At 71.5% G+C, this 112,882-nt stretch carries 103 protein-coding genes and 2 pseudogenes (1 of these 105 cut by a window edge); 53 read left to right on the forward strand and 52 right to left on the reverse strand.

The annotated features are described in order from the left end of the window. Together CLM62_RS41905 and CLM62_RS41910 are read left to right on the forward strand one after the other, a co-directional pair. On the forward strand, nucleotides 1–474 hold a 474-nt coding region (locus CLM62_RS41905), incomplete at its 5' end, for a CdaR family transcriptional regulator (protein WP_179382457.1). Nucleotides 475–621: 147 nt separating this feature from the next. Continuing rightward, nucleotides 622–1,263 carry a cutinase family protein gene (locus CLM62_RS41910; protein WP_095755131.1) on the forward strand — a complete coding sequence of 214 codons (642 nt, stop codon included), beginning with the start codon at nucleotides 622–624 and terminating at the stop codon, nucleotides 1,261–1,263. Nucleotides 1,264–1,325: 62 nt separating this feature from the next. Here CLM62_RS41910 and CLM62_RS41915 read toward each other — a convergent pair whose 3' ends face one another. The 3 genes and pseudogenes from CLM62_RS41915 to CLM62_RS41925 all read right to left on the reverse strand — a co-directional run. After that, nucleotides 1,326–3,047 carry a hypothetical protein gene (locus tag CLM62_RS41915; RefSeq protein ID WP_095755132.1) on the reverse strand — a complete coding sequence of 574 codons (1,722 nt, stop codon included), beginning with the start codon at nucleotides 3,045–3,047 and terminating at the stop codon, nucleotides 1,326–1,328. Nucleotides 3,048–3,163: 116 nt separating this feature from the next. Then, nucleotides 3,164–4,045 carry a YegS/Rv2252/BmrU family lipid kinase gene (locus CLM62_RS41920; RefSeq protein ID WP_095755133.1) on the reverse strand — a complete coding sequence of 294 codons (882 nt, stop codon included), beginning with the start codon at nucleotides 4,043–4,045 and terminating at the stop codon, nucleotides 3,164–3,166. Between the two features lie 103 nt (nucleotides 4,046–4,148). Beyond that, a pseudogene (locus CLM62_RS41925) lies at nucleotides 4,149–5,079 on the reverse strand (FAD-binding oxidoreductase); the annotation flags it as partial. Here CLM62_RS41925 and CLM62_RS41930 point away from each other — a divergent pair. After that, a pseudogene (locus tag CLM62_RS41930) lies at nucleotides 5,080–5,898 on the forward strand (FAD-dependent oxidoreductase); the annotation flags it as partial. Between the two features lie 83 nt (nucleotides 5,899–5,981). On the opposite strand, the gene CLM62_RS41935 reads toward CLM62_RS41930, so the two are convergent. From CLM62_RS41935 to CLM62_RS41945, 3 genes are all read right to left on the reverse strand, one after another. Continuing rightward, nucleotides 5,982–6,620, reverse strand: a complete 639-nt coding sequence (locus CLM62_RS41935; protein ID WP_095755135.1) for a cyclopropane-fatty-acyl-phospholipid synthase family protein — start codon at nucleotides 6,618–6,620, stop codon at nucleotides 5,982–5,984. Between the two features lie 184 nt (nucleotides 6,621–6,804). After that, the gene (locus CLM62_RS41940; protein ID WP_095755136.1) at nucleotides 6,805–7,080 is read right to left on the reverse strand and encodes a hypothetical protein; all 276 of its coding nucleotides are present in this window, start codon (nucleotides 7,078–7,080) and stop codon (nucleotides 6,805–6,807) included. Nucleotides 7,081–7,152: 72 nt separating this feature from the next. Then, nucleotides 7,153–9,153 carry a DUF1996 domain-containing protein gene (locus tag CLM62_RS41945; RefSeq protein ID WP_257004426.1) on the reverse strand — a complete coding sequence of 667 codons (2,001 nt, stop codon included), beginning with the start codon at nucleotides 9,151–9,153 and terminating at the stop codon, nucleotides 7,153–7,155. Nucleotides 9,154–9,429: 276 nt separating this feature from the next. Here CLM62_RS41945 and CLM62_RS41950 point away from each other — a divergent pair, with 276 nt between their 5' ends. From CLM62_RS41950 to CLM62_RS41960, 3 genes are all read left to right on the forward strand, one after another. After that, on the forward strand, nucleotides 9,430–9,999 hold the full coding sequence (locus CLM62_RS41950; protein ID WP_095755138.1) for a 3'-5' exonuclease: 570 nt from the start codon (nucleotides 9,430–9,432) through the stop codon (nucleotides 9,997–9,999). 103 nt (nucleotides 10,000–10,102) lie between these two features. Next, nucleotides 10,103–11,233 carry an acyltransferase family protein gene (locus CLM62_RS41955; protein ID WP_095755139.1) on the forward strand — a complete coding sequence of 377 codons (1,131 nt, stop codon included), beginning with the start codon at nucleotides 10,103–10,105 and terminating at the stop codon, nucleotides 11,231–11,233. Between the two features lie 58 nt (nucleotides 11,234–11,291). Continuing rightward, complete coding sequence (locus CLM62_RS41960; protein ID WP_095755140.1) at nucleotides 11,292–11,825, forward strand: DoxX family protein; 534 nt, start codon at nucleotides 11,292–11,294, stop codon at nucleotides 11,823–11,825. A 54-nt stretch (nucleotides 11,826–11,879) separates the two neighbouring features. Here the strand turns inward: CLM62_RS41960 and CLM62_RS41965 are convergent, their stop codons facing one another. Then, a complete protein-coding gene (locus tag CLM62_RS41965) occupies nucleotides 11,880–12,191 on the reverse strand; it encodes a hypothetical protein (RefSeq protein ID WP_095755380.1) in 312 nt (103 codons plus the stop codon). A 165-nt stretch (nucleotides 12,192–12,356) separates the two neighbouring features. Between CLM62_RS41965 and CLM62_RS41970 the strand changes: the two genes are divergently transcribed. From CLM62_RS41970 to CLM62_RS41980, 3 genes are read left to right on the forward strand one after another with little or no spacing between them, the layout of a single operon-like run. Then, complete coding sequence (locus CLM62_RS41970) at nucleotides 12,357–13,061, forward strand: nucleotidyltransferase domain-containing protein (protein ID WP_095755141.1); 705 nt, start codon at nucleotides 12,357–12,359, stop codon at nucleotides 13,059–13,061. Next, nucleotides 13,061–13,360 carry a BON domain-containing protein gene (locus CLM62_RS41975; protein WP_095755142.1) on the forward strand — a complete coding sequence of 100 codons (300 nt, stop codon included), beginning with the start codon at nucleotides 13,061–13,063 and terminating at the stop codon, nucleotides 13,358–13,360. Before CLM62_RS41970 ends, CLM62_RS41975 begins: the two co-directional genes overlap by 1 nt. Then, the gene (locus tag CLM62_RS41980) at nucleotides 13,357–14,100 is read left to right on the forward strand and encodes a metallophosphoesterase (protein ID WP_095755143.1); all 744 of its coding nucleotides are present in this window, start codon (nucleotides 13,357–13,359) and stop codon (nucleotides 14,098–14,100) included. Before CLM62_RS41975 ends, CLM62_RS41980 begins: the two co-directional genes overlap by 4 nt. A 14-nt stretch (nucleotides 14,101–14,114) precedes the next feature. On the opposite strand, the gene CLM62_RS41985 is transcribed toward CLM62_RS41980, so the two are convergent. Then, nucleotides 14,115–15,299, reverse strand: coding sequence for an amidohydrolase (locus CLM62_RS41985; RefSeq protein WP_095755144.1), 1,185 nt, complete (start codon nucleotides 15,297–15,299; stop codon nucleotides 14,115–14,117). Between the two features lie 156 nt (nucleotides 15,300–15,455). Here CLM62_RS41985 and CLM62_RS41990 point away from each other — a divergent pair, with 156 nt between their 5' ends. The 6 genes from CLM62_RS41990 (at nucleotide 15,456) to CLM62_RS42015 (ending at nucleotide 21,711) form a co-directional block, all read left to right on the forward strand. Continuing rightward, on the forward strand, nucleotides 15,456–17,945 hold the full coding sequence (locus tag CLM62_RS41990) for a molybdopterin oxidoreductase family protein (protein ID WP_095755145.1): 2,490 nt from the start codon (nucleotides 15,456–15,458) through the stop codon (nucleotides 17,943–17,945). Beyond that, entirely contained in the window at nucleotides 17,942–18,430 is a 489-nt protein-coding gene (locus CLM62_RS41995) for a hypothetical protein (protein WP_095755146.1), read from the forward strand. The genes CLM62_RS41990 and CLM62_RS41995 overlap by 4 nt, the downstream gene beginning before the upstream one ends. Nucleotides 18,431–18,514: 84 nt before the next feature. Further along, nucleotides 18,515–19,078: a hemerythrin domain-containing protein gene (locus tag CLM62_RS42000; RefSeq protein ID WP_095755147.1), complete on the forward strand. Its 564-nt coding sequence runs from the start codon at nucleotides 18,515–18,517 to the stop codon at nucleotides 19,076–19,078. 458 nt (nucleotides 19,079–19,536) lie between these two features. Then, nucleotides 19,537–20,793 carry an MFS transporter gene (locus tag CLM62_RS42005; RefSeq protein ID WP_257004406.1) on the forward strand — a complete coding sequence of 419 codons (1,257 nt, stop codon included), beginning with the start codon at nucleotides 19,537–19,539 and terminating at the stop codon, nucleotides 20,791–20,793. A 115-nt stretch (nucleotides 20,794–20,908) separates the two neighbouring features. After that, nucleotides 20,909–21,226 (forward strand): DUF2795 domain-containing protein, encoded by a 318-nt coding sequence (locus CLM62_RS42010; RefSeq protein ID WP_095755149.1) that lies wholly within the window; start codon nucleotides 20,909–20,911, stop codon nucleotides 21,224–21,226. 38 nt (nucleotides 21,227–21,264) lie between these two features. Next, nucleotides 21,265–21,711, forward strand: a complete 447-nt coding sequence (locus CLM62_RS42015; RefSeq protein WP_257004407.1) for an ATP-binding protein — start codon at nucleotides 21,265–21,267, stop codon at nucleotides 21,709–21,711. 2 nt (nucleotides 21,712–21,713) lie between these two features. Here CLM62_RS42015 and CLM62_RS42020 read toward each other — a convergent pair whose 3' ends face one another. Beyond that, on the reverse strand, nucleotides 21,714–22,142 hold the full coding sequence (locus tag CLM62_RS42020; RefSeq protein ID WP_095755151.1) for a DUF2267 domain-containing protein: 429 nt from the start codon (nucleotides 22,140–22,142) through the stop codon (nucleotides 21,714–21,716). Nucleotides 22,143–22,289: 147 nt separating this feature from the next. After that, nucleotides 22,290–22,859 (reverse strand): hypothetical protein, encoded by a 570-nt coding sequence (locus CLM62_RS42025; protein WP_095755152.1) that lies wholly within the window; start codon nucleotides 22,857–22,859, stop codon nucleotides 22,290–22,292. 204 nt (nucleotides 22,860–23,063) lie between these two features. On the opposite strand from CLM62_RS42025, the gene CLM62_RS42030 reads away from it, so the two are divergent. Further along, the gene (locus CLM62_RS42030) at nucleotides 23,064–23,528 is read left to right on the forward strand and encodes a hypothetical protein (protein WP_095755153.1); all 465 of its coding nucleotides are present in this window, start codon (nucleotides 23,064–23,066) and stop codon (nucleotides 23,526–23,528) included. 153 nt (nucleotides 23,529–23,681) lie between these two features. After that, the gene (locus CLM62_RS42035) at nucleotides 23,682–24,878 is read left to right on the forward strand and encodes a cytochrome P450 (protein ID WP_095755154.1); all 1,197 of its coding nucleotides are present in this window, start codon (nucleotides 23,682–23,684) and stop codon (nucleotides 24,876–24,878) included. 72 nt (nucleotides 24,879–24,950) lie between these two features. On the opposite strand, the gene CLM62_RS42040 is transcribed toward CLM62_RS42035, so the two are convergent. Continuing rightward, the gene (locus tag CLM62_RS42040; protein WP_095755155.1) at nucleotides 24,951–25,796 is read right to left on the reverse strand and encodes an NAD(P)-dependent oxidoreductase; all 846 of its coding nucleotides are present in this window, start codon (nucleotides 25,794–25,796) and stop codon (nucleotides 24,951–24,953) included. 40 nt (nucleotides 25,797–25,836) lie between these two features. After that, entirely contained in the window at nucleotides 25,837–27,393 is a 1,557-nt protein-coding gene (locus tag CLM62_RS42045) for an MFS transporter (protein WP_095755156.1), read from the reverse strand. 113 nt (nucleotides 27,394–27,506) lie between these two features. Between CLM62_RS42045 and CLM62_RS42050 the strand changes: the two genes are divergently transcribed. From CLM62_RS42050 to CLM62_RS42065, 4 genes are all read left to right on the forward strand, one after another. Beyond that, nucleotides 27,507–28,001 (forward strand): lamin tail domain-containing protein, encoded by a 495-nt coding sequence (locus CLM62_RS42050; protein ID WP_095755157.1) that lies wholly within the window; start codon nucleotides 27,507–27,509, stop codon nucleotides 27,999–28,001. 167 nt (nucleotides 28,002–28,168) lie between these two features. Further along, the gene (locus CLM62_RS42055; protein WP_095755158.1) at nucleotides 28,169–30,682 is read left to right on the forward strand and encodes a SpoIIE family protein phosphatase; all 2,514 of its coding nucleotides are present in this window, start codon (nucleotides 28,169–28,171) and stop codon (nucleotides 30,680–30,682) included. Nucleotides 30,683–30,933: 251 nt separating this feature from the next. Next, on the forward strand, nucleotides 30,934–33,717 hold the full coding sequence (locus CLM62_RS42060; protein ID WP_179382459.1) for a SpoIIE family protein phosphatase/ATP-binding protein: 2,784 nt from the start codon (nucleotides 30,934–30,936) through the stop codon (nucleotides 33,715–33,717). A 130-nt stretch (nucleotides 33,718–33,847) separates the two neighbouring features. Continuing rightward, a complete protein-coding gene (locus tag CLM62_RS42065) occupies nucleotides 33,848–35,212 on the forward strand; it encodes an FAD-dependent oxidoreductase (protein ID WP_095755159.1) in 1,365 nt (454 codons plus the stop codon). Nucleotides 35,213–35,277: 65 nt separating this feature from the next. Here CLM62_RS42065 and CLM62_RS42070 read toward each other — a convergent pair whose 3' ends face one another. Together CLM62_RS42070 and CLM62_RS42075 are read right to left on the reverse strand one after the other, a co-directional pair. Further along, complete coding sequence (locus CLM62_RS42070; protein WP_095755160.1) at nucleotides 35,278–36,276, reverse strand: zinc-dependent alcohol dehydrogenase family protein; 999 nt, start codon at nucleotides 36,274–36,276, stop codon at nucleotides 35,278–35,280. Between the two features lie 138 nt (nucleotides 36,277–36,414). Beyond that, nucleotides 36,415–36,933: a hypothetical protein gene (locus CLM62_RS42075; RefSeq protein WP_095755161.1), complete on the reverse strand. Its 519-nt coding sequence runs from the start codon at nucleotides 36,931–36,933 to the stop codon at nucleotides 36,415–36,417. A 336-nt stretch (nucleotides 36,934–37,269) separates the two neighbouring features. On the opposite strand from CLM62_RS42075, the gene CLM62_RS42080 reads away from it, so the two are divergent. Then, nucleotides 37,270–38,448, forward strand: coding sequence for a hypothetical protein (locus tag CLM62_RS42080; RefSeq protein ID WP_095755162.1), 1,179 nt, complete (start codon nucleotides 37,270–37,272; stop codon nucleotides 38,446–38,448). A gap of 122 nt (nucleotides 38,449–38,570) precedes the next feature. On the opposite strand, the gene CLM62_RS42085 is transcribed toward CLM62_RS42080, so the two are convergent. Then, the gene (locus CLM62_RS42085; protein ID WP_257004408.1) at nucleotides 38,571–39,689 is read right to left on the reverse strand and encodes a hypothetical protein; all 1,119 of its coding nucleotides are present in this window, start codon (nucleotides 39,687–39,689) and stop codon (nucleotides 38,571–38,573) included. A 284-nt stretch (nucleotides 39,690–39,973) separates the two neighbouring features. Between CLM62_RS42085 and CLM62_RS42090 the strand changes: the two genes are divergently transcribed. The 3 genes from CLM62_RS42090 to tgmB all read left to right on the forward strand — a co-directional run bounded on the left by CLM62_RS42090 (nucleotide 39,974) and on the right by tgmB (nucleotide 41,581). Then, nucleotides 39,974–40,273: a YkvA family protein gene (locus CLM62_RS42090; RefSeq protein ID WP_095755163.1), complete on the forward strand. Its 300-nt coding sequence runs from the start codon at nucleotides 39,974–39,976 to the stop codon at nucleotides 40,271–40,273. 119 nt (nucleotides 40,274–40,392) lie between these two features. Next, nucleotides 40,393–40,584, forward strand: coding sequence for a putative ATP-grasp-modified RiPP (gene tgmA, locus CLM62_RS42095; RefSeq protein WP_095755164.1), 192 nt, complete (start codon nucleotides 40,393–40,395; stop codon nucleotides 40,582–40,584). Nucleotides 40,585–40,600: 16 nt separating this feature from the next. Continuing rightward, nucleotides 40,601–41,581: an ATP-grasp ribosomal peptide maturase gene (gene tgmB, locus CLM62_RS42100; protein WP_095755165.1), complete on the forward strand. Its 981-nt coding sequence runs from the start codon at nucleotides 40,601–40,603 to the stop codon at nucleotides 41,579–41,581. A 6-nt stretch (nucleotides 41,582–41,587) separates the two neighbouring features. Here tgmB and CLM62_RS42105 read toward each other — a convergent pair whose 3' ends face one another. Beyond that, nucleotides 41,588–41,800, reverse strand: coding sequence for a hypothetical protein (locus tag CLM62_RS42105; protein WP_095755166.1), 213 nt, complete (start codon nucleotides 41,798–41,800; stop codon nucleotides 41,588–41,590). A gap of 126 nt (nucleotides 41,801–41,926) precedes the next feature. Continuing rightward, nucleotides 41,927–42,442: a hypothetical protein gene (locus CLM62_RS42110; RefSeq protein WP_095755167.1), complete on the reverse strand. Its 516-nt coding sequence runs from the start codon at nucleotides 42,440–42,442 to the stop codon at nucleotides 41,927–41,929. 193 nt (nucleotides 42,443–42,635) lie between these two features. On the opposite strand from CLM62_RS42110, the gene CLM62_RS42115 reads away from it, so the two are divergent. Beyond that, nucleotides 42,636–43,613 carry a GlxA family transcriptional regulator gene (locus CLM62_RS42115; protein WP_095755383.1) on the forward strand — a complete coding sequence of 326 codons (978 nt, stop codon included), beginning with the start codon at nucleotides 42,636–42,638 and terminating at the stop codon, nucleotides 43,611–43,613. Between the two features lie 27 nt (nucleotides 43,614–43,640). On the opposite strand, the gene CLM62_RS42120 is transcribed toward CLM62_RS42115, so the two are convergent. The 4 genes from CLM62_RS42120 to CLM62_RS42135 all read right to left on the reverse strand — a co-directional run bounded on the left by CLM62_RS42120 (nucleotide 43,641) and on the right by CLM62_RS42135 (nucleotide 46,987). Further along, nucleotides 43,641–43,898, reverse strand: coding sequence for a DUF5133 domain-containing protein (locus CLM62_RS42120; RefSeq protein WP_095755168.1), 258 nt, complete (start codon nucleotides 43,896–43,898; stop codon nucleotides 43,641–43,643). 126 nt (nucleotides 43,899–44,024) lie between these two features. Next, nucleotides 44,025–45,797: an ABC transporter ATP-binding protein gene (locus CLM62_RS42125; protein WP_095755169.1), complete on the reverse strand. Its 1,773-nt coding sequence runs from the start codon at nucleotides 45,795–45,797 to the stop codon at nucleotides 44,025–44,027. Between the two features lie 121 nt (nucleotides 45,798–45,918). Next, a complete protein-coding gene (locus CLM62_RS42130; protein WP_095755170.1) occupies nucleotides 45,919–46,464 on the reverse strand; it encodes a hypothetical protein in 546 nt (181 codons plus the stop codon). A 28-nt stretch (nucleotides 46,465–46,492) separates the two neighbouring features. Further along, nucleotides 46,493–46,987, reverse strand: coding sequence for an ATP-binding protein (locus CLM62_RS42135; protein ID WP_095755171.1), 495 nt, complete (start codon nucleotides 46,985–46,987; stop codon nucleotides 46,493–46,495). A gap of 278 nt (nucleotides 46,988–47,265) precedes the next feature. Here CLM62_RS42135 and CLM62_RS42140 point away from each other — a divergent pair, with 278 nt between their 5' ends. Next, the gene (locus CLM62_RS42140) at nucleotides 47,266–47,496 is read left to right on the forward strand and encodes a DUF397 domain-containing protein (protein WP_095755172.1); all 231 of its coding nucleotides are present in this window, start codon (nucleotides 47,266–47,268) and stop codon (nucleotides 47,494–47,496) included. A 99-nt stretch (nucleotides 47,497–47,595) separates the two neighbouring features. Beyond that, nucleotides 47,596–48,513 carry a helix-turn-helix transcriptional regulator gene (locus tag CLM62_RS42145; protein WP_095755173.1) on the forward strand — a complete coding sequence of 306 codons (918 nt, stop codon included), beginning with the start codon at nucleotides 47,596–47,598 and terminating at the stop codon, nucleotides 48,511–48,513. Between the two features lie 72 nt (nucleotides 48,514–48,585). On the opposite strand, the gene CLM62_RS42150 is transcribed toward CLM62_RS42145, so the two are convergent. Both CLM62_RS42150 and CLM62_RS42155 read right to left on the reverse strand, forming a co-directional pair. Further along, entirely contained in the window at nucleotides 48,586–49,404 is an 819-nt protein-coding gene (locus CLM62_RS42150; protein ID WP_095755384.1) for an SAM-dependent methyltransferase, read from the reverse strand. Between the two features lie 228 nt (nucleotides 49,405–49,632). Beyond that, nucleotides 49,633–50,490 (reverse strand): aldo/keto reductase, encoded by an 858-nt coding sequence (locus CLM62_RS42155; RefSeq protein WP_095755174.1) that lies wholly within the window; start codon nucleotides 50,488–50,490, stop codon nucleotides 49,633–49,635. Nucleotides 50,491–50,864: 374 nt separating this feature from the next. On the opposite strand from CLM62_RS42155, the gene CLM62_RS42160 reads away from it, so the two are divergent. Continuing rightward, entirely contained in the window at nucleotides 50,865–51,746 is an 882-nt protein-coding gene (locus CLM62_RS42160; RefSeq protein ID WP_095755175.1) for a Gfo/Idh/MocA family protein, read from the forward strand. Nucleotides 51,747–51,777: 31 nt separating this feature from the next. Here CLM62_RS42160 and CLM62_RS42165 read toward each other — a convergent pair whose 3' ends face one another. Together CLM62_RS42165 and CLM62_RS42170 are read right to left on the reverse strand one after the other, a co-directional pair. Then, complete coding sequence (locus CLM62_RS42165) at nucleotides 51,778–52,119, reverse strand: hypothetical protein (RefSeq protein ID WP_095755176.1); 342 nt, start codon at nucleotides 52,117–52,119, stop codon at nucleotides 51,778–51,780. 118 nt (nucleotides 52,120–52,237) lie between these two features. Beyond that, on the reverse strand, nucleotides 52,238–53,134 hold the full coding sequence (locus CLM62_RS42170) for a GNAT family N-acetyltransferase (protein WP_095755177.1): 897 nt from the start codon (nucleotides 53,132–53,134) through the stop codon (nucleotides 52,238–52,240). 316 nt (nucleotides 53,135–53,450) lie between these two features. Between CLM62_RS42170 and CLM62_RS42175 the strand changes: the two genes are divergently transcribed. The 3 genes from CLM62_RS42175 (at nucleotide 53,451) to sthA (ending at nucleotide 56,780) form a co-directional block, all read left to right on the forward strand. Then, nucleotides 53,451–54,653: a beta-1,3-glucanase family protein gene (locus CLM62_RS42175; RefSeq protein ID WP_095755178.1), complete on the forward strand. Its 1,203-nt coding sequence runs from the start codon at nucleotides 53,451–53,453 to the stop codon at nucleotides 54,651–54,653. A 219-nt stretch (nucleotides 54,654–54,872) separates the two neighbouring features. Continuing rightward, nucleotides 54,873–55,079, forward strand: coding sequence for a hypothetical protein (locus tag CLM62_RS42180; RefSeq protein WP_095755179.1), 207 nt, complete (start codon nucleotides 54,873–54,875; stop codon nucleotides 55,077–55,079). Nucleotides 55,080–55,376: 297 nt separating this feature from the next. Further along, on the forward strand, nucleotides 55,377–56,780 hold the full coding sequence (sthA, locus tag CLM62_RS42185; RefSeq protein ID WP_095755180.1) for a Si-specific NAD(P)(+) transhydrogenase: 1,404 nt from the start codon (nucleotides 55,377–55,379) through the stop codon (nucleotides 56,778–56,780). Between the two features lie 12 nt (nucleotides 56,781–56,792). On the opposite strand, the gene CLM62_RS42190 is transcribed toward sthA, so the two are convergent. From CLM62_RS42190 to CLM62_RS42225, 8 genes are all read right to left on the reverse strand, one after another. Further along, nucleotides 56,793–57,293 carry a DUF5709 domain-containing protein gene (locus CLM62_RS42190; protein ID WP_095755181.1) on the reverse strand — a complete coding sequence of 167 codons (501 nt, stop codon included), beginning with the start codon at nucleotides 57,291–57,293 and terminating at the stop codon, nucleotides 56,793–56,795. 147 nt (nucleotides 57,294–57,440) lie between these two features. Further along, nucleotides 57,441–57,731 (reverse strand): DUF6355 family natural product biosynthesis protein, encoded by a 291-nt coding sequence (locus CLM62_RS42195; protein WP_095755182.1) that lies wholly within the window; start codon nucleotides 57,729–57,731, stop codon nucleotides 57,441–57,443. Between the two features lie 259 nt (nucleotides 57,732–57,990). Further along, complete coding sequence (locus CLM62_RS42200) at nucleotides 57,991–59,160, reverse strand: HoxN/HupN/NixA family nickel/cobalt transporter (RefSeq protein WP_095755183.1); 1,170 nt, start codon at nucleotides 59,158–59,160, stop codon at nucleotides 57,991–57,993. 169 nt (nucleotides 59,161–59,329) lie between these two features. Then, nucleotides 59,330–60,184, reverse strand: a complete 855-nt coding sequence (prcB, locus tag CLM62_RS42205; protein WP_095755184.1) for a proteasome subunit beta — start codon at nucleotides 60,182–60,184, stop codon at nucleotides 59,330–59,332. A gap of 144 nt (nucleotides 60,185–60,328) precedes the next feature. Next, nucleotides 60,329–61,885, reverse strand: coding sequence for a hypothetical protein (locus tag CLM62_RS42210; protein ID WP_095755185.1), 1,557 nt, complete (start codon nucleotides 61,883–61,885; stop codon nucleotides 60,329–60,331). Nucleotides 61,886–62,064: 179 nt separating this feature from the next. Next, nucleotides 62,065–64,419, reverse strand: a complete 2,355-nt coding sequence (locus tag CLM62_RS42215) for a glycoside hydrolase family 65 protein (RefSeq protein ID WP_095755186.1) — start codon at nucleotides 64,417–64,419, stop codon at nucleotides 62,065–62,067. Continuing rightward, entirely contained in the window at nucleotides 64,416–65,153 is a 738-nt protein-coding gene (locus tag CLM62_RS42220) for an HAD family phosphatase (protein ID WP_095755187.1), read from the reverse strand. The genes CLM62_RS42215 and CLM62_RS42220 overlap by 4 nt, the downstream gene beginning before the upstream one ends. 94 nt (nucleotides 65,154–65,247) lie before the next feature. Then, on the reverse strand, nucleotides 65,248–65,643 hold the full coding sequence (locus tag CLM62_RS42225) for an SgcJ/EcaC family oxidoreductase (protein ID WP_095755188.1): 396 nt from the start codon (nucleotides 65,641–65,643) through the stop codon (nucleotides 65,248–65,250). An 89-nt stretch (nucleotides 65,644–65,732) separates the two neighbouring features. Between CLM62_RS42225 and CLM62_RS42230 the strand changes: the two genes are divergently transcribed. Beyond that, nucleotides 65,733–66,440, forward strand: a complete 708-nt coding sequence (locus CLM62_RS42230) for a nucleoside/nucleotide kinase family protein (protein ID WP_095755189.1) — start codon at nucleotides 65,733–65,735, stop codon at nucleotides 66,438–66,440. Then, entirely contained in the window at nucleotides 66,376–66,744 is a 369-nt protein-coding gene (locus CLM62_RS42235; protein ID WP_095755190.1) for a hypothetical protein, read from the forward strand. The genes CLM62_RS42230 and CLM62_RS42235 overlap by 65 nt, the downstream gene beginning before the upstream one ends. Nucleotides 66,745–66,774: 30 nt before the next feature. Here CLM62_RS42235 and CLM62_RS42240 read toward each other — a convergent pair whose 3' ends face one another. From CLM62_RS42240 to CLM62_RS42265, 6 genes are all read right to left on the reverse strand, one after another. Then, nucleotides 66,775–68,607, reverse strand: coding sequence for a hypothetical protein (locus CLM62_RS42240; protein ID WP_095755385.1), 1,833 nt, complete (start codon nucleotides 68,605–68,607; stop codon nucleotides 66,775–66,777). 70 nt (nucleotides 68,608–68,677) lie between these two features. Beyond that, the gene (locus CLM62_RS42245; RefSeq protein WP_095755191.1) at nucleotides 68,678–70,396 is read right to left on the reverse strand and encodes a hypothetical protein; all 1,719 of its coding nucleotides are present in this window, start codon (nucleotides 70,394–70,396) and stop codon (nucleotides 68,678–68,680) included. A 2-nt stretch (nucleotides 70,397–70,398) separates the two neighbouring features. Continuing rightward, nucleotides 70,399–71,301 carry a carbohydrate ABC transporter permease gene (locus CLM62_RS42250; RefSeq protein ID WP_095755192.1) on the reverse strand — a complete coding sequence of 301 codons (903 nt, stop codon included), beginning with the start codon at nucleotides 71,299–71,301 and terminating at the stop codon, nucleotides 70,399–70,401. Beyond that, nucleotides 71,298–72,209: a carbohydrate ABC transporter permease gene (locus CLM62_RS42255; protein WP_095755193.1), complete on the reverse strand. Its 912-nt coding sequence runs from the start codon at nucleotides 72,207–72,209 to the stop codon at nucleotides 71,298–71,300. Before CLM62_RS42255 ends, CLM62_RS42250 begins: the two co-directional genes overlap by 4 nt. A gap of 121 nt (nucleotides 72,210–72,330) precedes the next feature. Then, nucleotides 72,331–73,656 (reverse strand): extracellular solute-binding protein, encoded by a 1,326-nt coding sequence (locus CLM62_RS42260; RefSeq protein ID WP_095755194.1) that lies wholly within the window; start codon nucleotides 73,654–73,656, stop codon nucleotides 72,331–72,333. A gap of 271 nt (nucleotides 73,657–73,927) precedes the next feature. Further along, nucleotides 73,928–75,061 (reverse strand): ROK family transcriptional regulator, encoded by a 1,134-nt coding sequence (locus CLM62_RS42265; RefSeq protein ID WP_257004409.1) that lies wholly within the window; start codon nucleotides 75,059–75,061, stop codon nucleotides 73,928–73,930. Nucleotides 75,062–75,393: 332 nt separating this feature from the next. Here CLM62_RS42265 and CLM62_RS42270 point away from each other — a divergent pair, with 332 nt between their 5' ends. The 3 genes from CLM62_RS42270 (at nucleotide 75,394) to CLM62_RS42280 (ending at nucleotide 80,078) form a co-directional block, all read left to right on the forward strand. Next, nucleotides 75,394–76,296 (forward strand): BadF/BadG/BcrA/BcrD ATPase family protein, encoded by a 903-nt coding sequence (locus tag CLM62_RS42270; protein WP_095755196.1) that lies wholly within the window; start codon nucleotides 75,394–75,396, stop codon nucleotides 76,294–76,296. A gap of 170 nt (nucleotides 76,297–76,466) precedes the next feature. After that, nucleotides 76,467–78,395, forward strand: coding sequence for a phosphatase PAP2 family protein (locus CLM62_RS42275; protein ID WP_095755197.1), 1,929 nt, complete (start codon nucleotides 76,467–76,469; stop codon nucleotides 78,393–78,395). 36 nt (nucleotides 78,396–78,431) lie between these two features. Beyond that, nucleotides 78,432–80,078, forward strand: coding sequence for a phospholipid carrier-dependent glycosyltransferase (locus tag CLM62_RS42280; protein WP_257004410.1), 1,647 nt, complete (start codon nucleotides 78,432–78,434; stop codon nucleotides 80,076–80,078). 19 nt (nucleotides 80,079–80,097) lie between these two features. Here the strand turns inward: CLM62_RS42280 and CLM62_RS42285 are convergent, their stop codons facing one another. After that, nucleotides 80,098–80,499: a DUF3662 domain-containing protein gene (locus CLM62_RS42285; protein ID WP_095755199.1), complete on the reverse strand. Its 402-nt coding sequence runs from the start codon at nucleotides 80,497–80,499 to the stop codon at nucleotides 80,098–80,100. A gap of 160 nt (nucleotides 80,500–80,659) precedes the next feature. On the opposite strand from CLM62_RS42285, the gene CLM62_RS42290 reads away from it, so the two are divergent. From CLM62_RS42290 to CLM62_RS42305, 4 genes are all read left to right on the forward strand, one after another. Beyond that, the gene (locus tag CLM62_RS42290) at nucleotides 80,660–81,583 is read left to right on the forward strand and encodes a MurR/RpiR family transcriptional regulator (RefSeq protein WP_179382460.1); all 924 of its coding nucleotides are present in this window, start codon (nucleotides 80,660–80,662) and stop codon (nucleotides 81,581–81,583) included. A gap of 319 nt (nucleotides 81,584–81,902) precedes the next feature. Next, entirely contained in the window at nucleotides 81,903–82,295 is a 393-nt protein-coding gene (locus CLM62_RS42295) for a hypothetical protein (RefSeq protein WP_095755201.1), read from the forward strand. 59 nt (nucleotides 82,296–82,354) lie between these two features. Beyond that, nucleotides 82,355–82,921: an antibiotic biosynthesis monooxygenase gene (locus CLM62_RS42300; RefSeq protein ID WP_095755386.1), complete on the forward strand. Its 567-nt coding sequence runs from the start codon at nucleotides 82,355–82,357 to the stop codon at nucleotides 82,919–82,921. A gap of 158 nt (nucleotides 82,922–83,079) precedes the next feature. After that, nucleotides 83,080–85,470 carry a SpoIIE family protein phosphatase gene (locus CLM62_RS42305; RefSeq protein ID WP_095755387.1) on the forward strand — a complete coding sequence of 797 codons (2,391 nt, stop codon included), beginning with the start codon at nucleotides 83,080–83,082 and terminating at the stop codon, nucleotides 85,468–85,470. A 238-nt stretch (nucleotides 85,471–85,708) separates the two neighbouring features. On the opposite strand, the gene CLM62_RS42310 is transcribed toward CLM62_RS42305, so the two are convergent. Then, nucleotides 85,709–86,200, reverse strand: a complete 492-nt coding sequence (locus CLM62_RS42310; RefSeq protein ID WP_095755202.1) for a flavin reductase family protein — start codon at nucleotides 86,198–86,200, stop codon at nucleotides 85,709–85,711. A 131-nt stretch (nucleotides 86,201–86,331) separates the two neighbouring features. After that, nucleotides 86,332–86,997, reverse strand: a complete 666-nt coding sequence (locus tag CLM62_RS42315; protein ID WP_095755203.1) for a peptidoglycan-binding protein — start codon at nucleotides 86,995–86,997, stop codon at nucleotides 86,332–86,334. Nucleotides 86,998–87,232: 235 nt separating this feature from the next. On the opposite strand from CLM62_RS42315, the gene CLM62_RS42320 reads away from it, so the two are divergent. The 4 genes from CLM62_RS42320 to CLM62_RS50500 all read left to right on the forward strand — a co-directional run bounded on the left by CLM62_RS42320 (nucleotide 87,233) and on the right by CLM62_RS50500 (nucleotide 91,306). Next, complete coding sequence (locus CLM62_RS42320; protein ID WP_095755204.1) at nucleotides 87,233–87,979, forward strand: TetR family transcriptional regulator; 747 nt, start codon at nucleotides 87,233–87,235, stop codon at nucleotides 87,977–87,979. 167 nt (nucleotides 87,980–88,146) lie between these two features. Next, entirely contained in the window at nucleotides 88,147–88,575 is a 429-nt protein-coding gene (locus CLM62_RS42325) for a Zn-ribbon domain-containing OB-fold protein (RefSeq protein WP_095755205.1), read from the forward strand. A gap of 156 nt (nucleotides 88,576–88,731) precedes the next feature. After that, nucleotides 88,732–91,107, forward strand: coding sequence for a glycoside hydrolase family 65 protein (locus CLM62_RS42330; protein WP_095755206.1), 2,376 nt, complete (start codon nucleotides 88,732–88,734; stop codon nucleotides 91,105–91,107). A 34-nt stretch (nucleotides 91,108–91,141) separates the two neighbouring features. Next, nucleotides 91,142–91,306: a hypothetical protein gene (locus CLM62_RS50500; RefSeq protein ID WP_179382461.1), complete on the forward strand. Its 165-nt coding sequence runs from the start codon at nucleotides 91,142–91,144 to the stop codon at nucleotides 91,304–91,306. A 48-nt stretch (nucleotides 91,307–91,354) separates the two neighbouring features. Here the strand turns inward: CLM62_RS50500 and CLM62_RS42335 are convergent, their stop codons facing one another. Further along, complete coding sequence (locus CLM62_RS42335; protein WP_095755207.1) at nucleotides 91,355–92,863, reverse strand: SulP family inorganic anion transporter; 1,509 nt, start codon at nucleotides 92,861–92,863, stop codon at nucleotides 91,355–91,357. Between the two features lie 560 nt (nucleotides 92,864–93,423). Here CLM62_RS42335 and CLM62_RS42340 point away from each other — a divergent pair. Beyond that, nucleotides 93,424–94,920, forward strand: a complete 1,497-nt coding sequence (locus tag CLM62_RS42340) for a vanadium-dependent haloperoxidase (protein ID WP_179382462.1) — start codon at nucleotides 93,424–93,426, stop codon at nucleotides 94,918–94,920. 351 nt (nucleotides 94,921–95,271) lie between these two features. Here CLM62_RS42340 and CLM62_RS42350 read toward each other — a convergent pair whose 3' ends face one another. After that, nucleotides 95,272–95,673, reverse strand: coding sequence for an SseB family protein (locus CLM62_RS42350; protein WP_095755208.1), 402 nt, complete (start codon nucleotides 95,671–95,673; stop codon nucleotides 95,272–95,274). 16 nt (nucleotides 95,674–95,689) lie between these two features. Further along, nucleotides 95,690–96,586, reverse strand: a complete 897-nt coding sequence (locus CLM62_RS42355; RefSeq protein WP_257004411.1) for a universal stress protein — start codon at nucleotides 96,584–96,586, stop codon at nucleotides 95,690–95,692. Nucleotides 96,587–96,826: 240 nt separating this feature from the next. On the opposite strand from CLM62_RS42355, the gene CLM62_RS42360 reads away from it, so the two are divergent. Further along, complete coding sequence (locus tag CLM62_RS42360; protein ID WP_095755209.1) at nucleotides 96,827–97,282, forward strand: archease; 456 nt, start codon at nucleotides 96,827–96,829, stop codon at nucleotides 97,280–97,282. Nucleotides 97,283–97,330: 48 nt separating this feature from the next. Here CLM62_RS42360 and CLM62_RS42365 read toward each other — a convergent pair whose 3' ends face one another. Further along, the gene (locus tag CLM62_RS42365; protein WP_095755210.1) at nucleotides 97,331–98,743 is read right to left on the reverse strand and encodes an RtcB family protein; all 1,413 of its coding nucleotides are present in this window, start codon (nucleotides 98,741–98,743) and stop codon (nucleotides 97,331–97,333) included. Nucleotides 98,744–98,881: 138 nt separating this feature from the next. On the opposite strand from CLM62_RS42365, the gene CLM62_RS42370 reads away from it, so the two are divergent. Together CLM62_RS42370 and CLM62_RS42375 are read left to right on the forward strand one after the other, a co-directional pair. Beyond that, a complete protein-coding gene (locus CLM62_RS42370) occupies nucleotides 98,882–99,673 on the forward strand; it encodes a ribonuclease BN (RefSeq protein ID WP_095755211.1) in 792 nt (263 codons plus the stop codon). 105 nt (nucleotides 99,674–99,778) lie between these two features. Continuing rightward, a complete protein-coding gene (locus CLM62_RS42375) occupies nucleotides 99,779–100,459 on the forward strand; it encodes a class I SAM-dependent methyltransferase (RefSeq protein WP_095755212.1) in 681 nt (226 codons plus the stop codon). A gap of 254 nt (nucleotides 100,460–100,713) precedes the next feature. Here CLM62_RS42375 and CLM62_RS42380 read toward each other — a convergent pair whose 3' ends face one another. Beyond that, nucleotides 100,714–102,063 (reverse strand): Gfo/Idh/MocA family protein, encoded by a 1,350-nt coding sequence (locus CLM62_RS42380; RefSeq protein ID WP_095755213.1) that lies wholly within the window; start codon nucleotides 102,061–102,063, stop codon nucleotides 100,714–100,716. A gap of 227 nt (nucleotides 102,064–102,290) precedes the next feature. On the opposite strand from CLM62_RS42380, the gene CLM62_RS42385 reads away from it, so the two are divergent. Further along, nucleotides 102,291–105,038 (forward strand): hypothetical protein, encoded by a 2,748-nt coding sequence (locus CLM62_RS42385; protein ID WP_373559241.1) that lies wholly within the window; start codon nucleotides 102,291–102,293, stop codon nucleotides 105,036–105,038. Between the two features lie 46 nt (nucleotides 105,039–105,084). On the opposite strand, the gene CLM62_RS42390 is transcribed toward CLM62_RS42385, so the two are convergent. Both CLM62_RS42390 and CLM62_RS42395 read right to left on the reverse strand, forming a co-directional pair. Next, nucleotides 105,085–105,471 (reverse strand): PPOX class F420-dependent oxidoreductase, encoded by a 387-nt coding sequence (locus CLM62_RS42390; RefSeq protein WP_095755215.1) that lies wholly within the window; start codon nucleotides 105,469–105,471, stop codon nucleotides 105,085–105,087. A gap of 45 nt (nucleotides 105,472–105,516) precedes the next feature. Next, nucleotides 105,517–106,698, reverse strand: a complete 1,182-nt coding sequence (locus CLM62_RS42395; protein WP_095755216.1) for a MalY/PatB family protein — start codon at nucleotides 106,696–106,698, stop codon at nucleotides 105,517–105,519. 25 nt (nucleotides 106,699–106,723) lie between these two features. Between CLM62_RS42395 and CLM62_RS42400 the strand changes: the two genes are divergently transcribed. Together CLM62_RS42400 and CLM62_RS42405 are read left to right on the forward strand one after the other, a co-directional pair. Beyond that, a complete protein-coding gene (locus CLM62_RS42400) occupies nucleotides 106,724–107,770 on the forward strand; it encodes a hypothetical protein (RefSeq protein ID WP_373559242.1) in 1,047 nt (348 codons plus the stop codon). Between the two features lie 295 nt (nucleotides 107,771–108,065). Next, complete coding sequence (locus CLM62_RS42405; protein ID WP_095755217.1) at nucleotides 108,066–109,439, forward strand: S1 family peptidase; 1,374 nt, start codon at nucleotides 108,066–108,068, stop codon at nucleotides 109,437–109,439. A 34-nt stretch (nucleotides 109,440–109,473) separates the two neighbouring features. Here CLM62_RS42405 and CLM62_RS42410 read toward each other — a convergent pair whose 3' ends face one another. From CLM62_RS42410 to CLM62_RS42420, 3 genes are all read right to left on the reverse strand, one after another. After that, complete coding sequence (locus CLM62_RS42410; RefSeq protein WP_095755218.1) at nucleotides 109,474–110,295, reverse strand: EamA family transporter; 822 nt, start codon at nucleotides 110,293–110,295, stop codon at nucleotides 109,474–109,476. A gap of 62 nt (nucleotides 110,296–110,357) precedes the next feature. Continuing rightward, nucleotides 110,358–110,546: a hypothetical protein gene (locus CLM62_RS42415; protein WP_095755219.1), complete on the reverse strand. Its 189-nt coding sequence runs from the start codon at nucleotides 110,544–110,546 to the stop codon at nucleotides 110,358–110,360. A gap of 101 nt (nucleotides 110,547–110,647) precedes the next feature. Next, nucleotides 110,648–111,808, reverse strand: coding sequence for an ROK family transcriptional regulator (locus CLM62_RS42420; RefSeq protein WP_095755220.1), 1,161 nt, complete (start codon nucleotides 111,806–111,808; stop codon nucleotides 110,648–110,650). A 167-nt stretch (nucleotides 111,809–111,975) separates the two neighbouring features. Between CLM62_RS42420 and CLM62_RS42425 the strand changes: the two genes are divergently transcribed. Continuing rightward, a protein-coding gene (locus tag CLM62_RS42425) for a carbohydrate ABC transporter permease (RefSeq protein ID WP_095755221.1) crosses the window boundary here: on the forward strand, nucleotides 111,976–112,882 show its 5' portion. It continues 59 nt past the right edge of the window; only the first 907 of its 966 coding nucleotides appear in the window; it begins with the start codon at nucleotides 111,976–111,978; its stop codon lies off the right edge, out of view.

Below are 112,882 nucleotides of genomic sequence, written 5' to 3' on the forward strand. Positions count from 1 at the left end.
GGCCGGGCGTTCGCCCTCGCGCTGCGCGGCCGTCCGGCCGCGATCGGTCCGACGGTCCCGCTCGCCGAGGCCGCGCGGTCGCTGCACTGGGCCACCCGGGCGCTGGGGCTGATGGGGCTCGGGGTCCTCCCCCGGCAGGGCGTGGTGCGGTGTGCGGACCATCTCTCGACGCTGCTGCTGTACGGCGACGAGCCGCTGCTGGGCCAGTTGCAGGCGCGCGTCCTGTCCCCGCTCGACTCGGTCTCGGCGGGGCAGCGTCCGCGGCTCGCCGAGACGCTGCTGGCCTGGCTGCTCAGCGGCAGCAACGTCCCCGACGTCGCCGCCCGGCTGCACGTCCACCCGCAGACGGTCCGCTACCGGCTCCGGCAGCTGGAGAAGCTCTTCGGTGACGCCCTGCACGACCCGGACGCCCGCCTGGATCTCGTCCTCGCGCTGCGCGCCGAGGCATTGCGGGAGCAGGCGGGCAACCGATGAATCGGTCCGTGCGCCCCATACTCATGTGGGCACAAAAAGCTGCGGCAATTCCATAATCCCGTCCATAACACTCCGGAGGGAGACGCGAATACGTTCGGGACGTCCTTTTCACAGGCGCATCACGCGCCCCGCACGCGAAGGATTCCCATGCGTATCCGCTTATGCCTCGCCGCGCTCTCGCTGGTCGGCGGAGCCGGACTGGCCACCCTCTCGGCGCCCACGGCGTCGGCGGCCCCCTGCTCGGACATTGACGTTGTCGCGGCCCGCGGCACCTTCGAACCGGGCAGGCTCGGCCTGATAGTGGGCGATCCGGTGTTCTCCGCCCTGGAAAAGAAACTGACCGGAAAAACCCTTTCCAGCTATGCGGTGGACTATCCCGCCAATCTTTCCCTGACCTCGGCCGCGCAGGGCAACAGGGACCTGGTGAACCATGTCAATAGTCAGGCGGCGGCCTGCCCGAATCAGCGTTTCGTTCTGGTGGGCTATTCGCAGGGCGCGAATGTCGTCGACAATTCCATCGGCATCAGCAGCGCCGGCGCGGTGGTCGGCAGCCCGATCGTGGCCACCCTTCCCGCCGCGGTCGAACCGAAGGTCGCCGCGGTGCTGCTGTTCGGCAACCCGATCCGTGCTCTCGGCAAGAGCGTGACCGGCACGTACCAGAGCCGCACCTTCGACATCTGCGCCGAGGGCGACCCCGTCTGCGAGAACGGCGGTGGTGACACGGGAGCGCACCTCAGCTACCGGGACGACGCCGACGCGGCGGCCGCCTTCGCCGCGGGCAAGGTCTGAGCCGTACAAAGTCTGTGGGCCCGGGAGGATCTCCTCCCGGGCCCACGGCCGTGCGGGGACAGCTATTGGGGTGACCGTGCGAACCGGGCGAGGTTGGTGGACACGGGCTCGGGCCTGCCGTTGTTCTGTACGGGCGCCGCGGTCAGTACGTCGAGGTGCTGGTAGCCGTCGGCGACCACGGGGTTCAGGTCGGGCGGGACGCGGCCCGCCAGCAGGCCGTCGCCCGCGAGCACCGTGAGGGTCGGGTTGGCCTCGATGCCCTCGGGGTGGACGACGAGCCGCTTCACCTGGGGTGAGGTGGCGAGCTGGAGGTCGGTGACCAGCTTGGTGGGGAAGTACTGTTCGGTGAAGTCCAGCGGCAGCTCCGCCAGGCTGCGGGCCAGCTCCCGGATGTCGGTGACCTCCTTGCCGGCCGAGGTGAACGGCGTGCCGTCGGCCGACCGGTGGCCCGGGTCGTCGCGGTCGCCGACACGGTCGTAATCGCGCCAGGTGTACAGCGGTCCGTGGGGACGGTCGGGGATGGCCTTGTACTCGGTGCCGAACAGCCCCGGCTGCTGATCGCTGCCGTTGGCCGCGGGGAAGTTCTTGTCGGCGATCGGTCCGCCGTCGAAGAAGCCCACGCTGGTCTGCAGGAACGCCAGCGGTACGGAGTGGTCGTCCATCAGGGCTCCGAGCACGGCCGCGTTGGTGAGCCGGAAGTCCTTCACGCCGGGTGAGCCGGTGAGGAACGTGGCGGTGTCCTTGGAGAACAGGAAGCGGTTGGTGGCCTCGATGTTGACGCTGGAGGGCAGGTAGCGGGGCAGGTCGGCCTCGCCGTCGGCGTCTTGGAGGGTGCCCAGGCCGGCGATGGCGAGCAGGGTCATGGTCTCGGGGTTGAGCAGGACCGGCGCGGACAGGGAGCGCGGCAGCACTCCGGTGTCGAGGCCCCTCTGCACGGCGGCGTGACCGAGGCCGATGTCCGGCAGGTTGGTGTCGTCCGGGATGCTGCCGCTCAGGTCGGCCAGGGAGGTGGAGACGGTGGTGTCGAGGGCGAAGTAGCCGGCGCACTGGCGGTGTCCGGCGTCCGCGGTGGTGGTGCGGTCGCCGTCGAAGTCGGCGGTCGCGAAGTAGCCGGTGATCACGCCGCCCAGTGAGTGTCCGCCGCACAGCATCTTCTGCTTGCGCAACCCCTGGTCGGGTAACTCGGCGGTGAGCAGGTCGTATTCGTCGCGGACGGTCTGTTCGATGCCCAGCTCGGCCATCCAGCCCAGCCGGTCGTTGCCGACGAAGCCGTCGAAGGTCCGGCCGGCGACCTGCTTGTCCCGGTAGTAGTAGTCGACGGCCGTGTGCTGGTCGCCGGAGGCGATTCCGGTGCGGTCCTCCAGGCAGTTGGAGCGCCGGTCCAGGGCCCAGAACTCGATGTGCCTGCCCTGTTCGGCGGCCCGCGCCACGGTGTTGCGGGCGACGCTGTCGAACGCCCCGGCGCCCTCCAGGATGCCCGGCTGGGCGACGAGGATCCGGTCGGCGTCGGCCGACGCGTCCGGCCCGCCGGAGGAGCGGTAGCGCAGGTACGACAGCCAGTCGCACGCCTGCGGACGCGCCCCGAAGGACGCCGGCAGCGGCACCTTCACGCGCACCACCGACTCGCTCACCCCGTCGACCGGGGACGTCGACGCGACGGGCGTTTCCGTGCGCTCGTCCCGTGCCTGCGCGTCCGGGGCGGCGGCCGTGAGCCCGCCCGCGGTCAGCAGCGCCGCCAGCGCGGCGCATCGCCACGTTCTCACTCTGCTGCGACTCGTGTTCATAGCCGGACGGTAGGGCGAGGGCGACTTCCCGCTCAGGCGGTGCTCACAGGAACGCAGACCCCTCGGGATCCTTTGTCACCAGCCCACACAGAGCCTGCCCACACAGAGCCCGTGCGTCAGCGCAGCACGCTGAGCGCTCCGGGCAGCACCTTGGCGGTGACCGGGAGGACGGCCTCGACCTCGCCGTCGGCGCCGTAGGGCACCGCGCGGTCGGCCTCGATACGGATCTCCTTGCCGCGCAGGATGCGCACTTGGGGCCGGTGGACGTGGGCGCCTGTCCTGAGCTCGTTCATGAGGGCGAAGAACAGCCGGCGCGGCGCCTCGGCGATCATCACGATGTCCAGGAGGCCGTCGTCCATGCGGGCGTCGGGGGCTATGACGCGGCCCGAGCCGTAGTAGCCGGAGTTGGCGGCCACGACCGTGTAGCCGGTGTGCGGGTGTTCCACGCCGTCGACGGTGACCCGGTAGCGCGCGGGACGCCAGGTGGTGACGGCCCGCAGTCCGCCCGCGTAGTAGGAGGCGGTGCCGCGCAGGAGTTTCGCGGTGTTGGCGTGGCGGTTGGCGACCGCGTCGACACCGGCGTACACGCTGCCGAGGACGACCGTGCCGTCGTGCACGGCCGAGTGGAGCTCGATGGTGTCGACCGGGCTCGGTTCGTTGTGAAGCAGGATGCGGGCCAAGTCGGCCGGGGCGGTGGGCAGTCCGAGTGCCCGGGCGAAGTCGTTGCCGCGGCCCGCGGGGACGATGCCGAACAGCGTGCCGGTGCCGCTGAGGGCTCCCCCGACGCCCCCGGTGATGCCGTCGCCGCCGACTGCGAGTACCACCCGTCCCCGCTCCCCGGCGTGCCGGGCCAGTTCCTGGGCGTGGGTCAGGCTGCGGCTGTACTCGGTCTCGAGTGCGGCGCCGGCCTCCCGCAGCAGGCGCGCCACACCGAGCAGCGCCGCGGCTCCGGTGGATCCGCCCGCGGTGGGGTTGACGACGGCGGTGAACTGTCGCATCGGTGTGCCTCCGGGGCGGGCGGGGGGTGAGTCGTAGGGTGCGGGCGCGGGTTGAGGTCGTAGAGCGGGCGCCGGTTGAGTCGTACGGCGGGCAGGGTGAGAGTCAGTCCGCGGGGAGCAGGACACCGGGGTTGAGCAGCCCGGCCGGGTCCAGTCGCCGCTTGACGGCGCGCAGGGCCTCGACGCCGAGGGGGCCCGCTTCCCGGACGTACCAGTCCCGGTGGTCGGTGCCCACGCCGTGGTGATGGCTGATCGTGCCGCCCGCGGCGAGGATCGCCTCGCTCGCGGCGTGTTTGGCCCGTGTCCAGGGCGCCAGGGCGTCGTCGCCCTGGGCGCAGACCACCGTGAAGTACAGCGAGGCGCCGTTCTCGTAGACGTGGGAGATGTGGCACATGACCAGGGGCGGGGTGACGGCGCCGGTGAGCGTGGCGGTCAGCGCGTCGCGGACGGAGGCGTACAGCTCGGGGATCCGGGACCAGAAGGTCGCCGTCTCCAGCGTCTCGGCGAACGCCCCGGCGTCGAGCAGGGAGTCGCGCAGGTAAGGGGCGGAGTAGCGGCCTTGGGCCCAGCGCTGTCCCGGCTCCTCGCCCAGAGGGGTTCCGCCGCAGTCGCGCAGGACGGCCGCGGCACGGTTCCGGCGGTACGCGGTGTCCTCCTCCGTGCCCTCGAAGCCGGCGATCGCCGTGCATCCGGCGGCCTGCCGCGCGTCCAGGGAGCCGATGGCGTCGGGCCGGGCGAGGCCGATCAGCGTCTCGGTCTCGTCGGACAGCCGCAGGACGGTCGGCCGGGGTCCGTCCTGGGCGAGCCGGCGCAGGGCGGCGGCCCCCGCCTCGAAGGAGGCGAAGCGCCAGCCTTCGTAGACGCGGACCTGCGGGACGGGGCGGATCCGGACGGTCACGGAGGTGATCACGCCGAACGCCCCTTCGGAGCCGAGCACGAGCTGGCGCAGGTCGGGGCCGGCCGCCGTGCGCGGGGCACGGCCGGTGTCGAGGGTGCCCTCGGGTGTGGCGAGGGTGAGGTCCCAGCACCATCTCGGCATCCGGATACGGCCGTCGCGCGGCACCCACCTCGTGCTGCGCTCGGAGCACCTCGGCCCGCTGCCCACGGGACTGCACATCCCGGTCCCCGGGGAGAGCAACCGTTTCGTCCTCGTCCTGCCCCAGGGCGACGGCCGGGTCTACGCCGGGCTCACCGACGAACCCGTCGAGGGCGACATCCCGGACGTGCCGGAGGCACCCGAGACCGACATCGGCTTCCTGCTCGACGTGCTCGGCTGCGTCCTGGACATCCCGGTCCACCGCGGCGACGTCGTCGGGGCGTTCGCCGGGCTGCGCCCCCTGCTGGACACGACACCCGACGGTACGGCGGCCAGGACCGCCGACATCTCCCGCCGACACGCGGTGCTCACCTCGCCTGACGGTGTGATCACCGTGGTGGGCGGCAAGCTCACCACCTACCGGCGCATGGCCGAGGACGCCGTCGACGCCGCCGTCTCCGCCCGCCGCCTCCGCGCCGGGCCGTCTGCGACCGCCTCGCTCCCGCTCGTCGGCGCCGCAGCGCCCCACGTCCTCGGCGCCCTGCGGACGCCCGGCCGTCTGGTCCGGCGCTACGGCACCGAGGCACCGTCCGTCCACGCGCTCGGCACCCGCGACCCCCGCCTCGGCGAACCCGTGCTGCCGGGTCATCCGGTCACCCGCGCCGAACTCCTGTGGGCGGTACGCCACGAGGGGGCGCTCGACGCGGACGACCTGCTCGAGCGGCGCACCCGCATCGGGCTGGTGCCGGAGGACCGGGCGGAGGCGCTGGAGGTCGCGCGCGAGGTTGTGGGCGAGGTCTTGGCGGAGCGGGGCTGACGGCGGGGGCGGGGTGACGGACGACGGGCGGCCGGACGGGTGGCCTCCGGCCGCCAACGGGATGGCCTCCGGCTGCCGGCCGCTCAGGCGCCCGTGCGCCGGATCCGCCACACGTTGTCCTCGCGGAAGCCCTCGACCCCCTCCGGGGAAACGCTCTGCTTCCGGACCGTGTCCAGTGTTTCCACGCTCCAGCTCTCCTCCGGCAGCGCGAGTGCCGCCAGCGTGCCCTCCAGCGTGGGGAACTCGGCGTCGAAGGGCGGTTCGTCCTGCCACGACGGCCAGCCGGCGTGCATCACGATCAGCAGCGTGCCGCCCTGTGCCACGGCCGCGGCGGCCCGTCGTAGGGCTCCGTCCTGGTCCCAGGGCACCGGGGACTGCAGGAACTGAGCGCTGACCAGGTCGAAGGAGCCCTCCGGAAACGTCACGCCGAGCTCGTGCCGCTCCCACGAGATGCGGTCGCCCACACCGGCCTCGGCGGCGTGCCCGGCCGCGCGCTCCAGGGCCGTACGCGAGATGTCGACTCCCGTGACCCGCCAGCCTTGCGACGCCAGCCACACCGCGTCCGCCCCCTCGCCGCACCCCAGGTCGAGTGCCGTGCCGGGTTCGAGGCCCCTTACCTCGCGTACCAGCAGCGGATTGGGGCGGCCGCTCCAGATGCGCTCGACGCCCTGGTAGCGGGTCTCCCAGAACTCGGCGGCCTGGGTCGGTCGGATGTCGGTCATGGGCCCCTCCTGAACGGAACACGGCTGGTCGTGGACGGGTGCGGGCGAGCGTGAGACTCGTGCGTCCCGTTGCCAAGAAGCCTCCGCCGTGACAGGGCAGCGAGCAAACGAACTTGCCGCTACGGCAAACAAGTGGGGCCCGCCTCCCTTTCGGGCATTGGGCCCCACTCCGCCTGGGTGCGTCCTACTCCGGACCGGCGTGCCCCACGGCCGTCTGCACGTCCGCCTGTACCTCCTGCCGAGGCCGGCCCCGCTCCTTGGCGTACTCCGTCACCGCGGACTGGACGTCGCGGTCGAGGTCACGCCAGGCGCGCACCGCGGTCTCGTACGTCACCGTCTGCTGCTTGTTCCACTTGTGGGCGGCGGGCGGCCCGTACGTGTGGCGCAGCTCGGCGACGCGGTTGTGCGCCTGGTCCGCCGCCCGCTGCTTCGCCACGAGCTCGTCGAATACGTGTCCCACGTGAAGTGATGGTAGGCAGGGTGCCGCCGTTCCGCGCGTCGAGCGCTCGGCCGTACGCCGACCGGATCGGCCTCACTGGGAACCGCGCCTGGTGCGCCGGAGGAGGACGAAACCGGAGATCAGGAGGACCGCACCGGCGGCGGCCGGCCACAGCTGGGTGCCGGTGTCGGCGAGCCCGCCTCCCGTCGCCTGCGGTTCGGTCTGCGAACCGGCGGGAGACTCCGCGGCGGCGGCCGTGGCCGACGGGCTGCCGGCCTCGTCCGCCGGACCGTCGGCCTGGTCCCTCGTCCAGGCCTCGGGCGATGTCTCGGCGGCGCCTTGTGCGGGCGTGGGCGTGGCGTCGGCCTTGGGTTCGTCGGCGTCGGGTGCGGTGGGCGCGCCGTCGTCCGGCTTCGCCGGGGCCGGCGCGCTGGTCGCGGGGGCCACGGTCGGCTTGTCCGCGGAACCGGAACCGCCGGGCTTCTCGTCACCGCCGGGCTTCTCGCCGTCGTTCCCGCCGCCCGGGGCGTCGGGGGTCGGCTTCGGCTGCTCCTGGGGCTGCTCCGGCTCCTCATTGCCCGAGCCGTCGCCGCCGCCCTCGTTCGCGCCCGCGCCGCACCGGCGGCCGTCGTTGATGCAGTCGACCATGTCCCGCATGAGGGACTCGTCGAAGATGTTGATGAAGTCGCCGTGGTCGGTGACGGGCTTGTGCAGCTGCTCGGGGAAGGAGTCGACGGCGAACAGCGGAGTCGTCCGCCCGCCGTCCTTCAGGCTCGGCGCGTCGACGTCGTAGACGATGCGCTGGACCAGCTGCGGGATGGCCTTGAAGCCCTCGGGGCAGGAGCCGTCGGCCTGCGCGAACGCCACGTGCGTACGGTGGTTGGCGCTGTCGGCGTTGCGTCCGTCCCAGCAGCTCTGGAACTTGAAGGTGCGCACCACGTCGCTGCCCTGCGGACAGAGCGGGTACTTGTCCTTCAACTGCCGGTCCTCGAAGCCCGTGCAGCTCCAGGAGGCGTTGGCGTTGGCGGTTCCGTTGACGAACGCCTTGGCGTCGCCGGTGATGACGCGCAGCAGCCGGGGCATGGCCGTGACCTTGCTCCGCGGGTTGCCGACGAAGGTGAGGGTGACCGCCTTGGGCGTCACGATCTCGCCGACGTTGCCCTCGATGCCGCCTCCGGGGGCGTCGGCGTCCTGCTCCTGCGTGCCGTTCTGCAACCGCACGACAGGCCAGTAGTAGGAGGACTTGTCGCCCTGGTCCTGGCAGCTCGTGTCGCCGTTCGCCAGTTCCTGGTCGTCGGCGAAGGCGTTGTTGGCCTGGTTGCCGACGTAGTCGTGGAAGTGGTGGGCGCCGTTGGTGACACCGGGGGCGACGATCACGTTGTCCGAGTTGAACAGGCCGTTCTCGTTGACGCCGCAGTCGGTGACGAAGGTGCCGCGCGAGGCGTCCGCCCCGGGAGCGGGGCTCTGACCGGTGACCGGGGCGGTCTTGATGTCGGCGTAGTCGGCGGCGACGGGGCCGTTGCCCTGCGGCTGCTCCTGACCACCCTCGGCGTTGCCCGCCCCGTCCTGGGAGTTGTCCGCCTCGTCCTGGCCGCCGTTCGCGTCCTCGGACTGGTCGCCGTTCGCCTGGTCGCCGTCGGCCGCGTCGCCGTTCGCCGCGTCGACCTGGTCGCCGGTCGGGCGAAGTTCGCAGGCCGCCAAGGTGTCGAGGCCCTCCGGGCGCTCTCCCACCCGGTCGATGGCGGCGGCGATGCGCTCGATCGTCGCGGCGCGTTCCTCCTTCAGCGGATCGATGATCTCGCTGCCGACAGCACCGGAGTCGCCCTGCGCCGCCCGTGCCGGATCCCGCAACTGCCCGTACGCGTCCGCTATCTGCTGGTCGAGGAGCGCGAGGTCCTTGTCGACCTCCGCCCTCGCCCCCTGAGGCACCTCGGTCAACTCGGCCCCGACGTCGGGGCAGTCGATCGTCGCGGCTCCCGTGGTCCGGCCGGACTCCGCGTCGCCGGACTGCTGGGCCGACACGCCGCTGCCCGGGTCGCCTTCGGTCGCCGAGGCGTACACATTGGCCGCCACCAGCCCTCCACCGCCGAGCATCAGTGCCACTGCGGCAAAGGTCGCACGTTGTGTGCCTGTCGGGCGTCTGCGTCTATTGCGTCCCACGGAAGTACTCCTGCGCGTGTCGGGCCGTCCGAGCATGGAAATCCCCCGCCCCCATACGGAGGAGAGACCTCGCGTGTTCAAACGGCTCGGAAATTCACAGGAGTCTCTTACAAGCCCGGGCGCGGTCGACCGCGCCCGGGCTGCCGTTCCGGCGCCCTGAGCACGGAAAACGAGGTGCCGCGCACATGATCTCGTCCCTAGTCTTCCGCCATGAACAGCGAGGGAGCCGGGCGCCTGTTGAACGTCGTGGACGTCGAAGCCACCTGCTGGCCCGACTCGCCGCCCCCGGGCGTGGTCAGCGAGATCATCGAGATCGGATTGACCGTGGTCGACCTGGACGCCGCGGAGCGGGTCGGGCGCCACCGGATTCTGGTACGGCCCGTACGGTCCACGGTCGGCGCCTTCTGCACGGAGCTGACCGGTCTCACCCAGGACGAGGTCGAGGGCGGCGTGTCCTTCCCCGAGGCGTGCCGGCTGCTGGCGACGGAACACCGGTCGGGTGCCCGGCCTTGGGCGAGTTGGGGCGACTACGACCGTCACCAGTTCGTCCGGCAGTGCCGGGCCACGGGCACGCCGTACCCCTTCGGCCGGAGCCACACCAACGCCAAGGCGGTCTTCACCGAGGCACGCGGCCTGCGCAAACGCCCCGGGATGGCGCAGGCGTTGCGGATCGCGGGGCTGCCGCTCGAAGGGCGCCACCATCGCGGCGAGGACGATGCCTGGAACATCGCGGCCCTCGTCCTCCAACTGGCCGGGCGGGGCGGCTGGCCGCGCATGTGAGGTACGGCACTGCTGGTGGCCGAGTTGCAGGAGGGACGCGTTCGGTGCCCGGCGCGAGAAACGACACACGTTTACGCGGCGCGGAATCGGTCAGCCGACCGGGATGCCGCAGAGTGATCCCTCGACGAGTACCCGCGCAAGACACGCCGACCCGGCCAAGGAGGCGGGCGGCGCCGAACCGGCAGGGAACCGGGACGCGTTCTTCGACAACGCGAAGTACCTGGCCATCGTGCTGGTGGCGGTCGGGCACGCCTGGGAGCCGTTGCGCGCCGACAGCAAGGTCGTCACCGCGCTCTACACGACGGTGTACGCCTTCCACATGCCGGCGTTCATCATCATCGCCGGCTATTTCTCCCGCGGCTTCGACGCGGCCCCGAGGCGCATCCAGCGCCTGGTGACCGGCGTGGCCCTGCCGTATGTGATCTTCGAGGTCGCCTACACCCTGTTCACGAGGTGGAGCGACAACGTGCCGGACCGGCCGATCAGCGTGCTCGAACCGCTGTATCTGACGTGGTTCCTGGCGGCGTTGTTCATCTGGCGGCTGACCACCCCGTTGTGGCGGATCGTGCGCGGCCCGCTGCCGCTCGCGCTGGGCGTCGCGATGCTGGCCACCGTGTCGCCGGCCATCGGCGAGGACCTGGATCTGCAGCGGGCTCTGCAGTTCCTGCCGTACTTCGTGCTGGGTCTGTGTCTGAAACCGGAGCACTTCCAGCTGGTGCGGCATCGCACCGTGCGCGTCCTGGCCCTGCCGATTCTCGTGTCGGCTTTCGCCGTCGCCTACTGGTCGCGCCCGTACATGAGCCCCGCCTGGTTCTACCACCGCGACAGCGCCGAGCAGATCGGGGCGCCGGTGTGGGCCGGGCCCCTGATGACGCTCGCGGTCTTCGGCTGCTCCACGGTCCTGGTGATCTGTTTCCTCGCCCTGGTGCCCCGACGCCGCATGTGGTTCACGGCGCTCGGCGCGGGCACGCTGTACGGCTATCTGCTGCACGGCTTCGTCGTCCAGGGCGTCAAGCCCCTGCATGTGTACGACCACGCGTGGGTGCACGGTCCGGTGGGGGTGGCCGCCGTCTCGGTCGTGGCCGCCGTGGTCGTGACCTTGTTGTGCACCTCTGGGGTGCGCCGGGTCTTCCGGTTCGCGGTGGAGCCGAGGATGACGTGGTTCTTCCAGGGAGCGGCGGCCCGCCGTACGACAACGGCGTCGTCTCTGCAACGGCGTGTCGGTGTCGAATGAGCCCGTCCCCGTCGGGAACCCGGGGACGGCAGCAGGCACCCACATTCTGGAGAGGGTCATGAGTCTCTTGCGCTTGGTCGGCCGCCCCATGCTCGCCTCCATGTTCGTCTCCGGCGGCCTCAGCTCCCTTCTCGCGCCCGAAGAGGTGGCGCCCGCGGCCGAACCCGTCGTCCAACCGGTCACCGAACGCGTCGAGGCCCTGCCGGACCGCACCGAACAGCTCGTACGTCTCAACGGCGCCGTGCAGGTCGCGGCGGGCGTCCTGCTCGGCATCGGCCGGGTTCCCCGGGTGGCGGCCCTGGCCATCGCCGCCACCCTCGTCCCCACCACGCTGGCCGGGCACCGCTTCTGGGAGGCCGAGGATCCGGAGGAGCGGGCCCAGCAGCGCATCCACTTCCTGAAGAATCTCTCGATGCTCGGCGGCCTGCTCATCGCGGCCGACGACACCGCCGGCCACCCCTCCTTGTGGTGGCGCGGCCGGCACACCGCCCATGACCTGCGGCGCGAGGCGAACCTGGTACGCCGCTCGGTGCATGCCACCGCACGGCCCGCCGCCGCTGCCGGACGCCTGCGGGCGCGCCTGCCCGCCTGACCGCCCTGGCCAGGGCGGCCGATGGGCCGCAGGGGGTAGGGCCGCAGGGGTACGTCAGACGGTGTGCCCCTGCGCCGTCAGCCAGCGGTGGATCTTCTCCTTGTCCGCGGGAGTGATCCGGACGGGACCCTCGACGTGCCGGCCCTCGTCCTCGTTGAAGCCCGTGTCGGTGACCCGGGCGGTGACCCAGTGGGCCAGGTTCTCCGCGGCCTCGTCCGAGAGCAGGCCCCGCTCCCATCCGGCGCGGGCCTCGCGGGCCGCGGAGCTGTCGTGCCGTGCGGTCTCCTCCAGCCAGACCGGTGCGAGCCGCTCGACGACCGAGCGCTCCTCGGACGAAACCGGCTGCTGCTGATGCCTGTGTTCCATGAGGCACGAGTGCCCGGAAATCAGCCGGAAGTGATGCACTGCGCCTTCCGTACGGCGTTCGTGTCGAAGCCGGAGCACCGGGTACTCGGGCCTCCGTCACGGCCCTTCGACCAGGGAAGCCCTGCTACGGACCGGGCGACGGGCCGGCCAGGAAAGGGGGCAGCGGTGACGCAGCACGCCGATGACCACGCACTCGACCAGCACGCCGGCGTCGCGGAGCTGCGTCTGGCCTCGGGAGACCCCCAGCTCGTCCCGCAGAACGAGGCACTCGCGGAGGATCTGCCCCTGGACCGCAACCAGGCCATCCTGCAGGCCACCAAGCAGGTCGCCTCGATCCTGAAGCGGAAGGGTCACGCCTTCGCCCTCGCCGGCAGCGTCGCCGTGTACGCCCACGGCGGCACCCAGAACCTCCAGCACGACGTCGACTTCTGCTTCCGGCCCGAGGACGCGGAAGCCGTCACCGAGACGCTCCGCGAGGCCGGCCTGCCGGTGTACGCGCCACCGGAGGACTGGCTGCTCAAGGCCAACTGCCTCGGACAGCAGGTCGACCTGATCTTCGAACTGGCCCACCAGCCGGTCACGACGGAACTGCTGGCGCGGGCCGAGGAGCTGTCGGTCGACTCGGTCTTCATGCCGGTCCTGTCGCCGACCGACCTGGTGCACAGCCTCGTGGCCGCCTTCTCCGAGCACCACTGCGACTTCGGGGCGGTTCTGCCCATCGCCCGCACGCTGCGGGAGAAGGTCGACTGGGACGCCGTACGCCATGCCTGTGGGGACGCCCCGATGCCCGACGCGTTCTTCTACTTCCTGGAGCGGCTGGAGATCATTCCACCGAGGCCGAGGGAGTCGAGGCCGAAGGAGAAGCAGTGATGACCGAGCCCGTCGCGGACCACGCGGGCACAGCCGGCGACGCCGCCGGCACGGCCGAGAACGCCGAATACCGTGTCGCCCACCTGCGCGACCGGCTGGCCGCGGAGGAACTCGGCGAGCTGGGCGTACGGGCCGAGGTGCGGGCCGGCGCGGTCGTGGTGACCGGCACGGTCCCCTCGGAGCAGTGCCGCGAGACGCTGCTGCGGACCGTCCACGAGGCGCTGGCCGGGCTCGCCGTGCACACCGATGTCGTGGTGGCGGACAACGCCTCCCCCGACCATGCGGAGGACCTGCCATGATCCGCGTCGCCGCCGTGGGGGACATCCACATGGGGCCCGACACCCAGGGTCGGCTGCGGCCCGCCTTCGAGACCCTGCACGACCGTGCCGACCTGTTGCTGCTGGCCGGCGACCTCACCCGCCACGGCACGCCGGAGGAGGCGCGGGTGGTGGCCCAGGAGGTACGGGGGCTGCCGGTGCCGGTCGTGGCGGTGCTCGGCAACCACGACCACCACGACGAGCAGCCCGACAAGGTCACCGGCATCCTCCAGGAGGCGGGCGTGACGGTGCTGGAGGGCGAGGGCACGGTGGTGGAGTGCGACGGAACACGCGTCGGCATCGCCGGCACCAAGGGCTTCGGCGGCGGGTTCGTCGGACGCAGCGCCGGAGAGTTCGGCGAGCCGCTGATGAAGGCGTTCGTCCGCTACACCCGGCGCAGCGCGGACGGACTGCGCGCCGCATTGGAGGAACTGGACCGGCAAGGCTGCGCGCTACGGATCGCGCTCACCCACTTCTCCCCTGTCGCCGACACTCTCGCCGGTGAGCCGCCGGAGATCTACCCGTTCCTCGGCAGCTACCTGCTGGCCGAGGCGATCGACATGGCCGGCGCCGACCTGTCCGTCCACGGCCACGCCCACATGGGCTCGGAGCACGGGATGACGGCGGGTGGCGTACGGGTGCGGAACGTGGCCCAGCCGGTCATCCGGCGGGCGTTCAACGTGTACCAGCTGCACATCGACACGGAGATCGACACCGGCTGACGCCGCCCGGCGACTCACGGTGCGGCGGCCTCGAGGTCTCGCCAGGCCCGCTCCCGCACGTCCGGGCGCAGCAGGACCTCGACCGCCGTGCAGGCCAATGCCTCGGCGGCCGCCAGCATCACCTGCCGGGCGCGGTCGGAGCCCGCCGCGGCGGCGAACTCGGGTGTGTGGTCGGAGCACTGCGGATCCGTGATCGCCACGAAGGGGTGGATGGCGGGCACGCGCCCGCTGACGTTGCCAATGTCGGAGGAGCCCAGGTACACGCCCGGTTCGGGAGGCGTCACCCCGATGCCGGCTCGTGCCAGGTGGCCGGCGAACCGTCCGGACAGCACCGCGCTGTCGCGGAAGTGCTCGTAGCGGGGCGTGGCGCGTTCGACCGTGACGGTCGTCGCCGTCGCCCGGGCCACGCCCTGCGCGCAGGTGAGCAGTTCGCCCGCCAGGTCGTCCAGGGCGGCGGTCGTCGCCGCGCGCAGTCCGAAGAGGCCTTCCGCGTACTCGGGGACGACGTTCGTGGCCCGGCCGCCGTCCGTGACGATGCCCTGGACGTGCGAGCTCCGAGGCAGTCGCCGTCCGACCACGGCGAGGGTGTTGAAGAGCTGGATGAGCGCCGCGAGGGCGTCGATGCCCTCGGTGGGGTTTCCGGTGGGGTGCGCTGCGCGCCCGTGGAAGGCGACCCGGTACTGGGCCTGCGCGGTCAGGGGCGCCCACTGCCAGCTGTACACCCCCGGATGGAACATCAACGCGGCGTCGAGCCCGTCGAACACCCCGGCCTCGGCCTCGATGATCTTCCCTCCACCTCCTTCCTCGGCGGGCGTGCCCACCGCCCGGACGGTTCCCTCGTCGTCGGGCAGCACGGCCCGGGCCGCGAGGGCCGCGCCCAGGCCGGCCGCGGCGATGAGGTTGTGGCCGCAGGCGTGTCCGAGACCGGGCAGGGCGTCGTACTCCAGGAGCAGGGCAACCCCCGGCCGGGACCGCGTGCCCGCCCGCGCGGTGAAGGCTGTGGGCAGTCCGGCGATGCCCCGCTCGACGGCGAAACCCTCCCGTTCGAGCTCCGCGCACAGCCGTGCCGCGGCCCGGTGTTCCTCGAAGGCGTACTCCGGATCGGCGTGCAGCGCGCAGCCCACCGCCCACAGCCGCTCCGCCCGGTCGGCCACCTCCGCGTGCACCCGTGCGAGCACCTCGTCGACGGTGTCGGTCACATCGGCCTCCCCGGGAGTCGTACGCCTGCGTCGACCGTGCGGGTTCCCAAGGACGGCCCTTGCCCACGCCCACCGGGCGGCTCGGCGACGTTGGCGGACCTTGGCCGGGGGTACTCGGGGCCGGTCAGTGCCAGGGGTCGTCACCGGGAGGGCGGCATGGAGGGTTCCGCGGACCGCATCGCGCAACCGTGGGGCGACCGATCGCCCTACGGGCGTCATGAACCATGGCCGGCAAGGGTGGACACGTACCTGGCGGACGGGGTGGAGCCCGGCAGCGTACAGAAGTGGGTGCAGTCGGCGTCGATCCTGCACTCCGACGGCGACGCCATGGACATCGCCGTCGTCGACGGCCGTATGGCGGGCGTGCGGGGCCGGGCCGTGGACCGGGTCAACCGCGGCAGGCTGGGGCCGAAGGATCTGTTCGGCTGGCAGGCGAACGCCGCCGCGGACCGCCTGACCAGGCCCCTGGTCAGGCGTGACGAGCGGTTGACGGAGACGGACTGGGACACCGCGATGGAGCTGGTGGCCGCCCGCTCTCGGGAGCTGCTGCAGGAGCGCGGACCGGGATCGATCGGGTTCTACACCACCGGTCAGCTGTTCCTGGAGGAGTACTACACGCTGACGGTGCTCGCCCGGGCCGGGATCGGCACGAACCATCTCGACGGCAACACCCGGCTGTGCACGTCGACGGCCGCGGAGGCGCTGAAGGAGTCGTTCGGCTGCGACGGGCAGCCGGGCGGTTACGACGATTTCGACCACGCCGATGTGATCGCGCTGTTCGGCCACAACCTGGCCGAGACGCAGGACGTGCAGTGGATGCGGGTACTGGACCGGCTCGAGGGGGCCGACCCGCCGCGGCTGCTGTGCGTGGATCCCCGGCCCACGCGGGTGGCCCGGCACGCGACGGTGCACCTCGCGCCCCGGGTGGGTACCAATGTGGCGCTGCTCAACGCGCTGCTGCACGAGACGATCCGGCACGACCGGGTCGATCGCGACTTCGTCGCGGCGCACACCGTCGGCTTCGAGGAACTGGCCGAGCGGGTGGCCCACTGCACGCCCGCGTGGGCGGCGCGCATCTGCGACGTTCCGGCCGCACGGATCGCCGAGGCGGCCGAGATCCTCGGTACGGCGGACGCGTTGCTGTCCACGGTGCTCCAGGGCGTCTACCAGTCGCATCAGGCCACGGCGGCCGCCGTACAGGTGAACAACCTCCATCTGATCCGCGGCATGCTGGGCCGCCCGGGCGCCGGCGTCCTGCAGATGAACGGCCAGCCCACCGCCCAGAACACCCGCGAGTGCGGTGCGAACGGGGACCTGCCGGGCTTCCGCAACTGGCAGAACGACGCCCACGTCGCCGACCTCGCGCGGGTGTGGAACGTCGACACCTCGACGATCCCGCACTACGCGCCGCCCACGCACGCGATGCAGATGGTCCGGTACGCCGAGCAGGGCTCGATCCGCATGCTGTGGATCACCGGCACCAACCCGGCCGTCTCACTGCCGGAACTGGCCAGGATCCGCTCGGTCCTGAGGCAGGAGCGGCTGTTCACGGTGGTGCAGGACCTGTATCTGACGGAGACCGCCCGGCTCGCCGACGTCGTCCTGCCGGCCGCGACCTGGGGCGAGAAGACCGGCACGCTCACCAACGCCGACCGGACGGTGCATCTGTCGGAGAAGGCGGTCGAGCCGCCCGGCGAGGCACGGAGCGACCTGGACATCTTCCTGGACTACGCCCGGCGGATGGACTTCCGCGACAAGGACGGCGAGCCGCTGATCGGCTGGCGGGATCCCCAGGCGGCCTTCGAGGCGTGGCAGCGCTGCAGCGCCGGCCGTCCCTGCGACTACACAGGGCTGTCCTACGACAGGCTCCGCGGCGGCAGCGGCATCCAGTGGCCCTGCACCGAACAGGCACCGGAGGGAACCGAGCGGCTTTACACCGACGGCATCAGCTGGGCCCACCCGGACGTCTGCGAGAGCTACGGCAAGGACCTGGAGACCGGGGCCACGAGCAGCGCGGTGGAATACCGCTGCCTCAACCCGGTTGGCAAGGCCGTGATCAAGGCCGCCGCCTATGTGCCGCCGCACGAGATGCCGAGCGAGCGGTACCCGTTCCAGCTGTCGACGGGCCGCACGCTCTACCACTTCCACACGCGAACCAAGACCGGGCGGGCACCCCAGCTCGACCGCGCCGCGCCAGAGGTGTGGGTGGAGGTCTGCGGCGCGGACGCGTCCCGCCTCGACCTGGGCGAGGGCGACCTCGTCGAGGTCAGCACGGCGCGGGGGTCTTTGCGGGCACGGGTGCGGGTGACGGACATCCGGCCGGGGCTGCTGTTCGTCCCCTTCCACTACGGCTACTGGGACACCAAGGAGGGGTACGGGCCGGACAGCGACGGGCCGGGGCGAGCGGCGAACGAGACGACGGTCACGGACTGGGACCCCGCCTCGAAGCAGCCGCTGTTCAAGACCGCCGCCGCCGCAGTCACCCTGGTCGAACGCGGCCACGGCTCGTGTGCCCCGGCCCCCACCACGACCGCGTCGGCCCCGGCTGTCCCTGGCTCCGTGTCGGCCACCGCCGGCGGACGGGCGGCATACGCGGCCCGCGAGCCCGAACCGGCCCGGGACGCCCCTGGGAAAGGAACCCCGTGAACGGCATCACCCTCACCCTGCGCGTCCTGCACCACGGCGAACGACGACTGGCGGACGACCTCGTGGCCATGGCCGAGCGCCACGCCGTCGAGCACGAGATCCACCATGTCGCCACCGACCTGGCCGCGTGGTCGAACGCCCACGTACGGCGGCTCGCCGCCATGGCCGCCGATCACGGCCTGCACCTCGGCGGTCCGCACGACCCGTCCGGCACTCTCCTCGCCACGCTCAGAAGCAAGGCGTCGCAGGCCATGGGCCGTCGGCCCGAGCCGGGGCTGCTGCTCCTGCGTGACCTGCGCGAACTGCATCTGGCCGCCGCGGAGAACTCGCTGCACTGGGAGATGCTCGCCCAGGCCGCCCGGGCGTCGAAGGACACCCAGCTGCTGGACCTGGCTTCGGAGTGTCATCCGCAGACGCTGCGCCAGATGCGCTGGACCAACACCTTGATCAAAGAGCTGTCGCCGCAGATCCTGACGAGTCCGTGACGGCGTAGGACGCACAGCCCGGGGCACTCGGGGTCGTGGCGGGTCCGCCCCGGAGCCGCCGCCCCCTGGCTGGAGGTGAAGGGCATGGGACATGAAGGAAACGTCATCGACGAACTGGTGACCGATCATCGGGAGGTCGAGGACATCTTCGGCAGGATCGCGGCACTCCCGTCCGGTGACAAGGACCGCAAGGTCTACACCGACCAGGCCACCATGGAGCTCGTACGGCACTCGGTGGCCGAGGAGGCCTACCTCTACCCGGCCGTGCGGGAGCACGTGCCGAACGGGGACGCGATGGCCGACAAGGAGATCGAGGACCACTCCAGGGCCGAGCAGATCATGAAGGACCTGGAGGACTGCGACGCGGACGATCCCGAGTTCGACCGGCTCATCGGCATGCTGATGAACGAGATCCGCTCGCACGTGGCCGACGAGGAGGAGAACCTCTTCCCCAAGCTGCGCGCGGCATGCCCCGCCGACGCGCTCGACGACCTGGGCGACAAGGTCCGCATGGCCAAGAAGGTCGCGCCGACCCGGCCGCACCCGTCCGCGCCGGACAAGCCTCCGGCCAACAAGCTGCTGGCACCGGGGGCCGGCCTCGTCGACCGCCTGCGGGACGCGCTGACCGGCCGCGGCAAGCCCGTCTGACACCCACACCGGCACCCGCTCCCGTCCCGAAGGGCCCGTCGCTACGGCGACGGGCCCTTCTCTGTCTTTCACCGGCACCTGATGTGACGTGCGGCACGGAAGCGCCGCAGGAACAGTGCCCCCTCCGACGCTGTGAGCAACCGCACTCGGAGCGCCAAGTGCCGTAACCCGCCGGACGGTTGGGAAGACGTACGGCGGTGGAGCACGGTGCACCGGCACCGACTCACCCCTCCCCTCTGCCACGATGGTCCGCGCCGTACCCCGGCTCTCAGGAGCAGCCGCGCAGCGCAGCCGGCGTTCCCTCTTCTCGCCGACACCTCCACTGAGTCCTCCGACTCGTCTACGAGTAACGCACTGTGCCTTCTTCTCCTGCTTCGCTCTCCCCTGCGCCGGATTCCTCCCCCAGGCCGTCCGGCGGCGCCTCCCGCTCCCCGTGGCGGTCCCTTCGGTACCGCAGCATGCGCTGGTGGTCCTTCGCGAACTTCGTGTCGAACACCGGTACGTGGATGCAGCTCACGGTCCAGAACCTGCTGGTCCTCCAGATCACCGGGTCCGCCGCCGCGACGGGGCTGTCCATGTCCGTCCAGGCCGCGCCCGCGCTGCTCATGAGCCTGCTCGGCGGCGCGGCCGTCGATCGCCTGCCCCGCAAGGTGACGGCCGCCGTCAGCCAGGCCCTCCTGGGCACGGTCGCGTTCGTGATGGCGCTGCTCGTGGCTCTGGACCGGCTCGACATGACCTCCCTGATGGTGCTGGCCGCCGTGACGGGCATCGTCGCCACCGTCGACGGTCCGGCCTGCGCCCTGCTGGGCAACGACCTCGTCCCGCCCGAGGACGTCCCCTCCGCGATCGGCGTGGGCGCGCTCGTGCACAGCTCGGGCCGGCTGCTCGGGGCCGCCCTGGCCGGCGTGACGGTGGGCTTCCTCGGCACGGCCGCCGCGTACACCACCAACGGGCTGTCGTTCCTCTTCGTCGCCTCGGTCATTCCGTTCCTGCGTCCGGCGCCCGGTGCGGCCCCGCCCAGCAAGCCCGTCGGGCGCGCACCCGCCGGGCGGCGCGGCACGGGTGCCGACATGACCGTGCGGCAGGGGTTGGCCTTCTTCGCCCGCCGGCCGCGTCTCGTCGCCCTCGCCGGCGTCACCGGGATCAGCGCGGTCTTCGGGCGCAACTACGGGCTGACGCTGGCCGTGCTGGTCACCGGGCCGCTCGCGGGCGGCGCCGGAGCGTTCGGGACGGTCTCCACCGTCCTCGCCGTCGGCGGCATCCTCGGCGCGGTGCTCGGCGCCCGGCTGCGCCGCCCCTCGGTGCGGCTCGTGGGCACCCTGGCCGCCGCGGGCGGGTTGCTCCAGGTGGTGGCCGGGCTGTCGCCGTCGATGGCCGTGCTGCTCGTGCTCGTTCTGCCGATGGCCGTGGTGGAGTCCGTCTCCGACACGGCCGGGACGTCCGTCCTGCAGACCGACCCGCCCGCCCATCTGCGGGGACGGGTGCTGGGCGTGTGGGGCAGCATCTCCACCGTCTGGGGCCTGGGCGGGCCGCCCGCGCTGGGTCTCCTCATGGAGCTGGCCGGGGCACGCGGAGCCCTCGTCACCGGCGGACTGATCATCGCCGGCTCGATCGGAGCCGGCTTCCTCCTGCGGCGCCGCCGGACCCCGACGGTGGTCCTGCGCACCGAGGAGGGCGATGTGGCGGACCGGGCGAAGCTGAGCACGGCGGCGTGAGCGGCGGCAACGCGACGGCCTGCTCCGTCCGTCTTCGGCGACGGAATCCTCGTGTGCCGGGAGCCGACACGGGTACGCGGAGGTTCGTGCCCGACCTGAGTGAGGAGTGTTTCCCATGGCGCACGCGACGGTCCACGATGTGCTGGGCGCTCTGGAGGATGTGGACTTCCCCGCGGACAAGACCCAGCTGCTGGAAGCGGCCCGTTCCGCCGGTGCCTCCGGCGAGGTGATCTCCGCTCTGCGCGGTATCCCGCCGGAGACCTACACCAATCGTGACGACATCGCCCATTCCATACGGACCGACCCCGACTCGGACCTGGGACACAGCCCGGCCCAACGCGGCGAGCAGGCCCGCCAGGGCGGAAAACCCGGTATGTCGCAGCACCTCCGCGAGGTGCCCAAGCCTCCGGTGGAGGAGGAGCTGGACCGCTGACGTCGCCGAACGGGTCCGCACCGGACGTCGCTGTACTCGTGGGGCTTCAGGCATCCGGGAAGTCGACGTTCTACGAGCAGCGCCTGCTCGGGCGCTACGAGCTGGTCGGCAAGGACCTGTTCCCGCGGGCTGCACGCCACAAGCAGGCCCGGCAGATGCGCCTGGTGGAGGAGGCGCTGGCCTTGGGGAGATCGGTGGCGATCGACAACACCAATCCCTCTCCCGAGGAGTGGAGGCCACTGGTCGCCGCCGCGCACGCCCATGGTGCGACGGTCACCGCGTACTGGTTTCCCCCCGATCCGGAGGGCTCCTTGCGGCGCAATGCCGCGCGGTGGGGACGTGACCGTGTACCCGACATCGGTATCCATGCCACGGTGAAGCGATTGCGCCGTCCTACGCGGGCCGACGGGTTCGACGCCGTCCTGGAAGTACGGTTCGACGGCCGTGGCGGATTCCGCGTCAGGCCGACGCCGGACGGTACATGATCTCAGGCGCCCGGCTCGGCGGCACGTTCCGTGGGCAGCAGCTCGCGGATGTCAGTGGGGAGGGCGTCCGTAAGCTTCCGCATCTCCTCAGGTGAGACAGCGGCGTCGAGGACCTCCAGGACCGCAGCCGAGTACCGGAGCGCCGCTTCCTCCGTGGTACCGGCCCGGACCGCGACCCGGCCGGCGAAAGCCGTCAGGTCGAACGGCTCACCCGCACCGCTCGGCCGTCCCTCCGAGGTGGCCGAGGCGGTCGTCTCGCGGATGTGCGCCGCCAGGTCCGGCGGGAGCTGCGCGGCCAGGTGGTCGGCCAGCCCGGTCGGCAGCCTTTCCGCCAGGGTGCGCAGCACCGACTGTGTCGCGCGCTCGGCCGACCCACGATCCGGAAGCTGCGCAAGGGCCTGCACTTTGCCGATGATTTCGTCGTGCCGCATGTCCGCGTTCCTTTCACTGCCCTGGTGCTGTGACAGGGGACGCTGTGCTTCACGGGGTTGTCCTACCGCAGTTCAAGTGCCGTGGACCGGGTAACCACAGGGCCGCCCCTCACACGCGGGCGGCGTGCAGGCGGTGCCGACTCGACCTCAGGCGATGAGGGCCTGTCCCGGCCGGAGGCGCTCCAGCAGCTGGGCGTGGTGCAGTTCGGCCACGGGAGCGAGGAGGTCGGGGTGGCGCAGCAGTGCCGCCGCCCTGCGGTCGGCGGCGTCGGGCGCGATCAGGCGGCGGAACTCGACCGGCGTACCGGCCGTCTGGCCGCCGTCGGCGACCGCGGCCACCGCCAGGTCGGCCAGTTCCGGGTCGGTCAGCAGACAGGCCGCCCAGCTCGCGACGACTTCGTCGACCCAGGTGCGCCAGGCGCGGTCGTCAGTGTCGTCGGTGTCGTCGGTGTCGCGGGTGCAGGGGCCGTGGCTGTCGTCGGTGCCGCCACCGTCCGCGCCCGTGATCCAGTCCAGCCGGGCGGAACCGCCGGGGCCGGCCATGTGGACCAGGGCGGCGTCCATCGGCGTCGGGTACCTGAGCCACGCCGCGACCGTCACGGCCTGACGCGCCTGCACCTCGCACAGGGCGGAGGCCAGCGCGCCGCCGCCCGACGGGTAGGCACACGTCAGCCACTGGGCGGTCGCCGCGATCAGCGGGGAAAGGTCTGCGAGCACTGCCGGGCCGTCCGAACTGCTTCCGGGGACAGAGGGACTGCAACGGTAGCCCGACGTCCGATCGGGGGGACATGACCCGGACCTCGTCGGCGACGTGGCCTCGGCCACATCCGCCCCGTTGCTCCCTTCGAGTGGTGCGGCTCCCGTCACGGTCGTACCGTCGGTAGCGGCACAGCCGCACGGAGCGAACGGTCGGGAGCGGGCATGCTGAAATTCGCGGTGACCAGGACGGCCGCGCTCTGTGGCGCCGCGGCTTTCCTCGCGGCCATGGGCACGGCCTCCGCCACCCCCGCGACGCCGTCGGCGGCCCATTTCGCGGCTCAGCGGTCCGAGGACCCTGTGCTCGTCGACTGTTTCCACAAGCCCCAGGAACGCCCCGCCGACCTCATCCTCGCCTGCGGCGACGGCAACAGCCGTCTGACGTCGCTCGATTGGTCCCGCTGGGATGCCAAGTCGGCGGTGGCGAAGGGCCGCAACGTCGTGAACGACTGCGATCCGTACTGTGCGGCGGGCACGTTCCACTCGTATCCGCTCGTCGTACGGCTCGACCGGCCGGAGCCGTGGAAGAAGCACCCGCAGCTCCAGCACTACACGCGGATGACCCTCACCTACCCCGACGACCGGCCGGAGAGGCTCGCCTCTGTGGTGACGTATCCGCTGGGGAACTGAGCGTTCCAGCGGGGGCGAAACCGACCCTCGGTTGTGGTGTGGCGGGCCCCTGACGCCGACTGGCCGGTAATGAGCCCTCGCGGACCGCCGTTCCCCGGCCACACTGCTGCCCTGAACCGTTGCGATCCACCGGGTGCGCGGAGAGGGGACCTGATGGCCGAGGCGCAGGAGTCCGCACGCAAGACGGACCGGGGAGGCGGCCGGCCCGGCTGTCCGGTGGGCCGCGCCACGGACGGCATCTGGCAGGTGCACGACTACACGAACGCCCGGGCGGTGCTGCGCAGTACGGAGACGGCACAGGCGGGTCTCGGCATAGAGACGGTGGAGAAACTGCCCCCGCGCGTCCGCCGCCCGGTCCTGTACCAGGACGGACCCGAGCACCGGGAACAGCGGCGGCAGACCGCCCGCTTCTTCACCCCGCGGCGCGTCGACGAGCACTACCGCACGCTGATGGTGCGCATCGCCGAGGAACAGCTGACGGCGCTGCGTACCGCCGGTGAGGCCGAACTGGCCGAGCTGAGCTTCAATGTGGCGATCGCGGTGGCGAGCGACATCATCGGTCTGCGCCACAGCCGGCCGGGCATCCGCACCCGGCTCGAACGCTTCTTCCCCGAGGAGTTCGGCCGGCCGGGGCTGACCAGCCTGCTGGGCGTCTACTGGCTGCTGCGGCAGAACGCGAACTGGCTGCGCATCCACCTCGCCGACGTTCGCCCCGCGATCCGCGCGCACCGCCGCCAGGAGCGCGACGATCTGATCTCCCATCTGCTGGCCGAAGGGTGCTCGGACGCCGAAATCCTCGGCGAGTGCCTGACGTTCGCCGCGGCCGGGATGGTCACCACGCGGGAGTTCATCTGTGTCGCCGCCTGGCACCTGTTCACCGACGCGGAGCTCCTCGCCCGCTATCGCGCGGCGGATGAACCGGAACGGCTGGGTGTGCTGCGCGAGATCCTGCGGCTGGAGCCGGTGGTGGCACGGCTGCGCCGCAGGGCGACGGCTCCCCTCACGTTGCATACGCCGTCGGGCGAGGTCCCGGTCCGGCCGGGCGAGCTGATCGAGCTGTTCGTCGACGACGCCAACACCGACCCGCGGACCGTGGGACGGGACGCGCGGCTGCTGCGGCCGGGCCGGGACCTGGTGCTCGGGCCGGGACCGGCGGGCCTGTCCTTCGGCGACGGCCCGCACCGCTGCCCGGGGGCGGACGTCGCCCTGCTGGAGGCCGACGTGTTCCTCAGCCGGCTGTTCGCGCTGGACGGCCTGCGCATGGCCACCGAGCCGCGCGTGTCCTTCAACAACGACATCGGCGGGTACGAGATCAGGAACTTGACGGTGACCGTTCCCCGCCGGCGATGACACCGAGAAAGCGGTACGGCCGCGCGGCTCGCCGGAGTCGGCGGGCACGCCGGCCCGGTCCGCCACATCGCCCTACAGATCCCTGAGGTCGGCGATCAACCGGTCACTGGTCACGGTCCGGTCGTCCTTGTGGTCCCGCCACTGCTCGAAGGTCTCCGCCGCGGCGTCCGCGAAGGCACCCGGCAGGCCGACGCCGCGCCAGGCCTCGGCGATCTCCCGCATCTCCGGCTCCCAGCGCCAGGCCCTGTGCCCCGCACTCGCCAGCTGCTCCGGACCGGCCAGCGGGGTGCCGGGCAGCAGGTGCGCGGCGAGGTCACGGAGCTCGTCCAGGACGCCGTGTCCGTCGGCGAGGGCACAGGCCTCGGCGGCGAGCGCGTACGAGATCTTGTTGTAGGCGGCGAAGGCCAGCTTGAGCGCCGATGCCCGGCCGACCGGACCGGCGAGGACGACCGGGGTCAACACAGTGCCGTCGAACAACGCGCGGACCCGGGCCACCGTCACGTCGTCACCCGACAGATACAGCCGGGTGGTCCCGGCCTGGCGGGGAGGCGGCCCGGTGATGCCCGCGTCGACCAGCCTCGCCCCCGTGCCGTCCCACACCTCGGCGATCTGGGCCATGCGCCCGGGGCTGACAGCGTTGGCATCGACGTACACACCGCTGAACCCGGCCGCCGCCACCTGACGGGCCACGTCGAGGGCGGCCGCCGGAGGGCAGACGCTCAGGACCACCGTGCACTGGGCGGTCAGCTCGCCCATGCTGCCGGCAGGCCGCAACCCCAGCTCGGCGGCCCGTTCCCGCGTGGCGGCCGAACGCCCGCGCGGCAGCCACCAGACCCTCGCGCCGGCCGCCACGGCCTGCGCGGCCACCTGCGCTCCCATGGCACCGGGGTGCAAGATCCCCACGTCCGCATCAACCATGCCGGGACCCTATAAGGGGATCGATATAAGAGGGGATCGATCAGCTCTGACTCGCGTGTACGGGGCTGTGGGACACCTCGGGCGGGCAGGCCCACCGCCGCGCCCTGCGATCCCGCAGCCAGTCGCGCACCGCCACCCCGAGTGCGCACAGCACGGGCACGATTGCGGAGCCGACGGCGATGGCGACCGCAGAGCGGTAGGCGTCGCCGTCGGCGCCCAGCACCATGTAGAACAGTCCGGGCAGGGCGGCCGTACCGACGGCCCCGCCGAGCCTCTGTCCGGTCTGGAGTGCGCCTCCCGCCGCACCCGCCATCCGCACCGGCACGTCCCGCAAGGTCATCGTGACGTTCGGGGAGATGACGCAGCCGCTGCCCATGCCGCCGACGAACAGCGCGGGGGCCGCGCACCACACCGCGATGTCCTCGGGCGCGAACCGCAGGATCAGTACCGCCCCGCCCAGCCCGAGTGCCACGGCGGCGAGTCCCCACACGGTCAGCAGCCGGCCCAGCCGCTCCACCAGACGCCCGGCCACCAGCGCGGCCACGGCGGACCCGAGGGCGAAGGGTGTCACCGCGAGACCGGACAGCAGCGGCGAATACCCCTCGCCGTTCTGCAAGTAGAGGGCGAATACCAGCCACACGCCGCTGAAGCCGACGAAGTACAGGGTGGCGATGGCGGCCCCGGCGGTGTAGCCGCGCGTCTCGGTGACCAACCGGGGGTCGAGCAACGGCTGTCCGGCTCGCGCGGCGACCCGGCGCTCCCACCGTGCGAAGGCCACGAGAAACGCCGCTCCCACAAGGAAGAGCCACCACAGTTTTCGGACACCGCCGGACTCCGCCAGGACCAAGGGCAGCATGACCGCCAGCACGCCGCAGCCGAGCAGCGCGACGCCCGGCAGGTCGAGCCGTTCGCCGCGGCCGGGGGCCACTTCGGGCAGCAACCGAAGTCCCAGCACGAGCGCGATCACGCCGACCGGGACATTGACGTAGAAGATCCAGCGCCAGCCCTGCGGCCCGTCCGCGAGCGCGAGGACGAGTCCGCCGACGACCGGGCCGACGGCACTGGAGATGCCGACGGTGGCGCCGAAGAGGCCGAATGCCCGGCCGCGCTCGGCGCCCCGGAACATCTGCTGGATCAGGGCGGAGTTCTGCGGAGCGAGGCAGCCCGCGGCCACGCCCTGCGCCAGCCTTGCCACGACCAGCAGCGCGATCGTGGGAGCCGCGCCCGCCGCCGCGCTGCACACCACGAACGCCGTGAGCGCCAGCAGGAAGATCCGGCGGCGGCCGATCGCGTCGCCCACCCGTCCCGCGGTGACCAGGACGAGGGCGAACGCCAGGGCGTAGCCGGAGACCACCCACTGGATGGCGGGCGCCGACGCGTGCAGGTCCCGCTGCATGGACGGCAGTGCCACCGCGACGATGGTCACGTCGAGCAGGCTCATGAATCCGGCCACGAGCGTCACCCACAGCGCCTTCCACCGCCTGGGGTCGGCTCCTTCGGCCGCGTCCGCCGGGCCGTCTCCTTGCCCGCCCGCCTGTGTCTCGACGCCCACGCGCGCTCCTCTCGCCCCCTGACGGGTATCCCGCGCCACCGGCATACGCACGTGCCGCCACCCACGACCCTTCACACTTTCCGCACCCTTTAGTCACCGTGGCTTCACCAGGCGTGTAGGCTCCTCGCGCTCCATTCGCACAACTGGGGGGATTTCCCATGCGTATACGCCATGTCCTGGCGACCGCCGCCGCTGCCGGCTCGATAGCCGCGATGGCCGCCACGCCGGCGCAGGCCGCCGAATACTCGTCGGCGCTGAAGATCAAGGGTGTCCAGTACGACGCACCCGGCACGGATCGCAACAACTGCTCCACCGGCAACACCAAGGACGAGTACCTGACGATCAAGAACTACTCGTCCACGGCGACCGTGAACCTCAAGGGCTACGTCGTCAAGGACGCCGCCGGCAACCGCTTCAAGTTCACCGCGATCCACCAGCTCCAGCCCGGCGACTACGTGAAGCTGCGCGGCGGCAACGGCACCGACTCCGACGCGAAGAACGTCGTCTACCGCGACAACTGCAACTTCATGTGGAACAACGACAAGGACACGATCTACGTGTACAAGCCGTCCGGCAGCAAGGCCGACGTGCACTCGTACACCAAGACCGGTTCCGACCCCGACCGCAACGGCTACATCAACTTCCACGGCTGACGGACCGGCACGGCCCGCCCGGGACCACCGGGCGGGCCTCGGCCTGCCAGGCCCCGCGTCTGCGACCTGATCCGCCGGACAGGCCCTAGCGGATGCGGGCAGGGGCGCACGTGGCGCATTCTGGCTGTGGCGTCGTCCGGGCGGCGGCGCACGGATGGGGTAGGCCGATGAGTGGGAGCGCCGGGAGCGAACACGCGACGCCCGGGCGGCTGGCCGCGCTGCTGACCGAGGTCGCGGCGGAGGCGATCGACGCGGCCGACGGCCACGCCGGTGGCGTCTACCTGCGTTCCGGCACGCCCGGACTGCTGCAACTGGCCTCGCTGTCGGGCCTGCCCGGGCCGCTGTTCCGCCCATGGTGGCAGGTCCACGTCGACCGCCCCTTCCCGGTCGCCGACGCCTGTCGGCTCGGGGTTCAGGTGGTGCTGCCGAACGCCACGGAAACCATGCGCCGCTACCCCCAGTTCGCGGCCGGTCTGCCGTTTCCGTTCGGCTCGATCCATGTGCCCGTCACCCACGGGTCGACGACCTACGGTGTCCTGACCGTCCTGCGCGTGCCCGCCCCGGACGCCGCCGAGGTACTGGCGCAGCGCGACCGCACGGCACGGCTGGCCGAACGCCTGGGCGTGGCCCTGCACCGTCTGGAGCGCCACGGATCGCCCGTGACCTGGGACGACGAGCCGGTATGCGTGCGCCCACCGGCCACGGAACCTCTCACGGCACGCGTCGCGCGGTTCAGCTGGGACCCGGAGACCGGAGTCCTCACCACCGACCCGCACCTTCCCGCCCTCCTGGGCCTGCCGCCCGGAAGCGCGCTCACGGACGCGTCGGCGCTCGCGGCCGCCGTGGCCCCTGACGCGCCACACCAGGTCCTCGATCTGCTGCGGCAGACCGCCGCCGGACGGCCACCGCCCCTGCCGCTGCCCGTGCGCACCCCGGACGGCACACCCCGGCTGCTCCAGTTGTGGGGCGCTCAGCACGTGGCCCCGGGACCGTACGGTGTCCGTTCCGTCAGCGGCATCGTCCTCGAACCCGGCCCCGCCGGGGTGGCCGACGCGGCGGCCGACCTGCTCCCCGAGGGCGTGCTCTGCCTGGACCGGCTGGGGCAGATCGTCTACGCCAATCCGCGTGCCGCACAGCTGCTGCGCCGCCCGCGCTCCGAACTCCTCGGCCGTCCGCTGTGGGACGGCGTGCCGTGGCTCTACCAGCCCGCCTTCGAGGAGCATCTGCGGGCCGCCCTGCTCTCCCACGGGCCCGTGCACTGCCACGTCCGCCGCCCGCCGGGCGACAAGGAACCCGCCCCGCAGCCGGAGGAAGGCGACTGGCTGGCCCTGTCCCTGTATTCCGGCCCCGACATCCTCACGTGCACCGCCCGCCCCGCCGACCGGATGGCGGACAGCCCCGCCGAGCCCACGCTCGCCCACGTCGAGGGGTCGGACGGCGGCGCGAACGCCACGACGGCGTCCCCGTACCGGCCCATCGCCCTGGCCATCGCGCTCACCGAGGCCGTCACCGCCCGGCAGGTCTCCGCCGTGGTCATGCAGGAACTACTGCCCGCGTTCGGCGGTCGCCGGCTCGCCATCTACCTGATGCAGGAGAGGCACCTGTACCTGGCCTGGGAGCACGGTTTCCCGAAAGGGTTCCTCGCCCCCTTCGAGGGTGTGGGACTGGACGCGCACCTGCCGGGCGTCGAGACGCTCACCACGGGGCGCCCGCTCTTCTTCGACTCCATGGAGCAGCTGACCGCCGCCTACCCCGGCATCCCGCTGGACGCGACGGAGGGAGCCCGCGCCTTCCTGCCCCTGATCGCCTCCGGCCGCCCGGTCGGCTCCTGCATCCTGGGCTTCGACCGGCCCCGCAGCTTCAGCACCGAGGAGCGCACGGTGCTCACCGCGCTGGCCGGGCTCATCGCGCACGCCCTGGAGAAGGCGCAGCGCTACGAGACCGAGGCCGCGCTCGCCCGCGGACTGCAGCAGGCCCTCCTCCCCCGGCGCCTGTCGACGCATCCGCGGGTGGAGACCGCCGGACGCTATCTGCCCGGGACCCAGGGCATGGACGTCGGAGGGGACTGGTACGACGTCGTCGAGGCCGGGGACGGCCTGGCCCTGGTCATCGGCGACGTGCAGGGGCACGGGGTGCAGGCGGCGGCGACGATGGGTCAACTGCGCAGCGCCGTCCGGGCGTTCGCGCTCGGCGACCGGCCGCCCGACGAGGTCATGAGCGGCACCAACCACCTCCTCATCGACCTCGATCCCGGGCTCTTCGCGAGCTGCTGCTACATCCGGCTGGACCCCGCCACCGGTCTGGCCCGGGTGGCCCGGGCCGGGCACCCGCCACCGCTGCTGCGCCTCCCGGAGGGCCGCACCCACGTCCTGGACCTGCCCGGCGGGGTCGTGCTCGGGGTGGACTCCCGTGCCCGCTACCCCGTGGCGGAACTGCGGATGGACCCCGGCGCGATCCTGGCGCTGTACACCGACGGCCTGGTCGAACGGCCCGGCGGCGACATCGACGACGGCATCAGCGCACTGCGGGTGGCCCTGGCCAGGACCGGCGCCCCCGCGGCCCGCCCCGGCGGCCGCTCACTGGCAGGCGTGGCCGACAAGCTCACCGCAACGGCCCGCCACACGGTAGACCGCCCCGACGACATAGCCCTCCTCCTGGCGGCCCGCCGACCGGCACGGTGAAGGAAATGCGGGTCTGGGGCGGAACCCAGGACGAGGGCCACCTCTTGGCCGACCGAGTCGGGTGGTGGGTGGGCACAGGCCCGGGGCCCAGGGCGGAGGGGCGAAGCCCCTGGGGATGGGACGGGCTTGAGTTCCAGTGGTCGTTGCAACACCCGGCGCCGACCTCCACCCCGAGCCGCCGACCGAGCGAGGTCCGTCACCCCCTGTGACGCCCCTCGCCTCCAGAGGCCCGGCAGTGTAGACATGGGCACATGGTCCGACTCTTGGGGCGATCCGGGACCCGGTCGCCCCGTCGTCCCAGCGGTCCGCGCCCCTCGCACGCGCCCGACCGCGCCCCAAGAGCGCCCGAGCGGCGAGCGCGGCGCATCCCCGGCAGTCCGCTCACCCCACGGCCGCACGCAGCAAGCCGGTTGCGGTCGGCGCTGAGCGGCCGCAGCGTCGCCGGACAGGTGTTCGTCCTGCAAGTGGTGATCGTGCTGCTGCTGGTCGTGGCCGCGGTGGTGGCCCTCGTGCTCCAAGTCCGGCACGACACCACGCAGGAGGCCCGCAACCGCTCCGTCGCCGTGGCCGAGGCCTTCGCCAACGCACCTGGCACCGTAGAAGCATTGCGCGGCCCCGACCCGTCGGCGGTGCTCCAACCACGGGCCGAGGCGGCCCGCAAGGCGACGAAGGTGGACTTCATCGTCGTCATGAACACCGACGGCGTCCGCTACTCCCATCCCAAACCGGACCGCATCGGCAAGAAGTTCGTCGGCACCATCGCACCGGCACTCGCCGGACGGACGGTGACCGAGGAGATCACGGGCACGATCGGCCCGCTGGTGCAGGCCGTTGTGCCGGTCAGGGCGCCCGACGGCTCGGTCGTGGGCCTGGTCTCGGCCGGCATCACGACCGCGAATGTGGGCGGCGCCGCGAACCGGCAGATGCCGCTCGTGCTGCTCGCCGCCGCGGCGGGACTCGCCCTGGCCACGGGGGGCACCGCGCTGGTGAGCCGACGGCTGCTGCGCCAGACGCACGGCCTGGGCCCGCACGAGATGACGCGGATGTACGAGCACCACGACGCCGTACTGCACGCCGTACGCGAAGGAGTGCTCATCGTCGGCGGCGAGGGCACCCTCCTGCTCGCCAACGACGAGGCGCACCGCCTGCTCGACCTGCCGCAGGACGCCGAGGGGAAGCATGTGCGGGACCTCGGCCTCACCCCCGAAACGGCCGGCCTGCTGGCCTCCGGGCGGATGGCCACGGACGAGGTGCACCTGGTCAAGGACCGGCTGCTGGCCATCAACCAGCGGCCCACCGACAGCGAGGGCGGCCCGCCCGGCAGCGTCGCCACCCTGCGCGACTCCACGGAGCTGCGGGCACTTTCAGGCCGGGCCGAGGCGGCTCGGGAACGCCTCAACATGCTGTACGACGCCGGTGTGGCCATCGGGACGAGTCTCGACGTGACCCGCACCGCGGAGGAACTGGCGGAACTCGCCGTCCCGCGGTTCGCGGACTTCGCCACCGTGGACCTGTTCGACGCAGTCCTCAGCGGCGGGCAGCCGGAAGGGGCGACGACGCTGCGTCGTACGGCGAGGGGCGGGATCCGCAAGGACGCCCCGCTCTATCCGCTGGGGCAGCAGATCCGTCTCGTCGACTCCTCTCCGCAGGCCCGCAGCCTCAGGACGGGGCAGGCCGTCATCGAGCCGCGTCTGGGCGAGGCGGTGGGCTGGCAGGCACAGGACCTCGAGCGCTCCGCCCAGATCGTGGAGTACGGCATCCACTCGCTGATCACCGTGCCGCTGCGCGCGGGCAGCCTGGTGCTCGGGGTGGTCAGCTTCTGGCGGTGCGAGAAGCCGGAGCCGTTCGACGCGGAAGAGGTGGCGCTCGCCGAGGAGTTGGTCGCCCGGGCGGCTGTCTCCATCGACAACGCGCGCCGCTACACACGCGAGCACAGCATGGCGGTGACGCTGCAGCGCAGTCTGCTGCCCCGCACGCTGCCCGAGCAGGACGCCCTGGAGATCGCCTACCGGTATCTGCCGGCGCAGGCGGGCGTGGGCGGCGACTGGTTCGACGTACTGCCGCTGTCGGGCGCCCGCGTGGCGCTCGTGGTGGGGGACGTGGTCGGCCACGGGCTGCACGCCGCGGCCACCATGGGAAGGCTGCGGACGGCGGTGCACAACTTCTCGGCCCTGGACCTGCCGCCCGACGAACTGCTCGCGCTGCTGGACGAGTTGGTCGGACGCATCGACCAGGACGAGACGGAGGAGGGCGGCAGCGCCCCGGTCACCGGCGCGACCTGTCTGTACGCCGTCTACGATCCGGTCTCCCGGATCTGCACGGTCGCCCGCGCCGGCCACCCGCCGCCGGCCCTGATACATCCTGACGGCAGCGTGGAGTTCCCGGACGTGCCCGCCGGTCCCCCGCTCGGCCTCGGGGGCCTGCCGTTCGAGACGGCCGACCTCGAACTGGCTGAGGGCAGCCGCCTCGTCCTCTACACGGACGGGCTCGTGGAGGACCGGGAGCACGACATCGACGTAGGGCTCGAAGGGCTGCGCACCGCGCTGGAGCGGGCCGGCAAGTCTCCCGAGGACACCTGCCGGGCCGTCCTCGACTCCCGGCTTCCGGCCCGGCCGAGCGACGACGTCGCCCTGCTCGTGGCGCGCACCCGGGCCCTGCCCGCCGACCGGATCGCCGAGTGGCGGGTGCCGTCGGATCCGGCGGCCGTCGCCGAGGCCCGCGCCTCGATCACCCGGCAGCTGGCCCGGTGGGGACTGGACGAGGTGACGTTCACCACGGAGCTGATCGTCAGCGAGCTCGTCACCAACGCGATCCGCTACGGCGGTGACCCCATCCACGTCCGCGTGATGTACGACCGCACCCTGATCTGCGAGGTCTTCGACAGCAGCAGCACCTCGCCCCACCTGCGGTACGCGGCCATGACGGACGAGGGAGGACGCGGCCTGTTCCTGGTCGCGCAGCTCGCCGAGCGCTGGGGCACCCGCTACACACCCGCGGGCAAGGTCATCTGGGCGGAACAGTCCCTTCCCTCATAAATCCCCTCATGACAGGCGCTCATAAAGTGACCTTATGAGCTCATAGACCGGACCCGCGTACCGACTTAGGCTTGCCTTAGTTTAGGCTTCCCGTCGAGTCGATCTATCGCCGCTCGAAGGGAACCTGATCATGCCCCGCCCCCTGCGGGTAGCCATCGTCGGAGCCGGCCCCGCCGGGATCTACGCCGCCGACGCACTGCTCAAGTCCGACGTGGCCGCCGACCCCGGTGTGTCCATCGACCTCTTCGAGCGGATGCCGGCACCGTTCGGACTGATCCGCTACGGCGTCGCCCCCGACCACCCCCGCATCAAGGGCATCATCACGGCCCTCCACCAGGTCCTCGACAAACCGCAGATCCGCCTCTTCGGCAACGTCGACTACCCGACCGACATCAACCTGGACGACCTGCGCGCGTTCTACGACGCCGTGATCTTCTCCACGGGCGCGACGGCCGACCGGGAGCTGTCCATACCCGGTATCGACCTCGACGGCTCCTACGGCGCGGCGGACTTCGTCTCCTGGTACGACGGCCACCCGGACGTGCCGCGCACCTGGCCGTTGGAGGCCGAGAAGGTCGCCGTCCTCGGCGTCGGCAATGTCGCGCTCGACGTGGCGCGCATCCTCGCCAAGACCGCGGACGAGCTGCTGCCGACGGAGATCCCGCCGAACGTCCACGAGGGCCTGAAGGCCAACAAGGCGCTGGAAGTCCATGTGTTCGGCCGCCGTGGCCCGGCGCAGGCGAAGTTCAGCCCGATGGAGCTGCGCGAGCTGGACCACTCCCCCAACATCGAGGTCATCGTCGACCCCGAGGACATCGACTACGACGAGGGCTCGATCGAGACCCGGCGCGGCAACAAGCAGGCCGACATGGTCGCCAAGACCCTGGAGAACTGGGCCATCCGCGACGTCGGGAACCGTCCGCACAAGCTGTTCCTGCACTTCTTCGAGTCGCCGGCCGAGATCCTCGGCGAGGACGGCAAGGTCGTCGGCCTGCGCACCGAGCGCACCGCCCTGGACGGCACCGGAAACGTCAAGGGCACCGGCGAGTTCAAGGACTGGGACGTCACCGCGATCTACCGTGCCGTGGGCTACCTGTCCGACAAGCTGCCCAAGCTGCCCTGGGACATCGACTCGGGCACGGTCCCGGACGAGGGCGGCCGGGTCATCCAGGAGAGCGGCGAGCACCTGCAGTCGACGTACGTCACCGGCTGGATCCGGCGCGGCCCCGTGGGCCTGATCGGCCACACCAAGGGCGACGCCAACGAGACGGTGTCCAACCTCCTGGACGACTTCGCGAACGACCGTCTGCACACGCCGGCTTCGCCCGCCCCCGAGGCCGTGGACGCGTTCCTCGCCGAGCGCAACGTCCGCTTCACCACCTGGGACGGCTGGTACCGGCTGGACGCCGCCGAGAAGGCGCTGGGCGAGCCGCAGGGCCGTGAGCGGGTGAAGATCGTCGAGCGCGAGGACATGCTGAAGGCGAGCGGCGCGTAACAGCCGAACACGGCGGGTCCGGACCCGATGCTCCGGACCCGCCGTGCCGCTGTCACCACTCCACCTCAGTGGTCGACGGCGACCACGATCTTCCCCACCTGGGTGCCCGCCTCCAGATAGCGGCGCGCCTCGACGATCTCGTCCAGGCCGAACACCCGGTCCACGACGGGAGCTAAGGCACCGGAGCCCAGACCGGAGGCGACGAACGCCTCGCCCCGGCGCAGCCGCCGCGGATCCCTGGTGGTCTCATGGACGGTGTAGGTACGCATGTTCAGCGCGGGCATGCCGAGTTCGAACCACGGATAGGGGGTGGCCTCGCCGCTCAGCGCCCCGTACAGGAACAACGTGCCGCCCGGGGCGACCACCTGAGCGAGGTTCAGCACTCCCGGGCCCGCGACGGCGTCGAAGACGAACTCCGCGCCTCGCCCGGCGGTCGCGCCGAGCACACGCTCCACCACGTCCTCGTCGTCGGTGACGATCACCTCGGCGGCGCCGGCGCTCAGCAGCGCTTCCCGCTTGGCACCGGTGCGGGTCGTGGCGATCGGTACCGCTCCGACGCGCCGGGCGACCTGGATCGCCGCCAGCCCCACACCGCTGGAGGCGGCGGTCAGCACGACGGTGTCCCCGGCCCGCATCCCGCCGACCTCGACCAGTGCGCCGTACGCCGTCAGGTACGGCATCCACACCGCGGCGCCCGCGACGGCGTCGAGCCCCTCGGGCCGGGACAGTACCGCGGCGGCGGGGACGATCGCGCGCTCGGCGTAGACGCCGTAGTCGTTCATCGAGAAGGCCGGGACGACGCTGACCGCCTGACCGGCCTCGAACCCCGTCACCCGCGCGCCGAGGGCCTCGACCACGCCCGCCGCCTCGGCTCCGAGCCGGGCGGGGAGCTCCTTGACCGGCTCGATGTACCGGCCGCCACGGAAAAGCGCCTCGGCACGGTTGAGGCCGATCGCGTCCACCCGGATCAGCAACTCATCGGGACCGGGCTCGCCGAGCTCCACGTCCTCCAGCCGCAGCACCTCCGGCCCGCCGAGCTCATGGAAGCGCACTGTCCTGACCATCGGTCATCCCCCATCCGTGCGGTGACGGCGGCGCGGACGAGCCGCCGCACCCCACTCAAACCGAAAGTACGACGACTGTCAAACTTCGACATTTGTCGTACTTCGATGGCCGCCCTACCTCAATGACCGCCACAGGAGTCAGCGTGCGGCGAGATCGCGCCCTCCCACGACGGCCAGTGCCGCGACCAGCAGCGCCAGGACGCCGACATGGGCGAGGGCACCGGCGAGGACCACGGCGGGCAGGGGGACGTCGAGCCACGGGTACAGCGCGGCGAGGCGCACCGCGAGGAGCAGCAGGCCGAGTACGGCCAGGGCGACGCCGCCTCCGGCGCCGCTCCGGTCCCTGCGGCGGGTGCGCCACAGCAGCCAGCCGAGCGCGCCGACGGCGAAGCACGTGGCCGGGGCCCAGACCGCGTCGGCCACGGTGGGCAGCAGCACGACGGAGGCGCCCATCACCACGCAGCAGGCCATGAACACGATTCCGGGCGAGCCGAAAGGCAGGGACGCCGGCGGGGCGTCGCGATGCTGGCCCGCGCAGAGCGCGAGCGCCGGCAGCGCGGCGGCGGTGGCGTACGCGGGCTCCGGCGGAACCCATGTGGTCATCAGCGGAGCGAGGAGCGGCCAGAGCGTGGGCAGTGCGGCGATCAGCACGGACACGCGGGCGAGGCGCCGGCGGTCGTACGCCGAGCTGATGTCCGGGCCCGGTGCACGACACGCCGAAGGTGAACAGGACCCGCCCCGATGCGGATGGTGGGCGGGCCCTGTTCGGTGAGTCATTGTGGTGGGGGTGCCGCAGCGGGGACACGCGTGAACATATGCCTTCCGGAGTGGCCAGTTCGCGCCCCGAGTGCGGCGTGCGCCTCCCGTGTGCGGATGCCGTCAACCGGGCCGGTCGGCCTCCCGCGGACGGGGGTCGGGGACCCCCCGCGTGATCTTCGGCACGGTCGGCAGCGATAATGGATCTCACACGTGCCCCCATCCCCACATGGACTCATGCCGACCTCCACCAGCGTCCGCGCCACGATGCCCCCCACGGTGTGGCTGGCCCGTGGCCGCCATGTCGGACCCGCCCCGCGGGACGCTCTCCTGCGCCGTCTGCGGCAGCTCAAGGACAGCGGCACCATCGACGACTACCGCGATCCGTCCGAGGCCGAGGACGCCGGGGACTCGGGCAGCTCCGGGGACTTGGGGGAGCTCGTCCTCGAGGCCCGCTGGCGGGTCGCCGAGACGGTGACCGTACGCGCCCGGCTCACGCTCGCGCCCGCCTCGGACGACGGCCAGGAATGGGTGCTGGCGGCGGAGGCGGAACGCCCGTGGGACCAGCGGTGGCCCTCCCCCGCGACCATGTTCTGGCCCGAGGAGCCGGACGCCGACTGGGACCACGACGCCGCCACCGGCCTGCGCCTGGGGGACGTCAACCGGCTCCCCTCGGACGACAAGGCCATGCGGCGCGTGCTGCGGGACGCCGTACGCGGCAGCTGGGCCGTCAACGTCGTCGTGCACGAGGCGATGACACCGGACGAACGCGGTCTGCTGCCGCTGGCCCGGCTGCTGCCGGTGAGCCTGCGGCACCGTGTGGTGGAGCACCGCGCCGCACCGCACCAACTGCGCGCCGTCAACTGGGCCCTGCGGGGCATCGGCGTGGAGGTACCGCGCGGCGGGGCCATCGTCCTGCCCGGGCATCCGGCCCCGCCCGAGTACACCGGCGACGATTTCTCCGTACGCACTGTCTTCCTCGACGGCTCGGAGCCCTCCGAACTGATCGAGGCCCTGACGCGGTACGTCGCGTCGCCGAGGCCGTTCCCCGACGGCGCCGAGGACGCCGTCACCGCGCTGCGGGAGCAGTGGCGGCTGCTGACGCTCGAAGAGGAACTCGCCCGGGAGCGCGCCCTCGTGGCCATGTACGCCGAGGCGCTGGAAGCGATGACCAAGTCCCGGGACCTGTACCGGGAGGCCGCCGAAGCGGCCCACGAGGCGTTGGCCGCGTACCGCGAGAACGCGGCCTCCATCCCCGTACAATCGCAGCCGCCCGTCGGGCACCCCGCGTCCCCGCTCCAGCAACTGAGCCGGACGCTGGACCGGCTCAGAGGTACCGCGAAGGCCCTGCGTCCCACGCCCGGCCCGCGTGAGGAAGGCGACGCCGACGGCGGGGCGGACCGCTCCGACCGATAGTCAGGTCACCTGCTCCGCCTACGAGGCTTTCACGGCCGTTGTCCGGCCTCTGGGGGACGAGGAGTCCCGCAGCTGACGGAAGTCGAGGAACATACTCGGCACGCACCTCGCGGGTCGCCGGGTCAGTCCGCCGAACGGTGGGCCTCAGCCATCGGACGGAGCGGCGGGTCCGTCTGCCGCTGCCAGGCCAGACGCGCGATCAGGGCTGTCAACGCCGCCAGAGACGCGCATACGGCGACCGGGCCGACGAGCGAGGCAGGGGCCAGCATCAGATCCAGCGCCCGGGACAGGCCTGCGGAACGCGCCCTCTCCTCCAACAACTGCACCGCGGCCACCGCGGCCGGCAGCACGACGGCCGCGACGAGCAACGGGCCGGTCGGCCGTACGGTCAGCAACAGCGCCAGGAGCACGCACGCGGCCGACACCGCGAGGGCCAACCCGTAGACCCGGACGGACTCGCCGTCGCGGCGCAGCGGGAAACTGAGCGCTCCGCACACGGCGAGCGCCAGGACGACCAGCCAGACCGGCCGGTACGCGGGGCTCGGCGCCCGCTCCGCCACCCGGTACCGCCGAGGTTGCGCGGGACGGGTGGTCCTGCGGACCTCGCGGACGGGCAGCGGGTCACCGTCCTCCCCTGGCAGTTCCTCGGTCCCCTCCGTCGGCGGTGCCGGCTCCGGCTCGGGTTCCGGCAGGTCCGCGCGGGCCTGCCGTTCCTCCGCGAGCCGACCTGTCAGGTCCACCAGCTCCTCCACCGACCCGCCGGCGGCGGGCCGCACCGCCTCCTCACCGCGGTGGGGTTCCAGCGGTGTCCGGTGCAGCGACTCCAGCAGCCGGCTCACCTCCGCCACGTGCCGCCACTCGGCCGCCGCGCGGATCGCCTCGTCCGCGCCGGCGGCGTCGCGCGGCGGCCGGGTCAACAGGGCCACCAGCCGGGTGACGTCCTCGACGGTCCGGCCCGCGCCGACCGCGCGGAGTGCGGCGATCGTGGCCTCGGCGTACTCGGGTGACTGCTCCAACAGCGTGATGAGGTGGGCGATGTCCTCGAGCGGCCGGTCCGCCACGGCGGCACGCACCAGTTCGTCGACCGGATCGCCGTACGCGGACTCAACCGGGTCGTCGGTGGCGGCGGACTCGACCGGGTTGGTGATGGCGACGGATTCGACCGGGTCGTTGGTGACGGTCGGTTCGGTGTGGGGTATATCGGCTTTGTTCGACTGGGCTGATGAAAAGCCGGTGGTCATGCTCTGCTCCAGGGAAAGAGTGCGGCCGCTCTTGGCGCCCCGACGCGCGACACGCGACGTTTGACGACCATTACTAGGCGTCCCCGCCGCGGCGCGCCACCCGGGTGATCCACAGGGATGAGCGCCTGCCCCGCCGTGCGCGGGGCCCCGCACCGGCCGGTCGGCGCCGACGTTCTGACAGGCGTTCGGACGTACTGGACGCTCCGGCAGGCTATGTGGGCGCCAAATAAGGGAATTCGACAAGCAGCGCACGCATCGCGGCGCATCGGCTTGAGGAGGCCGCCGTGGATTCGACCACAGCAGTCATCGTCGTCGTCGCGCTTCTCGCGGCACTGGCACTGGCCGTCGCCGTCCTGCTGCTGGTCCGGCTGGTCCGGGCCCGGCGCAGTCTGCGGCGTGCGGGACTGCCGACCGGGCCGCGCTGGGTCTTCTGGGGCGCCCTGCTGTATTTCGTACTGCCCACCGACGTGTTGCCGGACCCGGTGTACCTGGACGACATCGGCGTCCTGCTCCTCGCGCTGCGCTCCCTGCGAGGCTCCCCGACAGGCGCCGGCCCCCGCTCGGACCATGACTACGTACCGTAAGGCAACCATTCATCCGTTCGATTCGTATAACTCTCTGGAAGCCCGAGGAAGTCGGCGGACCGAACGAGGCCGCAGGGTGACCGTCGTTTGATCGCAGCACCACCGGCGAGGGAGAGACGATGCAACCGTTCGCGCTCAACTACGCACGTCCGGCAGCGGAGTTGGAGGCCACCACTCCGTATTTCTACGACTCCGGACTGCAGTTGAACGTGTTGTTCGACGGGCGGATAGCCGCCTGCGACCACGGCCTGATGAGGGAGTTGGGGACCACGACCTCCACCGCGGGCTCCAAGACGCACTTCGACGACTGAACACGGGCACCCGACCATGACCGTGTTGATTCTTACCTGCGAAGAGGACGTGACCGCGGACATGGTGGTCGTGCACCTCAACGCAACGGGGGTTCCGGTGGTCCGGCTCGACCCTGCCGATCTGACCGGTGGTGTCGCGCTGTCCGGGGAGTATGTGCACGGTACGTTCCGCGGCCATCTGTCGGCCGCGGGCCGCCTGGTGAGCATCGGGGGGCTGCGGTCCGTCTGGGTGCGCAGGCCGGGAACACCGGCCGCGCGGGCGGCCGCGCCCTCCGCCTGGCTGACCGAGGAGGCCTCCCAGGCTCTCTACGGCATGCTGCGCGGCTGTGACGCGCGCTGGATGAACCACCCCGACGCGGCCCGCCGGGCCCGCCACAAGCCCTGGCAACTGCGGCTCGCCCAACGCTGCGGCCTGCCCGTGCCGGCCACTCTCATCACAACGTTCCCGCAGGCGGCACGGGAGTTCGCGGAACGCTATCCGGACCTGGTGGTCAAGCCGGTCTCCGGCGCCCATCCGCAGGATCCGCCCCGGGCGGTGCCGACCAGCCGTGTCGCCCCGGACACCGACTTCTCTGCCGTCGCGTACGGTCCCACGCTGCTGCAACGGCGCGTCGCGAAGCGGGCCGACATCCGCCTGACGGCTGTGGGCGAGCGGATGCTGGCCGCCCGCAAGGCCGGCCCCGACGACGCCGACGAGGTGGACGTCCGCTTCGCCGCGGCCGGCTCCCCCTGGCGTCCCACCGACGTTCCGCCGCGCGTCGCCACCGCCGTCCAGGCGTATCTGCGGGCCGCCGAATTAGCCTATGGCGCCTTCGACTTCGCCGAGGACGCGGACGGCACCTGGTGGTTCCTGGAGTGCAACCAGTCGGGGCAGTTCGGATTCATCGAGGTGGAGACGGGTCAGCCGATCGCGCGCGCCATCGCCGAGTGGCTGGCCCGACCGGGCCCACCACCGCCGCAGGCCCACGCCAACGGGGCGAACACGGCGGTGCGATGAGCCGGGTCAGTGCGGGCGCGGGCCGGGCAGGGCAGCCCGCTGCCAGCCCGCGCCCGGGGAGGCGGGGCGCTCGGCGGGGAGGCCGGGAGCGTGGGACTGCAGCGGTCGCATGACGTACTCCAGTTCCCTGCTCACACGCTCGGCCTCCCTGCGTGTCTGAGTGGGAACGTCGCCGTGCTCGGCGACGAGTCGGTCGTAGATGGGAGAATCCTGGAACACCCGTCAACGCGCCTTTCGTGTCACAGCCCACGAGCATGGGCACGACTGCCGAGTCTATGCGCCCCCGCACACCGAGATGTGCATTCGAGTGGTGGGCTTGACACAGGGCACGTGTACGCCCCGCGGTCAGGCTCCTGTCGTGGAGCCCGGCCGGACGATCATGAGGACGGTGACCGTGGCCCACAACAGGTTGAACAGGCCGGTGAAGATGGCCAGTTGGACGGTGCTGGCGCGCTCCACGGGCTGGTGCTCGGTCAGTTGGCCGAGGAGTTCGTCCTGGCGGGGCAGTACGAAGGCGACCAGGATCCCGGCGGCCGCGGCGGTCAGGGCGATGGACGTGACGAGCCAGCCGCTGCCGAGGACACCCATCGCCAGCGCCGTGGCGAGTCCGAGGACGGGTACGGCCAGGCCGATACCGGAGTAGACCCGGCAGATGCGGTGCAGCAGCCGCACGGTGCCGACCCCGTCCGGGCCCGCTAGGGCCTGTGTCGGAAGTGGCGTCGTCCGCCCGGCAGGCGCCGCTTCCGACACAGGCCCCAGGGCGCGGCGCGCGGCCGGCGGGAACATGCTGGCCGCGACGGTGACGGGTCCGACGGCGACGATGGCGGCCAGGACGTGCAGGGTCAGCAGGAACTTGGTCATCGGGTGGGGTGTCTCCCTGTGCTGCGAGCGGCGGTGTCCGGCCCACCCTAGGAACCCCGTGGGTGATCACACAGGGGCGGAAACGACAGGTTCCAACGGATTCTCGCCAACACGTCCATCAGCGTTTCCACCGCGGCTGCGGCGCCGTACAGGACTCATGCCGCATGGCGGGAACCTGCCTATCGTGGCGCTCATGCATACGGTGGCGATCCTGGTTCTCGATCAAGTGGTGCCGTTCGACATGGCCGCGCCCATGACGGTGTTCGACTGGACACGGCTGCCCGACGGCCGCCGCCCCTACCGGGTGCGGCTGTGCGCCGAGGCGCCGGAGGTGCGCGCGGACGGGGACGGTTTCGCCCTGCGGGTGGAGCGGGGACTCGAGGCGCTTGCGGACGCCGACACGATCATCGTGCCGGGCTGCTCGGAGGAGGCCGGTCCGCCGTCCGCCGACGTGGTGGCGGCGCTGCGGCGGGCCGCCGAGGCCGGCACCAGGATCGCGTCCGTGTGCGTGGGGGCCTTCGTGCTGGCGGAGGCCGGACTGCTGGACGGCTTGCGGGCCACCACCCACTGGGTGGCCGCCGATGTGCTGGCGCGGCGCTATCCACGCGTCGAGGTGCAGCCGGACGTGCTGTATGTCGACAACGGGCAGATCCTCACCTCGGCCGGAGCCGCCGCGGCCATGGACATGTGTCTGCACATGATCCGGCGGGATCTGGGGTCGGCCGTCGCCGCGCATGCCGCCCGGATGTCCGTCATGCCGCTGGAACGGGAGGGCGGGCAGGCCCAGTTCATCGTGCACGAACACCCGCCCGTGCCGCGCGGCTCGAGTCTCGAACCCCTCCTGGAGTGGGTCGAGGACAACCTGGCCCACGACATCACCCTCGGGACGATGGCGGCCCGCTCGGGGATGAGCGAACGTACCTTCAGCCGTCGATTCCGTGAACAGACGGGCACCACGCCGTTGCAGTGGCTGCTGCGGGCGCGCGTACGGCGGGCCCAGTACCTGCTGGAGAACAGCGACCACCCGGTGGAACGGATCGCGGGACAGGCGGGGTTCGGTTCACCCACCGCCTTCCGCGAACGGTTCCGCCGGGTGGTCGGCACCACTCCACAGAACTACCGCGCCGCCTTCCAGGGCAGGAAGACTGTCGTCCCGGCCGCACGCCCCTGAACGGCGTACGGCCGGGACGACGCGACGTCACACGGCCATCCGCAGCCTGTTCTCCTCGTCAGGGTCCGTCGCGCCGGCATCCGGGCGCGCGGCCTCCATCAGCAGGGCGTCGGCCTTGGCGACCGCGTCGTAGATGTCGCTCGTACCCATCATCACGCACAGTGTGTAACTGACGTCCGCCAGTTCACGTGCCGTCGCCTTCCTCTCCCTCTCCGCCTGAGCGATCCGCAGCGATGCGTACCGAGTCAGCAGCTTCCTGACGACCTTGGGGTCCGGAACGAGCACGTAGCGCCCCTCTCTCGAGTTTTCGCTGCGTATGCCCGATCCGTGCCGGACCATGCGTCTGAGTGGCCGCGCGGGGCGCATTTGGCGCAAAACCGTTACTTCCCGTCTTGCGCTCCCCGTGCGCCGTCAGGCGACCTGCCCGCTGTGCAGCGCCGTGTACGCCCCGCCCCGGCGCAGGAGTTCCTCGTGCGTGCCGATCTCCTGGATACGGCCGTCCCCCATCACCACGATGCGATCCGCGCCCCGTACGGTGGACAGCCGGTGCGCCACCACGAAGGTGGTGCGGCCGTGCAGCAACCGGGCGAGCGCCTGCTGTACGAGGGCCTCCGACTGGGTGTCCAGCGCCGAGGTCGCCTCGTCCAGGACGAGGACTCTGGGGTCCCGGATCAGGGCGCGGGCGATGGCGAGGCGCTGACGCTGCCCGCCGGACAGCCGGGCGCCGCGCTCGCCGACCAGGGTGTCCAGGCCCTGCGGCAGCCGGTCGACGAACTCCAACGCGTTGGCGTCGCGCAGGGCAGCCCGCACCGCCTCCTCGTCGGCCTCGTCCTCCATGCCGTAGGCGACGTTCTCCCGGATCGTGCCGTCGAACAGGATCGACTCCTGCGGTACGACGGAGACGAAGCGCCGGTACGTGCGCAGGTCGAGGGTGTTCATGTCGGTCCCGTCGAGCAGCAGCCGGCCCGAGGTGGGCCTGATGAAGCCGATGACGAGGTTGAGGACCGTGGACTTGCCCGCGCCGGACGCGCCGACCAGGGCGACGGTCTCGCCCGGCGTGACGGAGAGCGTGAAGTCCCGTACGGCGGGCCGGCCGCTGTCGTCGTAGGCGTGGCCGACGCCTTCGAAGGTGACGGCGCCGCGCAGCGCGGCGAGTTCGGTCTTGCCCTCGTTGTCCTCGAGTTCGGGCGCCTGAAGCACCTCGCCGACCGAGCGGACGGATTCCAGACCCTTGGTGATGACCGGGGCGAGCCCTGCCAACGTTGTCGTGGAGTTGGTGAGCGTGGTCAGGAAGGCGCTGAGCATGACGACGTCGCCGGGGGTGACGCCCCAGACGCCGTGGTACGAGATCAGCGCGGCGCCGGCCAGGACCAGCACGCCGACCACGTTGAGGACGACCCAGGCCAGCGAGGCGAACCGGCCGTTGACGAGATCGAGGCGCATCCCGGAGGTCAGCAGCCGGCGCAGGGTGCCGTCCATGCGGCGCAGCGCCTTGCCCTCCAGGCCGTGGGCGCGGGTGACCGGGATGAGCCGGGTCATCTCCGTCACTCGGGACGACAGTGTCTCGACCTCGTGCCGGAAGTGCTCGTTGTGGGTGCGCAGCCGGGCCCGGAGCCGGGCGACGACCATCGCGGCGGCGGGTACGACGACGAGGAAGACGGGGACGAACTCCGGTGTGCGGACGGCGATGATGACGAGGCCGCCGACGAGCACGGTGGTCGCTCCGAGCCCGGTCTCGGCGGTCTGCTGCACCATCTGCTCGACGGTCTCGACGTCGCGCACCACCTTGGCCTGGAGCACACCGGCGCTGACGCGGGAGTGATAGCCGATGGACAGCTGCTGCATGCGCGTGCACAGCGCGGAGCGCAGGTCGGTGCCCATGCGGCGCACGCTGCCGTACAGGAGGCGTACGTACAGGAGGTGCAGCGGGTAGTTGACCAGCAGGATGAACAGGATGATCCCGGTGCTCGTCCAGAGCCTTGAGACCGGCTGGTGCTGGACGACGGTGTCGATGATGGACGCGGTGATCAGCGGCAGCAGCCAGACGGGGCTGTGCTTGACCGTGAAGATGCCGACCGCCGCGGCGAGGCGGTGGCGGTCGGCACGGAACAGGTAGGCGAGGGTGCGTACGGGATGTTCGTCCCGGTAGCGATGGTCGAGCGGTCTCTCGAGCGACGACGCCATGGGCGGTGGTCCTTCGCGGTTGCCGTGGGCAGGGCAAGCGCTTTCCTTCCCTGGCGGACAAGGAGTACACCAGGCAGGGGAAGGAGCCTCGGAGAGGGTGCCGACGTTCTGGTGGGAGGCGTCACACGCCCAGCGTGCGGGCTAGCTCCGTCGTGGCGCGGGCGATCTCGGTGTCCTTCTCGGCCATCAACCGCCGCAGGGCGCCGCGCCGTTCGTGGACGGCCTGTCGCGCGGCGCGCTCCCACACCACATGGTTCTCACGGTGGTTGAGCAGCTTGGGATAGACGGCGGCCGTGCTCTCCCACTGCCGGGCGTCGGCGATGCTCTTGAGCAGCTGGATGATCTCCGCGCGGCAGGTGACGTCGGGCCGCTGGGCGAGTTCCCACAGGAAGGGGACCGTGGCGGCGGTGGCCTGTTCCACGACGAAGCCGTACTGGCAGACACGTCCCCGCAGTTCGCCGAGTGCGGCGCGGGCGGTGTCGGCGTCGCCCCGGGCGACGCGGTCGAGGAGCCGCGGGATGGCCGCCGCGCAGCCGGTGGAATCCTGGATCTCGCGCCACGGCACCCGGTCCAGGCCCGTCAGGGGCGTGGTTCTGGCCGTACCGGTGGGCGGCACGGGGTGGTCGGTGCGCTCGGTGCTCGGCTGGCGCTTCGGAGCGGTGCGCATGGCGTGGGGCCTTTCCGCGGCGGTCATGTCAGGGGGGAGGGAAGGTCGACAACTTGGCCCAGACGGTCTTGCCGGCCGGGGGTTTGAGGGTCCAGCCCCACTCCTCGGCCAGAGCGTCGACGATGCACAGGCCACGGCCGTGCTCCCGCAGACCGGAGCCGTCGGTGGCCGGGTACTCGGGCGGGTTGTCGCCCGAGTCGGAGACGGTGAGCATCACATGGGCTGGATCGAGCAGCAGGCCGAGCCAGACTTCCGTCTCGCTCGCGGGGAGCCGGGGCAGCGCGTGGGCCACGGCGTTGGCCGCGAGTTCGGTGATCACCAGGGCGGCGTCGTCGCTGCGGTGGTCGAGCGACCAGCAGTGCAGCGTGTCCCGGGTGAAGGACCGGGCCTCGGCGAAGCCCTCCCCGCTGCATCTGATGCGCAGTACGGCGGAGCCGGCGGCGTCGCTCGGGCGCACCGGCCTCAGGGACGGTTGCTCACTCGGGTCCACCGTTCGCGGCCGCGGCGGGAGCCCGCCGGTCATGTCCGCTCCACCTGCCCCGGGCAGCACCTCACCGGGCTGCCGGAGCACGTGGTTCGCAGGTGATGACACGACATCTCCCTGATGCGACGTCAAGACAGCGGGCCAACGTGGGGGTTGACGCCGGAGCTATTATCCACGCTGACAGCGTCCGCGTGCAATTGCACGAGAAATTGCACGAAAGACGGGTGGGGCGGGAGGGGCCGTGGAACGCGGTCCGTCCCTTCCCGTCAGGCCGGGCACGGCGCCCGGTGAGGAACGTGAACAGCAAGGAGACTGCGGTGCCACCAGTGCAGAACGGAGTGCGGGCGAGTTCGTTGGACGCCCGCTGGATCAAGAGCCGGCACAGCAACGCCGAGGGCAACTGTGTGGAAGTGGCCGCTCTGGTCGGCGGGAGCATCGCGCTGCGCAACTCCCGTGACCCCGACGGTCCGGCCCTCGTCTACACGCCGGCCGAGGTCGCTGCGTTCCTCGCCGGCGCGAAGGAGGGCGAGTTCGACCACCTGCTGTGACGGAGAGGTCGACTCCCTTGCGTACACGGATGGATGCGGTGAGGCACGGCGGAGTGCGATAATGTAAGTCGCCTCTATGCCGGTTTACTGGGAGTCAGGATGTCCGCCGAGTCGCATCGCATCTCCCGTCTGCAGCCGTATCTGGACCGCCCGGAGCCGGCTCCGACCCTGCTGAAGATGCTGGTCGGCGTGCAGCTTGCGGGTTTCCGCGAGGACGCCGGGTTCGCCCAGGACCAGGCGGCGCGCGCTCTGGGGTTCAGTGCGGCGAAGCTGTCCCGCATCGAGTCGGGCAAGGGCCGCCGTCCGCCCGCGGAGGGCGACGTCCGCGCGCTGCTGGAGCTGTACGGCACCGATGACTACGAGGCGTCGGTGCTGCTCCAACTTCTGCGGCGCGCCGGTGAGCCCGGCTGGTGGCAGCGCTACGACAAGCGGTTGATGCCCGAGTGGTTCGACCGGCTGGTCGGCCTCCAGGAGGCGGCCGCCGCGATCCGTACCTTCGAGATCCAGTACGTGCCCGGCCTGTTGCAGACCCCCGACTACACCCGGGCAGTGGTGGAACGCGGTCTGCCCGCCGCGGCCGCCGGCGAGGTCAGGCGCCGGGTCGAACTGCGCACGCGGCGCGCGGAGTTGCTGTTGCGCGCGGATGCCCCGCAGCTGTGGGCGGTCGTCGACGAGTCGGTGCTGCTGCGTGTCCTGGGCAGTCGCGAGGTGATGCGCGAGCAGCTCAAGCATCTGGTCGAGATGGCCGAACGCCCGAACGTGACCGTGCAGGTCGTGCCGCTGGACGTCTCGGGTGCCTCGGCGCCGTCCTTCCCGATCACGTATCTCCGTTTCGGCGGCTTGGACCTGCCGGACGTCGTCTACCTCGAGCACATCAAGAGCGCCAACTTCCTCGAGGACCGGGACGAGACGGAGGAGTACCGCCTCGCTCTGGACCGGCTGGCCGACGAGGCGCTCGAACCGAGGGATTCGCTGGAACTGCTGCGCGGGACGATGAAGCAGCGTTACGGCGCCTGAACCCGCAACGCCCCCCGCAGGAGTCCCGTGGGGGGCGTTCGTGGTTTCTCAGTGCTGTTCGTTTCTCGGGTGCTACGGGAGGCGGGCGACGCCGCCGAACTCGATCCATTCGTGGGTGAGCTGACGGGGCGCCACCTCGGAGTCCGGTCGCCAGGTGGAGACCTCCATGAGGCCCGGTTCGAGGATCTCCAGCCCCTCGAACCACTCGGCGACGTCCTTCTGCTGACGGACCCGGCCCCAGTGCCCCTGGGTGGCCTGGTCCATGAAGTTGGTGACGAAGTCACGGACTTCGGGGTCCTCGCTGACCAGCTGGCACATCACCATGAAGCTGCCGGGCGCCAGCCGTTCGACGACACGGCGGACCAGGGCGGGGGGACCGTCGGTCTCGCTGTCGGGGATGCAGTGCATCACCGAGTTGAACAGCACGGCGACGGGCTGGGAGAAGTCGATCAGACGCTTGGTGTCCGGGTGCGAGAAGATCGCGTCGGTCTCCCGCATGTCCGCGTGGATGACGGCCGTGCGCTCGTCCTGCTCCAGCAGGGCGCGGCCGTGGACCAGCACCATCGGGTCGTTGTCGACATAGATCACGTGCGAGGTCGGGTCGATGCGCTGAGCGACCTGGTGGACGTTGTCCTGGGTGGGCAGGCCGGAGCCGTGGTCGAGGAACTGCCGGATGCCGTGGTCCGCGGCGAGCACCTTGACGACCCGCTGCAGGAACCGCCTGTTGTTGATGGCCAGGCGACGCGTGCTCGGAACGACCTTGTCGAGTTCCTCGCACGCCGCCCGGTCGGCCGCGTAGTTGTCCTTGCCGCCCAGGTAGTGGTCGTACATGCGCGCGGCCGTGGGTACGGTGGCGTCGATCGACGTGGACAGCTGCTTACCCGTGTGCATCATTCCCCCAGCTTCGTGCCGCGCCAACTGGCCTGGCAGGACAGGGAGTCCATCCTAGGGACCCGACGATCGCCGATGCCAGTCCATGCGCGATCCTCCGCAGTGGAAGGGTGAGGTCGAGCGGGGATGGGGCGGGCGCGCCGTCCGTTTGTGAGCCGGCGCGTCGGCCGCGGTGGGCAGGCTGGGCTGCCGTCTCAAGCCCGGCTCCCCAGCCCGACACCCCTCACATCAGGCGGCATCCAGCTCCGCGACTTCCTCCGGGGTGAGGACGAGGTCCGCCGCGGCGGACGAGTCGCGGATCGTCTCGGGGCGGCTCGCGCCCGGGATCGGTACGACCACCGGTGACTTGGCGAGCATCCAGGCCAGGCACACGCGCTGCGGGCTGACTCCGTGGGCCGCGGCGATCCGGGCGAACGGGGCGTGGGCCGAGCCCAGTTCGCCGGCGCGGGAGATGCCGCCGAGCGGGCTCCAGGGCAGGAAGGCGATGCCGAGTTCGTCGCACAGGCGCAGTTCGGGCTCGCTGGAGCGGAACGCCGGGGAGAACTGGTTCTGCACGGCGACCAGCCGACCGCCGAGGATCTCGTTGGCCTGCCCGATCTGCTCCGGATCGGCGTTGGAGATCCCCGCCATGCGGATCTTCCCCTCGTCGAGGAGGTCCCGGATCGCGCCGACGGACTCCGCATACGGCACCTTCGGGTCGGGGCGGTGGAACTGGTAGAGGCCGATGGCCTCCACGCCGAGCCGGCGCAGGGAGGCCTCGCAGGCTTCCTTGAGGTGCCCGGGGCTGCCGTCCAACGTCCAGCTGCCGTCTCCGGGGCGCAGATGGCCGCCCTTGGTGGCGACCAGGACGTCCTGGCCCCGGTCGTGGGTGGCGAGTGCCTTGGCGATGAGGGTCTCGTTGTGGCCGACCTCGTCGGCGCCCATGTGGTAGGCGTCCGCGGTGTCGATCAGTGTGAGGCCCGCGTCGAGGGCGGCGTGGACCGTGGCGAGGGATCGTGCCTCGTCCGGTCGCCCCTCGATGGACATGGGCATGGCGCCGAGGCCGATCGCGCTGACTTCGATGTCACCGATGCGGCGAGTGTGCATGTGCTCGAGACCTCTTTCGGCTGTCGCGCGGAAATCGATGGTGTCTTACGCCGCCAACTAGTGCCCCGGCAGGCAACGTTTGCCCGTCAAGGAGCGCCCCACCGCGCAGCGGCCAAAGAACGTTGCCTGTCGGGGCACTAGGTTCGCGGCGCCGGGCGCTCACCAGCCTCTCCGCCCGCTGTCCCGTAGGTCCAATAGAAGAATGAGAACGCATTCAGCAGCCGGGCTGCTGAATCCCTGCGGCGGAGGGCGAGCGGGTCGCCGAACCCGACGGGGCTTGCCCATCCGCCCTGTCGATGTGCGACGCTCACCCTTGACCGTCGGCCACCCGGCACCGGTCGTCACCAGGTTCCACGGCGTGGAGAGGCGGCGGTATGCGCATAGGACTGCTCGGCACCGGTCCCTGGGCGCGGATGGCTCACGCCCCCGCCCTGAGCGGGCACGACGAGCTGGACTTCGTCGGGGTGTGGGGCCGCCGCCCGGACGCGGCCAAGGAGCTGGCCGGCCTCCACGGCACGCGCGCCTACGACGACGTGGACGCGCTTCTCGCCGATGTGGATGCCGTGGCCGTCGCGCTGCCCCCGACCGTGCAGGCCGAGCTCGCGGTGCGTGCCGCGGGGGCGGGATGCCACCTGCTGCTGGACAAGCCCCTCGCAGCGACCGTAGAGCAGGGGCGGGCCGTGGTCGATGCGGTCCAGGAGGCCGGCGTCGCCTCGGTGGTCTTCTTCACCACCCGCTACTGGACCGAGACCGAGGCGTGGATCACCGAACAGGCGGGCAGGGGCGGCTGGTTCACCGGCCGGGCGCAGTGGCTGGGTTCGGTGTTCACCGGTGACAGCCCGTTCGCGGACTCGCCGTGGCGGCGCGAGAAGGGCGCCCTGTGGGACGTCGGTCCGCATGCCCTGTCCATCCTCCTGCCGGTGCTCGGCGACGTCCGGCGTGTGACGGCGGCAGCGCACGGCCCCGCCGACACGGTGCACCTGGTCCTCGACCATGCCGGCGGCGCGTCGAGCACCCTGACCCTGAGCCTCATGGCCCCGCCGGCGGCAGCGGGAGTCGAGGTCGAGCTGCGGGGCGAAGCGGGGGTGACGCTGCTCCCGGACAGCCAGGAGGGCCTCCTGCCCGCCGTCACCCGCGCCGCGGACGCCCTGCTCGCCTCCGCCCGCACCGGCCGCCCCCACCCGTGCGACGCCACGTTCGGCCTGCGGGTCACCGAGATACTGGCGGCGGCCGAGGACGTACTGAACGGCGGCTGATCCTCGCCCATGGCCGTGGGGGCCGCGTCGCTCACCCGCCGGACGGGTCGTCGGCGAGCGGCTCGTCGCTCCAGCGGAACCACGCCCGGTCGCCGGCGATGTGCAGCAGGAACTCAGGGACGGGACCGTCCGGCGAGGACAGCGACACACGTCTGCGGATCTCGTCGTAGGCCGTCTCCCACTGCTCCCAGTGTTCCTCGTCGTCCCGTTCGGCCAGGGCTAGTTCACGGGCGAACAGTTCCTGTACGGCGCCGAACGCCGGGCCGGCCGTGAACCGGCCCGACAGCCACGGGAAGTCGGCGTCGTCGATCAGGATCTCCCCCACTGCCCCGTCGTCACCGCGCACCTGCCAGACCTCGCCGTCGAACCCCACCGCACCTCCGTCGCCCGCTGCCGGTCACACCGACGATCAGCATGCCACCCGGCACTGACAGACGGGCCTGACTGCCTGTCAGTGCCGGGGCGGACGACTTCAGTCCGTGGGCACGACCTCAGCCGATACGGGTCGCGTGGAAGTTGAGGCGTTCGCTCACGACGGGGTAGCCGGCCTTGGTGAAGTTCGCGGCCATGGGGAAGTTGCCCTGGTCCGTCGCGGCGCCGATGAACTCCGCGCCCCGCTCGACCAGGAAGTGGGTGCACTCCGCCAGAAGGTCGTAGGCGTAGCCGTGTCCGCGCTGTTCCGGCAGGACCCCGATGAAGCCGACGCACGGCCCCGTCGGATTGTGCGCCGGGATGTTGATGCCCACCGGATCCCCCTGCGGGGTGTGGGCGACCTGCCACCACTCCCTCGGCGACGGGCACCAGTGGAAGAAGTCGAGCTCCTCCTGGGCGGCCCTTTCGAGGCCGCCTTCCTCGATCGCCAGCAGGGCGTGGGCGTCCAGAGTGGCGGAGTGGATGCTGCGCAGCGCGTCGAAGAACACCGCGTCGTCCGGTTCGGGCCGGAACACCAGGCGGCCGGGCCGCTCCGGCAGGCCGCACTCCGGCGTCCACCGGTACAGGAAGCGTTCCACCAGGAGTTCGTATCCGGCCGTGCGTGCGGCGGTGAAGCGGGTCTCGGCGGCGGCGCGCAGGTCAGGGTCCTCGCGCCAGCCTCCGGGCAGGTTCAGTTCGAGTTCGACCTGCCAGGGAGCGGTGCGCAGGAGTTCCGCGCCCGCTTCCTCCTCCCCTTCGGCCACGTCGAACCAGTTGATGTTGACGGGCTCGGTGTCGTCGGGGCCGCCCCACCAGGCGCCGCGCGCCACGACCCTGCCGTCACGCAGGGCCACCCGCTTCCAGTCGGGGCGGTGCCGGGTGCGCCGGTGCCCTTCACGGGCGCCGAGCGGGTCCGGCAGGGAGTCGAAGAGAGGTGCGTCGCGCTCGTCGAGCGCGCGAATGACCAGATCGGTCATGGGGATGTCCTCCGGGATGCATGCTGCGTGGAGCGCTCCCGGTCAGACGAAGCACGCCGGGGCAACGGAAAGGGAGCGCTTGAACGGTGTGAACTGCACGGCACTCGCCTCCTTCCGTCGGTCTCGGGCGTGGCGCTTCACAGTACACCGATTAAGCGGCCCTTAAGGCCGGATCAAACGCTCACCGCTCTGTATACGGCGAGGACGGCCGTCCATACCATCGGGACCCAACTACCGCGTGAGAGCGCTCTCAAGGCCCCACCAGGCGCCCGCACGTCAACACCGTGCCCTTCAAGTGATCGAGGAGACCCCCCACATGACACCTCGTCATCAGCACCGTCTCGGTCGTCGCAAGCTGCTCTTCGCCCTGGGCGGTGCCACCGTGGCAGCGCCCGCCGTCGCCGCCCTGGCCCCCCACGCCCTCGCGGGCACCACCGACGGCGCGGACGCGCCCGCGGCGGCCGCCGCCCTGCCGCTGACGATCGTCAACGACAGCGGTTCCTTCGGCAACGCGAGCGTCCACGTGTACATCGTGGGAAACCAGGACGGCCGCCAGGTGCGGGTCACCCCCGACGGGGCCCTCGCGCCGATCGCCCTCTCCGACAACGGCGCCGACGGCTACACCGACTACGCGATCGGTCTGACCGGCAGCGGCGAGACCCGGCTGTCCCTGCCGTACATGTCCGGCCGGATCTATGTGGCGCTGGGCCAGAAACTCAAGCTCAAGGTCGTCACGGACGGCAACGGCGACCCCGCGCTGCAGTATCCGGCCGGCTGGGTGGCCTCGGACCCCAACCACGCGGTGCTGCACGACTGTGCCGAGTTCACTTACAACTCCGCCGGCATGTTCTGCAACACCACCATGGTGGACATGTTCAGCGTGCCGCTGAGCATCCGGCTGACCGGCGCGAAGGATCAGACGACGGGCACGCTGCGCCCCTCGGGGCGTGCGGACGCCTTCGCCGCCGTACGACGGATCGAGGAGTTCGCGCCGCTGGTCGTGGACGACACCCGGGTCATCGCCCCTGGTCACGGGCTGGACGCCGGCCTGTTTCCCAAGGACTATTTCGCGCCGTCCATCGACGAGGTGTGGAGTGCGTACACCGGCAACGACCTCACCGTGACCACGAACGCGGGCGCCTTCACCGGCCGGGTGCGCGGTGAGCGGCTCACCTTCGAGGGGCCCGCGCCGGTCTCCTTCGCCAAGCCGTCGACCCGGGACGTGCTCTTCTGCGACGGCAACCTCGCCGCCCCCAACGACGGCACGACCGGCCCGGTCGCCGCCGTGCTGGGCGCCGGGTTCAACCGCTCCACGCTGCTCAGCGCGCCCGCCCAGCCGACGACCGACGCCGCCTCCTTCTACCGGACCGCGCTCACCAACCACTATGCCAAGGCGATGCACGCGGCCACCGAGGACGGCAAGGCGTACGGCTTCGCCTTCGACGACGTGGCCGACTTCGCCTCGTACATCCAGGACACGGCGCCCACGGGGATACGGCTGACGCTCACGCCGTTCTAGGCGGCGCGGCCTGTGGGGACGGTCCGGCACGGGGTGCCTGGGCCGTGGTGGCAGCGCGGTCGTCCGCTCCCTCATGGGACCCCCATGGCCGGGCACCCGGGTCGTGGGTGTGCCGTTCCCGGTCTCTCGGGATGCACGGTGCGCCCGCGCGATGAATGGTGATATCGGGACCGGTGAAAATCCGGGACCGAGGAATGATCCGGATCCTAGGAGCAGACCATGCCGACGTCACAGCCCGACGTATCCGGGCCGTCCGAGGACCGCGCCACCCCGGACGCCCTGCTCCACACCCGCACCGGCACCGATGTGTCGCCGGAGGACGTGGTGCTTGCCTCAGGCAAGGACCTCACCCCGCGCACTCTCGAATGGGCCAGGCGGAAGCTGGAGGCGGAGGGACCGGCCGCTCTCGACAAGCTGCTGCCGTAGCCGGGCGGCACGGTAGTCGCGGGACCGCTTCCGGGGCCTCGTCCGGCCGGGGCTCCGGGGCGGTCGCGTCCTGCCCGTGGCAGTGCACCGCGGGCCTGTGCGGACTGTCCCCGTACCGTCCGCGCCCGGCGCAGATCACAACCGCCGCGCGCCCGCCGGGACTTCACCCACGCCTCGACTCTCTCCCGGCCAGGGCCGCCCCGCGCCTCGGCTCCGTCCCGTACGGCGGCTCCCCGCGCCCGGCAGTTGCCCGTTCGCCCTTTCGAAGAGCACCCCGGGGCTGTCAGACTCCGGAGCGTGCCCGACTTCGACATGCTTGTCATCGGATCCGGCCCGGGCGGCCAGAAGGCCGCCATCGCCGCGGCCAAGCTGGGCCGCCGGGTCGCCGTCGTCGACCGCCCCGACATGGTCGGCGGGGTCTCCATCCACACCGGGACGATTCCCTCCAAGACCCTGCGTGAGGCGGTGCTGTACCTCACCGGTCTGACCCAGCGCGACCTGTACGGACAGAGCTATCGCGTGAAGGAGGACATCACCGTCGCCGACCTGACCGCACGCACCCAGCACGTGGTCAGTCGCGAGGTCGACGTCGTCCGCAGCCAGCTCTCGCGCAACCACGTCGCCCTCCACTCCGCGACCGCCCGCTTCGTCGACGCCCACACCGTCGCCCTGCGCGAGGTCACCGGCCAGGAACGCCTGCTCAGCGCCGAGCACATAGTGATCGCCACCGGCACCCGCCCCGCCCGACCCGACAGCGTGGAGTTCGACGGGCGGACGATCATGGATTCGGACAACGTCCTCGCCCTGGAACGGGTGCCGCGCTCCATGGTCATCGTCGGCGCCGGCGTGATCGGCATGGAGTACGCGTCGATGTTCGCCGCGCTCGGCAGCAAGATCACCGTGGTCGAGAAGCGCTCCGGGATGCTCGACATGTGCGACGTCGAGGTGATCGAGTCGCTCAAGTACCACCTGCGGGACCTGGCCGTCACCTTCCGCTTCGGCGAGACGGTGGCCGCGGTCGAGCGGCATCCCCGGGGCACCCTCACCGTCCTGGAGAGCGGCAAGAAGATCCCCGCCGACGCCGTGATGTACTCGGCGGGCCGGCAGGGCCTGACCGACGACCTCGACCTCGACACGGCCGGGCTCTCGGCGGACCCGCGCGGCCGGATCACGGTGGACGAGCACTACCGCACCGAGGTGCCGCACATCTACGCCGTCGGCGACGTCATCGGATACCCGGCGCTGGCGGCGACCTCGATGGAACAGGGCCGTGCGGCGGCGTACCACGCGTGCGGGGAGCCCGTGCCCCGGATGCACAACCTGCAGCCGATCGGCATCTACACCATCCCCGAGATCAGTTTCGTGGGACGGACCGAGGACCAGCTGACCGAGGACCGGGTGCCGTTCGAGGTCGGCATCTCGCGCTACCGCGAACTGGCCCGGGGCCAGATCATGGGCGACTCGCACGGCATGCTCAAGCTGCTGGTCTCGCCCGAGGACCGCACCCTTCTCGGCGTGCACTGCTTCGGCAGCGGCGCCACCGAGCTCATCCACATCGGTCAGTCCGTGATGGGCTGCGGGGGCACGGTCGACTACCTGGTCGACGCGGTGTTCAACTATCCGACGCTGGCGGAGTCCTACAAGGTCGCCGCCCTGGACGCCACCAACAAGCTCCGTCTGATCGACCGGATCGGGGACTGAACGCCGCCCTTCTCAGGCCCCCTTGTCGTCCGGAAGCGCCGTGTCGTCCTCGACCACGTGCACGGCGGCCTCCTCCGCACCGGCGGCTCCCGCGTCGATGCCCACGTCGGAGGCGACCTCCTCCTTGGTGGTGTCGGCGTGGGCGCCCTCGTCGGGGGCGACGAGACGCCCGGCACGCTCGGTGCCCGCCTCCGGGTCGACCGGTTCGCCCTCGCCCTCGGGGGTGTCGCCGACCTCGTCACCGGGCGGCTCGCTCACTTCGGGCGCTTCTTGCGCGAGGCGCTGGTCGAGGCTCTCGCCGTCGTGTTGTTCGGCGGCCGTGGTGCCGTGCTTGGTGACGCCGAGCGGCTTCTCCGGCGGGGAGTAGCCCTCGGCGAGGGTCTCGTCGTAGGTTCGCTCGTCGACGGCGTCCTGCAGGTCGAGCGGCGCCGCGTCCTCCTGCTCCTCGTTGCTTCCGGTGGGCTGGTACGCGTCGTCCGCCATCGGTTCGGGGTCCGTCCGTTCGGTGCCCATGGCCGCCTCCCTCGCGCGCCGCGTCGACTCGCTTCACTCCGGTGTCCCGAACCGCGTTTCCCTTTGCGCCATGTCTAACCCCGGATGAGGCAGCCCTCCCCGGCCCGGGGAGACGGGCCAGGGAGACGGGCCGGGGAGGGCTGTTCGTCAGCAGGTGCGGCCGATGTAATAGGCGCCCTGGATCTTGCTTGCCGAGCCCAGCCAGGTCTTGCCGGGCGCGACGCACCGCTCGTAGTCGGGCGCCAGGGCGACCTCGACCTTGATGACCACGCGGGAGCCGTCGGAGGTGCAGTGGTTGTAGTAGGCGTCGGCGCTGGTCTCGAAGAATCCGCACGGGTCGGCGGCGGCCGGGCTCGCGGTGGTGGTCACGGCGCCCATCGAGGCGAGCACGAGGGCGGCGGAACCGAGGGCGTTGGTCACCATACGACGAACACGCAAGAGAATCTCCTTGGGTTGGATGTCCGCCCCAGGATGGCCACCCTGCCGCCGTTCGACGGACCGTCCGCCGTGCCGTTCACCCGGGGAATCGTTCTGCCGTTACGCCACTGGGGTGATCTTGTCCGGGTCACCGTTTGAGGCGTGGGAGTGGGGAGTCCAGGCGATGCGCTCGGCCACGAACAGCCGTGTATCCGGCAGTTCGGCGTAGCCTCGACCAAGTCGTCGGCGAGGGCCGGAGTTGGTCCCAACCTCGGAATGGTCAAGGCGTACTTGCCTTCTCGCACTCCGTCCCGGCGAGCCCCGCCGTCCACTTCTCCTCGATGCGGCCGAACTTCCACACCAGCAGGGCGACGATCCAGGTGGCGAAAAACAGGCCGACGATCACGAAGCCGAGCAGGTTCAGGTCGAGGCCGCTGATCCAGTTCCAGAAGGCGCCGTGCAGGCCGAGTTTCTCCGCGAGCAGGCCGAGCAGTTCTACCGTGCCGATGAGCAGGGCGACGGCGACGGACAGGCCGGTGACGGTGAGGTTGTAGTAGACCTTGCGGACCGGCTTGGAGAAGGCCCAGCCGTAGGCGAAGTTCATGAAGGAGCCGTCGATCGTGTCGAGCAGGGACATGCCGGCGGCGAACAGGACGGGCAGGCACAGGATCGCGTACCAGGGCAGGCCGGAGGCGGCGCCCGAGCCCGCCAGGACGAGCAGGGCGATCTCGGTGGCGGTGTCGAAGCCGAGCCCGAAGAGCAGGCCGAGGGGATACATCTGCCACGGCTTGGTGATCGACCTCATGACGCGGCCGAGCAGGCGGTTCATGAAGCCGCGGTTGTTCAGCTGCTCCTCCAGGGCCGCCTCGTCGTAGCGGCCCGAGCGCATCCGGCGGAACACCTTCCAGATGCCGGCCAGGACGACCAGGTTGATCGCCGCGATCAGGTAGAGGAAGGCCCCGGAGACCGTCGTACCGATGAGGCCGGTGACGTCGTGGAGGCGGGAGTCGTCGTCCTGGACCGGTCCGGCGAGGGTCTTCACGCCGAGCGAGAGCAGCAGCGCCAGGGCGAAGACGACGCTGGAGTGGCCGAGGGAGAACCAGAAGCCGACCGACAGCGGCCGCTGCCCCTCGCCCATCAGCTTGCGGGTGGTGTTGTCGATCGCCGCGATGTGGTCGGCGTCGAAGGCGTGCCGCATGCCGAGCGTGTACGCGGTCACGCCGATGCCGACACCGAAGGACTTCTCGCCGACGCTGTAGTGGTGCGGCGCGACGATCGCGACCAGGGTGACCCAGCCGATCACGTGCAGGGCCACCACCACGGCGGCCATTGCGCCCACCCTGATCCACTCCTGCCGCGTCATGGAGCCACGGACGCGGTGCCAGGCCGAGCCCCTGGCGGGGGCGGTGGCGGGGAGGAGGGACGGAGCGGAGTCAGGGGCGGCCGTCATCGGGCGGAGGGTCCTTCTTTCGGCTGAACGGCCGCGGTATGCAGCCTTTCGCCATCCTCCGGTACGTGCAAGACATGTGCAGTAAAGCCCGTGGCTGGTCTTCACCACGAGTGCGGAAAGTCCCCCGTCACAGCGCCCGCGTCACAGTTGCCTCCGTACATGGTTCCCGTCACGGAGTCGCGTTCGGCCCGTCCGGCCGGCTGCGGCGTTGCTCGATCATCTCCCGGCTCAGCTCCTCCGTCTCCGGCTCGGTCAGCCGCTCGAAGCCGTCCTCGGTGATGACCGACACGATCGGGAAGATCCGGCGGCTGAGGTCCGGGCCGCCGGTCGCGGAGTCGTCGTCCGCCGCGTCGTACAGCGCCTGGAGCGCGGCCAGGGCGGCCTCGCGCCGGTCCATGCCCTTGCGGAACAGCTTCTTCAACGCGCCTCGCGCGTACGGCGATCCGGAGCCCTCGGCGTGGAAGTCCTGCTTCTCGTACAGCCCGCCGACGACGTCGAAGCTGAAGATGCGGCCTCGCTCGCCCTCGGGGGCGGACGGGTCGTAGCCGGTGAGGAGCGGTACGACGGCCAGGCCCTGCATGGCCTGGCCGAGGTTCTGGCGGATCATGCCGGCCAGGCGTCTCGCCTTCGCGTTGAGGGTCATCGGCGTGCCCTCCATCTTCTCGAAGTGCGTCAGCTCGACCTGGTAGAGCTTCACCATGTCCACCGCGAGCCCGACCGTGCCGGCGAAGGCGACCGCGGTGTGGTCGTCCGCAGGGTGCACCTTCTCCAGGTCGCGCTGGGCGATGAGGTTGCCCATGGTGGCCCGGCGGTCGCCGGCGATCAGCACGCCGTCGCGGTAGGCGAGGGCGAGCACCGTGGTGCCGTGCGGCACCCGGTCGGGTGCGGCCCGTATGCCGTCCGGGAGGATCCGGCGCGTGCTCAGCAACTCCGGGCGGTGCTCGGCCAGGAACTCGGTGAAGGACGAGGTCCCGGGAGTGAAGAACTCCTCCCCCAACCGCCCGCCGTTGTCATTCCACGTCATGGCACTCCCCCTCGTCTCCGGGCCGACAACCGGTCTCCTACCAGAAGGCGGGGGACGGGAAACGCCGGTCGGGGTCACAGCGCCTCGCGCCGGGTCAGGAAGCGGAGGCGGCCACCGCGGCCGGTGCCCCGCAGCACTCGGACGTCACGCGGGTCCGTCCGGGCCCGGCGTCGGTGCGAGGTGGAGATCGAAGCCGGCGGAGCGGTGGACCTCCCAGTCGCGGGCGTACCCGGGTGGTGAGCCGCCCGGCTCGGTCAGAGCGGCGGTCGGAATCCGCTGGGCGGTGCGCAGGATCTCTGCCCGGGTGCTGTTGGCGTTGGAGCCGTGGGTCGCCGCCGAGGAGCAGCCGGCGTAGTAGGCGATGGGGAGGGACTGGTTTCCGGTCAGCAGGCAGGGCGGGCGGACGCCCAGGCGGTGCAGGTCGGTGGCGGTGCGGGCCCAGTCGCGGCGGTCGGCGGTGGTGCGGTCCACGGTGCGCTCCAGGACGACGTACTGCACCGCCAGGTGTCCGGCCAGCCCGATCGCGACCAGGGTCGCCGCCGCCGGACGCCACCGGCCGTTCGGCTTGGTGACCAGGTGGAACAGGGCGTCGGCGACCGGGATCGCCAGCAGCGCGTAGGCGGGCTGCAGGAAGCGGGGGGCGGCGTAGCCGATCATGAACAGGTAGGGGAAGGCGGCCGTCGCGGCGCACAGCAGTGGAAGAAGCGTGGGGGCCGTGCGCCGGGCCCGCACCGCGATTGCCAGGCCGAGGGCGGCGAGCAGGGGCAGGACGAACCACCAGGCGAACACCGCCGGGTTCGGCATCGGCGCGGTGCAGGGGCGGCACAGGGTCCGCCCGATCAGGCTACGCAGCTGGTCGTCGACGGCGAAGTACCAGCCGAGGCCACCCTGGATGTCGGAGCCCTCGGACAGGCGCTGCCCCAGGCCGCCGAAGGAGACGTACGCCTCGATCACCCACTCCCCCGCGCCCGCCACGAGTCCGCCCACGAGAGCGACCGTGAGCCGCCACTGGCGGGCCGCCGGCGCTAGGGCCTGTGTCGAAAGTGGCGCCTGTCGGGCGGACGACGCCACTTTCGACACAGGCCCTAGGACGAGCAGGGGCAGCGTGACCCACACGGCGTCGGTGGGCCGCATCCACGCCATGAGCGCGGCGCCCGCCACGACCCCCCACAGGGCCGACCGGTCGTGGCGGTCGGCCCTGGCCCGCAGGAAGCCGCCGACGCAGACCAGGGCGCCGATGGCGACCCAGTAGTTGGGCATGGCCTGCGGGCCGTAGTAGACCGTGATCCACAAGGAGGCGAACAGGGCGCCCGCGGCGGCCAGTACGCGGGCCGGGAACAGCCCTCGCCAGACGCGTAGGGCGAGGTAGAGGCCGAGGCCGGACAACAGGGCGAGGTAGACGCGGAGCAGCTCGGTGGAGGTCGACCAGGACGCGATCGGTGCCACCAGCAGCGAGACGCCCCGGGCGCGTGGTGCGCTGAAGAAGGACGCCGGTGCCTGGGTGCCGACCTGGCTGACGTACACCGTCTCGTCCCAGCCGAGGCCCATGCCGGGGCGGACGAGGGCCAGTTGGGCGAGCGTGAAGGCGCAGGCCACGGCCGCGAGCAGCCACGCGCCGCGCGTCCGCCAGGACGTGCCGGGCACGGTGGCCGGTTCGCGTCGCCGCATACCGACGAGCATGGCGTTCGTGCCGTGGGACATCGTCGACCCCTCACCCCTACAAGTCGTAGGGCTTCTCAGACCGCACAGCCTGGTGGGCTGAAGGTGACGCGAACAGAAAGCGAACAGAGAGCGAACTAGGATGCGAAAAACATAGCCAAACTAACCTGCATCGGACTGGTATGCAGGGCGAAGTTCGGCCGTACGGGGGTGGAGTGGCGTCAGCGGGCGTTCGGGCTCCGGTGCGGGGGCTGTTCCGGGGCGGGGCGCGTCTCGGGCGGCGGGACGGTGCGGACGACGGGGCCGTCGCCGTTCACGGTCAGCCTGGTGTCGTGGTGGCGGATCGTGAGGGGTTCCCCCGACAGCAGCGTGTACGTGGCCTTGTCCGGGCCCACCTCCACGCGCAGGCGGCGGTCGAGGTGTTGGACGGTGAAGGCGAGGCGGCTGAACCTCTCGGGCAGGCGGGGCGCGAACCGGAGCGAGTCGCCGTCCCGGCGCAGGCCGCCGAAGCCGGCGACCAGGGCCGTCCAGGTGCCGGCGAGGGAGGCGATGTGCAGTCCGTCGCGGGTGTTGTGCTCCAGGTCCGCCAGGTCCATCAGGGCGGCCTCGGCCGTGTAGTCGTAGGCGAGGGCCAGATGTCCCGACTGGGCGGCGACGACGGCCTGGCAGCACGCCGACAGCGAGGAGTCCCGTACGGTCAGCGGCTCGTAGTAGGCGAAGTTGCGGGCGATCTGTTCCTCGTCGTGGAACTCCTCGAAGTAGGCGCTGCACAGGTACATCGCCAGGACCAGGTCGGCCTGTTTGACGACCTGTTTGCGGTAGATGTCGAAGTAGGGGAAGTGCAGCATCAGCGGGTACTGGTCGGGGCCGGTGCCGGCGAAGTCCCAGCGCTGGTAGCGGGTGAAGCCGGCATGCTGTTCGTGGACGCCGAGTTCGTCGTTGTAGGGGATGTGCACGGCCTCCGCGGCGTCGCGCCAGGAGGCGCTCTCCTCCTCGTCGACGCCGAGCCGGGCCGCCTCTTCGGGGTGGCGTTCGCAGGCGTCGGCGGCGGCCAGCAGGTTCGCGCGGGCCATGAGGTTGGTGTACGTGTTGTCGTCGGCGACCGCGCTGTACTCGTCGGGGCCGGTGACGCCGTCGATGTGGAAGACGCCGTGGTGGTCGTGGTGGCCGAGGGAGCTCCACAGGCGGGCGGTCTCCACCAGCAGTTCGAGGCCGGTGTCGCGGGCGAAGTGGGTGTCCCCGGTCGCCGCCGTGTAGCGCACCACGGCGTCCGCGATGGCCGCGTTCACATGGAAGGCGGCGGTTCCGGCGGGCCAGTACGCGGAGCCTTCCGAGCCCTCGATGGTCCGCCAGGGGAAGGCGGCGCCGCCGAGGCCGAGTTGCTGGGCGCGTTCCCGGGCGGCGGGCAGGGTGTTCTGCCGCCAGCGCAGGGCCTCGGCCACGGCGGCGGGCGCGGTGTAGGTCAGCAGGGGCAGCACGAAGGTCTCGGTGTCCCAGAAGGCGTGGCCGTCGTAGCCGGATCCGGTCAGGCCCTTGGCGGGGATGGCCCGTTGTTCGGCGCGGGCGCCGGCCTGCAGGACGTGGAAGAGGGCGAAGCGGACGGCCTGCTGGATCTCCTCGTCGCCGTCGACCTCGACGTCGGCGCGCGCCCAGAAGTCGTCGAGACAGGCCCGCTGGTCCCGGAGCAGGCCCGTCCAGCCGCTGTGCCCGGCGGCGGCGAGGGCCGCCTCGACCTGGTCGCTCATCGCGGGCCGGGAGCGCGCGCCGGACCAGCCGTGGGCGACCGTCTTCTCCACCCGCAGCCGCTGGCCGGGTTCCAGGACGGAGGTGACGGTCAGCCGGGCCACGTCCACGTTGCTCTCGCTGCTCGTCGTGGTCCGCTCGGGGCCGTCGATGACGTGGTCGGCGGCGACGGCGACCCTCAGGCCGCTGCGGCGGGTGCGGTGCACCAGACGCAGCCGGGGGCCGTCGGCGAAGTCCTCCTCCGGCTCCAGCGGCGACTTCAGCGCCCGGGCGGTGCGCGGGTCGGCGTCCGGTTCGGGCAGGCTCTCGTTGGCGACGAGTTCCGACTGGATCACGACGCGCGTCCGGCTGTCGACGGGTTCCACCTCGTACGCCACGGCGGCTATGGCCCGCTGGGTCAGGGAGACCAGCCGCGTGGAGCGCACCCGTATGCGGGAGCCGGCCGGGGAGATCCACTCGCAGACGCGTTCCAGCACACCCCTGCGCAGGTCCAGGGTGCGTTCGTGGGCGACGAGCCGGCCGTAGCGCAGGTCGAACGGTTCGTCGTCGACCAGCAGCCGCAGCACCTTGCCGTTGGTGACGTTGATGATGGTCTGACCGGACTCCGGGTAGCCGTATCCGGCCTCGGCGTAGGGCAGCGGGTGCAGTTCGTGCACGCCGCCCAGGTAGGAGCCGGGCAGGCCGTGCGGTTCGCCCTCGTCGAGGTTGCCGCGCCAGCCGACGTGGCCGTTGGACAGCGCGAACACGGACTCGCTCTGGGCCAGGACGTCCAGATTGAGGTCCGTCTCGCGCACGGCCCAGGGCTCGACGGTGTACGACCTGTGGGTGATCACGCCGTGCCTCCCAGTTCGGCGAGGTCCTTCACGACCCGGTCGGCTCCGTGCGCGTAGAGGGCGTCGGTCTGTCCGACGCGGTCGACGCCGACGACGTATCCGAAGCGGCCCGCGCGGCCCGCGTCCATGCCGGCCAGGGCGTCCTCGAAGACGGCGCACCGCGCGGCCTCGACGCCCAGGTCGTGCGCGGCGGCCAGGAAGGTGTCCGGGTGCGGCTTGCCGGGCAGTTTCCGCTCGGCGGCCACCACGCCGTCGACGCGTACGTCGAAGAGGTGCTCGGCGTCGATGGCGCGCAGGACGTCACGGCAGTTGGCGCTGGAGGAGACGATCGCGGTGCGCAGCCCGTGCGCGCGGACCGCTTCGAGGTAGCGCAGGGTGCCGTCGTACGCCTCTACGCCGTCGGTGCGGATCTTCTCCAGGAGCAGGTCGTTCTTGCGGTTGCCCAGGCCGTGGACCGTCGGGGTCTCTGGTGGATCGTCCCGATCCCCTTCGGGCAGTTCGACGCCGCGGGAGGCGAGGAAGGTGCGGACGCCGTCGGCGCGGGGGCGGCCGTCTACGTACTCGTCGTAGTCGGCGTCGTCGAACGGCCGGAAGTGCTCGCCCTCGCGTTCGCGCAGGAACGCGTCGAACATCTCCTTCCAGGCGGCCGCGTGCACGACGGCCGTCTTGGTGACCACGCCGTCGAGGTCGAAGAGGCAGGCCAGGATGTCTTCGGGTAGACCGAGCTCCGTCATACAGGCACGGTTCCCCACGAGGGCGCGTCCAGTGGGTGGCGCACGCCACAGAGGGGGCATTTCAGGACAGATTCTTACCTGCCCTCAGTGGGGGTCAGTCGTGCGGGAACGAGTGGTGTTCGTGGGCGACCAGCCAGCGGCCCCCCTCCTTGCGCAGGCCGAGCGTCAGCCGTAGGCGCAGGGTGGGCTGCGCGGCGAGTTCCTCCGGCGTGCCGCACCGCAGCAGCGCGTGGGCGTAGGCCACGTCGGTGCCGGCTGTGACGTCGAGGGACTCGATGTCGAAGCAGGCACCCTGGGCCTGCCACTCGAAGAAGGGCGGCCAGGTCGCGCGGTAGGCGGCGAGGCCGTGGATGCCCTCGTGGGGCGGCGGGACGTCGAACATCACGATGTCCTCGGCGTGGTCCGCGAGGACGCCGTCGAGGTCGCCCCGGTGGACGGCCTCGGCCCACCGGGTGATCAGGGTGCGGACCTGCGCTGCGTCGTCGGTCACGGCGTCGCCTCCTTCCTGCCCTCTTCTTCACGAGACTGCCCTCCGCCGTCGAAGGCGTCGAATCGGCGCAGGGTGACACACTCTCCTGTGTGCCGCTGACCTTCGACGATCTCCTCGACCGCGCCCACGCCCTCACCCGGCACGGGCGCCGCGCGCTCCTCGGCATCGCCGGCAGCCCCGGCGCGGGCAAGACGACCCTTGCAGAGCACCTGGTACGAGCACTGAACGTGGCCGGGGACCCGTGGGTGGCGCACGTCCCCATGGACGGCTTCCACCTCGCCGACGTCGAACTCGACCGGCTCGGCCGACGGGACCGCAAGGGCGCGCCCGACACCTTCGACGCGGCGGGGTACGCGGCGCTGCTGCGGCGGCTGCGGGAGGAGGACGACGAGGTCGTGTACGCGCCCGGCTTCGAGCGGGTGCTGGAGCAGCCGATCGCGGGGGCGATCCCGGTGCCGCCGACGGCGCGGCTGGTCGTGACGGAGGGCAACTACCTGCTGCTGGACACCGGTGCGTGGGCGCGAGTGCGGCCGCAGCTGGACGAGGTGTGGTTCTGCGAGCAGGACGAACGCGAACGCGTCCGGCGCCTGGTCGCGCGGCACGAGGAGTTCGGCAAGACCCACGAGGAGGCTGTGGCGTGGGTGCTCGGCTCGGACCAGCGCAACGCGGAGCTGATCGCCGCGACGCGGGGACGGGCGGATCTGGTGGTGCGGGGCGTCGTAGGGTGGCCGGATGGGGCTGGACATCACCGTGCTGGCGGTGGACTGGGGGCAGTTGGAGCGGACGCCGGCGGGTGAGCGGGAGGAGCTGCTGTACGAGGCCATGTGCCCCGACGACGCCGTACTTGCCGCACAGCCCGAGGTGGGCTGGGTGTTTCCCGCCTCGCCGAAGGTTCCGTGGAGCGGGCGGTACGAGTTCCGCGACACACTCGGCTTGTACAAGGCGCACTTCTGGGCGGCGCCTGGCGGCCCCGCCTGCTGCTCGCGCGCGGAGCGCTGGATCGCGGACTTCGACGAGTTCGCCGCTCTTCTGCGCCAGTGGGCCGTCGTCGTCGATGAGACCGCGCGGCGCGGGTGGGGGCTGCTGGGGCTGCCCATCTGATGCGGACAGCCCGCTCGGCGTCAACGCCCGTCAGCCGCCGGCGCGACGCACCGTCAGCTCCGGCTCCCCCCGCGCGTCCTCGGCCCCGATGACCGCCGTAAAGGCGTCCGTCCGTACGTTCAGCCCGTCCTCGCCCCGCTCCACCGACACCGCGAACGCCTCCTCGGAGCCGTACCGCACCGCGAACACATGCAGGTCGTCCGGCGCGTCGGCGATCGGGCCGGCCTCCAGGGCCGTCGAGCTGACCAGGTGCCGCCAGCCCGCGTCCGGGTTGCCGTAACCGCGCGGGTCTTCGGCGAGGGCGAAGGCCGCCTGCTCCTGGGTGAGGTCCGCACGGGCGTCGAAGTGCTCCGCGCTCTCGTCATCGGGGTGCGTCAGGCGCAGAGTGCCCGCGCAGGACACGGCCGCCTGAGCCGTACGCCGGACCCGGTCGCCGTCGTCCTCGGCGTACGGCAGGCCGGCCAGCAGGTACGGCGTGCCGTCGAGGCGTTCGACGGCGACCGTCGTCCACAGGGTCGTCCCGTCGGTGACGTACAGGGAGCGCACATGCCGCAGGACGTGGTCGCGGCCCACGACCGGCTTGGTGACCAGCTTGGCCGTCAGTCCGTCGGCGCGGACGTCCCGGACGCGCACCTCGCCCATCGGGCGGCACAGCAGGAAGCCGTCGGTGACGGGGCCGAAGCCGTGCTGGCGGTTGACGGCCGCGGACAGGTAGTACGTGCCGCCCGCCTCGACCACCGCCGGTGTCATGCGGTCGTCGAAGGCCACGGAGACCGTGCCCGCGCGCAGTTGGTGCCGGGCGACCGCCGTGGACGGCTCACGGTGCCAGCGCGTGGCGTCCTGGATCTGCCAGACCAGCATCCACGCGAAGTGACCGTCGACCCCGCCGTCCGCCTTGACCGCGTGGCGGCCCCAACGGGTGTCGCCCCGGTAGCGGCCGAGGTCGGAGCCGATACGCCGGCTGAAGTAGCGAAGGCCCAGGACCGACTCGAAGCCGGAGTGCTGCTCGCTGTAGCGGGGACCGCCGTTGTCGAAGCCGCCGGAGGTCAGGCGGGCGTCGATGTAGCGGGCCAGCGCGTCGCCGTCCTCGGCGAAGATCTGCTCGCCGCTGACCCGGTGGGCCTGGGCGAGGAAGGACAGGGAGATCGGGCCGTAGTTGTTGTCGTAGGCGCCGCCGTGCTCGGGGGGCAGCAGGGCGCCCCGGTCACGGACCCGGTGGGCTCGGATCTCGTCGACGTACAGGCTGATCGCGCGGGAGCGGACCGCCTCCCCCTCCTGAGGCGGGAGATGGCGGGCCAGCATCAGGCCGCCGACCGTACAGCCGATGGCCTGGTTGCCCGCCTCCTGCGGATTGAAGTAGGTCACCTCGGTCAGCCAGCGCCAGTAGCCGCGCGCCACCTCGAGGAGTTCGGCGCGCTGTGCGTCCTCGACGAGCCCGTCCACCGTGTCCAGCAGGTTGACCGCCTGGAGCAGGGCCCACACCGTGCTCGGCCAGTCACCGATCGGATGGGCGCCCGCCTGAAGGACGTAACGGGCATACGGCAGACCGGAGTTGCGGAGCCTCAGGTTCGGGTAGCCCGGGTTGTCGTCGGTGTAGACCCGCTCGCGCAGATGGAAGGCGAGGCTGCGGCGCACCGCCTCGGGCAGCCGCGGGTCCTTGGTGCGCTGCCAGGCGAGCGCGAGGAGCGAGGTGATGCCCAGTGAGGTGTCGCCGATGTCGTCGACGCAGTCGGGGTGTTCGAGGTTGCCCTCGGGTGTGATGCGCGCGAGGGCCTGCTCGACGACGTCGGAGAGGACCGCGTCGTACGTCTGCGGGGTGTCCGGGAGGTCGTGCAGCGGGCCGCGCTGGTGGAGGAGGTGCACGGGAGGGGGCGTGAGGTGCACGGGGATCAATCCTTCATGCCTGGGGTGGCCATGGAGTGGTTCGTCGGGGTCACACGGTGGGTGCGGGCCGGCGGGCGCGCACCGCCACGGTCAGTGTCTGCGGGCCGTGTCCGCCGAGGTAGACGCGGTTCCCGGTCGTCGCGTCGGTGCCGCCCACCACGGTGTAGTCCTGGCCCGGGTCGTAGCGCAGTACGTCACCGCGGTCCGGTCCGGCGAGCGGTTCGCCCGCCTCGACGGCGGCCTCGACCCGGATCTCGTCGTCGCCGGCCCGGTAGGTCAACGGCTCGGTCGTCAGGCACCAGCGTCCGTCGCCGAGCGGTACGGCGCCCTGCGGCTCGCCGCCCGACCGGAAGGTCAGTTCGAGGGCCCAGGCCACCGGTGGGCCGCTGATGTCGATCCGCAGGTCGGCCCCGTCCTCCCGCAGGTCGACCTCGACTCGGGTCGTGTGGGAGACCTCGTCCTGAGGGCGGTCGGGGAAGGCCATCGCCGCGGAGAAGCGGCCCTCGTCCAGCAGGCGGTAGGCGCCGTCGTCGCGCCTCCGGTCCTTCGGGAGCGGCTGGTAGTAGGCGGTTGTGAGGGTTTGGGTGAGCCGGTACCGGTTGTCGGCGAGCTGTTCCATGTCGGCGGCGCGGAACGGGCCCAGGTCGAAGAACACCCGCGAGAGGCGGACCGCGTCGAGGACGGCGGCACCGGCGAACATGCGCAGGAAGGTGGGGTTGCAGGCGAGGCCCGAGCGGATGCGCCGGTGCTCGGGCACGTCGGAGCCGCCGTACACCACGGTGTGCGCGGTGGCCGAGGCGTGTGCGGCGAGGCGTGCGGTGGGGAGGTACCGGTCGCGCGGGAGCTTCTCCGCGTCCGGGGCCGGCAGGGCGCGGCACAGATCCGGGGTGAGGAGGGTCTGGGCGAGCAGGTCGGGGTCGTCGATGCCGTCGGCGGCCGCCAGGCGGGCCGCGCGGGCGAAGTCGCCCCGGCCTGTGCGGATTGCGAGCAGCCGGTAGTGCGGCAGGTAGGGCCACAGCGGGAACGAAAGCTTCTGGTCCTGGCGGCGTGAGTGGACGGTCTCCACCGTGCCGTCCGGCCTGGTCAGGTCCAGGGTCGTGGCAAGGTTGCGTTCGACGGCGTCCAGCAGGTCGGTACGCCCGAGCACCTCGGCCAGCAACAGCAGCGACGGGTTGGTCACGAGGGCCGCGTAGACGGCGCTGCGTTCCGAGTACAGGCCCTCCGCGTCGATGTCGACGCCCTCGGCGAGCCATTCCGCCACGCGGTCGAGCAGCCGGTCGTCCGGGAACGACCGGTGCAGCCGGGCCAGCGCCGCGCACAGCTCCCAGCGGTGGTTCGGAGTGTGCACCCCACCGGTCAGGAGACTGCCGGAGGCGGCGCCGGCGATCTCGGCGAGCGCGGCCGTGACGTCGCCCAGTTCCGGCCCCGCGCCGGCGGCGAGGACGTGCGCGTCGCACACGTCGTTGACGGTGAACGCGGAGTCCGGCGGCGACTGAACGTTGTCGCCGCCGGCGAAGAGGCCGGTGGTGGTCTGCGCGGCCCGCAGGGCGCGGAGGTGGGTCGTCGCGGCGGCGACGGCCTGCCCGCTGTCGTGCAGTGCCGAGTCCGGGGAACGGTACGCGGCGACCAGAGTCTTCACCCGGCGGGCCAGAACGCGGTGGGTCACACCGGCGGGTTCCTTGTCGGGGCCGGCCGCCAGCGGGGCGGCCAGCCGGTCGGCGGCGCGGGCCACCGCGCGGACGAACTCGTGGTCGAGCGGGGTGGGCAAGGTCAGTCCTTCAGTCCGGCGTTGATGTCGGCGTTCATGACGTAACGCTGGAACACCAGGAACACGGCGATCAGCGGGATCATGGAGATGACCGACGCGCCGAGCAGGACCGACCAGTTGATGTTCTGTGCGCCGACGATGCTCTGGATGCCGATCTGCACGGTGAACTTGTTGGGGTCGTTGAGCATCAGCAGCGGCCAGATGTAGTCGTTCCACCGCCACTGGAAGGACAGGATGGCGAGGGTCAGCATGATGGGCCGGGAGAGCGGCACCATGATCCGCAGGAAGATCGACAGTTCGCGGGCGCCGTCGATGCGTGCGGCTTCCAGGAGTTCGTCGGGCACCGTCAGGAAGAACTGGCGGAACATGAAGCATCCGGTCGCGGTGAGCACGGCGGGCAGGATGACGCCGCCGAACGAGTTGTAGAGGCCGAGGTCGCGGACCACCAGGAACTCCGGCGCGAGCATGACCTCGGACGGCAGCATCGTGGTGGCCAGGATGCAGATGAAGAACACCTTGAGCCACTTGTTGTCGTACTTGGCCAGCGCGTAACCGGTGCAGCAGCTGACTCCCACCGTGAGGATCGTCGTGATCACGCACACGATGGTCGTGTTGATGAAGTACTGGGAGAAGTTGGCACTGCGCCACGCCGTCAGGTAACCCGACAGGGTGGGGTTGTGCGGAACCAGCGTCAGCGGATAGGAGAACAGGTCGCTGGCCGGCTTGAGGGAGCTGAGGATGAACCACAGCACCGGCAACCCGTAGAGGCACGCCAGGATCCACAGCAGTGTCGTCGCGGGCACCGCCCGCCGGAGCCCACCGCTGCCCGCGCTGCGGGGCCGCTTCTTGGAGACGGCTCGTCCGGGATCGGCGTCGACCGGGCGTGGCATATCTGTGGTTGTCATCGGTTCTCCACCCGCCGGTTGACGATCAGCTGGATGATCGCGACGGCCATCAGGATGAGCATGAGCACGAATGACGCGGCGCTCGCGTAGCCGATCTGGCCCCGTTTGAACCCGGTCTCATAGATGTACTGGACCATCAGGTTGTTCGATGTTCCGGGTCCGCCGTTGTTGAGGGCGACGAACACCGGGTATTCCTTCATCGCGTTGATCGTGTTGAGCAGGATGACGATGAACGAGGTGGGCGCGATGCTCGGCAGCGTGATGCTGATGAACTGGCGCCATGGGCCGGCGCCGTCGAGCGAGGCCGCCTCGTAGTACGACACCGGTACGTTCTTGATCGCCGCGATGAACAGCAGCATCGAGAAGCCCGTCCAGGCCCAGGATGCCGCCATCACCACCACTATCAACGACAGGTCCGCGTTCGACTGCCACGGAACGGCACTTCCACCGAGCTTCTCGATGACGTAGTTGACCAGTCCGAAGTTCTCACCGAACAGCCACCGCCACAGGACACCCACGACGATGGGCGACAGAAGCCACGGGATGAAGAAGATGACGCGGGCTACCGACGTGCCCTTGGCGTGCTTGCTCACCAGCAGGTTGGCGGTGATCAGCGAGACCGCGAAGTTCAGCGGAACGAAGAGCACGGCGTACAGCAGCGTCCGGGTCAGCGCGGCGTAGAAGGTGGAGTCCCCGAACAGGTTGTCGTAGTTGTCCAGTCCGATGAACTGGAACGCCCCCACACCCGTGTAGTTCGTGAAGGAGTAGACGAGCCCGATCACCGCCGGCCAGACGAAGAACAGGGCGAAGAGCACGACATTGGCCGCGATGAGGACGAGCGGCGCGACGATGTACTTGTTGCGTCTCCTGGGCGGGCTCACGGACACGTCCGAGGCGCGTTTTGTCATCTTCCTGACTCCGTGCTGGTGGAATGGATTCCTGTGGGCTCACGCCATGAGCCCGGCATCACGTGGGCGCCCGCGGCCGGGCGGCGGGGTCGAGACACCGCCGCCCGGGCCTGGCCTACGCTCAGCCGCCGACCTGCTGGTTGTAGCCGGCCACGATGTTCTCCAGGGCCTTGTCGGCCGACTGCTGGCCGTTGATCGCCTTGCCGAGCTCCGTCTTGGTCGGGTCCTCGGTGAGGCTCTTGCCCTTCAGCACCCAGTTCGTCTGCGCGGTGTTGAAGTACCCGGAGATCGGGGCGTAGAGCGGGATCGACTCGTTGTACAGCTTGAACGCCGCCTGCGCCGCCTCGGAGGTGAAGGGGTACTTCGGGTTCAGACCGCTCTCGACCGGCAGGAACCCGGACGCCTCGCACAGCGCCTGGTAGTGGGCCGGCTCGTACAGCCAGGACAGGAACTTCGTCGCGGCGGTGGCCGCCTCGCCGTTGTTGTTGAAGCCCACCGTCAGGCCGCCGCTGTTGACGTCGCTGGCCTGCACCGGCTGGGCGGGAGTCGGGACGCTCGCCCAGTCGAACTTCTTGATGCTCTCCGCGAAGGCGGGAACCTGCCACACGCCGGACCAGTAGGCGACCACGTCACCGCTCTGGAACATGGCCGACGGGTCGGCGCCGCTGGTCCACACCGACTTCGGCATGGTCTTGTCGTCGTTCAGCCCGACGAAGTAGTTCACGGCCTTCTTGGTCGCCGCGTCCGCCGAGAACTTGCCGGAGGAGTCCGCGTGGACGTACTTCCCGCCCATCTCGTACACCATGGCGCGGAGCCGGGACGGCGACTGGTCGAACGTCAGGGAGTACTTGGCGCCGGTCTTCTCGCGGACCTTGTTCGCCGCGGCGATGAAGTCGGTCCAGGTCCAGGTCTTCTGGGGCGAGGTCGGGAAGGAGACGCCGGCCTTCTTGAACAGCGTCTCGTTGATGAACATGCCGGACGCGGTGACGTCCGAGGGGATGGCCAGCACCTTCCCGGACGAGTCCTTGGCGAGGAAGTTGGCGTTGATCTTGTTGCTCTTGTTGTTGGCGATGTCGCTGAGGTCGATCAGCTTGTTCGACCAGATCGGGTCCAGCGCCGGCACGGTCGCCACGTCGGGCAGCGAGTTCGCCTGCGCGGCGTTGCGCAGCTTCGGCGCGTAGCCGTCGTAGGGGATGTTGACGAGCTTGACGTCGACGCCGGTTTCCTTCTTGTACTGCGCCACCATCTTCTTCCAGCCCGCGTCCTGCCCCGGAACCGTGGAGATCCAGAACGTCAGCGACTTGGCGTTCCCGCCCGAGTCGGATCCCGACCCGCCGCAGGCGGAGAGCAGCAGGGCACCTGCCGTGGCCACGGCAGCGAGGCGAACCAGGCGGCGTATGCCGCCGCGGCCGAGTCGGCGGGAGCGCCGCACACCCACAGTGGTCATCTTCGATCCCTTTTCATCGTAGGAGACGGCCCGGCGCCGACCGAGGCGACACGGGTGCATTTGCAGGAAAGTCGCTTTCCGGGGGTGCGGCCTCGCCCGGCCGCATCGTCCACGCGGGGCAGGATCCCCGGCCGTTCTGGCCGTCACCGCACGGGCACGCCCTCGCGCGGCTGCCGTACTTCGCGTACGGCCGGGACGCTCACCCCAAGCCGGCGTCCCGGCCGACTTAGAAAGCGCTTGTCCGGACATTGGCAGACCGAGTCGGAAGCCGTCAATCCTTCGTCCCCGCGGCTTCGGTCACGGTTTGGACTCCCCGGGCGACCGCGAGCCGTGCGGCGCCCACGACTGTACCGAGATCCCCGATCGTGCTGCTGACCACCTCGGTGGGCCAGCTCAGCCGGGCCAGCTCGGCCCGCACACCGGGCAGGATCTGCGGGTCCGCGCCCGTGCTGCCGCCCAGGACGATCAGTCCCGGGTCCAGTACGGCGGTCACGGCGGCGGCGAGACGGCCGACGTCGGTGGCATGGCCGCCGATCACGGCGCGGGCCGCCGCCCGGCCCTCCCCCGCCAGGGCGAAGAGCTGCTCGGCGGTGCGGGGGCAGGGCCCGTCCTCGTCCGGCCAGGTCTCGGCCGCCCGCCGCAGGAGCGAGCGGGCGCCGATGTACTCCTCCAGGGCCTCCTGGCGCGGCTCCCGGCCGTCGTCCCAGGGGTAGGGCAGCCGGGCCAGCTCTCCGGCCGCGCCGTTCGCTCCGCGCAGCACCTGGCCGCCGACCACGATGCCGAGGCCGATGCCCACGCCGATCCGCAGATAGCCGAAGGTGTGCCGGCCGCGGGCGGCACCCTCGTGCAGCTCGGCGAGGGCGGCGCAGTTGACGTTGTTCTCCAGGTGGACGGGAACGCCCGGCGGCAGCGCGACGGCCATGGCGTCGAAGACGGGGCCGGCCTTGGCGGTCGCGGGGCGCATACCGGAGCCCTCCTTCTCCTGCGCGGTGACGTCGCCGACGGCGACGACGATGGTGCGCAGCGGGGCGCCGGCGGGCAGCGCGTCGAGGGCTTCTCGCACGACGTCGGCGGCGTCCTCCCGGGCGCCGGTGGCCTGGGCGAGCAGGGTGCCGTCCAGGGCGCAGCCGCGCACCCGGGTGAGGGCGGGGCCGAGGTCGACGGCGAGTACGGCTCCGGCGGCCGGTCCGAGACGGTAGACGGCGGCGGTGCGGCCGGTGCCGCTGGAGGCGGTGCCGGAGTGGGCGGCGAGCCGGGCGCCCTCCAGTTCCGCGACGGCGGAGGACACCGTCGGCTTGGACAGGCCCGCCAGGCTCGCGAGCTGCGGCCGGGTCGCCCTGCCTGCCCCGGCCAGCACGGCGAACACCGCGCTCGCGCTCTCGGTCAGGCGGGTGGCTTTCGCCACGTCGTGTTCCACAGTTCTCCCACACAGGTCAAGGCCGCGCTCCCGGGTCGGTCGTCTCTGTTCGACGGTCTCCGCGGGATGCGGCGATGGGATGCCCTGGCGTCACGCGTTCCCGCCTCGCGGCGAACCCGAGGGGTCGTTCCGGCGGTCGAGTGCGTGAGGCCTCTTGACGCACTGTACTTCGTTAGTTAGTTTCCTAACGAACTTCACGGTACTCGCCTGCCGTGCTCCGTCAGAGGCCTGTCCCGGGGCTTCCCTAGTTCCTCAACTCCCCATGTTCCCACCACGGTTCGCCCACCGTCGCAGCCCAGCGCAACGACGAAAGAGGTTCCGTGCAGGACTCCACGCCACCCCTCGTGGTCGGTATCGACGTGGGCGGCACCAAGACGCATCTCCGCGCCCTCGCGGGGGACGACCTGGTCGCCGACCACGTCCGCCCGAGCAGCGGCTGGCGGCCGCACGACCCGGTCGCCGCCGCCGGATGGCTGGCCGCGCTGGTCGCCGCCGCCCTGCCGGCGGGGGTACGCCCCTCGGCCGTCGCCGTGGGCGGGCACGCCTGCGAGACGCCCCGCCAGTGCGCCCAGATACGCACCGCGCTGCAACTGCACTTCGACGCTCCCGCGTCGGTCGTGGGCGACGCCGAACTGCTCGTCCCCGCCGCCGGTCTCGACCGGGGTGTCGGCCTCGTCGCCGGCACGGGTTCCGTCGCGGTGGCCCGCCTCGACGACGGCAGCCCCGTCCAGGTCGGCGGCTGGGGCGCGGTCCTCGGCGACGAGGGCGGCTCGGCCGGTCTGGTCCGCGAGGCCGCGCGCGCCGCGTGGGCGGCACATGACCGTGGTGATGAACCCGACGAACTCGCCAAGGGGCTCATGGCCGCGTTCGACGTCGCCGAGACACCGGCGCTCGGGGCGGCACTGGAAGGCGCGTCGGACGTCTCCGCCGAGTGGGGCCGGCACGCGCCGGTCGTGTTCGCCGCCGCCGAGGCGGGCTCGGCCCTGGCCCGTACGGTGATCGCCGAGGCCGGCCGCTCGCTCGCCGGGCTCGTCGAACGGCTCGCCGGACGCGGGGTGGTGGTCGACGACGTCGTGGTGGCGGGCGGCACGGTCCTCGCCCAACCCGCCCTGTACGGCGCCTTCGTGTCGGCTCTGGCCGAGAGCGTGCCGGGTGCGCGGCCGAGGCCTCTCGAGGTGCCACCGGTCGACGGGGCCGTGGCGATGGCCCGTTCACTCGTATGACACGTGGCGGACGCCTGGCCCTCCCCGTTCCGACACAACTCGCCCGTAGATCTTCGCTCGTACGGCTCGGAAAGCGCATTCGACCCATGCGTCACCTGCCATGTCACGAGCCGCGATCGATCGCACACCCTCCCGGCCGCACGGCCGAAGAATTCAAGAGAGGCATACGCATGCCGTCATCAGCCGGGCACCACTCCCCCGCGTCGGTCCGTGAACGCACCGTGAACCGAAGGGGGTTCCTCAAGACCTCCCTGGGCGCCTCGGCCGGTGTGCTGGCCGCACCCACCTTCGTCACGTGGCTGGCCGCCGCGGACGTGAAGGCCGCCGCCGGCGCAGCCGCGTTCGTCGACGACTACAAGACGAACATCGTGGCGAACCAGACGCCCGAGACCAACGCGGTGGTCCGCATCCTCGGCGGCTTCGCCGAGGTGTGGAAGACCGGCGACGCCTGGAACACCGGAGTGCCGCTGCGGGCCGAGGTGCTGCGCGCCAACATGCGCTACTGCGCCGGGATCACGTCCGCGCGCACCGAGGCGCAGGCGAAGGAGGCGTTCATCGTCGACCGCCAGCACCAGAGCTACTCGGTGATCGGCGGGCTCGGTCCGCTGGCCGACCTCTACAAGGCGGGCGCCAAGGCCGTCACGTCGATCACCAGCGCCCCGGACGGCACGCCCGCCGGCAAGATCAGCGACGCCGTGCCCGCCGACGCCCCCGCCGGTTCTGCCCTCGGCGCCGGTTCATACGACTCGGCGCTCGGCAAGGTGGCCAAGCTGGTCGACACGGTGCGCGGTCCCTTCGCCTCGGGCAACCCGGCCAAGTTCGCCTTCCAGTACCCGCGTCCGTGGCGCATGAACGAGGACAGCCAGGTCGTCGACACCGGCGCGAAGGACACGTTCGGCTACCCGGTGTACGACTCGAATGTGGTCGTCGCCCCGCAGTTGCTGCGGCAGCGCAGCGAGAACCCGGCCGACGACGGCGGCTTCCCGAGCGGTCACACCAACGCCCTCCACCTGGCGGCCCTGGCCTACGCCTACGCGGTCCCGGAGCGTTTCCAGGAGCTGGTGACGCGCGCGTTCGAGCTCAGCCACATGCGGATCGTGGCCGGCATGCACTCCACGGTCGACGTCCTCGGCGGCCGCATCATGGCCACCGCCCTGGCCGCCGCCGCGCTGTCCGACCCCGCGAACGCGCAGCTCAAGGCGGAGGCGCGGGCCCAGGCCCTGGCCTACTTCAAGGAGCGGACCGGCACCGACGCGCTGCTGGCGTACGCGCACTCGGCCGGCACCGACAGCGACCCGTACGCCGACCGGGACGCCAACGCCCGTGTGGTGGAACCGAAGTTGACCTATGTGCTGGAGCGGGAGGGCCGCACGGCGCCTCTGACCGTGCCGAAGGGCGCGGAGGTACTGCTGGAGACGCGGCTGCCGTACCTGGACGCGGCCCAGCGGCGCGAGGTGCTGCGCACCACCGGGCTGCCCGCCGGGTATGTCCTGCTGGACGGCTTCGAGCAGTGGGGGCGGCTCAACCTGTTCGCCGCGGCGGACGGTTACGGCGCCTTCGACTCCGACGTGACCGTCACGCTCGACGCGGCGGCCGGCGGCTTCCGGGCGGCCGACAGCTGGCGCAACGACATCAAGGGCGACGGCGGGCTGACCAAGCGGGGCAGCGGCACGCTCACCCTGACGGGGCACAACCGGTACAAGGGCGGAACCGTGGTCGAGGACGGCGTGCTGGTCGCCGGGTCGCCCAACGCGCTGGGTGAGGGCGACGTCCGGGTCGTGGGCGGCACGCTCCGCGCGGACAAGGTCCTGCGGCTGCGCGGTACGTACGTCCAGGAGGGCGGCGCCCTCGAGCTGTTGCTCCGGAAGAACCACGGACCGGCGCTCGAGGTGAAGCGCCGGGTCACGCTGGGCCCGGGCAGCGTGCTGGCTCTGCGGCTCGACGCCGAACGCCCGCCCGTCGCCGGGACCGTCGTTCCCGTACTCGACGCCGCACAGCTGCGCGGCCGGTTCGACCGCGTGGAACTCGACTCCGACACGCTGCGGGCCGTCCCCCTGTACACGGCGGAAGGTCTGTCCGTACGGCTCTTGAAGCGGTAACGCCCTTCGTGGCGGGAGCTGATGCAGAGTAGGCGCATGAAACGCCTCCGCATCGCTCCCGCCGCGCGGTCGCCGGGGCGGGTCGGCGGACGGTGGCTCGTGCCGTTCCTCGTCGTGGTGCTGCTGGCCCAGATGGCCGTCGCGATGGTGACGACGGCCGTGCGGCAGACGCCGACCATCGACGAACCCGTGTACGTGGGGACGGCCGCCGACTATCTGCACGAACACCGCCTGCGCCACAACCCCGAACACCCGCCGCTGGGCAAGCTGGTCATCGCCACCGGAGTGGCGCTCGCCGATCCGCACGTCGACGCCTCCCATACCGGCGGTCAGGCCCAGCTGGGCCGGCATCTGCTGTACGAGTCCGGCAACGACCCGTGGCGGCTGATGCTGTGGGCCCGTCTCCCGATGATCGTGCTGACGCTGCTGTGCGGTCTCGTCGTCTTCGCCTTCGCCCGTGAACTCGCGGGCGTCGCGGGCGGGTTGACGGCCCTCGCCCTGTACGCCTTCTCCCCCGACGTCATCGCGCACGGCTCGCTGGCCACCCTCGACGTACCGGCGGCCGGGTTCCTGCTGACGTCGGCATGGCTGCTGTGGCGGGCGCGCCTGCGGCCGCGGCTGTTCCTGCCGCTCGCGGGGGCGGCGCTCGGCGCGGCCGTGGCCACGAAGATGAGCGCGCTGGCGGCGGTTCCGGTGCTGGTGGCGCTCGCTGCCGTGTCGGCCTGGAACGGAGCTGCGGCGGACCGGCGCAGGGCCTTGCTGCGGGCGGTCGGGGGCGCTGCCGTGGTGGCGCTGGTCGCGGTCGCCGTCGTATGGGCGTCGTATCTGGCCGTCGATCCGCGGCTGCGCTGGGCGCCCGAGCAGCATGTGCCCGTCCTGCACGGGCGGCGGAGGCTGCTGGTCGAGCTGCTGCCGTTCCCGGAGGCGTACCGGGACGGGATGCGCGTCCAGTTCGGTCTGGAGAACCAGCCGTGGCAGGGCTTCCTGCTCGGCGAGGTGTACAACGGGTCTCGCTGGTACTACCTGCCGGTCGCGCTGCTGGTGAAGACGCCGCTCGGCATGCTCGCACTGTGGGCCGCCGGCGCCGTAGTAGTGGTGGCGGTACGGCGGCTGCGGCCCGCGGCCCCGTATCTGCTCGTGCCCGCCGCGGTGCTGCTCGTCGCGGCCATGGAGGGGACACGGGACTTCGGCACCCGCTACGCCGTCTTTCTGCCGATGTTCCTGGCGGTGGCGGCCGGCTGTCTCCTCGCCGTGCGGGGGCGGCGGGGGTGGGTGCCGGTGGTGGCGGGGGCGCTGGTGCTGTTCGTCGCGGTCAGCTCCGTGCGGACATACCCCTACTATCTGCCGTACTCCAACGAGGCGTTCGGCGGGCCGGCCAAGACCCGGCTGCGGCTGCACGACTCCAACGTCGACTGGGGCCAGGACCTCGGCCGGCTCGCCGACCGGCTGCGCGAGAGGTACGGCGGTGAGCGGATCTGGCTCGTGTACAAGGGCAGCGGCGTGCCGTCCTTCTACGGCATCCACGCGTGCGACCCGGGTGAAGCGCCCGTAGGGCGGGTGCGCGGGCTGCTGGTCGTGTCGAACTCCTCGGTCGCCAAAGCGAAGGGGCGACTGGCCGAGTTGATCGACAGCAGTCGGGCAATCGACGAGGTCGGCCATTCGATCACGATCTACCGCCGATGACGTCCGCTCGTGATGAGCCTTAAGTCGCCGTGTGCTGGAACCCCTCGGCGCACACGTGCGGCATCACGCTGCTGGCCACGCGGTAGCGGCCGTTGGGCACGTGCGCGGACCTGGTGATATGCACCGCGAGCGGGCCCGCCCACTCGTAGCCGTGGCGTTCGGCATGCCGTACCAGACTGTCGGTGAGCGCCTGGCCGACGCGGCTGCCGCGGCGCGAGAGTTCGTCGTGCACGAAGTCGGCGAGTTCGACGTCGTAGGCGTTGGGCACCACGATCCGGGTCTCGCTGCAGACGACCGCGTTGCTGTCGCACTCGCGGCGCAGCGCGTCGAGGAGTTCGACGGGTTCCTTGTCGAAGACCCTCGCCCACAGCGCCTCCCACCGGTTCTCCAAGGCCTGTTCCACCGCGCTGATCGCACTCATGCGTGTCGTCACTCCTCCCTGAAGTCGTCGGGGGCGGGTTCCCGTCCGGAGTGCCCGTATCCGTCCCTTCTGCCGGTCACCGAATGCTTTCGCGCAGACCCTGGTCACCACAGTGTGTGAGCTATGTTGAGTCTCTGTGGGAGACAAAGGAGGCGCACCGGTGCCATCGCCGCAGCACGCACGCGCCCAGGCATCCGCGATCACCTCGGGAAAGACCGCACCGGAGGCGGAGGCCTCCCCGACTTCCCAGCTCAGGGCGCTCTTCGACCGGCCCCGGCTGTCCCCGGGGCAGCGGCGCATCGCCCAGTACCTGATCGAGCACATCACCGAGGCGGCCTTCCTTTCGATCACCGATCTCGCCGAGCGCGTCGGCGTGAGCCAGCCCTCGGTGACACGCTTCGCCGCGGCGGTCGGCTTCAGCGGTTACCCCGCGCTACGGGAGAAGCTCCAGTCGATCGCGCTCGGCACCCTCGCCGGCGGGCCCGCGGCGGCGGAGGACAACGGGAGCAACGAGCTCCAGGCGGCGGTCGACGCCGAGATCGAGAACCTGGAGAACCTGCGGCGCGACTTCGCCGACCCCGACCAGGTGATCGACATCGGCCGCAAGCTGTCCCGGTCGACCCCGCTGACGGTCCTGGGTCTGCGCATCTCGGCGTCGCTGGCCGAGTACTTCGCCTACGCCGCCCGCCGAGTCCACCCGGACGTACGGCTCGTGACGCGGGGCGGCAGCGTCGCCTACGACGCGCTGCTGCAGTCGCACGCGGCCGGCGGCACCTGGGTGCTGGCGTTCTCGATGCCCCGGCACGCCCAGGAGACCCTCACCGCCGTCCGGGTCGCGCGCCACGCCGGACTGAAGGTCGCGCTGATCACCGATCTGGCGCTCGGACCGGTGGCCGACGAGGCGGACGTCGTCTTCGCCACCGGCACCGGCTCCCGCCTGGTGTTCGACTCCTACGCCGCGCCCGGCGTGATGGCCGCCGCGCTGCTGCAGGCCATGACCGACGCCGACCCCGAGCGCACTCAGGCGCGGCTGGAGGAGTACGAGCAGGTCTCCGACCAGCACCAGTTCTTTCTCCGGGACTGATTCTCTCCGGGTTCTCTCCGGGTTCTCTCCGGGACCAAAAGACACTCCACCCGTATCCGGGCATAGCGGAATCATCTATCCCAAATCGCGCATGAATGTTTTCATACTCCTTGAAAAGCGGACGGCATATATAAATACTGCTCACGGATCACACCCCGGGCCGCACCGGGACACGTTCCACACCCACGGACATCCCGAGCCGCCGTCTCCTACCCGCGTCGGCGCCGAGGATGTTCGGTCGTGGCGGCCCCGGCCATCCCCTGGACCGGGGCCGCCCACCCCGTCGGACCACCCTCACGACGCCGCACACCCGGAAGCGATGACCATGCCCCTGACGACCACACGGACGACCACGCGCATCAGCCCGGACTGGCCGTGCCAGGTCAAGTCCCCCGGCAGCTACGACTGGGAACGCTCGGCGGCCAAGTGGCTGCGCGAGCTGGTGCCGGCGCGCTATGCCAGCTACCCGGCCCTGATCCGCCACCCTGTGCTGCTCGCCCGGCACGCGCAGATCCAGGTCCAGCACGAGATCCGGGTCGCCCGTACCGCCCTGCAGACGGCCCGGGCCGATCTGCCCGGGCTCGGTCTGCCGGAGTCGGTCATCGAGCACACGATCAAGCTGTACGCGGCGGAGGTCATGCAGCTGCAGCACATCGCCCGCAGCGTCCGGGCGGTCACACAGGCCCTGGTGGAGCACGCGCACGGACGCTGATCGGCCCGTACGCCCCAGGAGGGGCATGACCCGCGTCTCGCGTGGCACACATGGTGAGCATGAGCACCACCGATGTGCGGCGGGGCGAGCCGATCACCACGGTTCTCACCTGGCAGGTGCGTCCCGGCCGGGAGCAGGAGTTCGAGGAGTGGACGCGCGGAATCACCCGCTGCGCCAGAGAGTTCCCGGGCAACGAGGGCGTCTCCTGGCTGCGTCCCGAGGACGGTCACCGCTTCCACGCGGTGCTGCGCTGGTCCGACCCGCACCGGCTCACCGCCTGGCTGGAGTCGGACGAGCGGGCCTCGTGGCACGAGCGGATCGAGAACGTCGCGACGGAGATCGGCAGTGAGCGGCAGTCGACGACGGGGATGGAGACCTGGTTCAGCCTGCCCGGCACCACCGTGCAGGCCCCTCCCCGCTGGAAGATGGTGCTCACCACGTTCCTCGGCGCCTATCCGTTCACCTTCCTGATCCAGTGGCTGGTGACGCCCCAGACGACCACGTGGCCCCTGCCGCTGCGCGCGGCCGTGTTCCCGATCGTGCTGCTGCCGGTGCTGACGTACCTGGTCATGCCGTTGCTGAGCCGGCTGCTGCGGCTGTGGCTGTTCCCGCCGCCGCATCGCTGAGCCGGCCCCGGCGGGCCGGGCAACCGCGGAGGCCGCCAGCCGGCCGCGTCGATGAGCGCGGTGGGAACAAGCCCGCGAACGAACGGCGCCCAATGTGCGATGCTCAACGCGTGACGAGCGAGCCCGCCGGCCCCGCCGAATCCGGCCCCGTGCCCGACATGGCGGCGCTGGCCAAGGTCGTTGCCCGGCAGCGCGCCGAGATGGACCGGATGCGGGACCAGGCGGCGATGTCGGCGGTCGTGGAACGGGCCAAGGGCGCGCTGATGGCGCTGACCGGATGCTCGCCGGACGCCGCGGGCGAGGAGCTGCTGCAGCGGGCCAAAGCCGGCAACCGCACGGTGCTGGAGGAGTGCTGGATCACGCTCGGGGGTCTGGTACCCCCGCTGCACCACACCTCGCGCCCCTCGCACGAGGAGCCCGATCCCGTCCCCGCCGGCACCGGCGACCCCCCGTCGGACCACCACCCGATGTCCGGTCTCCCGGCCGCAGGGGACACGTCCGAAGCTGACGACGCCGCGGGCTCGGCCCACGCCTCCGCCACGCTCGGCCGCCTCGGCGAGGCCCTGGTCCGCGTCGGCACTCCCCAGGATCTCGCCCGCTGCCTGCTGGAGCATCTGGCGCCGGAGGTGGCGGCCGACGCGGTCATGCTCTTCCGGTGCCTGCCGGCCGGAGGACTCGAACTGGTCGGGCACGCCGGCATCGACGACACCCTGGCCGTCCAGTGGCGCCAAGTGCCTCCACTGAGCGGGATCGCCGCCCTGGAGGCGCTCCGGGCGCGGGAGCCGCGCTGGCTGGAGGATCTCGCGGCGGACCGGGAGCGGTACCTGCTCATCGGGGATCCACCCGAGCGCTGGCGGTCCCGCGCCTGGCTGCCCGTGCCGGCCGCCGGGGACACGGCCGATGTCTGCATCGGTGTCCTGCGGGCCCACGGCGGGCCGTTCACGCCGGCGGCCCGGCACCTCCTGCGGGCCGTCGCCCGGCTGTGCGCGGGCCGGCTGCGGGCCTTCGGCACCGGGCAGGAGCACGCCGCCGGTGCCGTGCAGGCGGTGTTCGACGCGCTGCCGGGCGCGGCGGTGCTGCTGACGCCGCTGCACGCTCCCACAGGAGAGGTCGAGGACTACCGCGTGGACGCCGCGACGGCTCAGGCGGTCGACGGCGTCGGCCGCACCGGCCGTGAACTGGTCGGCCGCAGGATCCTGGAGTGCTTCCCGGAGATGGCGGGCGAGGAGCTGTGGCAGGGGTGCCTGCACACGCTGGCCACCGGGGAGCCGTACGAAGGCCGGTCGTTCGTCCACCAGGAGGTCGTGGCCGGTACCGCGGAGCCCCCGACATACGCGGTGCGGGCGTCCCGGCTCGGCGGCGGGCTGATCGTCACCTGGATCCGGGAGGACTCCTCGGGCAGGCAGGAGCAGCGGCTGGCGGACGTGCAACGGCTGGGTAACCTTGGCTGGGCGAGCTGGAATCCGGTCACGGACGAGGTCGGCTGGTCGCCCCAGGTCTTCGCCATCCTCGACCGGGACCCCGCACACGGCCCGGTCCGCCTCGCCGACCTCCCGGGCCTCGCGCTGCCCGAGGACGTGCCGCCACTGGCCCGCGCCGTGCGCGAACTTCTGCGCGCGGGGCGCCCGTTCGACGTCCCGTTCCGGATCAGGGCGGCGGACGGTATCCGGCATCTGCGGCTCGTCGCCGAGGCCGAGCGGGACACCGACGGCACGCCCGTCGAGGTGCACGGCTTCGTACAGGACCTCACCGCACAGCGCAGCGCGGAACTCGCCCTCGTCGAGAGCGAGCAGGCGGTCCTGACCCAGCACGGCGTGCTGCACGCCGAGCGGACGCTCGCCGCCCGGCTCCAGCACGCACTGCTGCCGCTGCCCACCCGGCCCGTGCGCCTGGCGGGACTGCGCGTGGAGGTCGCCTATCTGCCCGCCCAGTCGGGGATCCACGTCGGCGGCGACTGGTTCAGCGCCATCGAACTGCCCGAGGGCGACGCCCTGTTCGTCGTCGGCGACGTCGCCGGTCACGGCATCGACGCCGTCGCCACGATGGCGCAGCTCCGCTTCACCGCCAAGGGCATGGTCATCACGGGCTCGTCGCTGACCGGCGCGCTCGCCCGACTCAACACGCTTCTGCTGCACTCCCGGGACTCCCACGGCACGGCGACGATGGTCCTGACCCGCTACCACCCCGACCAGCGCCGTCTGGTCTGGGCGCAGGCGGGTCATCCGCCGCCGTTGCTGCTGCGTGACGGCGAGGTGCGCTATCTCGGCCGGCCGGGCGGGATGCTGCTCGGGGCGAGCTCCGCGCCGTTCTTCGAGGAGGCGGAGGTCCGCCTCGAACCGGGAGACCGGCTCCTGCTGTACACGGACGGCCTGGTCGAACGGCCCGAGGAGGGCATCGACCGGGGCCTGGAGCGCCTGGCCGCGGCCGTCGTGGCCCACCCCGTGGACCATCCTGGATCCTTGAGGCTGTTGCTCGCCTCGGTGCTGGAGGGCGAGCGGCGGGACGACGTCTGCGTCGTCGACATCCGGGTGCCGGCCGAGCCGGAGTGAAGGCGGCGTTCAGTCGTCCCCGCGGTGTCTCCAGTACCAGATCAGGCCGACAACCAGGGCCAGCAGGTATACGGCGGGCAGCACCAGGCCCGGAATGCGGGAGCCGCTCATCGGCGTGGCCTTCGGTTCGGGACGGGCGGGTCACCTCGATCGGAGGCCCATGGTGACGGCGGGCGGTCCCTCGTCACCGGCACTTTCCCGAGGCGTTGCCCCATGTTCGAGCCGCCGGGGCGAAAGGTCAGTCCACCGGGTGACCGGGCGCGATGGTGCGGGCGTCGTCGAGCCGCAGCAGCGGTCCGCCGTCCGCCCCCTCCCGCTCGCCCCACGCCACCGGGTCGAGGACGTAACCCACGTGATCGCCCGCGTCGGCGCGCAGTGCGACGCTGCCGACGAACCAGGCCTCCGCGTCCTCGAGTACGACCGCCCCGCCGTACTCCTCCCGCCGGCGGACGTGCGCGAACTTGTCCGTCCGGTCGCCCGTGCTGCCGCCGAACACCTCGGCCAGCGCGCGCTGTTCACGGGTCAGCAGATGCACGGCGAGGTGTCGCGCGGACCGTGCCACGCGGTAGGTGTGGTTCACCTTGGACAGCCACACCACGAACCGCAGCGGGTGGATGGAGCACTGGGAGGCGAACCCGACCAGACAGCCCGCCCACTCACCGTGCGCGGCGGCCGTCACCACGCACATGTCCGGGTTCAGCCGGCCGATGAACGCGTCCATGTCCGCCATGCTCACGCCGCTCCCGTTCGGTGCGTCTGCCGCGGTCGGTGTCCGGCTTCAGCTCATCACGGCGCGGGCGGCCGTGCCATCCCGTGTGCGGCGGCATGGCGTACCCGGGGGCGGGTGCTCCCTCTGTCGTCTCATTCCGCGCCGGTGCGGGACTCCAGTTCGAGCCGGGTGTCGTTGCCGTAGACGCCGGTCTCGTCGCCCCGGATGCCGTACCAGAGCTGGAAGCGAGCCACCGCCTCGGTCAGGACGGTGTCGTAGCTGCCGCTGGTGGAGCCGTCGTCGTAGACGTTCGGGATGCGCCGCAGGCGCTGCTGGAGGTCGCTCACCTCGGGGCCGCTGTCTCCCTCGCGGAGGGTGCCGGGGCCGTCGGGGTCGGTGGCGCCCGAGGGTAGTGAGGCGGAGGCGGTCGGGGTGGGCTCGGCGGACGGGGTCGGGCCGGAGGCCTGCGCGGAGGTGCCGTCGCTCCGGTCGGTCAGCAGGAAGGCGCAGCCGAAGCCGACCAGGGCCGCCGTGGCCACGGCGGCGGCGACGGCGAAGCGGCGCAGGCCGGGCACCCGGCCGCGTGGGGCGCCGCTCGGAACCTCAGGCGCGTGGTCGGCGACGGGCGGCAGCTCCTGCGTCCTGTCCTCGGCTCCGGACGGTGGTCCGGGCAGTGCCACGGAGTCGTATCGGCCGGTGCTCTCCTGGAACTCCCGGATGAGTTCCGCGAGGGCGTCGGTGCGGCGCGGGCGCAGCACCCGGACGGGTTCGAGTGGCGGGCCGTCGTGCGACCGCTCGCGGTCGGGCGGCATCGGCATGCTGCTCTCCTTCCGCCCCCTCGGCAGGGGCCTTGGCGTCCCCGAGGAGTCATACGTGTCTGCCACGCTGAGGGTTCAGTGCGCGAGGAACCGGTAGGTACTGCCTGCCTGAGGTCCGGCGCCCGGTCGCGGCCCTGCCGGAGCGTTGACGGGAGTCCTCGGCGGAGAGCACTCAGTTCCCCATTCAGTGAGCACTGAGTGCCACAGGCGACGGCCAAGTGCTACGTTCCGGTCCATGAGCTCCAGCAGCGCGGCGCCCCGTCGCGGCGAGAAGACGGAGGCGGCGGCCGCGAAGCCGCCCATGCGGGACGCGCTCGTGGCGGCGGCCTTCCAGCTGTTCCTGGAGCGGGGCTACGAGCAGACCACCGTCGACGACATCGTGGCGCTCGCCGGAGTCGGGCGGCGGTCGTTCTTCCGCTACTTCCCTTCCAAGGAGGACGTGGTCTTCCCCGACCACGAACGGTGCCTGGCCGACATGACGGCCCTCCTGGCCGCCGGCGACGACACGGACGAACCCGTCGGCCGGGTCTGCGACGCGGCCCGGCTGGTGCTGCGGATGTACGCCGAGAACCCGACGTTCTCCGTGCAGCGCTACCGGCTCACCAAGAAGGTGCCCGGCCTGCGCGCGTACGAGCTGTCGGTGGTGTGGCGTTACGAGCGCGCCCTCGCCGAGTACCTGCGGGGCCGGTTCGCCGGTCGGCGCGACGGGACGCTGCAGGCCGATGTGATCGCCGCCGCCGTGGTCGCGGCGCACAACAACGCGCTGCGTTCCTGGCTGCGTTCGAACGGGCAGGGCGACGCGAGCGCCACGGTGGACCACGCGCTGGGGTATGTGCAGTCCGCGTTCGGCGCGTCTTCCGGCGGCGAACGGCGAAGCGAGGACGCCGAGTCCACCGAGGACGTCGTGGTCGTCGTCTCCCGGCGTGGCGCACCGCTGTGGCGGGTGGTCCAGGAGATCGAGTCCACGCTCGGACGGGAATGACCGAGGCGCGCCCGGATATCAAGGGTTATCAAGGGTACGGAGTGCCTTTACGAGTGACACTGAGTGCCATACCCTGAGGGCGTGCACGGTGGCACGGCGACCGCGCACGTGCGTGCACGGTGATCCGCGCACGTGGGATTCCGGCCGAGTGCAGGGAGTTGACGAGCGTGTACCACCCCTCAGGAAGCGTTGCCCGTCAGTCAGCCGGTTCCGCGGCGGGCGTCCTGGATCCCAGGAGCGCCGATCCCAGGAGCCCGGACACGGAGGCCATCCTCTTCCAGCGCTGCACCTGGTGCGGCACCGCGATGTACCACCGGCTGCTGTGTCCGGTCTGCCAGGGCAGCGACCTGCGCACGGAGCGCAGCGGGGGCACCGGGACGGTCCGCCACTCCACGGTGGTGCACCGCAACACCCCCGCCGCCCGCAACGTGTCCTTGATCGAGATGGCCGAGGGTTTCGTCGTGCGCGGCCGGGTCATGGGCCCGCCCGTGGGCATCCACGGCGGGGACCGGGTACGGCTGTTCACCGCGAAGGACCCGGTCCGGGGCGAGCCGGTCTTCCAGCTGATCGACGAGCCCTACCGGGCCTGGAGCTGAACGGACCGCCACCGTCACGGCTGCCCGCACCGGCCTCCACCACTCCCCGCGCCGACGCGGCACAGCGGTCATAGCCTCGACACTGACGGGTGCTGACGACGCCGCGCGGCCCGCCGGCCGGTGACCCCGTGCGGCGCTCGATCCGGAGGACCGCGGATGCGTGACTGGACCTGGAAGTACGAGGGCTACGACCCGGCGCGGGAACGGGTGCGCGAGTCCTTGTGCACCCTCGGCAACGGCTACTTCGCCACCCGGGGCGCGGCCCCCGAGTGCGTGGCGGACCCCGTCCACTACCCGGGGACGTACGTGGCCGGCTGCTACAACCGGCTCACGTCCCAGGTCGCGGGACGCCAGGTCGAGAACGAGGACATGGTCAACGTCCCGAACTGGTTGCCGCTGCGGTTCCGCGCGGTCCCCGGCGGATGGCTCTCGCCCGACACCCACAAGGTTCTCGGCCACCGGCAGACCCTGGATCTGCGGGCCGGGACCCTGGAGCGCACGGTCCGGTACGAGGACGAGGACGGCCGCTACCTGGCGGTGCGGCAACTCCGGCTCGTCCATATGGCCGACCCCCATCTGGCCCTGCTGCGGACCGAGTTGACGGCCGAGGGCTGGTCCGGGGAGATCGAGGTCGAGGCCGCGCTCGACGGCTCGGTCGCCAATATGGGAGTGGAGCGCTACCGGCAGCTGGCCTCCCGCCATCTCATCCACATCCATGCCGGCTCCGCGGACGCCGAGACCGCATGGCTGCGCTGCCGTACCCGGACGTCCGACATCCGCATCGGCCTGGCCGGCCGTACCGTCGTCGACGTGCCGTCCGAGGCCTTCACGGCGCACGAGGAGGAGCGGGCCGTCCAGTTGCTGCGGATCCCGGTCGCCGACGGCCGGCCCGTGACCGTCGACAAGACGATCGCCCTGCACACCTCCCACGACCCGGCGATCAGCGACCCGTTTCACGCGGCCGTGGACCGGGTCCGCCGGGCCCCGGGCGTCGAGGTCCTGCTCGCCTCCCACCGCACGGCCTGGAAGCAGCTGTGGCGCAACGCCGAGCTGGAGGTGCCCGGCGACGCGGGCCCGATCCTGCGTCTGCACCTCTTCCACGTCCTGCAGACGCTCTCCCCGCACACCGCCGACCTGGACGTCGGCGTTCCGGCGCGCGGACTGCACGGCGAGGCCTACCGCGGCCACATCTTCTGGGACGAGCTGTTCGTGCTGCCGTATCTCAATCTGCACTTTCCCGAGGTCTCCCGGGCTCTTCTGACCTATCGCCACCGCCGTCTGGAACGGGCCCGCTTCGCCGCCGCCGACGCCGGGCACAGGGGCGCCATGTATCCGTGGCAGAGCGGCAGCGACGGCCGCGAGGAGACCCAGCGGCTGCACCTCAACCCGCGCTCCGGGCGCTGGCTGCCCGACCACACCCGGCTGCAGCACCACGTGAACTCGGCGATCGCCTACAACGTGTGGCAGTACTGCGAGGCGACCGGCGACACCGAGTTCCTGACCACCAAGGGCGCCGAGATGCTGTTGCAGATCGCCCGGTTCTGGGCCGGCCTGGCCACGTACGACGACACGCTCGCCCGCTACCGGATCCGCGGGGTCGTCGGCCCCGACGAGTACCACGAGGCCTATCCCCACGCGGCCGAGCCCGGCCTCGACGACAACGCGTACACCAACGTCACCGCCGCGTGGACTCTCGCCCGCGCCCGCGACCTGATGGACGCGCTGCCCGAACCCCGCCGCCGTGACCTGTTCGAACGCGCCGGTATGGAGCCGGACGAACTCGACGCCTGGGACGCCGTCTCCCGGAAGCTGCACGTGCCCTTCCACGACGGTGTCATCAGCCAGTTCTCCGGCTACGGCGACCTCGCGGAACTCGACTGGCCGGCCTACCGCGACCGGTACGGCGACATCCGGCGCCTGGACCGGATCCTGGAGGCGGAAGGCGACACCGTCAACCGCTACCAGGCGTCCAAGCAGGCCGACGTCCTGATGCTCGGATACCTCTTCTCGGACGCCGAACTCCAGGGGCTGTTCCGGCGGTTGGGGTACGACCTGGACGACGCCACCTGGCAGCACACCGTCGACTACTACCTGGCCCGCACCAGCCACGGTTCGACCCTCAGCAGCCTCGTCCACGGGTGGGTGCTCGCCCGGTCCCGGCGCGCCCAGGCCTGGGACTTCGTCCAGGAGGCACTGGCCGGTGACATCGCCGATCTGCACAACGGCACCACCGGCGAGGGCGTCCACCTGGGCGCCATGGCAGGCACCCTCGACCTCGTCCAGCGAGGTCTCACCGGTCTGGAGACCCGGGGTGGCGCCCTCCGGTTCGATCCCGTACCGCTGCCGAAGCTCTCGGAGTACGGGTTCTCCGTCCGCTACCAGGGCCACTGGGGCGTGCGCCTACGGCTGCAGCCGCGCCGGCTGCGCATCACCGTGCCGCACTCCGACCAGGAGCCGATCACCGTGGCCCTCGCCGATCGCACCGTGTCCGTGGCCGCTGGAGAGTCCTACGCACTCACCCTGCCCGACTGAGCCGACGGCGCTCGGTCGCCGCTTCTCGCCCCCTGTGTACAGAGAGAAACCCAAGCTCCTCGATGTCGCCGTCACCCGCGCCGAACGCCGCCTGTTCGTCATCGGCGACCACAGCGCAAGGCGGCGACCAGCGATCTTCGCCACCCTCTCGGACTCACTGCCCGTGCACGCCTGGCAGCCCGGCCGGCAAGGCGAGTGACGTCGGACCGTGTCGGGTCTGTCCCCGGGGCGGCCACTGGGGGTGTGGTCAGTGGCCGCCGGTGAGTTCGCCGCTGAGCGTCTTGTGGATGCGGGCGCTGGGTTCGTTCAGGCCGGTGATCTCGACGCTCTTGCCGCGCTGGGCGTACTTCGTCTCGATGGCGTCCAGGGCCGCGACGGAGGATGCGTCCCAGATGTGCGCCGCTGACAGGTCGATGACGACCTTGTCCGGGTCCCCCGCGTAGTCGAACTGGCCGACGAGGTCGTTGGACGAGGCGAAGAACAGCTCGCCGGTGACCCGGTAGACCACGGTGGTGCCGTCCGGGTCGGTGACGGCGGTGACCTCGGCGAGGTGGGCGACGCGCTTGGCGAAGATGACCATGGCGGTCAGGGAGCCGGCGACGACGCCGATGGCGAGGTTGTGGGTGGCGACCACGCACCCCACGGTGACCACCATGACGGTGATCTCCCCGGCGGGCATGCGCCTGAGCGTCTTCGGGGCGATGGAGTGCCAGTCGAACGTGGCGACCGACACCATGACCATCACGGCGACGAGCGCGGCCATGGGAATGTCGGACACGACCGGGCCGAACACGATGCACAGCACCATCAGCAAGGCTCCGGCCAGGAACGTCGACAGCCGGGTACGGGCGCCGGACACCCGGACGTTGATCATCGTCTGGCCGATCATCGCGCAGCCGCCCATGCCGCCGAAGAAGCCGGTGACGATGTTGGCGACGCCCTGGCCGACGGACTCGCGTGTCTTGGAGGAGTGGGTGTCGGTGATGTCGTCGACCAGCTTCGCGGTCATCAGCGACTCCATCAGGCCGACCATGGCCATGGCGAGCGCGTACGGCGCGACGGTCGTCAGCGTGTCCAGGGTGAACGGCACGTCCGGCAGGCCCGGTGCCGGCAGCGCGGACGGCAGAGCTCCCTTGTCGCCCACGGTCGGCACCGCGATCCCGGCCGCGACGGTGAGGACGGTGAGGATCACGATGGACACCAGCGGCGCCGGGATCACGGTGGTGACCTTCTGGAAGAACACCATCAGCGCCAGACCGGCGGCGATCAGCGGATAGACCGGCCAGGGCACGTCCGTCATCTCCGGCACCTGCGCCATGAAGATCAGGACGGCGAGGGAGTTCACGAAGCCGACCATCACACTGCGCGGCACGAACCGCATCAGCTTGGCCACGCCGAGTGCCCCGAGGACGATCTGGAAGACGCCGGCGATGATGACGGCGGCGACCAGGTAGCCGAAGCCGTGCTCGCGGTTGAGCGGGGCGATGACCAGGGCGACCGCGCCGGTGGCCGCGGAGATCATGGCCGGGCGGCCGCCGACGATCGCGATGGTGACCGCCATGGTGAACGAGGCGAACAGCCCGACCGCCGGGTCGACCCCGGCGATGATCGAGAACGAGATCGCCTCCGGGATCAGCGCCAGGGCGACCACGAGACCGGCCAGCACCTCGGTGCGCAGCACCTTCGGATCGGACAGCCACGTCGGACGTCGGGAGCCGCGCAGCCAAGCGGCCGGGGACAGGGCGGAGGAAGACAAGACGAGAGGAACCTGTCGTGCTCGGGCACACCCGGCATCACGGCGGGCGCGCAGGAAGGGGGAGGGCCGAGGCGGCGATCCACGAGGGCCGCGGGCGGCGGAAGGAAGTCAGTGGGCGGCGAAGGGACCCGCGACGGAATCGGGGGCTGCTGTAAGGCGAAGGGTCACGGCGGGCAGGCAGCGGCGCCGGGCACCACGGACATGCGCACGCACTCTCCCGCGGACATCGAATTCTTCGCCGGGGGCTTCGTCGGCCCCGACACGGCTGACGAGCTCCATCCTAACGTCGGAGCATGGCGGCGGGGTCGCCGCCCGGACGGAGCTGTCGCTGCGCCCACCCGGCCCTGGGAGAAGACCCCGGCCCTAGGAGAAGACCGGCCCGGTCATCCCCTCCGCCCGCGGCGCGACGTGATGCGGAGGTCCGCGTTGCATATGTGCAGGTATGTGAGATGGCTCGTTCCCCTGCAACGGTCTTACGCCGTCGGGTGTCTCATAGGTAAAGAATGCGCTCCGAGTACAACGCTCAGCGCACAACTCATGGGGGAATACGGGGGATTCGTATGAGTGATCGTCGTTTAGCCGCGCGCGACTGGCGTGTCCGGGCCGCCGAGGTCGAGTTCCAGCGCCATGTACCGGTCCACACAGCCAACGGGGAGGAGACGGACCACCCCTTCGTCGCCAACTACTCCAAGGGACTGCCGCACAACAAGTTCGGAGAGGTCGACCCGGCCGCCTACAACCTGCTGCGCCGGGCGCTGGCCACGGGCAGCTACGAGGACTTCGAGCGGATCCCGCTCGGGGACACCCGCAAACTCGTCAACCCGCAGGCGGGACTGGCCTTCGACTCGGAGGGCCCGGACGCCCAGGCGCTCTCCGTCCCGCCCGCGCCGCGCATCGACAGCGCGCAGAACTCCGCCGAGGCCGTCGAGCTGTACTGGATGGCGCTGTGCCGTGACGTGCTGTTCACGCGGTTCGGCGACAGCGAACTGGTCGCCGAGGCGGCGACCGAACTGAGCGGTCTTGAGGACTTCCGGGCGCCCAAGCAGAACGGCCTGGTCACCCCGCAGACCATCTTCCGCGGGGACACCCGGGGCGACCTGGCCGGGCCGTATGTCTCGCAGTTCCTGCTGAAGGACATCCCGTACGGCACGCTGCTGATCCCGCAGCGGCAGGACACGCTGGTCCGCCCGGTCGACCACCTGACCACGTGGGGCGACTGGCTGGAGGTGCAGAACGGTTCCGAACCCGAACCGGACGAGCGGGACTTCGCGACGCGGCGATACATCCAGACCCCGCGCGACCTGGCGCACTATGTGCACTTCGACGCGCTGTACGAGGCCTACCTCAACGCCGCTCTCATCCTGCTCGGCCTGAACGCGCCGGTGGACGCGGGCAATCCGTACAACTTCTCGCGCAACCAGATCGGCTTCGGGACGTACGGCGGCCCGCACATCCTCTCACTCGTCACCGAGGTGGCCACCCGTGCCCTGAAGGCGGTGTGGTTCCAGAAGTGGTACGTGCACCGGCGGCTGCGGCCGGAGGAGTTCGGCGGGCGGGTCCATCAGCAACTGCGCGGGCAGCGCGAGTACCCGATCGATTCCGGGGTGCTGGACTCCGTCGCCGTCAAGCGGGTCTTCGAGAAGTACGGCAGTCACCTGCTGCCCCAGGCGTTCCCCGAGGGCAGCCCGACCCACCCCTCCTACGGCTCCGGACACGCCACCGTGGCGGGAGCGTGCGTGACGATCCTCAAGGCGTGGTTCGACGAGTCGCACGTCCTGCCCGACCCGGTCGTGCCCACGACGGACGGCATGGCCCTGGAGCCGTACTCCGGACCGGACGCCGACCGGCTCACCGTCGGCGGCGAGCTCAACAAGGTCGCCGCCAACATCGCCACCGGCCGCAACATGGCCGGCGTGCACTGGCGTACCGACTACACCCAGGCCGTGCGGCTGGGTGAGGAGATCGCCATCGGTGTGCTGCGCGAGGCCAAGGAGTCGACCCTGGAGAAGGCGGAGTTCACGCTCAGCCGGTTCGACGGCACCACGATCGCGGTCTGACCACAGCGGTCACCATGGGGCCGGTGGCGTCCAGGCGTCGGCGATACGACGCCGGGCGGCTCCGGCCCCGTCGATGACCCAACCCGGTCCTGGGTCGTCGGGTCGTGCTGGACGCGGATCTCGTACCAGCCGTAGTAGGCGACATACGCGCCCACGCAGGACTCCCCCATCGTCCAGCAGGAGATCTTCGGTCCGGTCCTCGTCCGCCTGCCCCTCGACAGCGACGACGAGGCCATCCGCCTGGCCGACGACACACCCTACGGGCCGACCGCCTTGGCTGGACCGGCAACGTCGGATGGCATCAACCGCCGTACGGCCGTGGTGGCGGCCGGTGATCGGCGCGATGCGGCCTCAGCCGACGTCACGGTCGAGCAGTTCCCTCACCCCCTGAGCCGTCAGTGCCAGCTCCTCCGGTGCGCCCGCGTCGATGATCAGTGCCAGTTTCTCCGACGGCCAGCCATGGGCGAGCTCACCGAGCACGACCTGCCGATGCTGGGTGATCTGCGGCAGCGCCTGCCGCATGCGGGCCTGCGAGGTGAAGACCGGCACCAGTTCGGTGCCGTCCTCCTGCTCGTAGACAGGAAGGCTCACGGTGCCGGGCTCCTGGTCCTCGGCAGCGAGGCCGCCGGTGGGGATGAGAACCTCACCGCCGGCGAGGGTGTTCAGCGCCGTCTCGTCCGCCTCGCCTGCGACCACCGCCCGCAGGGCCAGCTGAACGGCGGAGGCCTCACCATCGGGAAAGTATTCCGTCATGACTGATCGGTCACCCCTACGACGCTTCGTCCGCGGCAGCGGGCCGACTCGTGGGTACGACGGCGACGGGGCAGCTCGCGTGGTGCAGTACGGCGTGCACCACCGACCCCAGACGCAGCCCGAACCTGCCCTCGGCCGGGTGCCGCGGAAGCACCATCAGGTCGGCCCGAGCGGATGCCTGCACCAGAGCGGCGGCCGGCGAGTCGACGGACAGCTCGGTGTCCACATGGACGTTCGGGTACTCGGCGACGGGACGGGCGGCATGATTCAGTACCTGGGCGTGGGCAGCCCGCTCCTCCTCGAGGTTGCTGACCTGAGGCACCATGATGCCGACGCGCACGAGCGGCGCCCAGGCGTGGACCAGACGCACGCCCGCCCGGCGCGAGTCGGCCTCGGCGAGGGCGAACCGCACGGCTTCCTCGTCCCGCTCGTCGCGCACGCCGACCACGACGACGCCGTGGTCGGCTTTCGCCGTGTCCCCCCGCACGACGACGACCGGTCGGTCCGCGTGGGCGGCCACCTTCCGGCTCACCGAACCCAGCAGCAACCCGGCGAATCCACCTCGCCCCCGGGTTCCGACCACGACCAGGTCGGCGTCCTGGGCCGCGGCCAGGAGAGCCTCGGCCGGATCGTCACGTGCGAGGGCGGTATCGATCGGCACGCCGGGATGAGCGGCTCCGAGTCGCGCCCGGGCGTGGTCCAGCACACCGACGCCGGCCTCGAGCACCCGCTCCGTGAGACCCACCCCTGTCTCCCCGTATGCGGCATCCGCGCTACGGCCGACGGAATGGACGATCTTCAACGCGCAGCCGCGCAGCTCCGCCTCGCCGGCCGCCCAGTCCGCGGCGAGCCACGAGTACGACGTGTCGTCGATCCCGAGGAGCACGCTGCCCGGTCCACCGTCGCCGGTCACCGCCGTGTCCTCTCCCGAGGGAAGCGCAGTCGCACGGCGGGTTCCCGTCCGGTCCGTCCACGGTTTCGGTGCTTCATGCCTTTCCACTCCTTCAGCCCCGTCGCGCCGGGTACCCACGCGCCTGTCCCCCACACCGCCCGCGCCAGGGCACCACGCACGGCGCATGGACTGCCCCGCCACGGGCACCCGTACCGTCGTGGCGCTACTGCCGAGGAGAGGACCGGATACTGGGCGGTGCGCATGGTCGGTGACACGGATGACGAGATCCAGGAGCGGCGGCGGGGCGGCAACGGCCACCGGGCGGTGCCGCACACGGCCGACGTGCGGATCGAGGCGTGGGGTGCGAGCCGGGAGCGCTGCCTGGTGGAAGCGGCGCTGGGGATGGTCGAGTCCTTCGCGGATGTCGCGGCGGTGCGGCCCACCTCGGTCGAACGCGTCCGGCTTGCGGAGGAGCAGGACGACGACATGCTGACGGCTCTGCTGGACGAGGTCGTCTTCCGCCTCGAAGTGGACGGCCAGGTGACCGTCGACCTGGAGGCGGACGCGGTCGACGACGGCCTCGACGTACGGCTGGCCCTCGCCGGCCTGGCGGACGTGGACATCATCGGTGCCGTACCGAAGGGCGTCTCCTGGCACGGGCTGCGCATCGGGCCGGACCCCTACGGCTGGTCGTGCGCGGTGACCGTGGACGTGTGAGGTACGGGGGTGAGGCACCGTACGACCCGCTCGCGACCTATCGCGGCCTCAGCCCTTCACCACCCCGAGGGGCACCAGCCGGGCGACCGTGCGGCACAGCCCCGCGCCCTCGCTCGCCGCGACCACCTCGCCCACATCCTTGTACGCCTCCGGTGTCTCCTCCGACAGCCCGCGCAGCGACCGCGGGCGCACCGCGATTCCCGCCGCTTCCAGCCGGGCCCGCAGCTCCTTCCCGGTGACCGCGCGTGCGGCCTGGTGACGGCTCAGCACCCGCCCCGCGCCGTGGCAGGTGGAGAAGAACGCGTCACCGCCGGGCACTCCGGCCAGGACGTACGAGGCCGTGCCCATCGTTCCCGGGATCAGCACCGGCTGGCCGACCTCTCGCAGGTCCTCGGGCAGGTCCCGATGGCCGGGCGGGAAGGCGCGGGTGGCTCCCTTGCGGTGCACGCACAGCCTGCGCCGTGCTCCGGCCACCGCGTGGGTCTCGATCTTGGCGAGGTTGTGGGACACGTCGTACACCAAGGACAGCCCGGCGCCCGCGCTGCGACGGAAGACCCGACGGGCGGCGTCGGACAGCAGCTGGCGGTTGGCCCGTCCGTAGTTGGCAGCGGCGGCCATCGCGCCGAGATACGCCTGTCCCTCGGGTGAGTCGACCGGGGTACAGGCCAGTTGCCGGTCGGGGACGGTGATGCCGTAGCGGGACATGGCGCGGTCCATCGCCCGGACGTGATCGGTGCAGATCTGGTGGCCGAGGCCGCGTGAACCGCAGTGGATCATCACGCACACCTGGCCGGCGGCGAGCCCGAACGCGGCGGCGGCCGTCTCGTCGTACACCTCGTCGACGCACTGCACCTCGAGGAAGTGGTTGGCGGACCCCAGGCTGCCCACCTGGCCCAGCCCCCGCTCCCGTGCCCGCCGGCTCACCTCGGCGACCTCGGCGTCGGCGACCGCCCCGCCGTCCTCGCAGCGGATCAGGTCGCGCTCCTCGCCGTACCCCTCCTGCACGGCGTAGCGGGAGCCGCCGCGCAGAATGCGCTCCAGCTGTTCCGGGCCGGACGGCTTCCACACCCCGCCGGGGCCCGCGCCGCGCGGGATCGACCGGTCCAGGCCGTCCATGACCGCGGGCAGCTCGGGCTCGAGCGCCCGCCGGTCGGTGTCGGCGGCCAGCAGCCGTACCCCGCAGGAGATGTCGAAGCCGACCCCGCCGGGCGAGACGACGCCTCCCTGGTTCACGTCGGTCGCGGCGACGCCGCCGATGGGGAAGCCATAGCCCCAGTGGATGTCCGGCATGGCGTACGACGCGCCGACGATCCCCGGCAGCGTGGCCACGTTGGCCACCTGTTCCAGGGACTTCTCGGCGTCCCTCAGCAGGGCCCGGGACGCGAAGACCACCCCGGGCACCCGCATCGCACCGTGCGGTTCGATGCGGAAACGGTGGTCGGCTTCCTGGACCAGTTCCATCGTGGCCTCCTGCGCCGGGCGTCCACAGGTCCGGGGGTACCCGCGCAGGCACTCGTCTATCGCCTCTCGGCACCACGTTTGCCCCGAACGCCCTCCGGTCACTCGGCGCGCGTCGGCGAGCCAACGGAGGATCGCCCCGTGAAGCGGTACCTGCGCGTACTCCACCGCGGGTGGGACCGGCTCGGCGCGACCGCCCTCGTCCGGCGCGGCCGCGAACTGGAGCTGATGCACCGGGCCCTGGGGTTCGCCACGCTCGCTCTGGTCACACTGGCGCCGTTGCTGATCGTGGTGGCCGCCGTCGACCCGCTGGGGCGTGGGGGCTTCGCGTCGTGGCTCGTCGACGGCATGGGGCTGTCCGGGCAGTCCGCGCGGGTGCTCACGGACATCATCAGCCCACCGCCCCGGGTGGTCGACACCACCAGCGTGTGGGGCGCGGTGGCGCTCGCCGTGTTCGGCGTGTCCTTCGCCGGGAGCGTGCAGAACGGCTACGAGCGGATCTGGAACCTGCCCTCCGGCCCGTGGCACCGCGTGTGGCGGCAGGCGATCTGGCTGGTCGCACTGACCGGGTACGTCTACCAGGAGGTGCAGACCGGCCAAGCCCTGCACGGCCCCGAGCGGATCATGCTGAGCACGGTGACCGGCGTCCTGTTCTTCTGGTGGGGTCAGCATTTCCTCCTCGGCGGTCAGGTCCGCTGGCGGGACCTGCTGCCGGGCGCGGTCGCCACCATGGTCGGGCTGATCGGCCTGAGAGGCTTCTCGTACCTCGTCTTCACACCACTCGTCATCAGCAACGCGATCAGTTACGGCACGGTCGGCATCGTCCTCGTCGTCGAGTCGTGGCTCATCGGTGTGGGCTTCGTCGTCTACGGCGGCGCGATGACCGGCCGCTGGTTCCGCGAGCACCACAGACCGGCGCGGGGCGACAGATGAAGAAGGCACGCGGTTGTCTCGCACTCAACTGCTGACGACGCCCGGGAGCAACTCGCCGGAGCATGGGCGAAGATCGACCGACACGAAGAACCCGAAGAGGCGGCCATGCACGACCGACGAGAACAGCCGGATCACGCGGACATCGCAGCGGCCCAGCAGCAGCATTGGCAGACGGTCTACGCCCAGCATCCCGAGATGTACGGCATGGAGCCCTCCGAGCCGGCCCGTCACGCCGCCGAGCTGTTCCGCGCTTCGGGCTGCCACACCGTGCTCGAACTCGGCGCCGGGCACGGCCGCGACGCGCTGTTCTTCGCCCGTCAGGACTTCACCGTGTACGCCACCGACTTCAGCGCCGTCGGGCTGGAACAACTCACAGCGGCGGCGCGCCAGGCCGGTGTGGCGGCGCGGGTGACCACGGTCACTCACGACGTACGCGATTCGCTGCCGCTGCCGGACGCGTCCGTGGACGCCGTCTTCGCCCACATGCTGCTGTGCATGGCCCTGTCGACCGAGCACATCCACGCGGCGGTGCGTGAGATCGCCCGCGTCCTGCGCCCCGGCGGCACCCTCGTCTACACCGTCCGCCACACCGGTGACGCCCACTACGGAGCGGGCACCGCACACGGCGACGACATCTACGAACACGGAGGCTTCGCGGTCCACTTCTTCGACCGGCACCTCGTCGACAGCCTCGCCTCGGGCGACTGGCAGCTGAAGGAAGTGCACGCCTTCGAGGAGGGCGAACTTCCGCGCCGCCTCTGGCGGGTCACGCAAACACGCCACTGAGGTCCCCGGAACCAGAGGCGCCATGGCGACGAACGGTGGCGGCTCAACCGTCGCGAGGGTATGCAGGCCGACGGCAGGGATTGACGGCGGGATTGTCAACAAAAGGCAGGCCGACGAAGCGGGCAGCTACACCACCTTCGGCATGTCGCTGGGCGCCCTGTCCGCGGCCACGGCACTGGAAGACGCCGCTCCTCAGGGCAGGAACGGACCCCAAACGTCCGAGGGCCCAGCTATCCCCTCCCCCGGACCGGCCTTCACCCTTCCCCCACCCCGGGCACCAGCTCACGGACGCGCACCGGCCGCCCCGTCTCGAAGCACCGGTTCGCCGCGAGGCCGACGGCCAGGGCGAGGGCGCCGTCGCGTTCGGTGGCCGTCGGGTGGGTCGTCGCGTCGGCGTCCGTCGGCTGCTGCGGGTCCACAGGACCGAAGAGCGCGTCGAGCATGCGGGGGTCGCCGCCGCCGTGGGCCTCGTGCGCGGTGACGAGCGGGACCTCCTCCGGTGGCCGCCACAGCGGACGGAGCGTGAGGCGCGCCCCGCCCGCGTGCTCGGCGGCCGTGTCGCCGTGCAGCGCGCCGCTGTCCGAGGTGATCCGGCTCCGGGGCGGCTGCCAGCGGCTCTCCTCCACCTCCAACTCCAGTCGGCCCGCACTGCCGTTGAACATCACCCGGTAGCCCTCCCACGGGGAGTAGGCCGTCAGGTGGTACGTCATCGTCGTTCCCCGGGTGTGGCGCACCAGGACCGCCATGTCGTCCTCGATGGTGACGGGCCCGTCGAAGACGTTGCGGTCACGGACGTAACCGTCGTCCTGCTCGGCGTCCAGATAGAGGGCGCGCAGGGTGTCGTCGGCCGCGAGGTCCAGGGCGAAGGGGTCGTCGGCGGCCGGGGCGGCGCCGTGGGCGCGGGCGTAGTCCCGGCGCAGTCCATGGCGTTCGCCCGCCTCGCGGCCGTAGAAGCCGAGCCGTCCGTAGCCGAAGACCTCCTGCGGCTCGTCGGCGAGCCACCAGTTGACCAGGTCGAAGTGGTGGCTCGACTTGTGCACCATGAGGCCGCCGCTGTTGTGCTTCTCCCGGTGCCAGCGGCGGAAGTAGTCCGCGCCGTGCCGTACGTCGAGCAGCCACTCGAAGTGGACGGACAGGACCTCGCCGATCGCGCCGTCGGCGAGCAGGGAGCGGACCTTCTCGTGGACGGGGTTGAAGCGGTAGTTGAAGGCGACCATCAGGGAGTTGCCGGTGTCCCGGACCGTGTCGAGGACGCGGGCGCAGCGGTCGGCGTCGACGGTCATCGGTTTCTCGGTGACCACCCGGCAGCCGGCCTTCAGTGCCGGGACGATGTAGCGGTCGTGCTCGGCGTCGACGGTGGTGACGACGACCTCGTCGATGTCCTCCTCGGCGAGCATCTCGGTGAAGCGCTCGGGCTCCCATACGGAGGCTGCGGGTTCACCGGCCGCGGCCAACAGCCGGTTGTGGAAGGCCATCCGGGTGGGGCTCGGATCGCAGAGGGCGGCGACGAGGTGGTCGGGGCGTGCGGCGAGGGCCCGGGTGAACATCTGGGCGCGGTGACCGGTACCGACGACGGCTGCGCGGTGACGTGGAGCTCTAGTCATGGCAAGCGCTTTCCCAGCAGGGGAAGCGACTAGTCATCGAGCAACTCCTGCTCCAGCGCGGCCAATTGGCTTGATCGCATCGCTCAACCTCGATCACCTCCCGTTCACAAACAACCCACAGAGACGCCTTACCGTCCTCCGTGGCGCGAGAGGCTCCCGAGACCGACGGGGTGCCTGCGCTCGGGGGTTTGAGGAGAGGACCATTGAGACGTGCCCGGCGAATAAGCGTGACCGCCGTGGCGGTACTGGCGGCCCTGGCGGGATCGCCCGGACTGGCACACGCCCAACAGCCTGCCGAGACACGGCCGCCCAGCACGACCAACGACATCCGGCTTCCGCCCGGCTGGCGGATCACCGGCGAGGGCGACGCACGTGAGCTGGTCTGGCGTGCGCCGAAGCCCGTGCCCATGGGGGACGCGCGCGTCGAGTTCCACGCCGAGGGCCGGCTGCTCGGGCTGCCGAAGCCGGGGAGGGACGGCCGGACGTTCCGGCTGGACCTCGACAAGGCCGGCGAGGCGCAGCTGACGGATCTTCAAGTGCTCGCCAGTGGCCGCCGGTTGGACGCGAAGGCCGGTGACACCGACAAGCCTCGCGACCGGGCCGCCGCCGAACCGCCGGCTCCGCTGCCGCCGGGCGCCGTCGACCCCGGCAAGCCCGGCTCGTACCGCACGGTCAGCGGCGGGTACGACCTGGACCCGGTGCGGCTGCCCGGGTTCAAGGCCCCGGTCGAGATGCGCGCCGAGGTGGTGGCTCCGAAGGGGGCCACCGGCAGCCGCCCGCTCGCGCTCTTCCTGCACGGCCGCCACCCCACCTGTTACAAGCCGGGCACCGAGGACGTGAACATCGACTGGCCCTGCCCGGCCGGAATGAAGCAGATCCCCAGCCACAAGGGCTACCTGCGCGACCAGAAGCTCCTGGCCTCCCAGGGCTATGTGACGGTGTCGATCTCGGCCAACGGCATCAACGGCCAGGACTGGGAGGCGGAGGACGCCGGCGCACAGGCCCGTTCCTCGCTGGTGCGGCAGCACCTGGCCCGCTGGGCCGGCTGGGCCGCCCACCCGGCCACGGCACCGGCCGTCGTACGCGACGCGCCGAAGACCGATCTGTCCCGCGTCCTGCTGGTCGGTCACTCGCGCGGCGGCGAGGGCGTGAACCGGGCCGCCATGGACAGCCTCTACCCGCCGCCCGCCGACCAGGACGGCTACCGGGGCCCGGTGCGCTGGAAGGTGCGCGGCACCGTGCTCATCGGACCGACCATCTTCGGCCAGAATCCGGTCGCGGACGTCCCGTCGGTGACGATCCTGCCGGGCTGCGACGGTGACGTCTCCGACCTCCAGGGCGAGGTGTACGTCGACGGGACGCGCGGCGTGAGCCGGGGCACCGCACTGCACAGCGCCGTGTACATGATCGGCGCCAACCACAACTACTTCAACAGCGAGTGGACCCCGGGCCAGGCCGAGGCGCCCGCCTGGGACGACTTCTGGGACGACGAGGAGCAGCCGGACCCGGTGTGCTCGCCCGGGACCGCGACCCGGCTGACCGCCGACCAGCAGCACCAGGCCGGCGCCACCTACATCGCCGCGGCGGCCCGGCTGTTCGTCACCGGGGACGACCGGGTGCGCCCGCTGCTCGACGGCTCGGGCAAGCGGGCCCCCTCGGCGGACCCCGCCCGTGTCCTGACGCACGCCGTGGGCGGCAAGCGGGGCGCCGGGTTCCTGCCCGACGGAAAGGTCACGGTGACGGGCGGCCGGCTGTGCTCGGCGGTGGACCCCGATCCGGCCGTCTCCTGTCTGGGCTCCGTCACCTCGGGGGCGTCCCCGCACTTCGCGATGTGGGACACCGAACGTGAGACCGGTCGCCGTGCGGTGGACCTGCGCTGGTCCGAGCCGGGGGCGGTGACCCGGGTGCGGCCCGCGGCGCCGCTCTCGCTCGCCGGCGCCGACAGCGTGGCGCTGCGGGTGTTCGTGCCGCCGAACACCACCAAGACCGAACTCGATGTGGCTCTCAGCGACTCCTTCGGCCGCCGCGCCACCCTCGGCCGGGTCCGCGTCGACGGGCTGCCGGGCAGCGAACGTACGGCCTCGTACTGGGCGCGCGAGGTGCGCGTGCCGCTCACGGCCGCCGTCCGGGCGGGTCTCGACCTCAAGCACGTCAAGTCCCTCGATCTGACGCCGCGTTCGCGGTCGGGGCAGGCCTGGCTGATGGACGCCTGGGGCTGGCGCCCGGGTACGCCCGCGGTGAAGGAAGCGGCGCTGCCGCGCGTCGACATCGGCCGCACGACGGTGCTGGAAGGCGACTCCGGCGTCCGTACGTACCGCATTCCGGTCCAGGTGACCGGGAAGGGCAGCGGCCAGGTCCGCGTCTACGTCATCGACCCGGCCACCGGCGAGGCGAAGGACCGGCTCGTGACGGTGCGGCCCGGCGGGCACGACATCGACGTGCCGATGGAGGTGAAGGGCAACACGCGCTACGCGTACGCCACGCAGCACGACATCGCCGTGAAGGCGGTCCGGAACGCGGTCGTCGGTGCGCACCGCGGTGGGATCTCCGTGGAGGACGACGACCCCAGGCCGACGGTCAGTGTGACACCGGTCGCCGACCGGGTCACCGAGGGGCAGCCGCTGGCCTGGCGGGTGTCGCTGTCCGAGGCCGCCGACGTGGAGCTGTGGAGCATCTTCGCGGTGACGCCGGTCGCCGAGGGCACGGAACTGTCCACGAAGGACGTCGACCCGGACTGGCTCATGGAGAACTCCGGCGCCTCACCGGATCCGGAGCGCCCGCTGTCCGAGGTGGAGGGCCTGGCCCTGTGGGCGTCCGTGCCCGCCGGCGAGACCAGCGGGGACGTGACCCTGCCTACCGTGAAGGACGAGGTGGCCGAGCCGGCCGAGTCCGTGCGCTTCCAGTTCGTCCCCGAGGAGGGCGAGCCGCAGGAGGACGGTCCGGTGCTGACCGGCACGGTGCTGGACGCGTCGTAGCCCTGGAATGACGCGGGGGGCGGGCCTGCGTGGCCCGCCCCTCTTGTCATGCTGCGAGTGTCACCCGTATGCCGACGGTCCCGTCCACCCCTCTGCGCAGTCGGCTGCCGAGCAGGATGAGGCGGCCGACGATGCCGTACTTGCGGGCGACGAGTTCGCGGTAGCGGGCAGTGGTCTCCGGGTCGCACAGTTCGGCGATGGCCGGTATCTGGTCACCGGTCGGATTGCCGCGGGCGTCGCAGGGGCCGACAAGGACGTCGGCGCGCGCCCGGATCCGCTTCACCTTCCAGGAGTCGGCGGCCGTCCACGCGCCGAGCGCGTCGCCGTCGCGCACCACCCACACCGGGGTGGCGACCGGGGTGCCGTTCCTGCGGTAGCTGGTGATCAACAGGTACTTGCCCGCACCGAGCCCGTCCAGCGACGTGTCATCCATGGCGGGCAGTCTAAGAGCCCCGAACGGCTGACATGCGGCCGGTCGTCATCGGTCGAGCGCCGCCGCCATCCGCCGTACCGCCTCCTCGAGGATCTGCGGCGACGTCGCGAGATTCAGGCGTACGTGCCCGGCCCCACCGGTGCCGAAGGGGAGCCCGGAGTTCAGCGCCACCCGGCCGCGGTGCAGGAAGGTGTCCGCCGGATCGCCGCCGAGGCCGAGCGCGTGGCAGTCGAGCCACGCGAGGTAGGTGGCTTCGCCGGGGCGGTAGGCGATGGCGGGCAGGTGCTCGGCGAGCAGATCCACGAGCAGGCGCCGGTTGTCGTCGAGCCCGGTCAGCAGGGCGTCCAGCCAGGCCGTGCCGTCGCGCAGGGCGGCGGTGTGGGCGATGACGCCGACGTGGCTCGGACCGTGGCCGACCTCCTCGGGCAGCCGGGCGAGGTCGGCGGCGGCCGCGGGCCCCGCGACGGCGAGCGCGGCCTTCAGGCCCGCCAGGTTCCACGCCTTCGACGCCGACATCAGCGACAGCCCGCTCTCGCCGCCCGGCACGCTCAGGTACGGCACGAAGTCCGCGCCGCCGACGACGAGCGGGGCGTGGATCTCGTCGGCCACGACGCGTACGCCGTACCGCTCGGCGAGGGCGGCGACGGCGGTCAGTTCGGCGGCGGTGTGCACGGTGCCGGTCGGGTTGTGCGGGCTGCACAGCAGGTAGGCGGCCCGCCGTCCGTCCGCGACCGCCCCCGCGAAGGCCTCCTCCAGGACGGCTGGGTCGATGCGGCCGTCCGCGCCGAGCGGGGCCTCGACCACTTGCCGGTCCATGTTCCCCACGAACTGGACGAACGGCGGATACACAGGCGGGTTGACGACCACCGGGTCTCCGGGGCCGGTGACCAGTTTGAGCATCTCGACGACGCCCAGCATCACGTCCGGCACGATCGCCGTGCGCTCCACCGCGAGCCCGTCCCAGCCCCACCGCTTGTCGGCGAACGCGGCGAGCGCCTCCGCGTACGCGGTGCCGACCGGGTAGCCGGTGTCCCCGAGCGCGAGGGCGTCGGTGACCGCGCGGACCACGGGTTCGGCGAGCGGTACGTCCATCTCGGCCACCCACAGCGGCAGGACGTCCTCGGGGTAGGTGCGCCATTTCATGCTCGTACGGCGCCGGAGGCGGTCGAGGTCGAGTGCGCGCAGGGGGTTCGGTTCACCGGACGTGTCGTGCGGGATCCTGGTCATGGGGCACAAGATAGGGGGCTGTGGTGTGACCTGGGAACGTGAGGACGCGGCGGTACGGGGGACGCGGCCGGTGCCGGCCGACGGACCGCTGGAGGTCGCCTGCGACGAGTCGGGGTCGGACGGCGAGAATCTGATCAGTGGCAACACCGACGTGTTCGCGCACGCGAGTGTGCGGCTGCCGGTGGAGTCCGCCGCCGCGTCCGTGCAGGAGATACGGGACCGGATCCGCTCGCCCGCCGAGGAGTACAAGGCCAACCATCTGCTGCGGGAGAAGCACCGGGCCGTGCTGGAGTGGCTGCTCGCGCCCGCGGGGCCGATCCATGGGCGGGCGCATGTGCATCTGACCGAGAAGGCGTTCTTCGTCGTGGACCGGGCCGTCGACCTGCTGCTCGCCGGCGCGTCCGCGGAGGCCGTCACGCTGTTCCGTGCGGGACGCCGGGAGTTCGGGGACGAGCGGTGGCGCGTCTTCCTGTCATCCGCCAACCAGCTGCTGCGGGTACGCAACGACGGTGAGCCGCAGGCGCCCGCCGACGTCTTCTTCCACACGGTCGACGCACTGCGTGGGGCGCGGTCCGGTACGGCCGTGTCGGGGATCCTCGAACGCCTCGCGGCGGCCCGGTCCCGTGCCGACGCCTATCGGGCGCGCCTGGTGGACGGGCCCACGCTGATTCCGGTCCTCAATCCCCTGCTGCCCGCGATCGTCACGACGGCCGTGTCCTGGAGCGCGGGCGGGCACGCGGTCCGGCTGGTCCACGACCGGCAGAACATGCTGACGCCCGATCGCATCGCCTGGATCGAGGAGTCCGCCCGCCTGGCCGGTGCCCGCCTCGGCGGACTGCGGCTGGTGGAGGCGCGGCGGGATCCACGGGTGCAGATCGCCGACTTCCTCGCCGGGATCGCCCGGAAGATCGCCTCGGACGAGCTGAACGGACGCGGCGACGCGACCCTCACCGCCCTGCTGCGCCCCTACGTCGACCCGGCGTCCGTGTGGGGCGACGAGCACAGCTGGCTCCGCCTCTGCCCGCCCCCGCGCACCACACCGGCCGACCCGGCCGTACACGCCGCCGGTTGACGACAGGGCCTAGTGCCCCGGCAGGCAACGTTTGCCCGTTAAGGAGCGGCGTCCGGTGCGTGCTCTCGGCGTGCCGGCCGGAAGTCCTCGTACTGGACGTACTTGGGCTTTCGGCCGGTGCGGCGAGAGTGCGTGCCGGGCGCTGCGACGGGGCGAACGTTGCCTGCCGGGGCACTAGCGAGGCGGATCACGCGAGCCGTGAACGCGCCCGTCCTCGGCCACGTATGGGAGGAGGGCACTCAAGTACCGCAGCGCCCCACGGTGTTGACCGTATGTTCGGGTTCGGGAGCCATGCATGAGGCACGCACGACGACGGGTCGTCCGGCGAGTGACACGGCTGGCGGCCGTCGGCGGACTCCTCCTCGGAGGGACGATGGTCACACGCGCCGTGGCGAGCGAGCCTCCTGACGCCTTGGCGGTCCCGCGCACGTACGCCCAGCAGACCGAGGACATGGGCGCGGGTCTCGTCTCGCGGCTCGGCACCTCCCGTACGGCGGGCACCTGGATCGGCGACGACGGCCGGCCGGTCGTCGCGGTCACCGACGAGGACGCGGCCGCCGAGGTCCGGGGAGCCGGCGCCGAGGCGAAGATGGTGTCGCACAGCATGAACGAGCTCAAGTCGGCGACGACGACGCTGCGTTCGGCGCCCCGGGTGGCCGGCACCGCGTGGGCGATGGACTATCAAACTAACGAAGTGGTGGTTCGGGGCGACAGCACCGTCTCCGCCACCGACTGGTCCCGGATGACTCGGATGGCGGACCGCATCGGCAGCTTCGTCCGCATGGAGCGCACCGAGGGCACCTTCACGACCCGGCTCAACGGCGCGCAGCCGATCCTGTCGACCGCCGGGCGCTGTTCGGCGGGCTTCAACGTGACCGACGGCCGGCGGGACTTCATCCTGACGGCCGGGCACTGCGGGCCCAACGGTTCCGTCTGGTTCTCGGACAACGGGGGCAACCGGCAGGTGGGTGAGACGACGACGCAGAGCTTCCCCGGCGACGACTACTCCCTGGTGGAGTACGACGGCGGCCGGGCGGGCGACGGTGCGGCCGTCGTGGCCATCGGTGACGGCAAGGGAGTGCAGATCACGGGCGCGGCCGATCCGGCCGTCGGGCAGCGCATCTTCCGCAGCGGCAGTACGAGCGGGCTGCGCGACGGTCAGGTGACAGCGCTCAACGCGACGGTGAACTATCCCGAGGGCACCGTCACCGGTCTGATCGAGACGAACGTGTGCGCCGAACCCGGGGACAGCGGCGGGCCGATGTTCTCCGAGGGGATCGCGCTCGGCGTGACCTCTGGGGGCAGCGGCGACTGCACGAACGGCGGGACGACGTTCTTCCAGCCGATCACCAAGGCGCTGGACGAACTCGACGTCCAGTTGCTCGTGGCGGCCCCGCAGGGCAACGCCGGCGGAAACGGTACGCCCTCACCGGCGCCGTCCGCCTCGGGCACGCAGAGCGCGGTCGATCCCGGCGACGCCTCGCCCGGGTCGTCGGCACCGATCGCGGGGGCAGCACCGCTGCTGAACCGGCTCACGGACCCCAGGAACATCGGGCCCGGGCTGCTGGTCGTCGCGGGCAGCCTGGTGGCGTTGGTGGCCACGCGGTACATCCGCGCGGAGCAGGACCGCAAGGCGTACCGGCGCTACTACTCGGCCACATGGAGTTGATCTCCCGTTGATCTCCCAGCGGGAGGTGGTCCCTTCATCCCACGCTCAGCAGGACGGTGGCCGCGGCCGCGCCCAGCAGGCCTGTCGTCTGCCATCGGGTGACCTTCTCGTGCAGCAGGGCGAGGCCGAGGATCACGGGGAGTGCCGGGTAGAGGGAGGCGAGCACCACGGCGACGGCGAGCAACTGCCGCTGGGCGGCGAGCAGATACAGGACGAGCCCGAGGGCGGCCCCCGCCCCGACCAGCAGCGCCTCGACGTACTGCCCCGACGGCATGCGCAGACGACCGGCGTGCCGCGCCGCGCTGGGCAGCAGGACGAGGACGGCGGCGACCCGGCCCGCCGCCACCGGCCACAGTCCGCTCGAGGAGTCCGCCTGGGCGAGCGCGATGTACTGCACGGCGACGCCCGCGCTGGCCAGCAGTCCGTCCGGCACTCCCCCGGCCCGGTCCGCGCCGCCGCCGGAGACGAGCCAGAGTGCGGGCACCGTGACGGCGATGCCCATCCAGGCGAGCGGTGTCGGCCGGTCCCCGAGGAGCACCCCGCACAGCACGGACAGCGCGACTGCGGTGACGGCGCTGACGGGCACCACCACGCTCATCGCGCCGCGGCTGAGCCCGCGGTTGAGGAAGTGCATGGCGCTGCCGCTTCCGGCGCCGGACAGTGCTCCCCACAGCAGATCCACCGGGCGCACGGCGTCGGCGGGCAGGAGCAGCGCGGCCACGCAGGCGAGCAGGAGGCCGCCGAGTTGGCCGAGGAAGGTGACGGCGGCGAAGTGGGCTCGCCGGGACAGCAGTCCGCCGGCGAAGTCGACGATGCCGTAGCAGACGGCCGAGGCCAGTGCGAGGAGGGGGCCCATCCGGTCAGGGGTGCCCCAGGAAGGCGGGCCGATGCCTGGCGGCGGCCCTCAGGGAGGGGTGGTCAGGCCGCCTGCACCGGCTGCTGGGGGGCCGCTGCGGCCCACTCCAGGACGAGCCGCCGGTACTCCTCGCGCTGCTCGCCGTTCAGTGTCCCGCCCGACCGGAGCCACAGGGCCCGGATCTCCTCGTTGACCTCGTCAGCCGATCTTTCGGTAGCGGGTTCAACAGTGGTGGACATGCTGTGAAGCATACGACTCCGGAGGTGAAGGCGACGTGAGTAATCACGAGCTAAGCGGACATTCCGGACCGTGTTACTGATCACGTCCATCTCGCCAACTCCCGTGGCGGACTTCACGCTTCCACCGCCCCCAGCACCAGCACCTGGATGGCCAGCACGGCGGCGCCACGGGCCCAGTCGTGAAAGTCGGACACCTTGGTCTCCAGGTCGATCGGGGCGGCCAGCGGGTGCCGCTGGGCGCGGACGCTCTCCTCGACGGTCTTGCCGGCCACGTCCATCAGTCCGACGCCCTCTCCGGCGAGCAGGATCTTCTGCGGCATGGCGAAGTTGGCGATCTGGGCTACCAGGGTGCCCAGGGCGCGGGCGGCCTCGTCGATGACGCGGGCGGGCATGGGCTCCCCGGCGGCGGCGAGGGCGAGGATCTCCTCGTAGGTGTGGTCGCGGCCGGTGGCGGCCCGGACCTGGTAGCGGATGTTGGGGATGGTCAGCAGCGAGACCGCGCTGCCGCGCTCGCCGTCGGGCGTGAGCGGGCCGTTGGGGTTCACGATCCAGTGGCGGCCGAAACCGCGGTCCTCCTCGGCGTACGGCACCCGCTTTCCGCCGAGGACGAGGCCGTAGCCGATGCCGGCGCCGATGGTGAGGACGACGAAGCGGTCGAGGCCCCGGCCGGCGCCGAACCATGCCTCGGCCTCGACCAGGGCGGCGACGTCGTTCTCCACGACCACCGGCAGGCCGGTGCGCTCCTCGACGAGGGCGGCGAGCGGCACGTCACGCCACCGCAGGAACGGCGACTCCCCGACCACGGCGCGGTCCCGCACCAGGCCCCCGACGCCGATGCCGACGCCGGCGATCCGGGGGTGGGCGCGGGCCAGTTCCTCGGTCATCTCGGCCAGCAGGTCGGCGACCTCGGCCGGATCGTGGGTGGCGAGGGGGCGGTCGTGGCGGGCGACGATGTCGCTGCGGAGGGTGGTGACGACGCCGTAGACCATGTCCTCGGTGATCTTGAAGCCGAGGAAGGAGCGGGACTCGGCGACGACGTCGAGCGGCTGCGAGGGGCGCCCCTGACGCGCCTCGGCCGGGGCACCGGCCTCGGGGACCTCGATCAGCAGGCCGGTCTCGATCAGCGGCTTGGTCAGCCGGGTGAGGCTGCCCGGCGAAAGATCCAGGCGCCGGGCGAGCTCGGTGCGCGACAGCGGACCGTGGACGAGCACCTCGATCGCCACCGAGCGTTCGCCGGGGCTCAGCGGAAGCCAGCTGGCGGCACCTGTGGTCATGAAGGTCAGACTCCCACAAAGATTTATTTCGCCGTGAAAGCAACATGGCCATTCTAGGCGCCCTGCCTGTCCTGGAGAAGATGTTTGCACGGCCCTTGACGCCAGGATTCTTCCGCTACAAAAGTAAGTGGCCGAGGACGAGCCGCCGCAGACGAGGGAGTCTCCCGATGACCATCGCCTCCAGCAGCCCTCCGTCGCGTGTGCCATTGGGCAGCGCCGAGAGGGCTGGGACCAAGTCGAGGACGGACCGGGCGGGGGCCGGTGAGAACCGGGGCGACGGGCGCCTGGCCGCGGTGTTCATCACGCCGGCCCTGCTGGGCTTCGTGGTCTTCCTGCTCTGGCCGACACTGCGGGGCATCTATCTGAGCTTCACCCGCTTCAACCTGCTGACCCCGGCGGAGTGGGTGGGCCTCGACAACTACGTCCGCATGGTCAACGACCCGATCTTCTGGGACTCGTTGTGGGTCACCGTCGAGTACGTCGTCATCAACATCGGCATACAGACGGTGGCGGCGCTCGCCATCGCGGTGCTGCTCCAGCGGCTGACCCAGTCGGCCCTGCTGCGGGGCATCGTGCTCACCCCGTATCTGATGTCGAACGTCGTCGCCGGCCTCGTGTGGCTGTGGATCCTGGACACCCAGCTCGGCATCGGCAACGAGATCATCGCCGCCCTCGGCGCCGACCGCATCCCCTTCCTCGCCGACGAGACCTGGGCGATCCCCACCATCGCGCTGATCAACGTCTGGCGGCACGTCGGCTACACCGCCCTGCTGCTCTTCGCCGGTCTCCAGGCGATCCCGAACGACATGTACGAGGCGGCCAGGGTCGACGGCGCGAGCGAGTGGCGGATGTTCTGGCGGATCACCATGCCGCTGCTGCGGCCGGTGCTGGCGGTCGTGCTGATCATGACGGTGATCGGCTCGTTCCAGGTGTTCGACACCGTGGCGGTGACCACGGCGGGCGGTCCGGCGAACGCGACCAACGTGCTCCAGTTCTACATCTACGGCTCCGCCTTCGGCCGCTTCCAGTTCGGCTACGCCTCGGCGATGTCCGTCGCCCTGCTGGTCGTGCTCA

The sequence above is a fragment of the Streptomyces sp. SA15 genome, from assembly GCF_002291145.1.
Classification (GTDB): domain Bacteria; phylum Actinomycetota; class Actinomycetes; order Streptomycetales; family Streptomycetaceae; genus Streptomyces.

Coding starts and splice junctions, on each gene's coding strand:
- CLM62_RS41910 (WP_095755131.1), top strand. CDS start 622: ATGCGTATCCGCTTATGCCTCGCCGCGCTCTCGCTGGTCGGCGGAGCC.
- CLM62_RS41915 (WP_095755132.1), bottom strand. CDS start 3,047: ATGAACACGAGTCGCAGCAGAGTGAGAACGTGGCGATGCGCCGCGCTG.
- CLM62_RS41920 (WP_095755133.1), bottom strand. CDS start 4,045: ATGCGACAGTTCACCGCCGTCGTCAACCCCACCGCGGGCGGATCCACC.
- CLM62_RS41935 (WP_095755135.1), bottom strand. CDS start 6,620: ATGACCGACATCCGACCGACCCAGGCCGCCGAGTTCTGGGAGACCCGC.
- CLM62_RS41945 (WP_257004426.1), bottom strand. CDS start 9,153: ATGCTCGGCGGTGGAGGGCTGGTGGCGGCCAATGTGTACGCCTCGGCG.
- CLM62_RS41950 (WP_095755138.1), top strand. CDS start 9,430: ATGAACAGCGAGGGAGCCGGGCGCCTGTTGAACGTCGTGGACGTCGAA.
- CLM62_RS41955 (WP_095755139.1), top strand. CDS start 10,103: ATGCCGCAGAGTGATCCCTCGACGAGTACCCGCGCAAGACACGCCGAC.
- CLM62_RS41960 (WP_095755140.1), top strand. CDS start 11,292: ATGAGTCTCTTGCGCTTGGTCGGCCGCCCCATGCTCGCCTCCATGTTC.
- CLM62_RS41965 (WP_095755380.1), bottom strand. CDS start 12,191: ATGGAACACAGGCATCAGCAGCAGCCGGTTTCGTCCGAGGAGCGCTCG.
- CLM62_RS41975 (WP_095755142.1), top strand. CDS start 13,061: ATGACCGAGCCCGTCGCGGACCACGCGGGCACAGCCGGCGACGCCGCC.
- CLM62_RS41980 (WP_095755143.1), top strand. CDS start 13,357: ATGATCCGCGTCGCCGCCGTGGGGGACATCCACATGGGGCCCGACACC.
- CLM62_RS41990 (WP_095755145.1), top strand. CDS start 15,456: ATGGAGGGTTCCGCGGACCGCATCGCGCAACCGTGGGGCGACCGATCG.
- CLM62_RS42000 (WP_095755147.1), top strand. CDS start 18,515: ATGGGACATGAAGGAAACGTCATCGACGAACTGGTGACCGATCATCGG.
- CLM62_RS42005 (WP_257004406.1), top strand. CDS start 19,537: ATGCGCTGGTGGTCCTTCGCGAACTTCGTGTCGAACACCGGTACGTGG.
- CLM62_RS42010 (WP_095755149.1), top strand. CDS start 20,909: ATGGCGCACGCGACGGTCCACGATGTGCTGGGCGCTCTGGAGGATGTG.
- CLM62_RS42020 (WP_095755151.1), bottom strand. CDS start 22,142: ATGCGGCACGACGAAATCATCGGCAAAGTGCAGGCCCTTGCGCAGCTT.
- CLM62_RS42030 (WP_095755153.1), top strand. CDS start 23,064: ATGCTGAAATTCGCGGTGACCAGGACGGCCGCGCTCTGTGGCGCCGCG.
- CLM62_RS42035 (WP_095755154.1), top strand. CDS start 23,682: ATGGCCGAGGCGCAGGAGTCCGCACGCAAGACGGACCGGGGAGGCGGC.
- CLM62_RS42040 (WP_095755155.1), bottom strand. CDS start 25,796: ATGGTTGATGCGGACGTGGGGATCTTGCACCCCGGTGCCATGGGAGCG.
- CLM62_RS42045 (WP_095755156.1), bottom strand. CDS start 27,393: ATGCCGGTGGCGCGGGATACCCGTCAGGGGGCGAGAGGAGCGCGCGTG.
- CLM62_RS42050 (WP_095755157.1), top strand. CDS start 27,507: ATGCGTATACGCCATGTCCTGGCGACCGCCGCCGCTGCCGGCTCGATA.
- CLM62_RS42055 (WP_095755158.1), top strand. CDS start 28,169: ATGAGTGGGAGCGCCGGGAGCGAACACGCGACGCCCGGGCGGCTGGCC.
- CLM62_RS42060 (WP_179382459.1), top strand. CDS start 30,934: ATGGTCCGACTCTTGGGGCGATCCGGGACCCGGTCGCCCCGTCGTCCC.
- CLM62_RS42065 (WP_095755159.1), top strand. CDS start 33,848: ATGCCCCGCCCCCTGCGGGTAGCCATCGTCGGAGCCGGCCCCGCCGGG.
- CLM62_RS42070 (WP_095755160.1), bottom strand. CDS start 36,276: ATGGTCAGGACAGTGCGCTTCCATGAGCTCGGCGGGCCGGAGGTGCTG.
- CLM62_RS42080 (WP_095755162.1), top strand. CDS start 37,270: ATGCCGACCTCCACCAGCGTCCGCGCCACGATGCCCCCCACGGTGTGG.
- CLM62_RS42085 (WP_257004408.1), bottom strand. CDS start 39,689: ATGACCACCGGCTTTTCATCAGCCCAGTCGAACAAAGCCGATATACCC.
- tgmA (WP_095755164.1), top strand. CDS start 40,393: ATGCAACCGTTCGCGCTCAACTACGCACGTCCGGCAGCGGAGTTGGAG.
- tgmB (WP_095755165.1), top strand. CDS start 40,601: ATGACCGTGTTGATTCTTACCTGCGAAGAGGACGTGACCGCGGACATG.
- CLM62_RS42110 (WP_095755167.1), bottom strand. CDS start 42,442: ATGACCAAGTTCCTGCTGACCCTGCACGTCCTGGCCGCCATCGTCGCC.
- CLM62_RS42115 (WP_095755383.1), top strand. CDS start 42,636: ATGCATACGGTGGCGATCCTGGTTCTCGATCAAGTGGTGCCGTTCGAC.
- CLM62_RS42125 (WP_095755169.1), bottom strand. CDS start 45,797: ATGGCGTCGTCGCTCGAGAGACCGCTCGACCATCGCTACCGGGACGAA.
- CLM62_RS42130 (WP_095755170.1), bottom strand. CDS start 46,464: ATGCGCACCGCTCCGAAGCGCCAGCCGAGCACCGAGCGCACCGACCAC.
- CLM62_RS42135 (WP_095755171.1), bottom strand. CDS start 46,987: ATGACCGGCGGGCTCCCGCCGCGGCCGCGAACGGTGGACCCGAGTGAG.
- CLM62_RS42145 (WP_095755173.1), top strand. CDS start 47,596: ATGTCCGCCGAGTCGCATCGCATCTCCCGTCTGCAGCCGTATCTGGAC.
- CLM62_RS42150 (WP_095755384.1), bottom strand. CDS start 49,404: ATGCACACGGGTAAGCAGCTGTCCACGTCGATCGACGCCACCGTACCC.
- CLM62_RS42155 (WP_095755174.1), bottom strand. CDS start 50,490: ATGCACACTCGCCGCATCGGTGACATCGAAGTCAGCGCGATCGGCCTC.
- CLM62_RS42160 (WP_095755175.1), top strand. CDS start 50,865: ATGCGCATAGGACTGCTCGGCACCGGTCCCTGGGCGCGGATGGCTCAC.
- CLM62_RS42170 (WP_095755177.1), bottom strand. CDS start 53,134: ATGACCGATCTGGTCATTCGCGCGCTCGACGAGCGCGACGCACCTCTC.
- CLM62_RS42175 (WP_095755178.1), top strand. CDS start 53,451: ATGACACCTCGTCATCAGCACCGTCTCGGTCGTCGCAAGCTGCTCTTC.
- CLM62_RS42180 (WP_095755179.1), top strand. CDS start 54,873: ATGCCGACGTCACAGCCCGACGTATCCGGGCCGTCCGAGGACCGCGCC.
- CLM62_RS42190 (WP_095755181.1), bottom strand. CDS start 57,293: ATGGGCACCGAACGGACGGACCCCGAACCGATGGCGGACGACGCGTAC.
- CLM62_RS42200 (WP_095755183.1), bottom strand. CDS start 59,160: ATGACGGCCGCCCCTGACTCCGCTCCGTCCCTCCTCCCCGCCACCGCC.
- prcB (WP_095755184.1), bottom strand. CDS start 60,184: ATGACGTGGAATGACAACGGCGGGCGGTTGGGGGAGGAGTTCTTCACT.
- CLM62_RS42210 (WP_095755185.1), bottom strand. CDS start 61,885: ATGTCCCACGGCACGAACGCCATGCTCGTCGGTATGCGGCGACGCGAA.
- CLM62_RS42220 (WP_095755187.1), bottom strand. CDS start 65,153: ATGACGGAGCTCGGTCTACCCGAAGACATCCTGGCCTGCCTCTTCGAC.
- CLM62_RS42235 (WP_095755190.1), top strand. CDS start 66,376: ATGGGGCTGGACATCACCGTGCTGGCGGTGGACTGGGGGCAGTTGGAG.
- CLM62_RS42250 (WP_095755192.1), bottom strand. CDS start 71,301: ATGACAACCACAGATATGCCACGCCCGGTCGACGCCGATCCCGGACGA.
- CLM62_RS42255 (WP_095755193.1), bottom strand. CDS start 72,209: ATGACAAAACGCGCCTCGGACGTGTCCGTGAGCCCGCCCAGGAGACGC.
- CLM62_RS42260 (WP_095755194.1), bottom strand. CDS start 73,656: ATGACCACTGTGGGTGTGCGGCGCTCCCGCCGACTCGGCCGCGGCGGC.
- CLM62_RS42275 (WP_095755197.1), top strand. CDS start 76,467: ATGCCGTCATCAGCCGGGCACCACTCCCCCGCGTCGGTCCGTGAACGC.
- CLM62_RS42280 (WP_257004410.1), top strand. CDS start 78,432: ATGAAACGCCTCCGCATCGCTCCCGCCGCGCGGTCGCCGGGGCGGGTC.
- CLM62_RS42285 (WP_095755199.1), bottom strand. CDS start 80,499: ATGAGTGCGATCAGCGCGGTGGAACAGGCCTTGGAGAACCGGTGGGAG.
- CLM62_RS42295 (WP_095755201.1), top strand. CDS start 81,903: ATGACCATGCCCCTGACGACCACACGGACGACCACGCGCATCAGCCCG.
- CLM62_RS42300 (WP_095755386.1), top strand. CDS start 82,355: ATGAGCACCACCGATGTGCGGCGGGGCGAGCCGATCACCACGGTTCTC.
- CLM62_RS42305 (WP_095755387.1), top strand. CDS start 83,080: ATGGCGGCGCTGGCCAAGGTCGTTGCCCGGCAGCGCGCCGAGATGGAC.
- CLM62_RS42310 (WP_095755202.1), bottom strand. CDS start 86,200: ATGGCGGACATGGACGCGTTCATCGGCCGGCTGAACCCGGACATGTGC.
- CLM62_RS42315 (WP_095755203.1), bottom strand. CDS start 86,997: ATGCCGATGCCGCCCGACCGCGAGCGGTCGCACGACGGCCCGCCACTC.
- CLM62_RS42320 (WP_095755204.1), top strand. CDS start 87,233: ATGAGCTCCAGCAGCGCGGCGCCCCGTCGCGGCGAGAAGACGGAGGCG.
- CLM62_RS42330 (WP_095755206.1), top strand. CDS start 88,732: ATGCGTGACTGGACCTGGAAGTACGAGGGCTACGACCCGGCGCGGGAA.
- CLM62_RS42340 (WP_179382462.1), top strand. CDS start 93,424: ATGAGTGATCGTCGTTTAGCCGCGCGCGACTGGCGTGTCCGGGCCGCC.
- CLM62_RS42350 (WP_095755208.1), bottom strand. CDS start 95,673: ATGACGGAATACTTTCCCGATGGTGAGGCCTCCGCCGTTCAGCTGGCC.
- CLM62_RS42360 (WP_095755209.1), top strand. CDS start 96,827: ATGGTCGGTGACACGGATGACGAGATCCAGGAGCGGCGGCGGGGCGGC.
- CLM62_RS42365 (WP_095755210.1), bottom strand. CDS start 98,743: ATGGAACTGGTCCAGGAAGCCGACCACCGTTTCCGCATCGAACCGCAC.
- CLM62_RS42375 (WP_095755212.1), top strand. CDS start 99,779: ATGCACGACCGACGAGAACAGCCGGATCACGCGGACATCGCAGCGGCC.
- CLM62_RS42380 (WP_095755213.1), bottom strand. CDS start 102,063: ATGACTAGAGCTCCACGTCACCGCGCAGCCGTCGTCGGTACCGGTCAC.
- CLM62_RS42390 (WP_095755215.1), bottom strand. CDS start 105,471: ATGGATGACACGTCGCTGGACGGGCTCGGTGCGGGCAAGTACCTGTTG.
- CLM62_RS42395 (WP_095755216.1), bottom strand. CDS start 106,698: ATGACCAGGATCCCGCACGACACGTCCGGTGAACCGAACCCCCTGCGC.
- CLM62_RS42405 (WP_095755217.1), top strand. CDS start 108,066: ATGAGGCACGCACGACGACGGGTCGTCCGGCGAGTGACACGGCTGGCG.
- CLM62_RS42410 (WP_095755218.1), bottom strand. CDS start 110,295: ATGGGCCCCCTCCTCGCACTGGCCTCGGCCGTCTGCTACGGCATCGTC.
- CLM62_RS42415 (WP_095755219.1), bottom strand. CDS start 110,546: ATGCTTCACAGCATGTCCACCACTGTTGAACCCGCTACCGAAAGATCG.
- CLM62_RS42420 (WP_095755220.1), bottom strand. CDS start 111,808: ATGACCACAGGTGCCGCCAGCTGGCTTCCGCTGAGCCCCGGCGAACGC.